The organism is Mesorhizobium sp. DCY119, assembly GCF_003590645.1.
GTDB lineage: Bacteria > Pseudomonadota > Alphaproteobacteria > Rhizobiales > Rhizobiaceae > Mesorhizobium_M.
In genome coordinates, this window is sequence record NZ_CP031834.1 from 3510017 (window position 1) to 3622677 (window position 112661).

Sequence of the window (112661 nt, forward strand, 5' to 3'; positions counted from 1 at the left end):
GCTCGGCCATCATCGCAAGCCGATCGTCTTCGGCAATATCGAGGGTTTCTGGAACCCGATGCTGGCGCTGATCGAGCATATGAAGGCCGAGGGCTTCGTCCACACCACGCATCTGGTCAATCCGCTGGTCGTCGACCGTGTAGAAGCGATCGTCGCCGCGATCCTCGCCGAGGGCTCCGTAGTCGATGCGCCGACGACCGGCCTGCAATCGGTCATCGACAAGCTCTGACCCCGAACAAAACCCATGGCGGATCGCGCGCAATCGTCCGAAACCGCCAAGACGCCGGAGCTTGACGACGAAGGTCTCGTGCTCGCCTTCGATTTTGCGGCTGATGGCTATCAAACCGAGGATGCCGGCGCTGCAAGCTGGAACTGGAAGAACTATTCGCTGACCGACGCGCGCGGCAGGCGCAAGATCGAGGCGCTGGAAAACCTGCCGGCAATCGTCCGCGCCACGCTGCTCGCCGGCGACGACACGCTCCATATCGATTATGACGAGGGCTGGCTGCACGGCGCCATAACCGACACGCGCCACAAGCACTACACCGACGCCCGCGAAATCGGGCAGTTGCGCTTCGCCTTCAACGAAACCCTGCTCGTCAGCGCCCGCCGGCACCCGTTGCAGTCCGTCGATGACGTTCGCCGCGTCGTTGAGCAACGCAAGAAGCCGTTCCGCTCGCCGAGCGAGCTTATGGAAGCGATCATCGTCAACAGCGTGAACAGGCTTTCGGGCGAACTGATCAAGATCGCGGACGAGCTGGATTCGATCGAGGACAGCATCGTCGGCGATGCCTGGCATGGCGAGCGCGAGCGCCTGACGGCGGTCAGGCGGCAACTCGTCTTCATCCACCGCCACGTCGCAACCGTGTCGGGTCTGCTGCGGCATGTCGAGCACATGCATGACGACGAATTGCCGCCTGCCCTATCCAACACCGTCTCAAGGCTTGCGCAGCGCTCGATAGCACTGCTCCACGACAGTGAGCAGGTGCAATCCCGCGCCCGGCTGCTGCAGGACGAGTTGATCGCCAAGCTGGGTGCGGAATCGAACCGCCTTCTCTACGTGCTTTCGGTGATGACGGCTGTTCTGCTGCCGATGACGATCATTTCCGGCCTGTTCGGCATGAATGTCGGCGGGCTGCCCTTCATGGAAAATCCCGAAGGTTTCTGGCTGGTGGCCATCGGATCGGGCCTGATCGCGGCAATCGTCTATTTCGCGGTCAGGCGGATCGGCGGAAGAAATTAAACTGGCTCGGTCACCGGTTCGGCGCGCCGGAAGAACATCGACCAGGTGTAGATCGCCAGCGCCAACCAGATCAGAAGGAAGGCAACGACGCGGACGCCGCTGAACGGCTCACCGAAAAGAAACACCGCGATCAGGAACACGATGGTCGGCGCGATGTATTGCATCAGCCCGATCGTGGAGAGCCGGAGCAGCTTGGCCCCGAACGCATAGAGCAGCAACGGCACGGCGGTGACCGGGCCACAGCCGAGCAGCAAGGCGATATCGTAAGGATTCGAGGCCAGGAAATGCCCCTCGCCTCGCGACTGCAACCAGACGATATAGGCAAGTGCCGGTACGAACAGGATCAGGATCTCGAGGAAAAAGCCCTGGCTCGGGCCGATCGGCAGCGTCTTGCGCAGATAGCCGTAGAGCGCGAAGGTGATTGCGAGCGCGAGCGAAACCCATGGTACCCCGCCGGCATCCAGCGCGAGGATGGCCACAGCCAGAACCGCCAGGCAGACGGCCGCGATCTGGAAGCGGTTGAGCTTTTCGCCCAGCAGCACCGCGCCCATGACAACGCTGACCAGCGGGTTGATGTAGTAGCCGAGCGCCGTTTCCACCGCCCTGTCCGAGGCGATCGCCCAGACATAGATGCCCCAGTTGCAGGTGATGATCGTCGCCGTCAGCGCCGCCATCATGATCGTGCGGGGCGAGCGAAGTGCTGCCTTCACATCCGTCGTGCGGCCAAGCAGCAGCAGAACGACGCCGGCAATCGGCAGCGACCAGACGATACGATGCGCCACCACCTCCACCGCTGGAATGTAAGCAACCGCTTTCATATAGAGCGGCAGCAGGCCCCACAGCAGATAGGCCGAGAGCGCGAAGCCAAAGCCGCGCGTGGCCGCGTTTTCCGAATCCGAAGTCTGAGTCGTCATGCGGCCTCTATGCGCCCCCGAAACGCCCGGCACCATCGTAAACTTATGATGATCGCTTCAGTTTCGCTTATGCCAGGCAGCAGTTATTCCGCCGCCACCAGCCCGGCCATCTCGCGGTTCTTCATCAGCTTATAGACGATGGAATCCATCAGCGCCTGGAACGAGGCGTCTATGATGTTGTCGGAAACGCCCACCGTCCACCAGCGCGCGCCGGTGGCATCATGCGATTCGATCAGCACCCGGGTGACGGCTTCCGAACCGCCATTGAGGATACGCACCTTGAAATCGGCAAGCTCGAGGTCGCCGATCTCGTGCTGGAATTTACCGAGATCCTTGCGCAGCGCAATGTCGAGCGCGTTGACCGGGCCATGGCCCTCGGCGACCGACATCTTCTCCTCGCCGTCGACCAGCACCTTCACGATCGCCTCGGAGACGGTCTTCAACTGGCCGTTGGCGTCGAAGCGGCGCTCGATCATGCAGCGGAAGGAGGTGACGCGAAAAAACTCCGGCACGGTGTGCAGCATCTTGCGCGCCAGAAGCTCGAAGCTGGCGTCGGCGCCCTCATAGGCATAGCCCTCCGCCTCGCGCTCCTTGACCACGGCAATCAGCGCATCGAGGCGGCTGTCGTCCCTCGGCACGTCAATGCCGCGCCGCTTGAGTTCGGCGACGAAATTGGCCTTGCCGCCCTGATCCGACACCATGACCTTGCGCCGGTTGCCGACGGATTCTGGCGGGATATGCTCGTAGGTGGCCGGGTCTTTTGCTAGCGCCGATGCATGAATGCCGGCCTTGGTGGCGAAGGCCGATGCGCCGACATAGGGCGCCTGCGCTTCCGGCGCGCGGTTCAGCAGTTCGTCGAAATTGCGCGACAGGCGGGAAATGCCGGCCAGCGCTTCCGCCGATATGCCGGTTTCGATGCGATCGGCAAAGGCCGACTTCAGCATCAGCGTCGGGATCAGCGTGATCAGGTTGGCGTTGCCGCAGCGCTCGCCGATGCCGTTCAGCGTTCCCTGGATCTGGCGCACACCGGCATCGACTGCGGCAAGCGAATTTGCGACCGCCTGGCCCGTGTCGTCATGGGCATGAATGCCGAGATTCTCGCCCGGAATCCCACTGGTGATGACCTTTTCAACGATATCGCGCACTTCCGATGGCTGCGTGCCGCCGTTGGTGTCGCACAGCACGACCCAGCGCGCGCCGGCATCGAATGCCGTTCTGGCGCAGGCCAGCGCGTAGCCGGGATTGGCTTTGAAGCCGTCGAAAAAGTGCTCGCAATCGACCAGCGCTTCCTTGCCGGCAGCGCGTGCCGCCTCGACGGATGCGGCGATGGCGGCGAGGTTTTCCTCATTGGTGCAGCCAAGTGCGACGCGGACATGATAGTCCCAGCTCTTGGCAACGAAACACCCCGCATCCGACTTCGATTGCACCAGCGCGGCAAGCCCCGGATCGTTGGACGCCGAAACGCCGACGCGCTTGGTCATGCCGAAGGCGACGAACTTTGCGCGCGCCGTCCGCTTCTGGCTGAAAAACGCGGTGTCGGTCGGGTTCGCTCCGGGATAGCCGCCCTCGACATAATCAATGCCGAATTCGTCCAGCATCTTCGCGATCGCAATCTTGTCCTCGACCGAAAAGTCGATGCCCGGCGTCTGCTGGCCGTCGCGCAAGGTCGTGTCGAAGAGATAGATGCGTTCGCGTGCCATCGTCATTTTCCCGCGAAATGGTCGGTCGCCCGGATCAACCGGTCGAGAATGCCCGGTTCGGAGAAGGCATGCCCTGCCCCCTCGACCAGATGAAATTCAGACTGCGGCCAGGCCTTGTGCAGTTGCCAGGCAGTCGCCGCAGGGCAGGCCATGTCGTAGCGGCCCTGCACGATGACGCCGGGAATATCGCCGAGCTTGCCGGCGTCGCGGATGAGCTGCCCATCCTCGACCCAGCCGCCATGGACGAAATAGTGGTTCTCGATGCGCGCGAAGGCCAGCGCGTAGTCGTCGCCCCCACGCTGCGCGTTTACCGACGTGTCGGGCAGCAGCGTTATCGTCTGGCCTTCCCAGATGCTCCACGCCTTGGCCGCCTCAATCTTGACGGCATAGTCATCGCCGGTGAGGCGCTTGCGGTAGGCGGCCATCATGTCGCCGCGCTCGGCTTCGGGGATTGGCGCGAGGAAGCGTTCCCACTTGTCGGGGAAAAACTGCGAGGCACCGTGCTGATAGTACCATTCGAGTTCGGCGCGGCGGAGCGTGAAGATGCCGCGCAGGACCAGTTCGCTGACACGTTCCGGATGCGTCTCGGCATAGGCCAACGCCAGCGTCGAGCCCCACGAACCGCCGAAGACCAGCCATTTGTCGAAGCCGGCCATTTCGCGCAGGCGCTCCATGTCGGCCACGAGATCCCAGGTGGTATTGTTGTCGAGACTGGCGTGCGGCGTGGATTTTCCACAGCCGCGCTGGTCGAACAGAATGACGTCATAAAGCTTCGGGTCGAACAGCCGCCGATGCTTTGGCGAAATCGTTCCGCCCGGCCCACCATGCAGGAACACTGCAGGCTTTGCGCCGCGCGTGCCCGAGCGCTCCCAGTAGATCCGGTGGCCATCACCGACGTCGAGCATGCCGCTATCGAACGGTTCGATCTCGGGATAGAGCGTGCGCAGTTCATGCATCATAGTTTCAAACCCTGTGTTGGCCAGGCGGGTGTTTCGTGATCGGGATGCTGGAAGGAAATGATGTTCTCCTGATGCATCGCGTCATCGTTGTCGGTGCGTTTCGGCTGATCGAAGATCGTCTCGACCCATGGCAGGCGCGAGCCGAAATTGACCTGGATTTTCGGATCGAGATCGGAACGGTCGTCGAAGGCGCCGATGGCAATCTCCAGCCCGTCCGAGTGGCGATAGGTCAGCGGCGTTCCGCAACGCGCGCAGAAACCGCGGTCGATATTGACCGAGGACTGGAAGTAGCTCGGCTCCTCGCGCGTCCATTCGACGCCGTCCTTTGGAGCGCCGACCAGCGGACCGAAAAACCCGCCGAATGCCTTCTGGCACATGCGGCAATGGCAGATCGAGGCGCGCCCAAGCGCACCATGAATGCGAAAACGCACGGCGCCGCACTGGCAGCCGCCGGTTCGAACAGATTCCGTCATGATTGCTTCTCCGGAGGCCAGGTTTCGGTGTCGTGATCGGGATGCTGATAGGAAACGAGATCGGCAAGAAACGGTGCAGACTCAATGTCTGCCATCGTACTTTCGCCCGGCAATTGCGGGATGGCGTCAACATAGGGCAGCTTCGCCTCGGTGCCCCACTGGATGGTCGGCGGGATGCTCGCGGGATCGTCGAAGGCGGCGATCGCCAAGGCGACGCCATCAGGCGCTTCATAAGTCAGCGGTGTGCCGCAATCGCCGCAAAAGCCGCGATGGGCGAAGTTGGACGACTTGAACCTTTTCGGTTCCCCGCGCGTCCAGCTAAGCTTTGCCTGACGCACAGAGACCAGCGGCAGATAAAAATTGCCGCTCGCCTTCTGGCACATGCGGCAATGGCAGATCGAGGCATCGCCCAGCGTGCCTTCAACATGAAAACGCACTGCGCCGCACTGGCATCCACCGCTATAGACCGGCCTGTTGTCGAGGCTCATGCTAATCCTCCGCTACTCGGGCGCGTGACAGACGGCCTCGACATTGTTGCCGTCAGGATCGAAGACGAAAGCACCATAATAGTCGGCGTGGTAATGCGGCCGCAGGCCCGGCGCGCCATTGTCCTTGCCGCCGGCAGCAAGGGCTGCCTTGTGAAAAGCGTCAACCTCGGCGCGCGACCGCGCCGAGAAGGCATAGTGTCTGCCAGGTCCGGTGGGCGAGGCTTCATGCAGCCAGAACATCGGACGCTCCCGCCCATAACCGCCGACCTTGACGCCGCCGGTATATTGCTCCGGCACCATGTAGAGCAGCGATGCACCAAGCGGCGCAAACGCCTGATCGTAGAAGGTTTTCGAGGCGTCGAAATTGCTGACGCTTATGCCAAGATGATCGATCATCGCCTTACCTCCCAGGTTGTGATGCGCTCGCCGGTGGCGGGGTCCTTGCCGTCCTTGAGCTGGACGCCCTGCGCCAAGAGTTCGTCGCGGATGCGATCGGCCTCGGCCCAGTTCTTGGCTGCAATCAGCGCCAGCCGGTTGGCGATCACTTCGGCGACAGCGCTTTCATCGACCTCGGCTACATCCAAGTCAAATCCGAGGAATGGCAAGGCTGCTCGGAGAGAAGCTGCAGCTTCGCCATTGCCGGCTGCTTCAGAAGCCAGTTGCGACAGGACTTGAAATGCTGCCGGCGTGGACAAGTCGTCAGCCAGAGCCTCGATGAGCGCAGCCGGGATCGCCGCCGCGCCGTCTGGGGCTAGATCGGCCGCGCGCTTCCACTTGCGCAGCGTGTTCTCCGCCTCCTCCAGCTTGCGGACGCTAAAATCGATCGGCTCGCGGTAATGCGTCATCAGCATGGCCAGGCGCAGCACTTCGCCCGGCCATTTGCGGCCGCCGAATTTGTCCGTCTCCAGCAACTCGTTGATGGTGACGAAGTTGCCTTCGCTCTTCGACATCTTGCGGCCCTCGACCTGCAGGAAGCCGTTGTGCATCCAGTAGTTGGCCATGACGTCAGTGCCATGGGCGCAACGCGACTGCGCGATCTCGTTCTCGTGGTGCGGGAAGATGAGGTCGAGCCCGCCGCCATGGATGTCGAAGACCTCGCCGAGATAGGCCGCACTCATAGCCGAGCATTCGATGTGCCAGCCGGGGCGACCCCTGCCCCATGGGCTTTGCCACCCCGGTTCGTTGTGCGAAGACAGCTTCCACAACACGAAGTCGCCAGGGCTCTTTTTGTGGGCATCGACCGCCACGCGCGCGCCGGCCTGCTGCTCGTCCAGAGGACGCTTCGACAATTGGCCATAGTCGGGCATCGAAGCGGTGTCGAACAGGACTTCGCCTTGCGCTTCATAGGCATGGCCGCGTTCGATCAAGCGTTGAATCAAGGTGATCATGTCGGCCTTGCCGTCGGCGCGCGGCTCGACGAATTCGGTGGCGCGCGGCTCGAAGGTCGGCTTCAGGCAGCCCAGCGTCGCGACATCGGCATGGAACTGGTCGGCCGTCTTCTTCGTCACCTTGCCGATCGCCTCGTTGAGCGGCAGGTCAGGGAAGTCGCGCAGCGCGCGCGCGTTAATCTTGTCGTCAACGTCGGTGATGTTGCGCGCATAGGTGACGTGGTCGGCGCCGTAGAGGTGGCGCAACAGGCGGTAGAGCACGTCGAAGACGATGACGGGCCGCGCATTGCCGATATGGGCGAAGTCGTAGACGGTCGGGCCGCAGACATACATGCGGACATTGTTCGCATCGATCGGCACGAAGTCTTCCTTCGTGCGCGTCAGCGTGTTGTAAATTCGCAGGCCTTTAAATCCGTCCGACATTCGAAATCCCAGTCCGTAAAGAAGATCGCCGCAAGGCGAAAACATGCTCCAGCCTGCTGGCCGGGCGTTTGTCCTGTCTGGGGAGAAAAGGCGAAAACGTCCTGACCAGCGCGTGCGCTAGCCGATAATGCAAATGCCACAAATGGCGTAAGGCGTTTTCATGGAAGGCTTTATCGCGCCCGATAGTGTTGCCGTCAAGTCGCATCTTCGCGGGAAACGCGTCGTCTTTTCGATGCCGGGGCGCATCGTAAGTTTTTATTAAACATGTCTATACATGAAATTGGTTAGCTGGCTCGAAATCACGGCACGCGTCACGATTTCGTCCCATTGCACCATCATTGCAGTGCCTTGACGGGACATAACCTTGGGGAAGATGACAATGTCAGCCACCACGAAGAGCGAAGCCGAGCGAATCCGCGCTCAATATGCCACGCTCACGAGCCACTATCGTGCCATCGGTCCGGCAGCGATCCTGGCAGCGGTACTTGCAGCCAAGAAGCGCAAGCCGGCCGCATCAGCCATAGGCAAGGCGGCCTAACAGGCTCAGCCCTATGCCGGCCATGACGAGGCCGATCAGCACGTCGAGTACGCGCCATGCAGCCGGGCGCGCAAATATCGGCTCAAGCAGGCGGGCGCCATAGCCCAGCCCGAAAAACCACACGAAGGAAGCGATAGCCGCACCTGCGCCGTAAGCGGCGCGGGCCGAACCTTCGTATCTGGCAGACAGAGAGCCCAAAAGCACCACCGTGTCGAGATAGACATGCGGGTTGAGGAAGGTGAAGGCCAGGCAGGCCGCGATTGCCGCCTTCAGGCTCCCCTCACCCTTTTTGGCCGCATGCAGCGCTTCCGGCTTCATGGCGCGCCGGAAAGCGATGACCGCATAGGAAAACAGGAATATCGCGCCGCCAATTGTCACGACATTGATCAGCATAGGCGAGGTCGCGATCAGCGAGCCGAGGCCGGCTACGCCCGCTGCGATCAGCAAGGCGTCCGACAGCGCGCAGATCAGGCTCAGGACGAAGACATGCTGGCGCAGCAGGCCTTGCCGCAGGATGAAGGCGTTCTGCGCGCCTATCGCCATGATGAGCGAAGCGCCGAGAAGAAACCCCGACAGCGCGGCCGGCCAGAGAGCTGATGACGGCATGGATGTTTACCTGAGACTCTAAAACAGTGACATCTGGTCGTCTGAAGGCGGCTTTTTCTTCGGCTCGGGCTTCGGCGTTTCCTGAATCAGCGCCGGATCGATGCGATCCTGGATTTCCGGGCCGGTGTTGGCGACCTTGTTGACGAGATCCGACACCGGGATTGCCTCGAAGAACCCCTGCTCGGCCGGCCGCAACAGATCGGCGACGTCGCGTGGTTCCTGGAACCGGCAGTCAAGCCAGCGCGAGAAATCCTGGGCATGAATGACGATCGGCATGCGCTCGTGGATGTGAGCTATGTCGCTGTTGGCATGCGTGGTCAGGATCGCGCCGGTGTCCATTTCCGAGCCGCCGGGCTCCGCATAGGTCTCCATCAGGCCGGCGAAGGCGATGAGCCCGCCGTCCCGCGGCCGTACCCAAAAAGGCTGGCCCTTCTTCTTGCCGTCCTGGCGCCATTCATAAAAACCGGAAGCCGGGATGAGCGCGCGGCGATGCCGCATCGCAGTGCGGAACGAAGCTTTTTCGGATGCGCTTTCCGAACGCGCGTTGAACAGCAGCGGAAAGTTCCGCGTGTCCTTGACCCAGGTCGGAATCAGGCCCCAGCGCACCAGCAGCGACGTTCGATCGGGCAGGTTCGAGCCGGGCTGGCGCGGTTCGCCGGCCATGACCATCAGGATCGGCTGCGTCGGCGCGATGTTGTAGCGCGGTGGAAAAGCCTCAAGCTCGGGGAGCGAGAATGCCTCGTCTACCTCTTTTGGGCTGGAAGTGAGCGCGAAACGTCCGCACATTCTTGGCTTGGTACCGTTGATCTTGTGAAATCACTGTGGCGGTGGAAATCCGTTGCCGCAACCTGTATCGATTGGGCCATCCGGCCGATCCCCAAATCAATTCACGGCCACGGGAAAGCAGCAGACATGCAGGAAAGGCTGACCATACCGGCAGTTTCGGTCGCGCTCCTGCGCGGCGACCGGGTGCTTCTGGTGAAGCGCGGACAGGCACCCTCTCTGGGGCTTTATGCCTTTCCGGGTGGGCGCGTGGAGGCCGGAGAGAGCGAAGCGGAAGCAGCAGCGCGCGAGCTTTTCGAGGAAACCGGAATGCGGGCGCGCAATCTCCAGACGCTGGAAGTCTTCATGATCGATGCCGAGCGCGACGGAAAAGCCATCACTTACCGGCTTCAGGTCTTTACCGGCGAGGATGCAGGCGGCGAACCGCATCCCGACAGCGACGCGGCAGAGGCCGGGTTCTTCACGCTGGCGCAGATGGAGGCCATGCCGGTCACAGATTCCGTCATGGAGGTTTCCCGCGCACTGCTTGCCGACGCTGCAATAAGCGGGGAATAGAGCGGCAAGCCGCCTTGCGGCTGTCAAATTGTTTCGCCACAAGGGCTTATGAGCCGCGCCACGCTGTTTTTCACCGCATTTCTCGCTGTCGCCTCCTCGGCCGCGACGGTGCCGGCGCGCGCGGTAGAGGCGCCGTTCGAAGGCAGCCTGATGCGCCTGTCTGAAGTGCTCGGTTCACTGCACTTCCTGCGCAACCTGTGCGGCGAGGAAGGAACCCAGTGGCGCGACCAGATGGAGAAGCTTCTGGAGGCGGAAAAACCCGACCCGACGCGGCGCGCCAAATTCATCGCCAGCTTCAACCGTGGCTACCGTTCGTTCCAAGGCAGCTATTCGAGTTGCACACCGTCCGCAACGGAAGCCATCGCCCGCTACATGAAGGAAGGCGAGACGCTGACACGCGATGTCGCCGCTCGTTATGGAAACTAGCCCGCTCCCTGCGATGACCGTCGAAACAACTCATCACATCGATGCGTCGGACCCGGACGAAAACGGCTACTACGACTATTTCTACGAGTATGACATCTATCGATTTTCAAACGAGCAATCGGCGTTTGTCGCCCGATCCTATGTCGACACACCGGCTGAAGTGCATTTCCTGAAATGCGGCCTCGGGTCGGAAGAGCGGCTTCTGACGGCCCGCGATTTGCGCGAGCCGCTGTTTGCCGAAGCATGCGAGTACCTCAGGAATCTGGGGAAAACACAGATCAACTGGCTGGATAGAGAGGCCGGGGACTATCGGTCTGTTCCGGACATCGCCAGCATTCGGCCCAAGTGACTTATGCCGCTCTAAGCCTTTCGTTGGTGGCAGGTTGAATCGTGGCGGATTCGCCACACTTCTAAATCAAAGTTTAACCGCCATTTTGTGGGTTAACTTAAGTTTTAGTTATTCCTGTCGGCCCCGTGACGTTTGCGTTACGGTAGCCGTCAAATGACTCGGGGTTTTTGATCTATCGGCCATTTGCAAGGCGCAGACAGTAGAAACATCGCATTTGCAGTGGTCAGTTTTGTCCCTTTCTATCGGGACTTCGCAAGGGACAGCTCAAGGTGGTCCGACCGACCGGGACCATGACTTGAAAGGGTGGAAGATGAGTATGGAGCACACGATCAGCGATATTGACGCGCTGGTCCGGGAAGAAAAGCGCCTGACAGCGGTGGAGTGTCACAACGAAGCCTGGGCTGAAGGTCTGTCCGCCGGCATCGAAGCCGACATCATCGCGGAAGCTGCCCTTTCCACAGCGTTTGTCGAGATTTTGCGTACCAATGGCGAAGCCGCAGCCTTGGCTCTGCTGGACGAGATGCGCGAAAAAGTTATCGCCGGCGAGTTCGAGCCTGTTCGCCTGCGACATTGACACGTCCCCAAACCCTCTTTTTCAGTGTAAGAAACTGACGGGCATCGAATCTGTTGCGATGCCTCGGGAGAGGATGGGACATGCAGGTATCGACGCAGGCGAAATCGCAAAGCCGCAGAGGCGCGCATATGGCGGCTTTGTTGTGGTTTGCGGCAGTCGGCGTTGCGCTGCCCACCACCGTGCTTTTCGGAACTTTGCCCGCCTCGGCCCTGAGCGAAATCAAGCGCGAAGATGCTCCAGCCGCCCCGTCACAGGACGAGGCCGCGCCGGAAAATACCGTCCCCTCGCCTGATCCCATACAGAAAACACCGCTGCCGGATGTGCAGCAGCAGGATGACCAGGCCGAGCCCGACGAAGGACCGGCGGCACCCAACGGCTCCACGCACACCAGCGAAGACCCGAACGCGCCGCTGCCGGAAATTCTTTACGACGTCCAGTCGCTGCCCGAACCCGTGAAGCGCATGCGCCAGTTGCTGCTCGACGTGGCAATGAGCGGCGATATCGAGAAATTGCGCCCGCTGATCGGCACCGGCGACGAAGCGACGCAATTGTCGCTCAGCGACCTGGAAGACGACCCGATCACCTACCTCAAGGACCTCTCCGGCGACAAGAACGGCGAGGAACTGCTGGCCATCATGGAAAACATCCTCAATGGCGGTTATGTCCATGTCGATGTGGGCAAGCCCGAGGAACTCTACGCCTGGCCCTATTTCTTCGCCATGCCGCTGGAAAAGCTGACGCCACGCCAGCGCGTCGAGCTCTTCAAGATCGTCACCGCCGGCGACTATGAAGACATGAAGAGCTACGGCGTCTACAATTTTTATCGCCTCGGCATCACGCCGGAAGGCAAGTGGGCCTTCTTCGTCGCGGGCGAGTGACGCGCCGACAGGCACCGCTCATACCGGTCTGAATCAAAAACACCCGCCAAGCATCTGCTTTGGCGGGTGTTTTCGTTTTTGAATGTTCTCGATGCTGCCTTGAGTGATCAGGCCGGCAATGCCTCGGAGAATGCGACGGCCTGTCCCTGCCCGGGCATGACGATCTCGCCTTCCCACATCACGCGGTTGCCGCGGATGATCGTGCCGACCGGCCAGCCGGTCACCTGCCTGCCGTCATAGGGCGTCCAGCCGGCTTTCGAGCCGGCCTGGGCGTTGGTGATGGTTTCGCGGCGCTTGAGGTCCACGACCGTGAAATCCGCCTCGTAGCCCGCCGCAATGCGGCCCTTGCGCGCCATGCCGAACAGGCGCTGCGGGCCATGGCTGGTGAGATCGACCAGCCGTTCCAGCGACAGCCTGCCTGCATTGACGTGGTCGAGCATGATCGGGACCAGCGTCTGCACGCCGGTCATGCCAGAGGGCGAGGCCGGATAGGGCTTTGCCTTTTCTTCCAGCGTATGCGGCGCATGGTCGGAGCCGAGCACGTCGACGATGCCTTGCGAGATGCCGTGCCAGACACCGTCGCGGTGCCGCGCGGCGCGAACCGGTGGGTTCATCTGGATCAAAGTGCCGAGCGTCGCATAGTCGTCGGCGGAAAGGGTGAGATGATGCGGCGTCGCCTCGCAGGTGGCGACATCCTTGTGGTTTTCGAGGAACGCGATCTCCTCGGCCGTAGAGATATGCAGCACATGGATGCGGGCGCGCGCGGCGCGCGCAATGCGCACTAGGCGCTCCGTGCATTGCAGCGCCGCGATCTCGTCGCGCCAGACGGGATGCGAGGAGGGATCGCCCTCAACGCGCTCGCCGAGGCGTTCGCGCAGGCGAAATTCATCTTCCGAGTGGAAGGCAGCGCGGCGGCGGGTGTTCTTTAGGATCGAGAAGACGCCGTCATCGTCCTCGACCAGCAGGTTGCCGGTGGACGAGCCCATGAAGACCTTGATGCCGGCAGCGCCCGGCAGGCGCTCAAGCTCGGCAACGTCCCCGGCATTTTCGCGTGTGCCGCCGACCCAGAAGGCGAAATCGCAATGCATGCGGTTCGTCGCGCGCGACACCTTGTCGGCAAGGGCTGCCTCGCTGGTGGTCAGCGGGTTGGTGTTGGGCATCTCGAAGACGGCGGTGACGCCGCCGAGTACCGCGGCGCGGGAGCCTGTCTCCAGATCTTCCTTGTGCTCAAGCCCCGGCTCGCGGAAATGAACCTGGCTGTCGACCACGCCCGGAAGGATATGCAAGCCGGTGCAATCGATGACTTCACCGGCGGATGCCTGCCCGAGATCGCCGATCGCCGCGATGCGCCCGGCGCGCACGCCGACATCGCGCAGGCCGGTGCCATCATGATTGACGACCGTGCCGCCCTTGAGGATGAGGTCGAACGTCGTTGTCATCAGCGTCTCTTCCGGCTCTTGCCCCTGCGATGCGTGCGGCTTACGTAATGGCCAACAGATTTGCAAGATCAGGTCACGTCCGAATGCCCGCAGTTCAGCTCCCCGACCGCATTGTGATTTCCATCTTCGGCCCGGATGCCGAGCATTTCCTGCAGAACATTCTCACCACCGATCTGGACGCCCTTGGCGCCGAAGACGCCAAGCCGGGCGCGCTGCTGACGCCGCAAGGCAAGATCCTGTTCGATTTTCTCGTCTCGCGCGACGGCAAAGGCGGGTTGCTGCTGGAATGCCGTGCCGACATCGCCAACGATTTCATCCGCCGTCTGACGCTCTACAAGCTTCGCGCAAAAGTCGATATTTTCAAGCAGGAACAACTGCTTGTCTCCGTCTCATGGAATCCTGATTCAAACGCTTCAGTTTCTGATTCAAGTGCCTCACAAACTGATTCAATCGTGAGGCATGATCGGCGCTTTGCCGAACCGGCTCGCGTGTTCCGCATTTATGGCCAAACCGCTCCTGCCGGCGACCAGATACAGGCGTGGGAGGATTTTCGTCTCGCCCACGGCATTGCCGAAAGCGGTCCTGATTATGCGCTCAGCGACGCTTTTCCGCACGACGTGCTGCTCGACCAGACCGGCGGCGTCGGTTTCGGCAAGGGCTGTTACATCGGACAGGAGGTCGTCTCGCGTATGCACCATCGCGGTACGGCGCGCCGCCGCGTGCTGTTGGTTTCGGCGGAAGAACCGCTGCCGCCAAGCGGTACCGATATCAAAGCTGCCGGAAAGACAATCGGTGCGCTCGGCAGTGTCTCCGGCAACAACGGACTGGCGATCGTTCGCATCGACCGGGTCAAGGACGCTATGGATGCAGGCACCGCGATAACCGCCGGCGAGGTTGCGGTCTCGTTGGCTATCCCCGGTTGGGCAAAATTCACCTTCCCGCAGGAGTCGGCCTCGACGGAGGACGCATAATGGCCGACAAGGCCGGTGCGCCGGCCCGTGCCTGGCAGCGCATGCTGTCGGGCCGCAGGCTGGACCTGCTCGATCCGTCGCCGCTCGACGTCGAGATTTCCGATATCGCCCACGGCCTGGCGCGCGTTGCCCGCTGGAACGGCCAGACCGGCGGCGACCATGCATTTTCGGTGGCCCAGCATTCGCTGCTGGTCGAGGAAATTTTTGCGCAACAGGTCAAGGAGCCCTCGCCCGATGCGCGGCTTGCGGCACTACTGCACGACGCCCCGGAATATGTGATCGGCGACATGATCTCGCCATTCAAGTCGGTGGTCGGCGGTGGCTACAAGGCCGTCGAGCAGCGGTTGCAGCGGGCGATCCATCTGCGATTTTCGCTGCCCGCCGATATCAACGAGAAGCTGAAAAAAGAAATCAAACGGGCCGATCAGATCGCTGCGTACTTTGAAGCCACTGTCCTCGCCGGCTTCACGATCTCGGAGGCGACGCAGTTCTTCGGGCGGCCACGCGGCATTTCGGCCGACAGTTTCGACCTGACCTGCCGCCCCGCAAAAGCCGTTCAGTCTGCCTTTCTCAAGCGTTTTTCCGCAATCGAGCGTTTGCGTCAGGCAGGATAAGCCGCTCATTCATCGAGTTGTTGACAGCCGGCCGCTCCAAACGGTCGAGGAACCATTGCGTCAGCCTGGTCCAGACTTCGTCTTTCTCACCGGTATCCTCGCAGCCATGGTCAAGGTTGGGGTTGTCGTTGACCTCAATGACGAAGACGCCGTCGCGGGTTTCCTTCAGATCGACGCCATAAAGCCCGTCGCCGATGCAGCGGGCGGCGCGCACCGCCGTTTCGACGACGTGGGCGGGCGCATCCTTCAAGGTGAATGACTTGAAGCCGCCTTGGTCCGGCTTGCCATTGGCCTTGTGGTTGACGATCTGCCAGTGCTTCTTGGCCATCAGGTAATGGACCGCGAAAAGCGGCTGGCCGCCGAGCACACCTATGCGCCAATCGTAGTCCGTCGGGATGAATTTCTGCGCGATCAGCAGGTCGGAATCTTCCAGCCACAGCGTTGCAAGCTGCTTCAATTCCTCGAAATTCGACGCCTTCTTCACACCGCGCGAAAACGAGCTGTCCGGGATCTTCAGCACCAGCGGAAAGCCGAGCGTCTGCGCCGCCAATTCCAGATCGGCGGGTCCTGCGATCATTACCGTCGGCGGCACGGGCACGTTGTTGTAGGTCATCAACTCGTTGAGATAGACCTTGTTGGTGCAGCGGATCATCGACAGCGGGTCATCGATGACCGGCATGCCTTCCTGCTGGGCACGGCGCGCGAAGCGGTAGGTGTGGTTGGAGATAGACGTCGTCTCACGGATGAAAAGTGCATCGTAATTGGCCAGCTTGGCCAGATCCTTGCGCGAGATCGGCTCAACCTCGACGCCCATCTTCTCGGCGATCTTCGCCCAGTGACGCAGCGAACTGATCTCGGACGGCGGCAGTTCCTCATGCGGGTTCACCAACGTCGCGAAGGTGTAGCGCGCCGGCGTGCGAGCCTTGGTGTCTCGCCATTCGCGGTTGGTGTAGGTCGCCAGGCTTTCGAGGAAGCGCGGCTTTTCCTCCGGTGCCATGCGCGCCAGCGGGTGAAAGCCGATCCTGTGGATGGAGGCCCATTGCTGGTTGTCCTTGATCGACACCTCCAGCGCCGGAGCGCGGAACCAGTCGAACAGCAGCTTGGCGAAACGGTCCCACGCCTTGGACGAGCCGATGCCGAAGAAGAACACCGCCTTGGCCGGAAAGGCGCCGCCAAGGTCCTTGCGGCATTTGTTGAGTGCCAGTTCCAGTTCCGGCAGCGCGTGCTCGTAGAGCTTGTGCTCGGACAGGTCGATCATCGTCTCGACGGTGGGGATGACCTTGTGCCCGCGCGAACTGGCCAGCAGCGAGGCGTAATAACCGCGGCTCTGGTAGCTGTAGCTGTTCGACAGGTTGATGACCTTGGGGCGCTGCCCGCGAAACAGCGCCGGGTGCGCCAGATAATCGCGGTTGGTGATGATCTTGTGCGGTGTCGCCACCTGGTCGAGATCGCTTTGCCTGCCTGTAAGAATGACCCAGGTCATTTTTGCTCACGCTGTTTCGGATGGTGATGTTGGCGGCGTCCGGCTTCCCGCCGGGCGAAGGACAATGGACTCATGGCGAGGAGGTTCCGGCGCCGTTGCCGGGCGGGCCACTATCGCCGGGGGCCGTGACGCCGAGCGGCTTTTCATAGCGCAAGGCGTCCGCCCCATCGGCGTAATAGGCAGGCTTGCGCCCGATCGGCCGGTAGCCGTTCCTCTCATAGAGATCGATCGCGCGAAGATTGTCCTCGCGCACTTCGAGGCGCATGGCCTTTCGCCGCTTGGCGGTTGCCGCGTTTTCGGCAGCCGTCAGCAAAGCGCGACCCAGCCCACCGCCGCTGTTTGGCGCGACGGCCAGCGAATAGAGCCGTGCCTTGTTGCTTCCAGCGCGCAGCAGTACCACGCAGTGGCCCGCAAGCGCGTCGTCGCGCTCGGCAATCAGGATTGACGCGCTCTTGCTGACGATCATGCGGCGGAAGGCGTTTCTGGACATGCGATCGGTCTCGAAAACCGCGTTTTCGAGCGCCACGAGTGCGCCAATATCAGAGGCGCGGGCCGGGCGAATGTCTGCGTTCATAGGAGCCAGGAAACCTCGATCGAAAGCGTGCTCGAAGGTGGGCAGAACGTCTCTGACCGAGGCATTGGCGCGACGGCATCGAAAGCGCTATCGCTCCTCGAATTGGGCCGAATTGTGACTTCTTGCAGCGTATGGCGAAGCGCGGAAACTTTGATGACAGGGATGACCGTTCTTCATCCTGCCATGGGGAGAATCACCCCTTCATGCCGTCCAGAAGCTGACGGTAGGCGGAGTTCGCGATCGTCATCAGCGCTTCCTGCGGAAGCGTGCCGGTCACGGCGCAGCCATAGCCGTCATCGAGCCAGTAGAGCGAACGCGTGCCGCCCTCCTCCAGCAGCCGGAAGCCGGTTTCCTTGGTCGTGGCGTCGCTGATGATATAGAGCGACACGCGGTTTCCCGTGTGGTCCTGATACATGAATTGCGCAGCCGCCTTGCTTTCGGCCGGCAGCAGCCGCCCGCCGACAAGCTCGAAGCCTTGCGCTGTCAAGTCGGGTGCGATCAGCTTGACGCCGACGCGCTTGGACAGCCAGCCGACAAGATGATCCTTCTGGTCGGCGCCAACCTCGACGACATGTAGTTTCTCGGCCGCATAGAGCGTATGCGCGGCTATCGCACCATCGGCCAACTGGCTGGCGGCTGCATCGATCGAGCCCCAGCCTGTGACGCCGAGCAGATAGCCGCCTAGCCCACCGGCCACGAAAATCGCTGCTGCAGCAGCCATACGCCAACGCGGGGAGACGATGCGGCGTTGCGGTGTTTCGCCTGATAGCAATCGCTCGAAGCGTTCCGGAACCGGCTCCGTCAGCACGCCGCCGACTGATTTCTGCAAAGCGTCAAGATCGGTCGCAAAGCGCTGGCTGCGTGCCTTCATGTCGGGATTGGCTTCCAGCCAAAGCTCGTAGGCCGCGCGCTCCTCGGCCGGCAACTCGCCGTCGAGTGCCATGTGGATATCGCGTTCGGTGAAATCGCGTGCGGTCATTTCTCGATGACCCTTATTGCCCGGCGCCGCGATCCGTCCTCCAGTATCGTGCGCAATTCCTCACGGCCGCGCGCGATGCGCGACATCAGCGTGCCGGCAGGCACACCAAGCACGTTGGCGGCTTCGGCATAGGAAAAGCCCTCGACCGCGACCATCAGCAGCGCTGCCCGGCGATCCGGGCTGATTGCCTGAAGCGCGTCGAGTATCTCATGCGAGGCAACGCCTTCGGCCTGATGGGCAGGAACCGCCATCGCCTCGCTTGCCTCGATCGGCAGCATGGCAGCTTCGCCGCGCCGCTTGTCCCTTCGCATCTGGTCGACAAAAAGATGATGCATGATCGTAAACAGCCACCGCCTCGGATTATCGCCGGTTCGCCAGCCGTCGAGCTTGCCCAGCGCCCGCTCGAGGCAGTCCTGGACAAGATCGTCGGCGGAATCGCGGTTGCGCAGCAGAGCGCGCGCATAGCGGCGCAGGCGCGGTATTTCGGCGAGTATCGCTGCCCTTCTTTGATCCATGATGCGGCCGGTATTGCCTTCGTTCCAGTCCGATTGAACTCCTGTTCAGCGAGCCCGACAAGGCGAAACCGAACCGTTTGTACAATTGCTTCAGTCATAGAAGAACGCTCGGAACCGCGCCTTTATTCCCGCCGATCCATCAGCATCGCTGAACCTTCGATGCGACCAATTCATTTTGCGGATGCCTGTCGATCCGATAAAAACGGATACTGACTCGGGAGGAACGATGATGACGGCTGCAACGGCAAACACCAGCGCGCGGGCAACCGTTCCGTGGCTGATCATCATATGCGGCTGCCTGATTGCCGCCCTCACCTTCGGCCCGCGCTCGGCGATGGGCTTCTTCCAGCTGCCTATGCTCGCCGAAAAGGGCTGGGACCGCACCACCTTCGGTCTCGCCATGGCATTGCAGAACCTGTTCTGGGGCCTCGGCCTGCCATTCTTCGGCGCGATCGCTGACCGCTACGGCACATGGCGCGTGCTGACGCTGGGCGGCCTCATCTATGCCGCCGGCCTCTACATGATGGCGACGGCAACCTCGGTCGGCATGCTGCATATCGGCGGCGGCATACTGGTCGGCCTCGGCGTTGCGGCCGGTTCCTTCAGCATCGTGCTTGCCGCGTTCGCGCGCCACACACCGCCGGAGCGGCGCTCCATCGTCTTCGGCATCGGCACTGCCGCCGGCTCGGCCGGCATGTTCCTCTTCGCGCCGCTCAGCCAGGGCCTGATCACTGCCTATGGCTGGTCGGATACGCTGGTTTATATGAGCGCGATGATGCTCATCATTCCGGTTCTGGCGATCCCGCTGGCCGGCAATTCGCACAATCCGAATTCCGCCAATGCGATCGATCACCAGTCGGTCGGCGCAGCCTTGCGCGAAGCGCTCGGCCATCGCAGCTATGTGCTGCTGGTTTCAGGCTTCTTCGTCTGCGGCTTCCAGGTCGCCTTCATCACCGCGCATTTTCCCGCCTACATTGCCGATATCGGCATCGATGCGCGCTATGCGGTGATCGGGCTGGCCCTGATCGGCTTCTTCAACATCATCGGCTCGCTGGCCTCCGGCGTCATCGGCCAGAAGTACTCCAAGCCGATCTTCCTCGCCTGGATCTATATCGGCCGCTCTATCGCGGTCGCCGCCTTCCTTCTGCTGCCGCAGACGCCGACCAGCGTGGTGATTTTCGCCATCGTCATGGGGCTGTTGTGGCTGTCGACGGTGCCGCCCACCAACTCGCTGGTCGCCATCATGTTCGGCACCCGCCATCTTGGCATGCTCGGCGGGGTGGTCTTCCTATCGCACCAGATCGGCTCATTCCTCGGCGTCTGGCTGGGCGGCTATCTCTACGACCACTTCGGCTCCTACGATCCGGTGTGGTGGCTGGGCGTGGCGCTTGGCCTGTTCGCCGCTGTGGTGCATTGGCCGATCAAGGAGCGTCCGATCGACCGGCCAGCGCTCGTTCCGGCCGAGTAGTCTCAGGCTGCCGTATCGCCCGGAACGCCTTGCGCGGCAGCGTTGCGTTTCCTCAGCGCATTGAGGAAACCGGCGCGCGCATCTGGAGCCTGTATTCCGCGCGGTTCATAGACATGGCGGGCAAAGAAGAAGTCCGTCAGGCGGAAGGCCTGTTCGATCGTCGTTATATCCGCCAGCGGGCTGGAACCGCGCAAAAGAAACGCCGGCAGCGCCAGCATCTTGTCATGCCACGGCAGGCCGGCCTCGCGCGACACGGCACGCCCTGATTTCGGCGAGACGTAAGTAAGATCGTCGCGCCGCCCTGTCGCGGCGCATTCGGTGAGGTCGAGGCCGAAACCCAGCTCCTCCAACACCATCAGCTCGAAGCGTACGACAAGCTCGCCGGCAGCGGTGGCGTCATCCAGATGCTCGATCAGCAGCCCCAGCATCTCGTAGAGCCCGCCATGCGGGTCGCGCTCGGGCAAGAGCCGCAGATGGGCTGCCAGCGTCTGCAAGCCGTAGACGGCGCAGGCGCTTTCGAACAGGCGCGCGGCGTTGAGTTCCAGGGCCTCGGCCTGGAACATGCCGAGATGCTCGTCGAGCCGCGCGCGCCAGATGAGATCGACGCGGTTGCCTGCCTGAAGCAGCGGCTGGGCCTTGCGCGAGCGCCCGCCGCGCACCATGCCGAGATGGCGGCCATGGGCGCGCGTCATCACCTCAAGTATGACGCTGGTTTCGCCATGCTTGCGGGTTCCAAGGATTATGCCCTCGTCGCGCCATTCCATGGCTGGAGCTTCGGCCGCTCAGTGCGGGAATTCAAGACCCATTTCGCGGTAGCGCTCGGGGTCGTCGCCCCAGTTCTCGCGCACCTTCACGAACAGGAAGAGATGCACCTTCTGTTCGAGGATATCGCCGATATCCTTGCGGGAAGACTGGCCGATGGAACGGATCGTCTCGCCCTTGTGGCCAAGCACGATCTTCTTCTGGCTGTCGCGCTCGACATAGATGACCTGCTCGATGCGAACCGAGCCGTCGGGCTTTTCTTCCCACTTTTCCGTCTCGACATGGGACGAATAGGGCAGTTCCTGATGCAGCCGCAGATAGAGCTTTTCGCGGGTGATCTCGGCTGCGAGCTGGCGCATCGGCAGGTCCGAGATCTGGTCTTCCGGATAGTACCACGGGCCGACCGGCAAGGCTTCGGCGAGATGATCGAGGATCGCCTGGCACCCTGCCCCGGTCAGCGCCGAGACCATGAAGGTGCGCTCGAACTTGACCCGCTCATTGCAGGTGGCGGCAAGCGCCAGCAGGCTTTCCGGCTTGACCCGGTCGAGCTTGTTCAAGATGAGGATTTTCGGCTGGCGCACGCCTTCCAGATTGGTCAGCATCGCATCGGCATCGCCCTTGATGCCGCGCTCGGCGTCGATCAGCACCATCACCATGTCAGCGTCCTTGGCTCCGCCCCAAGCAGTCGTGACCATGGCCTTGTCGAGCCGGCGGCGCGGCTTGAAGATGCCGGGCGTGTCGATGAAGACGATCTGCGCATTGTTGTGTGTAGCGATGCCGCGCACGATGGCGCGCGTCGTCTGCACCTTGTGGGTGACGATCGACACTTTGGCGCCGACGAGCTGGTTGACCAGCGTCGACTTGCCGGCGTTGGGAGCGCCGATCAGGGCGACGAAGCCGGAATGGGTTGCGGGGGCGTCTTCGCTCACTTTTCGTTTCCTTCCTGGCCCCAGACGCCTTCGCGCTGGAGGATTGCCGCGGCGGCGGCCTGCTCGGCCTCGCGCTTGGAGCGGCCTGTAGCAGTCGCCGGCTCGAACTCCCCGACACGCACGCTCACCGTGAAGAGCGGATCGTGGTCGGGGCCTTCGCGGCTTTCAATCTGATAGGCAGGTGTAGCACTTGCCGCCTGATGTGCCCATTCCTGCAATTCGGTCTTCGGGTCGCGGCGGGCCGCACCGGTAACCTTGGAGCGCGGCTCCCAATAGCGCAGGACGAAGCGCTTGGCCGCTTCCATGCCGCCGTCGAGATAAAGGGCTGCGATCAGCGATTCCAGCGCGTCGGCACGGATGTTCACGCGCTTGCGGCCGGCGAGCGTCTTGACCTCGCTGCCGGCGCGGATCAGGTCCGGCAGGCCGATCTCGTCGGCGATTTCGGCCAACGCCTCGGCATTGACCAGCGCGTTGAGCCGGACGGAGAGTTCACCTTCGGCAGCGTTCGGAAAGGCGTGAAACAGCATGTCGGCGATGATCAGGCCAAGCACGCGGTCGCCGAGAAACTCGAAGCGCTCATAGTCCGTTCCGGCCTTGGCACCGCGCGCGCTTGCGTGCGTCAGCGCGCGCTGAAGCCGCTCATGGTCGCGGAACACATGGCCGGTGCGTTGCTTCAACGCCTCGGCAATGTCTTTTCCGGTCAGCCGTTTGAACGCCATCCTAACGAACGAAGTTGAACAGGCGCGAGGCGCGCATCTCGGACGGCCACTTCCAGATTTCGAGCGGGCTTGCGCCATCGGCGATCGAGAAGAAGATAATGTTGGCCTTGCCGACGAGGTTCTCGGACGGCACGTAGCCGACGTTGAAGCGGCTGTCGGTCGAGTTGTCGCGGTTGTCGCCCATCATGAAGAAGTGCCCTTCCGGCACGACGAATTCGCGGGTGTTGTCGCCGATGGAGTTCGGCGTCAGGTCGAGCGTGTCGTAGGAAACGCCGTTCGGCAGCGTCTCGCGGTAGACGTCGACCGGGCGGTTGACCTCGGTGATGTCCGGATTGTTGATCTCGCCGACCTTCTCGCGCGGCACGGCCGTGCCGTTGATGAAGAGCTGGCCGTCCTTCATCTGGACCTTGTCACCCGGCAGGCCGATCACGCGCTTGATGTAATCCAATGACGGGTTCGGCGGGAACTTGAAGACCACAACATCGCCGCGCGCCGGATCGCTGCCCCAGATGCGGCCCGAAAACAGGTCCGGTCCGAATGGCAGCGAATAGCGTGAGAAGCCGTAGGACCATTTGGTCACGAACAGATAGTCGCCCTCCAGAAGCGTCGGCCGCATCGAGCCCGAGGGAATCGAAAAAGGCTGAAACAGAAACGTGCGGATGACCAGCGCAAGCAGCAGCGCCTGAACGATGACGCTGACGGTCTCGCCAAGCCCGCCGGATTTCTTCTCGGATTTATCAGCCACGCTCATGTCGTCCTCAGTTTCTGCGTCGGGTTGGTATAAGGGCTCGACGCGCGCGGGGCAATCTTTGCCCTGATCGAAAAAACGCCACGAGCGCCATGAAAATGGCGGTTATTCGGCAGGCAAGGCTTCTATGATCACAAACGCTTGCGCGAGCGGAAAATCATCGGTGATCGTCAGGTGGATCGTCGCGCGATGGCCCTGCGGCAGCATCTTGGCCAGTCTTGCAGCGGCTCCGCCGGTCAGATGCATGGTCGGCTTGCCACCCGGAAGATTGACCACACCCATGTCGCGCCAGAAGACGCCGTGCGAAAGGCCGGTGCCCAGCGCCTTGGAACAGGCTTCCTTGGCGGCGAAGCGCTTGGCGTAGGAGGCAGCCCGCTGCTTGCGGCGATCGGACTTTTCCTGCTCGACTTCAGTGAAGATGCGGGCCGTGAAGCGCTCGCCATAGCGCTCCAGCGACTTTTCGATGCGCCGGATGTCGATCAGGTCACTGCCGATGCCGATGATCATCGAACGACTGTCCTCAAATGTTCCGGCTTCCAGGCTTCGTCGCCGGAATGGCAGCCAGTTCGGGCGGAAGCTGGTCGACCGGATAGGCCGGAACCTCATATTCGGCGAGTGCTACCAGCGGCACGCCGACATCGGTCTTGCCCGCCGAACGATCGACGATGCACGCGGCGGCGACAACCTCGGCGCCCAGCGCGCGCAGGCAGTCGATGGTTTCGCGGATCGACAGGCCGGTGGTGACGATGTCTTCCACGATGACGACGCGCGCACCCTTCTCCAGTTCGAAACGGCGCAGCTTGAACACGCCATTCTCACGCTCGACCCAGACCGCCGGCACGCCGAGATGCCGCGACGTTTCGTAGGCCGGAATGATACCGCCGATCGCCGGGCCGACGACATAATCGATCTTGCCCGGAACCTCGGAGCGGATTTTTTCCGCCAGAGCCCTGCACAGCCGCTCGGTCTTGTCGGCATGCATGAAGACCCGGGCCTTCTGCAGGAAAACCGGACTGCGCAGGCCGGAAGTCAAGATGAAGTGGCCTTCCAGCACCGCGCCGGCTTCGCGAAAAATGTCCAGTACCTGGTTCGTGTTCATCCCGTTCCCGTCTTTAGAATAATCAGCCATTAACGCGCCGCGCATCGCTGACGCTCGAGTTTTCCTTGAGCTGAGAGATCAGCCGGTTGAGGTGCTTGAGGTCCCAGACTTCGAGGTCGATCAGCATCTCGGTGAAATCGGGCGCAGTCCGCACCATGGAAAGCGTATGGATGTTGGCGTCGTTTTCGGCAATCACCTGTGCGATCTCGGCAAGCGACCCCGGCGCGTTGATGGCCACGACCGAGATGCGGGCCGGAAAGCGTTCCTTCGTCGCCTCATCGATATCCCAGCGCACGTCGATCCAGCGCTCGGGCTGGTCGTCAAAGGCGGTCAGCGACGGCGACTGGATCGGATAGATGGTGATGCCAGATCCCGGCTGGACGATGCCGATGATGCGATCGCCGGGCACTGCGCCTTCGGGCGCAAAACGCACCGGCAGATCGCCGCGTACGCCGCGGATGGGAACAGCGCCGCTTTCCTTGGCGGCCTGCCTGTCCTTGCGCGAGGCACGGCCCGGAATCTGAAAGAGCATGCCGGCGGCGTTGCGGATTTTCGACCAGCCCTCCTCGCGCGGCTTGGGCGGCAGCGTGACGCGCTCTTCCTTGAAATCGGGGTAGACGGCCTTCATCACATCCGTCGACGACAGCTCGCCGCGACCGACGGAGGACAGTACATCCTCGATGTCCTTGCGGGCCAGCCGGTGCAGCACCGGCTTCAGGCTGTCCCTGGAAAAGGTCTTTCCCGAGCGCTCGAAGGCGCGCTCGAGAATGCGGACGCCGAGGCCCGAATACTGCTTGCGAATGGCATTCTTGGTCGCCCGTCGGATGGCGGCGCGCGCCTTGCCGGTGACGACGACCGATTCCCACGCCGCCGGCGGCACCTGTGCCTTGGAGCGGATGATCTCGACCTCGTCGCCATTCTTCAACTCGGTCATCAGCGGCATGATGCGGCCATTGACCTTGGCGCCGACGCAGGTGTCGCCGACATCCGTGTGGACGGCGTAGGCGAAATCGATAGGTGTCGCACCGCGCGGCAGCGCGATCAGCATACCCTTGGGTGTGAAGCAGAACACCTGGTCCTGGAACAGCTCCAGTTTGGTGTTTTCCAGGAAGTCCTCGGGATTGTCGCCCTCGGACAATTGCTCGATGGTGCGCCGCAGCCAGGCGTAAGCGTTGGTTTCCTTGGAGATGGTGTGGCTGGCGTTCACCTTGCCGCCGGTGTCCTTGTAGAGCGCGTGAACGGCCACGCCATATTCGGCAATCTTGTTCATCTCGCGCGTGCGAATCTGCAATTCGATGCGCTGGCGCGACGGACCGACGATCGTGGTGTGGATCGAGCGGTAGTCGTTCTGCTTCGGCGTCGAGATGTAATCCTTGAAACGGCCCGGAACCATCGACCAGGTCGTGTGAATCGCGCCGAGCGCGCGATAGCAATCCTCGACGCTCTCCACGACGACGCGGAAACCGAAAATGTCGGAAAGCTGCTCAAAGGAAAGCGCCTTGGCTTCCATCTTGCGGAAGACCGACCATGGCTTCTTCTGGCGGCTCTTGACGGTCGCGTTCAGGGCATATTTCTCGAAAAGCCCCGACAGCGAATTCTCGATCTCGACGATAACGCCGCGATTGCGCTCGGAAATGTCGGCCAGGCGCGCCGTCACAGTGCGATAGGCTTCCGGGTTGATGTAGCGGAACGCCAGCTCCTCAAGCTCTTCGCGCATGCCCTGCATGCCCATGCGGCCGGCCAGCGGCGCATAGATTTCCATCGTCTCTTCGGCGATGCGCAGGCGCTTGTCGTCGCGCATGTGATCCAGCGTGCGCATATTGTGCAGCCGGTCGGCGAGCTTGACGAGAAGGACCCGAACATCCTCCGAGATCGCCAGCAGCAGCTTGCGCAGATTCTCTGCCTGCTCGGCCTTTTTCGAAACGAGATCGAGCTTCTTGAGCTTGGTCAGGCCCTCGACAAGCTTACCGAGGTCGGGGCCGAAGAGTTCGTCGATTTCCTGGCGGGTGGCGGTCGTGTCCTCGATCGTGTCATGCAGGAGCGCAACCGCGATGGTCGCCTCGTCCATATGCATGTCGGTGAGGATCGCGGCAACTTCGAGCGGATGCGAGAAATAAGGATCGCCGGAAGCCCGCTTCTGATGACCATGCTTCTGCATGGCGTAGACATATGCCTTGTTGAGAAGAGCCTCGTTCACGTCGGGCTTGTAGCGCTGAACGCGCTCGACAAGCTCATATTGACGCATCATGGGCCAAATCTCACAAATCAATAAAAATCATGCGCCGCATCGGTCGATACGGCGCATGATAGATAGCCACGAAACGTCCGGCGCGAAAGTGCCGACAGTGTGTCTAAGGGTCAGTAATCGTCGCTTTTTTCCGGGGCGACGAGACCTTCGATGCCGGCAAGGAGGTCTTCCTCGGTCATGCGGTCGAAAGTGACGTTGTCTTCTTCGCGATCTTCCTCGGCGGTGGCCACGGTGGCGTCGGCCTGGTCGATCAGTTCCTGACCGTCCGATTCCGGCTCGTCGACTTCGACATGCTTCTGCAGCGAGTGGATCAGATCTTCCTTCAGGTCGTCGGGCGACAGCGTCTCGTCGGCGATTTCGCGCAGCGCCACGACCGGGTTCTTGTCGTTGTCGCGATTGACGGTGATCGCCGCACCCTGCGATATCTGACGGGCGCGATGGCCGGCCAGAAGCACCAGTTCGAAGCGGTTGTCGACCTTATCAATGCAGTCTTCAACGGTTACGCGGGCCATGGATTGCCCCTTTCATACGTGGATGTGATGGAAAACAGGCGCGCTCATTAACCCGAAAGCCCACGAAATACAAGGGCGAAGCCTGTGCCGAGAGAGTAGCCGAACCAGTAAGACCGCGATAGCACGCACTGTCCACCATTCTTTTGTCCGAAAGATAATATCACATTTTCTTGCGATACCGTCCCAGCCCCTTGGAATGGCCGCAGTCGAGCGATATTTTCTCGTGCAATGGCTTGTGAAGTGATTTTCCAACGCAACCCAGCGGGCATCATCCGCGTATTTTATGAGATTGCCTATTTTTCCAAAGGATATTTCACATGTTTGATCCCCGTGAAAAAATTGCGCTCTTCATAGACGGCGCCAATCTTTACGCGACATCACGCTCGCTTGGCTTCGATATCGACTATCGCAAGCTGCTTTCGAGTTTCCAGAAACGCGGCTATCTGCTGCGCGCCTACTATTACACCGCGCTGGTGGAGGATCAGGAATATTCCTCGATCCGCCCGCTGATCGACTGGCTCGACTATAACGGCTTCAAGGTCGTGACCAAGCCGGCCAAGGAGTTCACCGACTCGACCGGCCGCCGCAAGATCAAGGGCAACATGGATATCGAACTGACCGTCGATGCGCTGGAGCTTTCCGATGTCGTCGACCACTATGTGATCTTCTCCGGCGACGGCGATTTCCGCACGCTCGTGGAAGCGCTGCAGCGGCGTGGACGAAAAGTCAGCGTGGTCTCCACCATGGCGTCGCAGCCGCCGATGATCTCCGACGATCTGCGCCGCCAGGCCGACCATTTCATCGACCTGATGACGCTGAAGAACGAGATTGGCCGTGACCCGTCCGAAAGACCGGTCCGCCGTCCGGAGCCCGCCGAAACCGACACTGACGACGACGATTATTGATGCAGACAACAGCTGTCGAACCGTCGCGCGACTGCTCGCTCTGTCCGCGCCTTCATGATTTCATTGCGCTGTGGCGCCAGCGCGAGCCGGGCTGGTTCAACGCGCCGGTGCCGACCTTCCTGCCGCCCGAGGGCGAAGACGCCGTGCGCTTCCTGATCGTCGGGCTGGCGCCCGGCCTGCGCGGCGCAAACCGCACCGGCCGCCCCTTCACCGGCGACTACGCCGGCGACCTGCTCTACGAGACGCTGATCCGTTTCGGACTCGCCCGAGGTCGTTTCGAGGCACGGCCCGATGACAGCCTCGAACTGATCTCCACTGCGATCACCAACGCGGTTCGATGCGTGCCGCCCGAAAACAAACCGGTCGGCGCAGAGATCAACACCTGCCGCACATTTCTGGTACCGACGCTCAAGCGATTCAAGAATCTTGAGGCAGTGTTGACCTTGGGCACCATCGCCCATCAGTCCACCGTGCGCGCGCTTGGCGGACGTGTCGCCGGGCACCCGTTCCGGCATGGCGGGCGTCAGGAAATCGGTGATGTGACGGTGTTTTCCAGCTATCACTGCTCGCGTTACAACACCAACACCGGGCGGTTGACGACCGAGATGTTCGTGAGTGTTTTCAGTGATGTAGCGGAGTTTCTAAGCAAGTAGATTCAAGTTATCTATGGCTCTGATACTTATTCATTCGAAAAGCCAAATCAGTGGCTTTTCTTCCGCCAGCGAGACCTCTCACCCCCGCTCTTTGAGCAGACGGCCTTTCTCTCGGTTCCAGTCGCGCTGTTTTTCGGTCTCGCGCTTATCGTGCAGTTTCTTGCCGCGGGCGATCGCCAGCAAAAGCTTGGCGCGGCCCTGGTCGTTGAAGTAGATCTTCAACGGCACCATGGTCATGCCTTCGCGGTCGACGCTCTGGCTCATGCGCGCCATCTCGCGCTTGTTGAGCAGCAGTTTGCGGCGACGGCGCGGCTCGTGGTTGAACCGGTTGCCCTGCAGATATTCCGGCAGATAGGAATTGATCAGCCAGAACTCGCCACCCTCCACCGAGGCATAGGATTCCTGGATATTGGCATGCCCCTGCCGCAGCGATTTGACCTCGGTTCCAGTCAGCACGATGCCGGCCTCGACTGTGTCAAGGACCTCATAGGAAAACCGCGCCTTGCGGTTTTCCGCGGCGATCTTGTTGTTGGGATCGGATTTCTTCTGGTTCATGGCATCACATTGACACGGATTGGTGCGTCCTTCGAGGCTCGCTCCGCTCGCACCTCAGGATGAGGGAAGTAGGCGCATTTCTTAGTCCAAGTTTCCATCATACAGGCATTTCGGAACTTGGCTTTAAGTGTGCAGCCTCCCTCATCCTGAGGTGCGAGCGAAGCGAGCCTCGAAGGACGCACCACAAGGCCCCTCAAATGGCCCTGCGAGCCGAATTCCGCAAGAGCTCTAATGATTTAGAGCGAGATGACTTTCACTTGAATCTCCATCTCGCTCTAAACTTTTGTTCTTGAAGCGTGATCTTTTCCGAAAAGTCTGCAACTTTTCGGGATCATGCTCTAGTTGAGCAATCCGGCGTGCTTCATGGCGGCTTCGATCTTTTCAGCGGTGGCGTCTTCAACGGTCACCAGCGGCGAACGCAGAACGTTTTCCATCTTGCCCAACCGAGACAGGGCGTATTTCGCGCCGGAGACGCCGGGTTCGATGAAGATCGCCTTGTGCAGCGGCATCAGACGGTCCTGCAACTCGATCGCCCGCTCCTTGTCGCCATTGAGCGTCGCCTCCTGGAATTCGGCGCAAAGCCGCGGCGCAACATTCGACGTCACCGAAATCGCGCCGACACCGCCATGCGCGTTGAAGCCGAGGGCGGAAGCATCCTCGCCCGAAAGCTGGATGAAATCCTTGCCGCAGGTGATGCGCTGTTCGGAAACCCGCTCGACCTTGCCGGTGGCATCCTTGACGCCGACGATGTTCTTGAAGTCGTGCGCCAGCCGTCCCATCGTCTCCGGCGTCATGTCGATCACCGAGCGCGGCGGGATGTTGTAGATGATGATCGGCAGGCTGGTGGACTGGGCAACCGCCGCGAAATGCGCATAAAGACCGCGCTGCGTCGGCCTGTTGTAATAGGGCGTGACAACCAGAACGGCATCCGCGCCGACCTTTTCGGCGTGCTCGACCAGTCCGACTGCCTCAGCCGTGTTGTTGGAACCGGCGCCTGCAACCACGGGCACCCTGCCCTTTGCGACCTCGACGCAGGCCTTCACGACAAGGCGATGCTCTTCGTGGGAAAGCGTTGGCGACTCGCCTGTCGTGCCGACAGGAACAAGGCCTGTCGTGCCTTCGGCTATCTGCCATTCGACGAATGCGCGAAAGGCTTTCTCGTCGAAACGCCCGCTCTTTTCGAACGGTGTAACGAGCGCGGTAAGCGAGCCTCTCAGCATTTCGTTCTACTCCCTGGAACCACCCGGTTCCGCAATAGTGTGATTGACGCCGGCTTTCTAACCGAAAGCAAGGCCGGGCACCATAGTCTTGACATCAGCTTGCGGCAAGGATCGAGCAAAGCAGAAAGCGGACAAAACAAGGAGCTGCGATAACCTTTCGTTAACCCGCCCTTCACCACCGACGACTAGGCTTTTTGTAACCCGACCCCATTTGTATCCTGTATGGACAGGGAATAGAAAAGAGCATGCCAGGCAACAGGCAACACCGTTTCGCGCTGATCGGCGCGATTTTCGCATTGACGCCCGCTCTCGCGATCGGCGCGAGCGTCGACGCGCAGACCACTTCGGCCATTCCAGCACGGCCCGGCGACTTCGTAGACGCCGGATCGACCGCGATCGGCAGCATCGGCAATCTGAAGAGCGGGCTTGATGCACTTTCTGCGCAGGAGGTAGGCCGCGCGCGCGCCGTGCGCGACAGTCTTTCAGAAAATTCGCTCGATCGGCACATCCTCGCCTGGGCCATCGCGCTTCGCGGCGGCGATCTCGTGCCGAGCGGCGACATTGCTGCAGCCGCACAGGCGCTGCCCGGCTGGCCCGGCATGGCCGCACTGCGCCGAAACAGCGAAAAAGCGCTTTTCCGCGAGAATCCTGCCCCGCAGACGGTGGTGCGCGCCTTTGGCGGCTCGCAGCCGCAAACCGTCGAGGGCGTCACTCTTCTGTCGCGGGCCTATGTAGCGCTGGGAAACCGCGATGCGGCGCGTTCCGTCCTGTCGCCTTTCTGGCGCGTCGAGAAGCTCGAAGCCAAGGACGAAGTCTCGATTATCAATGAATTCGGCAGCCTCATCCCGGCGGCGGATCATCGTTTCCGCATGGAGCGCATGCTCTACGCTGAGCGCGTCAATTCGGCCAAGCGCGTGGCGGGCCTTGCCGGCGCGCAAGCATTGGCAGATGCCTGGAGCGCAGTGATCAAGGGCGACAAGGGCGCGCAAAAGCTGCTCGACGCAGTGCCTGCGGTACAACGGTCCGCCGGCTACATGTTTGCGCAGGCGCGGTATCTACGGCGCAGCGAAAACTTCACGCAAGCCGCCGCCGTGATGCTCAAGGCACCAACGGACAAGGCTTCGCTCGTCGATCCGGACTCCTGGTGGATAGAGCGGCGGTCTCTGTCGCGCGAACTTGTCGACAAGGGCGACATGAAGACCGCCTATCGCATCGTCGCCGCACATGCTGCGGAAAGCCCCACCAATGCCGCCGATGCCGAATTTCATGCCGGTTGGTATGCCCTGCGCGGCCTGAACGATGCAAAAACCGCCGAAAAGCATTTTGCACGCATCGCCGACCTCGCCGAGGGATCAATTTCGAAGTCGCGCGCCTATTACTGGCTCGGCCGCGCGGCCGAAGCCGGCGGACCAGGAAACTCGAAAGCCTATTTCGAACGCGCGGCTGGCTATGGCACCACCTTCTACGGCCAGCTTGCCGCCGAGCGCATCGGCCGCGGGGTGATAAATGTCGCCTACCCCTCGCCGACTGCCGCCGACCGGCGCGATTTTGCCCAGCGCGAAGCCGTCAATGCCATCAAGCGGCTGGAAGACGCAGGCTATGCAAGCCTTGCCGACACGCTCTACCGCGATCTGGCCGGACAACTGACAAGCCCGGGCGAACTGGCCCTGCTCGCGGTCATGGCGGAAAAGCGCGACAACCATTTCCTCGCGTTGAGGGTCGGAAAGATCGCCGCCGCACGCGGCATCGAAATCGGGGCTCTGTCGCATCCGATCGGTGTGATACCGGCCAACGCCAATATTTCCGGCTCGGGCAAGGCGCTTGCCTACGCCATCGCCAGACAGGAAAGCGAGTTCAATGTTGCAGCGGTTTCAAGAGTAGGCGCGCTCGGCCTGCTGCAATTGATGCCCGGCACTGCCAAGGATCTGGCGAAAAAGAGCGGCCTGCCCTATTCGCAGGCGCGTCTGACCACGGACGCCGGCTATAACGCCGCGTTGGGCGCGGCATTCCTCGGTGAACAGCTCGGCCGCTTCAACGGCTCCTATGTGCTGACCTTCGCCGGCTACAATGCCGGGCCGCGTCGCGCTCAGGATTGGATTACCCGATACGGTGATCCACGCGGCAAGGATGTGGACACTGTCGTGGACTGGATCGAGCGCATCCCCTTCTCCGAGACACGCAGCTATGTGCAGCGCGTCATGGAAAACTATCAGGTCTACAAGATGCGCCTGTCAGGCAAATTCGACATCGTCGCGGATCTGGTGAACGGACGCGGCTGATCCTGCAAGTCCAGGTTGAGATTCATACCCGCCGCTAACGGCTTGCATCACGCTTCGCGGCGGGTAATCCTGCAGGCGCCTCACATTCACGGCGTGTTTTGGACAGGTGCCAATTGAGTTCTTCTCTCGGCTTTTCAGACTTCTTCTATTCTGCACCGGACGGGCTTCGGCTACATGCCCGCATCTATGGGGAAGACATCACCGGATCGACACCGGTGATCTGCCTTCCGGGTCTGACCCGCAATACCCGGGATTTCCACGAACTGGCACTGTTTCTTTCACGCAGGGCAAAAACACGACGTAAAGTTGTAGCATTCGATTACCGTGGTCGCGGTGAGTCGGCTTATGACAAGGACTGGCAGAACTACAACGTCGCCGTCGAAGCAGGCGACATCCTCGCCGGACTTGCTGCACTCGATATAGAACACGGCGCCTTTATCGGCACCTCGCGCGGCGGGTTGATTATCCATGTTCTGGGAGCGATGCGCCCGACAATTCTGAAAGCGGTCGTTCTCAACGATATCGGCCCGGTCCTTGAAGGTGCCGGCCTTGCTCATATACGCGCCTATCTCGAACGCGCACCAAAGCCGAAAAGCATCGCTGATGCGATTGCCATCCAGCGCACGACGCATGGCCAGGCCTTCTCGGCACTAACTGACGCGGATTGGGAGCGCTTTGTCGGTGCGCTCTATCGCACCAACGCTGCCGCGCCGGTGGCGGATTTCGATCCGGCGTTGCTGAAAACCGTCACAAGCATGGATCTCAGCGTGCCGCTTCCGGTTCTGTGGCCGCAATTCGAGGGTTTGAAAGGGGTGCCGATGCTCGCCATTCGCGGCGAGAACTCAAAACTTCTATCGGCAGAGACGCTCAAGGAAATGGCCGCGCGTCATCCCGCGATCAAAACGATCACCGTCGAAGGCCAGGGCCACGCGCCGCTGCTTGAGACGGGCAAACTGCCCAGACAGATCGCTACGTTTTTGGAAAAGGCCGATCACGGCACATAGTCTATCGGCTACGTAAACGACTGTTATTTCGATATATTTTTCAATCAATAAAAAACCCGGCGATCGCTCGCCGGGTTTTTCACATTCAGCTTTGAAGCCGATTAGAAGTTGCGCTGGAAGCGCAGGAAGCCACCGAAGCCATCGCCAAGCTTTTCCTTGGTGACGTCGTCGTGCCAGGAATTCCAGGCCACTTCCGGCGTGATCTTGAAGCCCGGAACGAGCTCGTAAGCGACGTTGGCGACAATCGCCACATCCTTGTTGTCGGCATACTGCGCCTGCAGGTTGAAGGCAGCCTTCTCATTCAGCTTGACGGTACCACCGCCCCAGACACCCCAGTTGCCGCCCCAGGTCTTGTAGAAGCTGCGGGTGACATTGTCGTCGGTGCCGTAGCCAGCCATGATGAAGAGCGAGATGGTGTCGGTCGCGTTGACATCTAGGCGAACCTTGCCGGCCCATTCTTCATAGACCGAGTCGTAGCCGACGACGCCGGTGATGCCGCCCCAACCTTGCGTGTAGCCAGCACCGACAACCACGTGCGGAACGTAGGAGTCGATCGTGTACACGTCCGCGCCTTCTTCGAGGCCGACCGCCGCCGAGAAGCCGTTGGTGCCGGTGTAGGTGTAGACGATCTGATGCGTGTCGAAAGGACCATAACCGCCGTTCAGATCGTCTTCGATCACGTCCGCACCGTAATTGGTGAAGGTCGAGAACAGCGAGTCGGTCTTGCCGATGCGGAAGCCGCCAAGCTCAATATAGGCGTGCTCCATTTCAACGTCGGTGCCGCCGGCGACCGAGTCATTGTTAGCGTCGATGCCGTTGTCCCAGTTGAAATTGATCTGGAAGTAGGCGCGCAGGGTGCCGAGTTCCGTTTCCGAACGGGCGTCCAGTTCCAAGGCGGCGCGAGCACGCTTGTAGTAGGTGTCGTTGAAGTTCGTCTCGCCGTTCAGCGCATCGAGCTTATCATTGACGTCATTCAGGCCGCCGTAGCCGCCGTCACCAACGCCGATGTCGTAACGGACATAGCCGCCGACGCGCAGGCAGGTCTCGGTGCCCGGGATGTAGTAGAAGCCAGCGCCGTAAACGTCGCAAACACGAACATATTCCATCGGCTCGGGTTCGGCGACGACGACAGCGTCGGCCGCACGGGCGCCAGAGACTGCTGCGAGGGCCGCAGCGGAACCGAGAAGAAGGCCCTTAATGTTCATTTTCCGCTCTCCAATCAAAAATCGTTAAGTCCAGTCCGGGTTTCGTTGGGAGCCCGCCCGAACGGAGCCGACAGGAATAAGACGCCTGTTGCAGTCAGCTTTCGCGCAACTTCGGGCGGCATTCAACTGTGACTTGAGATTTTAGCTGGCGAAGGCGAATTGAGATTCGCTGCTGTGATGGAAAAGACACAAAATCGGGGATGAGATTCATCTTCCGTTAACAGATAAAGCCCGGCATGCAGGCATATGCCCAGAATTTCATCACAGCACGAACATCTGGCCACCATTTGCTGGAAGCAGCCGGCGATTCGAGGTCCGCAATGGCCTAAGATGCTCCGCAAAAAGAAAACCCGGCGATTGCCCGCCGGGTTTTCCTCAAATCAGCGTTAGAGCCGATTAGAAGTTGCGCTGGAAGCGCAGGAAGCCACCGAAACCGTCGGTGATCTTGTTGCCGTCGTCGTCGTGGACGGAATTCCAGGCAACTTCCGGCGTGATCTTCAGGCCAGGAACGAGCTCGTAAGCGACGTTGGCGATAACAGCCACGTCCTTGTTGTCAGCATAGGAAGCCTGCAGGTTGAAAGCAGCCTTCTCGTTCAGCTTGACGGTACCACCGCCCCAGACAGCCCAGCTACCGCCCCAGGTCTTGTAGAAGCTGCGGGTGACATTGTCGTCGGTGCCGTAGCCGGCCATCACGAAGAGCGAGATGGTATCGGTTGCGTTGACATCCAAACGAACCTTGCCAGCCCATTCTTCATAGACCGAGTCGTAACCGACGACGCCGGACACGCCGCCCCAGCCCTGCGTGTAAGCAGCGCCGACGACTACGTGCGGAACGTAGGAGTCGATCGTGTAGTCGCCCGTGCCTTCTTCGAGAGCCACGCCAGCCGAGAAGCCGTTACCACCGGTGTAGGTGTACGAAATCTGGTGAGTGTCGAAGGGACCGTAACCGCCGTTCAGATCGTCTTCGATCACGCCGCCGGCATAGTTGGTCATCGTGGTGAAGTACGAATCGGTCTTGCCGATGCGGAAACCACCGAGTTCGATGTAGGCGTGGTTGATCTTCGCCGTGGTGCCGCCAGCGTTGCTGTCGTTGTTGGCGTCGATGAAGCTATCCCAATCGAAGTTGAGGTGCATGTAGGCGCGCAGAGTGCCGAGTTCGGTTTCCGAACGGGCGTCGAGCTGCAGGGCAGCGCGAGCACGCTTGTAGTAGGTGTCGTTGAAGTTCGTCTCGCCGTTCAGCGCATCGAGCTTGTCGTTTACGTCGTTCAGGCCGCCGTAGCCGCCGTCACCCACGCCGATGTCGTAACGGACATAGCCGCCGACGCGCAGGCAGGTCTCGGTGCCCGGGATGTAGTAGAAGCCGGCGCCGTAAACGTCGCAGACGCGGACATATTCCATGGGTTCCGGCTCGGCGACGACGACAGCGTCGGCCGCACGGGCACCGGATACTGCAGCGAGGGCTGCAGCGGAGCCGAAAAGCAGGCTCTTGATGTTCATTTTCTGACCTCCAGTCAAAGTTAAAAAACGGGTCTGGGTTTTATTTGCTGAAGGACAGCTTCCCTGCCCCATCCCCAATACTGAAAAAGACACGAATGTTCGCCCCTTCCTCGAATCTGACATTACCCACCGTGCGCAGCCGTTCAACCACGATCGTATGCCTGCAGCAGCTCCTAGCGTGTGATCCCGTAACGCTGTGGCACAAATGACACGATTTGATACCCCGCGGAAAGAACTCATTAACTTCTCAACTCCCTGGAACCAAGGGAACCAAGGGAAACGTGGGAATCGTCCTGCAGCTGATGCCTCACGATTCGCGAAACGTCGCGACAGGCATGCCGAAGCCGATCGTCCGCCCCTTGCCGATATAAAGGCAGGGTCGTTTTCCGATTGCCGGCGTTTATTTCATCAAACAGCGTCTCTCCTTATTGCGTGCGCGCGTCCTTTTCTTTATCCAGCGACCCAACGGAGAGGTGGCCGAGTGGTCGAAGGCGCTCCCCTGCTAAGGGAGTAGAGGTCAAAAGCTTCTCGAGGGTTCGAATCCCTTCCTCTCCGCCAGCGCCCAGCGCCAATCTCATATTTCCCAATTCTTTCAGTCCGTTAGAAGATTCAAGCTTTGGCGTGAGCGCTCTTTTTCGACCTCCAGACGTGATTCTGACTGGAGGTCAGAAAATGAACATCAAGAGCCTGCTTCTCGGCTCCGCTGCAGCCCTCGCTGCAGTATCCGGTGCCCGTGCGGCCGACGCTGTCGTCGTCGCCGAGCCGGAACCCATGGAATATGTCCGCGTCTGCGACGTTTACGGCGCCGGCTTCTACTACATCCCGGGCACCGAGACCTGCCTGCGCGTCGGCGGCTATGTCCGTTACGACATCCGCGCTGGTGAAGGCGGCTACGGCGGCCTGATCAACGTTGTTGACAAGCTGGGCGACGGCTTCAACGACACTTATTATAAGCGTGCCCGCGCTGCCTTGCAGCTCGACGCCCGTTCGGAAACCGAACTCGGCACTCTGCGCGCCTATTTCCACCTGAACTTCGACTATGACACCTCGGCTCCGGGCGGCTTCACCACTGCTGGTGGTACGGCAGCCAAGATGAACCACGCTTACATCGAACTCGGCGGCTTCCGCATCGGTAAGACCGATTCGCTCTTCACCACGCTGGTTGGTTATGCCGGTGGCGTGATCGAGGATGACATCATTGCGTCGGGCCCGTATGACACCCACCAGATCGCCTACACCTACAAGGGCAGCAATGGCTTCTCGGCCGGCGTGGCTCTTGAAGAGGGCAACGGTGCCTACACGATCGACTCCTACGTTCCGCACGTAGTCGTCGGCGCTGCTTACACGCAGGGCTGGGGCGGCGTGTCCGGCGTCGTCGGTTACGACTCGGTCTATGAAGAATGGGCCGGCAAGGTTCGTTTGGATGTCAACGCAACCGATACCATCTCGCTCTTCGTGATGGCCGGCTACGGCACCGACGACAATGTCGACAACAGCTTCTACAAGCCTTGGGGCGGCAGCTGGGCTGTCTGGGGTGGCGCTTCGGCTAAGCTGAACGAAAAGGCCACGCTGAACCTGCAGGCTTCCTACGCCGACAATAAGGATGTCGCGCTTGTTGCCAACGTTGGCTACGAGCTCGTTCCGGGCTTCAAGATCACGCCGGAAGTTGCCTGGAATTCCTGGCACGACAACGACGGCAACAAGCTCGGCGACGGCTTCGGCGGCATGATCCGCTTCCAGCGCAACTTCTAATGCGACTGGTTTAAAAACCTAATACACGGCCTGGGGTCTTTCGGTCCCGGGCCGTTTTTTCTTGGAAATAAAGCGTTGGCGGGCGGCCGGAAGACAGGGAGACAACTGCACTATCGCAAGGGGTTGACGTAAGGATCGGAGAAATTCACCGGTATGATTTTCCGGACTTTTGATCCGTTTCAGGAAAATAGGGTTTCCAACGTCCCGCGAAATATGTTTAGCAGCATATGGGCGGGATAATGACCATAGGTCACTATCGACTTGGGGACTGAAAAGTGAGCACACAGGAAAGCGCGAAAAGCGAATTCTCCAGCCATGTCGTCTCATATTCGACGAGTTATGGAGGGAGTCCGACTTTTAATGCCAATCCATTCAATGTCGTAAGCACCTTTTCGCTCGCCGAGCTTTTTGAAAAATACAAAAACATTCTGTGGGAAGACGGAAACCACAAATACAACGTTACCTTCTTCATAGGCGAGTTGAATGAGATTTTGCTCGGGGAGCGCTTCAGCACCTTCGATCAAAGCACTCTCGACGACCTTGTCGGCAAGCTACGCGAGCGTGGCAACAGCAACGCAACCATCAACAGGAAGATGGCTGCGCTCAGCAAATTGCTGCGAAAGGCGAGTCAGATGGGGGATATCCACAGTCTGCCGGAGTTTCGGCGGCAGAAAGAGCGGGCTGGCCGCATCCGCTTCCTCGAACATGACGAGGAAGACCGCCTGTTCGGCGCCATTAAGGCGCGCTGCGAAGACAGCTACCGGCTCAGCCTGTTCCTGGTCGACAGCGGCTGCCGCCTTGGCGAGGCCCTCGGTCTGATCTGGAACGACATCCAAGAACACCGCGTGAGCTTCTGGATCACCAAGTCCGGACGCAGCCGCACCATCCCCATGACCATACGCGCCGAGGAGTCGGTCAATGTCAGCGCCGAAGGCCTTAAAGGTCCGTTCTCGATGCTGACCGGCGTTCGCTACCGCGCCATATGGAATGATGCGAAAGCGGAAGTCGGCCTCGGAAGCGACACCCAGGTCGTGCCGCATATCCTGCGCCACACATGCGCGTCGCGCCTCGTGCAGGGCGGCATCGATATCCGCCGCGTGCAGATGTGGCTCGGACATCAGACCCTGCAGATGACAATGCGCTATGCACATCTTGCAACGAACGATCTGGATTCCTGCGTGGTCGTACTCGACCGTGATCGCCTTCGTCCGCGCAACAAGGCCAAGGCCGCAGGAAAATAGGACAATCTGCCTGCAACGTCTGGCAAGTCGAAGCGTTGGTCGTTGTCAGGCGGCATATCGCCATTGCGTGCCACTGTCCGCGTGCCACTCGCCGCAGAGGGAGCGTGTTTAGCCGCGCCCGTTCGGGCTCGCACGTCATTTCCGTTAAATTCTGACTATTTCTGATTAGACTCCCAATATATATTAGAAAAAATTAAACTATATCACGCAATCGGACTATTTTTAGAATAGCATACCAATTCCAGATATATTTCTGGAACCTCTCACCCTTTCCACCGTTGCCTAATTGATCGCTTCAAGTCGATCGAAATACAGGCAATCAGGGAAGGAATACGCCATGAAACTCAAGTTTCTTGCGACTGCAGCCATGACACTCATGCTGGCTTCCGGCGCTGCATACGCTCAAACTTCAACGACGGCTGCCCCGGCAGCCAGCGATCCGGCAGCTGCAGACAAGATGAAGCCGCTGGAAGATCCAACGATGATGAAGTCGTTCTATAGCGACGACGCCATGACGACCATGCGCTCGGACGACGAGATCAAGGCCGCTTGGGCCGCAATGTCGGCGGACAATCAGAAAATGATGAAGGACGAGTGCGGTAAGACCGACAGCACGAAGTTCGCCGAGTTCTGCGGCAAGATCAAAGGCATGTAGCAAATCCAACCATGCGATTTGACAGTTTCGATCATTTACGGCGGGCATTTGGCCCGCCGTATTCGTGTGTTCGGGCATGCAGTGTCAGCCTCACCCCCATATTAATCGCCCTTCTCCAACGCCGCCCCCAGCGATGCAATCACCGCGTCTCGTTCGGCGGTCGACAAGATGTCGACATCGAAAAGGCGCTGGCTGCGCATGCCTTCGAGCGCAAGAAACAGGATCAGCGCGCTGTTTTCGTTTTTTGAGCCTGCCTTGAGCCGGTCGAGCAACGTGCGATTGAAGCGCTTTATCGGCATCAGGAAACCGGGATCCTCAGCCATTGCCGCGAGCAAGCCAGATGGCGGCGGCTGGCGCTGCTCCAGGTCGGTCACGAAAAGTTCAAGATAGGCAGAACCCAGGCTATTGGGCCTCCCCTCCCACTGCTTTTCCTTCGCCTCCAGGGCGGTATTGAACTCGCTCAGATGCTGCTCCACCAAAGCTTCGAGCAGCTTGGCCTTGCTCGGAAAATTGTAGAGAAGTCCGCCTTTTGAGACCCCCGCACGCTGCGCAACGGCGTCCAACGACAGGTGGCCGGGGCCTACTTCGCCGGCCAGTTCGGCGGCCGCAGCCAATATCTTTTGTCGGGAATTCATTTTGCCGTTCGTCATCTTGGAAATCCTCTCGGAGGGTCCATATAACGCAATTGACAATACCGTCCAGACGGTACAGTAAGCAACCCCGCAGTTTTCAAACTTCGCGTTTTGGTTTAGCGCGTTGGTTGAACGGAAATTTGTAAACGTCACGCTCATCTCACGCCCGGTGCCATCCATGATCAAGCGCTTCATCATTGCGTTCATTCTTCTTGTTCTGGTTTGCGGCGGCATCGTCGGTTTCAACATGTTCCGCGACAATGCCATCCAGCAATTTTTCGCCAACATGCCGGTTGCGAAGGTCACCGTTTCCTCCTCGACGGTGGAGCCGATCGACTGGATGCCCGGCATAGAGGCCATCGGCACGGTCAACGCCGCGCAGGGCGTGGACCTGACTGTGGAAGCTGCAGGCATCGTCAAGGAAATCCTGTTCAAGGCTAACGAGCAGACCAAGGCCGGCGCGGTCCTGATCCAGCTCGACGACGCCGTCCAGCAGGCCGATCTTGCCGCTGGCAAGACACAGGCAGCCCTCGACAAGGTGACGCTCAATCGCGCCGCCGAATTGCAGAAGCGCGGTGTCGGCACGGACGTCAATGTCGATTCCGCCCGCGCCGCGGCCGAGGCCTCTGCCTCGCAGGTTGCCAAGCTTCAGGCAGTGGTCGACCAGAAGCAATTGCGGGCGCCGTTTGCCGGCACGATGGGCATCCCCAAGATCGATATCGGACAGTATCTCGCGCCGGGAACGATCGTTGCGACGATTCAGGATCTTCAGACCATGCGTGCGGATTTTTCGATCCCCGAGCAGCAGCTGGACCTTTTGAAGATCGGCGAGCCGGTCAAGTTTGGCGTCAATTCGGATGATATGCCTTTCAAAGGCACGATCACCGGCATCGAGCCGAAGGTCGACCCGACTTCGCGCCTCGTCGCCGTCCGCGCCGAGATCACCAATCCCGAAGGCAAGCTCAGCCCCGGCCAGTTCATTCAGGCTCAGGTCGTTCTGCCTGAGGAAAAGGCCGTTCTGGCGATTGCGCAGACATCGGTAATCGCGAGCCTTTACGGCGACTATGTCTATGTCATCCGGCCTGCGAAGAAGGCGGATGCGCCGGCTGAGGCCGAAAAGCCTGCAACCCCGGCAAAGGCTGACGACAAGCCGGTGCCTGATGCGGCCAAGCCTGCAGCAGAGACCGCGGGCGAACCGGCGCTTGAAGCCCATCAGGTCTTCGTCAAGACCGGCCGCCGCTCCAATGGCGTCGTCGAGATTCTCGACGGCATCGCCGCCGGCGACCAGATCGTTACTGCCGGCCAGAACCGTCTTTCCAACGGCACACCCGTGACGATCGACAATACGATCAACCCCGCCAATCCGGCGCAACCCCAGCCGGCCGCAAAATGAGCTTCTCAGACATCTTCATCCGCCGCCCCGTCCTGTCGACGGTGGTTGCCTTCATGATCCTGCTGCTTGGCTTCCAGGGCATCTTCAACCTTTCGGTGCGCGAGTATCCTGAGGTCGAGGAGACCGTGATCACCATCACGACGCCTTACGCGGGCGCCAGCGCCGATCTCATCCAGGGCTTCATCACCGCGCCGATCGCTTCCGCCGTCTCGACGACGGAAAACATCGACTACGTCACGTCGCAGAGCCGCCCTTCGGCCAGCGTCGTGACCGTGCAGATGAAGCTCGGCTCAAACCCAGACGTTGCGCTCACCGAGGTCATGTCCAAGGTGCAGCAGGTCAAGAGCCAGCTTCCGACGGCCGCAGAAGACCCGACGATCGTCAAGGGAACGGGCCAGCAGTTTGCGATCATGTATCTGGCGCTGCAGAACCCCAACATGACGTCGGAGCAGCTTACCGAATATATCGAACGCGTCATCCGCCCACGCGTGTCGACCATCCAGGGCGTCGCCGAAGTTCAGGTTCTGGGTGCTGCAAACTATTCGATGCGCGTGTGGATCGACCCGATCAAGCTTGCCGCGCGCGGCCTGACGGCGGCAGAAGTACTGAGCGCGATCAATTCCTCGAACTTCCTTGCCGCCCCCGGCAAGACCAAGAACGAATACGTCGCCTATTCGATCACCATGAAGTCGACGCTGCAAACGCCGGAGGCCTTCGGCGCCCTGCCCCTGCGTTCCGACAGCGAAAGCGTGGTGCGGCTACGCGATGTTGCGGACGTGGAACTCGGCGCGGAAAGCACCGACACCGTCGTCAATTTCGACGGCAAGCCCGGCACTTTCATCGGCATATTCCCGACGCCGGCGGCAAATCCGCTGGACACGGCAGCAGCCGTGGTCAAGGAACTGCCGGCGCTTCAGGAGAGCCTGCCGCAGGGCATGACCATCACGATGGTCTATGATGCGACGCAGACCATCAGCGCCTCGATCGAGGAAGTGTTCAAGACGATCGGCGAAGCCGTCGCTATCGTCATCGTTGTCATCCTGCTCTTCCTCGGCTCGTTCCGCTCGGTGCTGATGCCGGTGGTCACGATCCCGCTCTCGCTGATCGGCGTGTGCGCCATCCTTCTGGCGATGGGCTATTCCATCAATCTCCTTTCGCTTCTGGCCATGGTTCTCGCCATCGGCCTTGTCGTCGACGACGCCATCGTCGTGGTGGAAAATATCCACCGCCACATGGAAGAAGGCCTGACGCCGATGCAGTCGGCATTCAAAGGCATGCGCGAGATTTTCTCGCCGGTGGTCGCCATGACCATCACGCTTGCCGCCGTGTTCGCGCCGCTGGCCTTCACTGGCGGTCTGACCGGCTCGCTGTTTCGCGAATTCGCCGTAACGCTCGCGGGTGCTGTGGTCATTTCCGGTTTCGTCGCAGTCACCATCACGCCGATGATGGCGGCGCGCATCCTGAAACCAGGCCATGGCAAATTCCAGGACTGGGTCGATAGAACCTTCGACAACATCGCCAACCGCTATGAGCGGCTGGTCTCCGGTTCGCTGAAATACCGTCCGGTGACCTTGATGATCGTCATCGCGCTGGTCAGCGTTACTGGTTTCATGTTCATGAAGACCTCCAGCGAGCTGGCGCCTGAGGAAGATTCCGGCGCGCTGTTCTCGCTTGTCACGGCGCCCCGCTACGCGACGACGGATTACACCAGCCTTTATACCGACCAGATACGCGATCTGACCAAGGACCTGCCTGAAGTTCGGGTGAACTTCTCGATCGTCGGTCTTGGTGGGGCTACGAACAGCGCATTCTCGATCTGGGGCCTGAAGGATTGGGCCGATCGTGACCGGTCACAGAACGAGATCAAGACCGATATCCAGAACCGCCTGAAGAAGGTGGCCGGCGTCGAAGCGCTCGTCTTCGCGCCACCGTCCCTTCCCGGCGCGGGCGGTGGCTTGCCGATCTCGATGGTGATCCAGTCGACCGGCGACCCGAGCCAGGTCTACGAGATCGCCGAGCAGATCAAGCAGAAGGCGCAAGCCTCCGGCCGCTTCATCGTCGTCCAGAATTCACTGAATTTCGATGCGCCGCAGGTGACAGTCACCGTCGATCGTGACCGCGCGGCTGCCCTCAACGTGCCGATCAGCGATATCGGCACGACGCTCGGCCTGCTTGTCGGTGGGGCCAAGGTCGCCCAGTTCGACCGCGACTCCAACAGCTACGACATCATTCCGCAGGTGCCGGACAAGTACCGCAACAACCCCGAAAAGCTCGGCGAGTTCTACATTCGCAGTGTGTCCGGCGAGATGGTGCCGCTTTCGGCTGTCGTGAAGATCACGACGAACGCCTCACCGTCGTCGATCGATCAGTTCAACCAGTTGAACTCGGCGACGATTTCGGCGCTTCCGGTGCCGGGCGTGACGACTGGCACCGGCTTGCAGACGATCGAGGACATCGCCCGGCCGCTGCTGCCGACGGGCTTTTTCACCGACTATTCGGGCCAGTCCCGTCTCGAGAAGGAGCAAGGCAGCACGATCATCATCGCCTTCGCGCTGGCCGTCGTCGTGATCTATCTGGTTCTGGCAGCACAGTTCGAAAGCTTCCGCGACCCGCTGATCATCATGATGTCGGTGCCGCTGTCGATCTTCGGCGCCATCATCCCGCTCAATCTCGGGCTTGGTACGCTGAATATCTACACGCAGGTCGGCCTGATCACGCTGATCGGCCTGATCACCAAGCACGGCATCCTGCTGGTGGAGTTCGCCAACCAGCAGCGGGAAGAGCATGGGCTGTCGCGGAGCGCGGCGATCATCGCCTCGGCCAAGGTGCGCCTGCGCCCGATCCTGATGACCACGGCCGCCATGGCGCTCGGCGTCGTGCCGCTCATCCTCGCCGCAGGCGCAGGTGCCGCCGCACGTTACTCCATGGGCCTGGTGATCTTCTCGGGCATCCTGATCGGCACGACCTTCACCCTGTTCGTGGTGCCGATGTTCTACACCTTCCTGTCGGCGAAGGACGTCGTTCACCGCGATGGCCTGGAACACACCCCCAACGCCGAACCCGTGCCTCACGCCTGATCGTTCGGCAAAGACAGGCCCAACAAAAAATCCGCGGCAAGTCCGCGGATTTTTGCTATGTGGCGGCAAATATCTTTTTAGACGCAACTCCGGACGGAAAACCGCTACACACTTTTCCTGGAATTGCTCGAATGACGCCCGCAATCCAAGAGTATCGCCATGCCGAAACGCCCGCCGCTAACCCCGCTTATCGCCGCCCTGCCCTCGACGGTTCCGTTCGTCGGCCCGGAGGCGCAGCAGCGAGCCAGCGGGCGCAGTTTCCGCGCCCGCATCGGCGCCAATGAAAGCAGCTTCGGCCCTGCGCCCAGCGTCATTGCCGCCATGGACGAAGCCGCGCCCGGCATGTGGATGTATTGCGATCCCGACAATCACGATTTGAAGGTCGCGCTGGCAAAGCATCTCGGCGTCGAGCTGAAGAATGTCGTCGTCGGCCAGGGCATAGACGGCCTGCTCAACATCGTGGTGCGGCTCTATATCTCGGCGGGCGATGCCGTCGTCACCTCGCTCGGCGCCTACCCGACCTTCAACTTCCATGTCGCGGCCAGTGGCGGACGTCTGGTGACCGTGCCTTACGAGGACGACCGGGAGAGCCTCGACGGCCTGCTGGCAGCCGTGCGGCGCGAAAAGGCGCCGATGGTCTACCTCTCCAACCCCGACAACCCCATGGGAACCTGGTGGGAAGCGACCGAGATCGAGCGCTTCATCGCGGCATTGCCCGAGACGACCATGCTCATTCTCGACGAAGCCTATGGCGAGACCGGCCCGGCCTCGGCACTACCGCCGATCGACGTGTCGCGCCCCAATGTGCTGAGGATGCGCACCTTCTCCAAGGCCTACGGCCTTGCCGGCCTGCGCTGCGGCTACGCCGTCGGCGAAGAAGAAACCATCGCCGACTTCGAAAAGATCCGCGACCACTACGGCGTCAGCCGCATGGCCCAGATCGCCGGCGTGGCAGCCCTTGCCGATCAGGATTATCTCAAGACTGTCGCAAACAAAGTCGCAGCAGGACGCGACCGCATTTCCGCCATCGCCCGCGACAACGGGCTAGAGCCGATAGCGTCCGCCACCAATTTCGTGACCATCGATTGCAAGGCCGATGCCGATTTTGCCCTGAAGGTGATGCAGAATCTGCTCGCCCGCGACGTCTTCATCCGCAAGCCGATGGCGCCTGTGCTGAACCGCTGCATCCGGGTCAGCGTCGGTTTGGATCATGAACTTGATGTCTTCGCGGAAGAACTGCCGAAGGCCTTGGCGGCGGCACGGGCCGGGTAAGCGTTCGCAGCAAAAATAAAGGCGGCCGAAGCCGCCTCGTTTCATATCCAAGTGTAGACAGCCCCTCACCCTTACCCTCTCCCCGTGAAGAACGGGGAGAGGGAGGCGTGAGCGTTGGAGCTTACTTCTGCCAGCTCTTGACCAGTTCGTCGTAGTTGATGGTCTGGGGCTTTTCCTTTTCGTTCTCGATCTTGAGCTGCGGCGCGAGGTTGCCCTTGGAAACGGCATCCTTGTTCCAGAAGTCGAGATCGTGCTCTTCGGCCATCTTGGGTCCGATATCGCCCTGAACGCCGGCGCGTTCGAGGCGCTCCATCACCTTTTCCTGCTCGCCGCAGAGCGAGTCCATGGCTTCCTGCGCCGTCTTTGCGCCTGATGCCGCATCGCCGATCGCTTGCCACCAGAGCTGTGCCAGCTTCGGATAGTCCGGCACGTTGGTGCCCGTCGGCGACCACTGGACGCGCGCCGGCGAACGGTAGAACTCGATCAGGCCGCCGAGTTGCGGAGCCCGTTCGGTGAAGCTCTTGTCCTGGATGGTGCTCTCGCGGATGAAGGTGAGGCCAACATGGCTCTTCTTCACGTCCACGGTCTTGGAGGTCACGAACTGCGCATAGAGCCATGCGGCCTTGGCGCGATCGTCAGGCGTCGACTTCATCAGCGTCCAGGAACCCACGTCCTGGTAGCCGAGTTTCATGCCGTCCTTCCAGTAGACGCCATGCGGGCTCGGAGCCATGCGCCATTTCGGCGTGCCGTCCTCGTTCATCACCGGCAGGCCGGGCTTGACCATGTCGGCGGTGAAGGCGGTGTACCAGAATATCTGCTGTGCGATGTTTCCCTGCGCCGGCACGGGGCCGGATTCGGAGAAGGTCATGCCCTGGGCTTCGGCCGGTGCGTAGGCCTTCAGCCAGTCGAGATATTTCTGGATCGAATAGACAGCGGCCGGGCCGTTGGTGTCGCCGCCGCGCGCAACGCAGGAGCCGACCGGGCGCGAGTTTTCATCGACCTTGATGCCCCATTCGTCGACCGGCAGGCCGTTCGGAATGCCCTTGTCGCCATTGCCGGCCATGGACAGCCAGGCGTCGGTGAACCGCCAGCCAAGCGACGGGTCCTTCTTGCCGTAGTCCATGTGGCCGAAGACCTTCTTGCCGTCGACGTCACGGCCGGTGAAGAATTCGGCGATGTCCTCATAGGCCGACCAGTTGACGGGAACGCCGAGGTCGTAGCCATATTTGGCCTTGAAGTCGGCCTTGTTCTTCTCGTCGTTGAACCAGTCGTAGCGGAACCAGTAGAGGTTGGCGAACTGCTGGTCGGGAAGCTGGTAGAGCTTCTTGTCAGGTGCTGTGGTGAAGGACGTGCCAATGAAATCGGCGAGGTCGAGGCCGGGATTGGTGACGTCCTTGCCTTCATTGGCCATGAAGTCGGTCAGGTTGCGCACCTGCTGATAGCGCCAGTGGGTGCCGATCAGGTCGGAGTCGTTGACCCAGCCGTCATAGAGGTTCTGGCCGGTCTGCATCTGGGTCTGGATCTTTTCGACGACGTCACCCTCCTGGATGATATCGTGAGTCACCTTGATGCCGGTGATCGCGGTGAATGCAGGCGCCAGCACATCCGATTCATACTGGTGCGTGGTGATGGCTTCGGAGACGACCTTGATTTCCATGCCGGCAAAAGGCTTGGCGGCATCGATGAACCACTGCATTTCCTTTTCCTGATCGGCACGCGGAAGCGACGAGAGATCGCCGATTTCCTTGTCCAGGAAGGTCTTGGCCTCGTCCATGCCGGCATAGGCATTGCCTGCGCCGAACAAGAGGACAATGGCGGTCGTAGAAGTCAGTAAGTGCCGTCGCATGTGTTTCCTCCACAAAAACAGGTTTTCAAACTTCCTGGAGCGGCCACCTGCACCCGGCCGTTCCGACTGTTTCCCCCTCTATACGTAGCGAAACACCCCCACGGCGTAGACTACGGAGAGAGCGAGAGCCCACCACAGATTGGGTCCGACGAGACCCAGCCATGCGATATGAATGAAAGCGCTGCCAAGCAGCGAAACGAAGAGGCGATCGCCGCGCGTCGTCTCGAAGCGCAGGATGCCGATGCGCGGATTGCCGCCGGGCGAAACATATTCCCAGACGCCCATGCCGACGAGCATCAGGAAGATCGTTGCGAAGAAGGCGGCGGTCGGCCAGGTCCATGCCATCCATGAGAAGTCGATGTTCATGGGCGAGGCTCCGATGTCTTGGCCAAAACCGAGGTCAAGTTGCCATCTAGATCGGCGCGAGCGACGAACTTCATCAATCCGGACAGGTGCTCGAAAGCATGCCAGGCGACAAGCGTCGTTTCCGGGTCTTCTTGCATGACCTCCGACCTCAGATCGGCCAGGTCGTCCAGAACATCGCTCATGGTTGGCTCCGGTGGCTCAGCCGACCCGAAAGCTTCCGAGACAAAGACTGTCCAATACCGATTTTGCGTCACCGGAATGCGGTCGATGCCGGCCTGCTCGAGCGTTTCAAAAAGCCGGTTGGCCAGCGCTTTCAACTCGCTCACCTCAATCGATGTTTGGTTTGGCTTCATGGCGTCCATCACACCCTCCCCAGGGCAAAGCCCTTGGCGATGTAGTTGCGGACGAACCAGATGACGAGAGCGCCGGGGATCAGCGTCAGCACGCCGGCGGCGGCAAGCAGTCCCCAGTCCATGCCGGAGGCCGAGACCGTTCGCGTCATGGTCGCGGCGATCGGCTTGGCGTCGGTCGTCGTCAGCGTGCGGGCGATTAGCAGTTCCACCCATGAGAACATGAAGCAGAAGAAGCAGGCGACGCCGATGCCGCTGGCAATCAGCGGCATGAAGATCTTCACGAAGAAGCGCGGGAAGGAATAGCCGTCGATATAGGCGGTCTCGTCGATCTCCTTCGGCACGCCCGACATGAAGCCTTCGAGGATCCACACCGCCAGCGGCACGTTGAACAGGCAATGCGCAAGTGCCACCGCGATGTGGGTGTCGATCAGCCCGAATGCCGAATAGAGCTGGAAGAACGGCAGCGCAAACACCGCCGGCGGCGCCATGCGATTGGTGAGCAGCCAGAAGAACAGGTGCTTGTCGCCGAGAAAGCGGTAGCGCGAGAAGGCGTATGCCGCAGGCAGAGCCACCGCGACCGAAATCACCATGTTCATGACCACATAGATGATCGAGTTGATGTAGCCGGAGTACCAGGCTGAATCGGTGAAGATGATGCGGTAGTTCCGCAGCGTCGGCTCATGCGGATAGAGCGTCAGCGACGACACGATCTCGGTGTTGGTCTTGAAGCTCATATTGATGAGCCAGTAGATCGGCAGCAGCAGGAAGATGATGTAGAGCGTCGGCACGATCCACCACCAGCGCGACTCCTCGCCCCGCCGGCGCATGCGCCGCTCGATCTCCTGTTTCGACAGGTTGCTTGAAAGCCCGCCTGCCGCCCCGCTGTCGCTGACCGCACCTTCCCGCGCACTGGTCGTCCGTTCGTTCACGCCCGTCATCTCAGCGCCCCGCGTCGTAGTTGGTCATGACTGTGTAGAACACCCATGACAGCAGCAGGATGATCAGGAAGTAGACAAGCGACATTGCCGCCGCCGGTCCGAGGTCGAACTGGCCAAGCGCCATCTTGACCAGGTCGATCGACAGGAAGGTCGTGGAGTTGCCAGGCCCGCCGCCGGTCACGACAAAGGGCTCGGTGTAAATCATGAAACTATCCATGAAGCGCAGCAGAACCGCGATCAGAAGCACACGCTGCATCTTGGGCAACTGGATGTAGCGGAACACGGCCCAACGCGATGCGCCATCGATCTTTGCCGCCTGGTAAAAGGCGTCGGGGATCGAGACCAGACCGGCATAGCAGAGCAGCACGACGAGGCTCGTCCAGTGCCAGACATCCATGACAATGACGGTGACCCAGGCATCGAACGGGTCGCGCACGTAGTTGTAGTCGATACCGATCCGGTTGAGATAATAGCCGAGCAAGCCGATATCGCCGCGCCCGAACACCTGCCAGATGGTGCCGACGACGTTCCAAGGGATCAGCAGCGGCAGCGCCATCAGCACGAGGCAGACCGGCACGCCCCAGCCCTTCCTCGGCATGTTCAGCGCAATGAGGATGCCCAGCGGCACCTCGATCGCCAGGATGATGCCGGAAAATACCAGGTTGCGGCCAATCGCGGCCCAGAACCGGCTCGATGACAGCAACTCCTGGAACCATTCGGTTCCGGCCCAGAAGAACTGGTTGTTGCCGAAGGTGTCCTGCACGGAATAGTTCACGACCGTCATCAAGGGGATGACCGCGGAGAATGCCACAAGCACCAACACAGGCAGCACCAGGAACCAGGCCTTGTTGTTCAAGGTCTTTTCCATGGGTTACGCTCCCATCTCGACGCGCCAGGAATCGGCGTAGATGTTTATCCCTGCCGGGTCGAAGCGGACCTTGGGTTCGGCCGGAATGTCGTCATCCTCGCCGAGGATCGCAGCGATGCCGCGCCCTTCCAGTTCGGCGCGCACGATCTTGTGGCGGCCGATGTCCTCGACCTTGGTGACCGAGATAGGCATTCCCTCGCGGCCCAGCCGCACATATTCCGGCCTGATGCCGAGTTCGACCTTGCTCTCCCCGGCCGTCTTCGGTGCGCCGGGCAGCGCGATCGACTGGCTGCCAAGCCGCGCATTCTTGCCCTGGATATCGACCGGCAAGAGATTCATACCTGGCGAGCCGATGAAATAGCCGACGAATGTATGCCGTGGCCGCTCGAACAATTCCGCCGGCGTGCCGATCTGGACGATCTCGCCCTCGAACATCACCACAACCTTTTGCGCGAAGGTCAGAGCTTCGGTCTGGTCGTGCGTCACATAGATTTCGGTGTAGCCGAAGCGCTGGTGAAGCTGCTTCAGCTGCGAGCGCAGCACCCATTTCATATGCGGGTCGATGACCGTCAGCGGCTCGTCGAACAGGATGGCGTTGACGTCGGAGCGCACGAGGCCGCGGCCGAGCGAAATCTTCTGCTTCTGGTCGGCGGTCAGGCCGCGTGCCTTGCGATTCGCCCAATCCGCCAGATCGATCATCTTCAGCGTCTCGCGAACCTTCTTGTCGACTTCGCTCTCGGTGACGCCTCGGTTGCGCAGCGGAAAGGCGAGATTATCGTAGACCGTCATCGTGTCGTAGATGACCGGGAACTGGAACACCTGCGCGATGTTGCGCTCCTGCGTCGACAGTTCGGTGACGTCGCGACCGTCGAAACGCAGGCGGCCGTGCGACGGGTGCAGCAGCCCGGAGATGATGTTGAGCAACGTCGTTTTGCCGCAACCGGACGGCCCGAGCAGCGCGTAAGCACCGCCATCCTCGAATGTGTAGTGGATATCCTTCAGCGCGTAGACGGTGGCTGCTTTCGAGGGCCCTGCGTAGGCGTGGCGGATATGGTCGAGTTCGATGCTTGCCATGATCCCCCCTACGCCGCCTGCGCCTGAACGATTTCGGCAGAACGGCCCGCCTCGTCGAACACCATCAAATGCCGCGGATCGATGAAGACCTCGATCGTCTGGTCCGGATCGAACACCTGGATGCCATGCGCCAGCATCACCCAATGGACGTCGGCGAAGTCGAGATGGACGAAGCTTTCCGAGCCGGTCACCTCCGTCACCTTCACCTTGGCCGTCACCGACACCGCTTCGCCGTTCGGACGCGCCAGATACAGATGGTGCGGCTGGAAGCCGACCGTGTAGGTGGCGTCGGCAATGCCCTTTAGCTCTGACGGCACGGGCAGGTTGACGCCACCATCGAGCAGGAAGCTCCCTCCGCTCTTGCGCAGCACGATCGTGTTGAGCGGCGGGTCGGAAAAGGTTCTGGCCGTCACCAGGTCGCGCGGCCGGCGGAACACGTCGATGGTCGGGCCCAACTGCGTCACCCTGCCTTGCGACAGCGTCGCCGTATTGCCGCCGAGAAGCAGCGCTTCGGAAGGTTCCGTCGTCGCATAGACGAAGATCGCTCCGGACTCGGCGAATATCCTGGGCAGTTCGGCGCGCAATTCCTCGCGCAGCTTGTAATCGAGATTGGCGAGCGGCTCGTCGAGCAGAACCAGCCCGGCATTTTTCACGATGGCGCGCGCAAGTGCTGTACGTTGTTGCTGGCCGCCGGACAGGTTGAGCGGCGTGCGGTCAAGATAAGGTGCGAGTTTGAGAAGCTCAGCCGCACGGCGAACCTCCTTGTCGATCTTGGCGCTATCGACGCCGGCGACCCGCAACGGCGAGGCGATGTTCTCATAGACGGTCATCGCGGGATAATTGATGAACTGCTGGTATACCATGGCGATCCGGCGTTTCTGCACCGGCACGCCGGTCACGTTCACGCCATCGAACCAGACCGAGCCCGAGGTCGGCACGTCGAGACCCGCCATCAGCCGCATCAGGCTGGTCTTGCCCGAAAGCGTCGGCCCGAGAAGAACGTTGAGGGAGGCGTGATGAAGCGTCAGGTCGACCGCATCGATATGCGTGTCGGCGCCGACAACCTTCGTTACCCCTTTGAGTTCAAGCATAGTCGCCACGCTCCTCCCTGCGGCAGGCCATTTTTCGATCATGTTTGATCTTCGAACATTTTGCAATTCGTTTTCGCTTTTGTTTCGTTAATGGCTCAAATGAATTGCATATCGGTTCAGTTGACGCAGCGTATTGCTATCCCACCGGCGCGCTGGAGACGCGCCGGCTGGCTGAAAACAAGCCGGAAATATGAGAACGCAGACGCCGGGACGACCATTCACGAGCGCCCGAGAAGCTGACGCTGCGTGATCAGGTCGAATCAGCTTCGGTCGGAAATGAAGCCTACTTCAATGCATCACGCCCCTTGAATTAATTGAACGTTCGTTTTATTATCACTTCATCAAGCTGGAAAACGCTATGGCGCGTACGATTGGTTCCGATGGCGGCAGGACGGAAGCTGCAATCCGCGAGGCGTCGATCAGCCTCATGGCCCGCTTTGGCTACGAGGCGGTTTCCATGCGCCAGCTTGCAGCCGAAGTCGGCGTGCAGGCCGCTGCGCTCTACCGCTATTTTCCGACTAAGCAAGACCTGCTCTTCACACTGATGCGCGAGCATATGGATGGGTTGCTTGCGACGTGGGAGGCGGCGCGCCCGGCCAAGGCCGATCCGCGCGCGCGCCTTAACGCGTTCGTGCGCAACCATATCCATTTCCATGTCGCGCGCCGGCACGCCACCCATGTCTCCAACATGGAACTGCGCGCCCTTTCGCGCGATAATCTCACCCAGATTCTGCGCCTGCGCACCGCCTATGAGAAGGAATTGCGCCAGATCCTGCGCGACGGCGCGGAGGCCGGGACCTTCGTGATCGACGACTCCGGACTGACCGCGATCGCCATCATCCAGATGATCACCGGGGTCATCGTCTGGTTCCGCCCGGACGAGCGGCTTTCAGTGGAAGAAGTAGCCGAGACCTATCTCGCAATGACAATGCGCCTGACAGGCGCGGAAAACGCCAGGGAGAACGCCCATGTACACGCACACGCTTGATTTCGGGCACGGCGAGGACATCGATGCGCTGCGCGACATGGTGCGCCGCTTCGCGCAGGACCGCATCGCGCCGATCGCCGCCGAGATCGACCGCAACAACGAATTTCCCGCGCATCTGTGGGCAGAAATGGGTGCGCTCGGCCTCCTCGGCATGACCGCCGACCCGGGTTTCGGCGGCACCGGCATGGGCTATCTCGCGCATGTCGTAGCCATGGAGGAGATTTCCCGCGCATCCGCCTCGGTCGGCCTGTCCTATGGCGCGCATTCCAATCTCTGCGTCAACCAGATCAACCGCTGGGGGACCGCAGCGCAGAAGGAGAAATACCTGCCTGCGCTCTGCTCGGGCGAGAATATCGGCGCGTTGGCCATGTCGGAACCGGGTGCGGGTTCAGATGTCGTGTCGATGCGTCTGCGCGCCGAAAAGCGCAACGACCGCTTCGTACTCAACGGCAACAAGATGTGGATCACCAATGGACCGGATGCCGATACGCTGGTGGTCTATGCCAAGACCGAACCGACAATGGGCTCGCGCGGCATCACAGCCTTCATCATCGAAAGCAAGATGAAGGGTTTTTCCGTTGCTCAGAAGCTGGACAAGCTGGGCATGCGCGGCTCCAATACCGGCGAACTCGTCTTCGAGGATGTCGACGTGCCTTTCGACAACGTGCTCGGACAGGAAGGACGCGGCGTCGAGGTGCTAATGTCGGGGCTGGACTATGAACGAACCGTGCTCGCCGGCGGCCCCCTCGGCCTGATGGCCGCATGTCTGGATGTTGCCGTGCCTTACGTACAGACCAGGCGCCAGTTCGGACAGGCCATCGGCGATTTCCAGCTCGTTCAGGGCAAACTTGCCGACATGTACGCCAACATGAATGCCGCCAAGGCTTACGTCTATGCTGTCGCCTCGGCCTGCGACCGCGGCCAGACGACCCGCAAGGATGCTGCCGGCTGCGTGCTCTTCGCTGCCGAAAAGGCGACGCTGATGGCGCTCGACGCGCTGCAACTGCTTGGCGGCAACGGCTACATCAACGACTATCCAACCGGCCGCCTGCTGCGCGACGCCAAGCTTTACGAGATCGGCGCCGGCACCAGCGAGATTCGACGGTGGCTGATCGGGCGGGAGATTATGGCGGAGGGCGTGTGACAACGCTCCCCGCCAAATCACTGGAAGGCCTTCGGCAAATCCACAGTGGGCTTGGAGACGATCTGGTGCGAATCCTTCCAGAGAAGCTCGCGCTCGCCAGCGGTTCGGATGCTGCGAACAGGCAAGCCCCCCTCCTCGATCAGCCATGCGCAATAACGCGCCCGGCTGATCGCCTCCGCGGCATCCGGATCGAACCAGCAAATACCCCAGATCGAATTGCGCCGCTTGAAATGCCGGCCAATTTGCTTTGGTACCGGCAAGTGCAAGCTGAACCAATCGAACTGATGTTCCAGTTCGTCCAGAATCCAATAAGGACAGCCGTTCCGGTAAAGGTACCAGGACGCCTGAAAAAAGCCGGCCTCCACCCGGCTCGCCGGATGGATGAGCGGCGTCACGAACCGCACATACATGGTGATCGCCACACCGCTTACGCGCGGCGCGTTCCTCTCAAGTTTCGAGATATTCAGGGTGCAGAAATGCCGCCTTCGGCGGCTCTAGGCCTCTGCCGAAGGGAGACTTTTCAGAGGGCGCATATGGATGCGTCTCATTGGTCATCTCCTCGAGGATACGATACGATCCGCCTGGGCGGGGAGCGGGCATCTACACGCTTTCCCTTGCCTGATCAAGATTTTTCATAAAGCAGGTCTTCATGCCCGCCCTAACCTCTTCTATCTCCCCCGCCTCCGACGCCTTCAAAACCAATGCCGGGCGCATGCGGGAGCTTGTGGCCGACATTGCCGAGAAGGCGGCAACCGTCGAGCTGGGCGGCTCGCAGGAAGCGCGGGAGCGCCATGTCTCGCGTGGGAAGCTGCTGCCGCGCCAGCGGCTTGCCCAGCTTGTCGATCCCGGCTCGCCCTTTCTGGAAGTCGGCCAGTTCGCCGCGTGGAACATGTATGACGGCGATATCTCCGCCGCAGGCATGATCGCCGGCATTGGTCGGATCGAAGGCCGCGAGGTGATGATCGTCGTCAACGACGCCACCGTGAAGGGCGGCACCTATTATCCGATCACTGTGAAGAAGCATCTGCGGGCGCAGGAAATTGCCATGCAGAACAATCTGCCTTGCGTCTATCTGGTCGACAGCGGCGGCGCCAACCTGCCCAACCAGGACGAGGTGTTTCCCGACCGCGACCATTTCGGCCGCATCTTTTATAACCAGGCCAATATGTCGGCGGCCGGCATTCCGCAGATCGCCTGCGTCATGGGCTCATGCACGGCGGGCGGCGCTTACGTGCCGGCGATGTCGGACGAGACGATCATGGTGCGCAACCAGGCCACCATCTTTCTCGGCGGGCCGCCGCTGGTGAAGGCTGCCACCGGCGAGGATGTGAGCGCCGAAGACCTTGGCGGCGCAGAGGTCCACACGCGCCAGTCGGGCGTGGCCGACCACTACGCCATGGATGACGAGCACGCGCTGGCGATCACACGGCGCATTGTCAAAAACCTGAATCGGAACAAGAGCGTAAGCCTGAACTTACAGAAACCGATTCAACCGCTTCACGATCCGCATGAGATCTACGGCGTCATTCCCGCCGATATCCGACAGCCCTATGACGTGCGCGAGGTCATCGCCCGCATCGTTGATGGCTCGGAGTTCGACGAGTTCAAGCAGAACTACGGCACGACGCTGGTCACCGGCTTTGCCCATCTTTACGGCATGCCCGTCGGCATCATCGCCAACAATGGCGTGCTGTTTTCGGAAAGCGCACTCAAGGGCGCGCATTTCATCGAACTGTGCTGCCAGCGCAAGATTCCACTGATCTTCCTGCAGAACATCACCGGCTTCATGGTCGGTCGCAAATACGAGGCCGGCGGCATCGCCAAGGACGGCGCCAAGCTGGTGACGGCGGTAGCCACCGCGCAGGTGCCGAAAGTGACGATGATCATCGGCGGCTCGTTCGGCGCCGGCAACTACGGCATGTGCGGCCGCGCCTATTCGCCCCGCTTCCTGTGGATGTGGCCGAACGCACGCATATCGGTGATGGGCGGCGAGCAGGCTGCAACCGTGCTTGCCATGGTCAAGCGCGAGGGCATCGAGCGCAAGGGCGGCGAATGGACCGCTGAGGAAGAAGCGAAATTCCGCAAGCCGATCCTGATGAAATACGAGCATGAGGGCCAGCCGCTCTATTCGTCGGCGCGCCTGTGGGACGACGGCATCATCGACCCGGCGAAATCGCGCGAGGTGCTGGCGCTGAGCTTGAGTGCTGCGCTGAACGCGCCGGTGGCGGAGACGAAATTCGGCGTGTTCAGGATGTGACAACAGACTCACGCGCCGCAGTAGCAACACGATCAACCAAACCGCGAGACACCATGTCCCTTTCTCTCTACGACATTTCGATACCCGTCTTCATCACGGCGCTTAGGAACCTGTCGCACAATCTGCATAAAGGCGAAGCTTACGCCGCCGAGCAGGGAATAGCAGAAGAAGAGCTGACCACCGCCCGGCTCTTTCCCGACATGCTGCCGCTGACCGGCCAGATACAGCGAGCTTCGGACACGGCCCGTTTCGTGGCAGTACGCGTAGGCCAGACCGAGCCGCGCCCGATGGCGGATAATGAGGTTTCCCTTGCCGATCTTCAGGCCCGCATTGCGGCCACGATCGACTATCTGAGTGCTGTCGCACCCGACAGCATGGATGGCCGCGAGACCTCCGCTGTAAGTTTCAAGGCCGGACCACGGACGCTGAACTTCACCGGAACGAGCTACATTCTCGGCTTTGCGCTGCCGAACTTCTATTTCCACGTAACGACGGCCTACGCCATTCTTCGGCACAAGGGCGTCCCGCTCGGCAAGACAGACTTTCTTGCCGGCGCAAGCCCCCGTTCGTAGAGAGACGCCGGCTCCGAGGAACCGCCATGTTCACCAAAATCCTGATTGCCAACCGCGGCGAGATCGCGTGCCGGGTCATCCGCACGGCGCGGCGCATGGGTATTGCCACCGTGGCGGTCTATTCCGACGCCGACGCGAAATCGCTTCATGTCGCCATGGCTGATGAGGCTGTACATATCGGCCCCTCGCCCGTCGGTGAAAGCTATCTGCGCGGCGAAAAGATCATCGCTGCCGCCAAGGCGACCGGTGCCGAGGCAATTCACCCCGGCTACGGCTTTCTTTCGGAGAACCCGGCTTTCGTCGATCAGGTGACTGAAGCCGGCCTCGTCTTCATCGGCCCTTCAGCGGCGTCGATCCGCGCCATGGGGCTGAAGGACGCCGCCAAGCGGCTGATGGAAAAGGCCGGCGTGCCGGTCGTTCCGGGCTATCACGGCGAAGCGCAGGAAATCGTCATTCTCGCCTCCAAGGCGCGCGAGATCGGCTATCCCGTCTTGATCAAGGCGCGCGCCGGTGGCGGCGGCAAGGGCATGCGCAAGGTCGAGCGTCCGGAGGATTTTCCCGAGGCACTTTCAAGCGCGCGGCGCGAGGCCAAGGCGGCGTTTGGCGACGACCGGGTGCTGGTGGAAAAATATGTCGACAAGCCGCGCCATATCGAGGTGCAGGTGTTCGGCGACAATCACGGCCATGCCGTGCATCTGTTCGAGCGCGACTGTTCCGCCCAGCGCCGCCACCAGAAAGTCATCGAGGAGGCCCCTGCCCCCGGCATGACCGCCGAGATGCGCAAGGCGATGACCGACGCGGCGGTGAAGGCGGCGAAGGCCATAAGCTATTCGGGCGCCGGCACGATCGAGTTCATCGTCGATGCCTCGCAAGGCCTGAAGCCCGACCGCTTCTGGTTCATGGAGATGAATACGCGCCTGCAGGTCGAGCATCCGGTGACGGAGATGATCACCGGCGTCGATCTGGTCGAGTGGCAGTTGCGGGTCGCGGCCGGCGAAAAGCTGCCGAAGACTCAATCCGAGATCAAGCTCGACGGCCATGCCTTCGAGGCGCGCATCTATGCCGAAGACCCCGCGAAGGGATTTCTGCCGGCCATCGGCACGCTGCACCGTCTCGGCTTCCCGGCCGCGGCTCCAGCAGGCGCCACCATGCGCGTCGAGACCGGCGTGCGCGAAGGCGATGCGATCTCGCCCTTCTACGATCCGATGATCGCCAAACTGGTGGTTCATGCCACTGACCGGAAAGCGTCACTCGATGCGCTGGGCGAGACGCTGAAGGCGACGGAAATTGCAGGCTCGGTCACCAATGTCGCGTTTCTCGCGGCGCTGGCTGCTGATGCGGATTTTGCCAGCGGCGATGTCGATACCGGGTTGATCGATCGCAAGCAGGCGGCATTGACGGTAACCGCCGTGCCGAATGAACGCACGATCGCGCTGGCAGCATTCGCTGCATCCGGCATGGGCGAGCAGCAGCCGACCGACGATCCGTGGTCGGCGCTCGCCGGTTATTCGCATTTTCATCCGATTGCGCGGCGGACGACGCTTCGGTTTGGCGAGGAGGAGTTCGCGGCGAGTGTTGTCGTGAAGCAGGATGGGCGGCTCGAAGTTATGATCGACAGCGCTGCCCCTCATCCGCCTGCCGGCACCTTCTCCCCGTATAGTGACGGGGAGAAGAAGGCTGGCCGCAACGTTGCCGTCTCTTCCTTCTCCCCGTTCACGGGGGTCCGAAGGACGGGTCGAGACCCGTGGCTAGGCCCCGGTCGGTGGCCCGAAGGGTCGGATGAAGGGCAGCGCCAAGTCTCCAATTTCACTCGCTGGCCTGGCCACGTCACCGTGTTCGAAGGCGGTCACGCCTTCACCTTCGTCGTTCCCGATCCCTTCGCTCACGCAGCGGATGCCGGCAGCAGCGGTTCCATGCGCGCGCCGATGCCCGGTCTGGTCAAGCTAGTCCGGGCGATGAAGGGCGATGCGGTGATCAAGGGGCAGCCGCTGCTCATCCTGGAAGCCATGAAGATGGAGCACACCATCGCCGCCCCGCATGACGGCGTCATCGCAGAGATTGCAGAGGAAGGCTCGCAGGTGACGGACGGAACAGTGCTGGTGCGGTTTCAGGAAGAGGTGAGCGCTTAGAGCTTTCCCGATCAGTCGCTGAATGGACCGCATCAGAACGAGGCATCATGCTTGTAGAATTTACTGACGAGCAGAAGCAAAAAATTGCGAGATCAATAGTTGGCCTAAGCATGCAGGCTGGAGATGAAACCTCATCATCAACTCTGGCGCCACACTGGAAACTTCTAAAGATCTTCGTTTCTGACGAGTTCTCAAAAGAGTCAGAGAGCTATCCAATTGAATTTCATTTCATTTTACGAGTTAGCGGATCTTTGTGGCATTGGGAAAAGAGTGGACCTGATAATTTACGGGTTTCTGCAAAGAATCGGGACGCGACAATAGATATTTTTGTTCCGCTAGATGTCAGCAGAGATGGCGACCACAGCCGCATAAAGTCCTTCCTTTCGACGGTCTTGATTGATGGATTCAGACAAATGCTCGACAGGGCAGCCAAGAAGAAAATGATCGATAATGTCGATACTCTCCTCACCAGATTTGTTCGCTCAATTGATAATTATCGGCAGGCGGAAATAGCATAAGGCGTTCTTCCGCCGCGTAGCTTACGTAAGCTCCAAATGAAAATGGCCGGGACAAGCCCGGCCATCGACGCGTTTGTTAGTGCAGCTTACTGCGCGATCGGCGCGTACTTCCCGTCGTGCCACTGGTTGATGTCGTAGCTGGCGTTCTTGAGATCGCCCTTTTCGTCGAAGGTGACGTCGCCAACCACGGTCTGGATCGGCTGGCCGTTCTTCAGCGCCTCGGCAACCTTCATCGGGTCGTCGCTGCCGGCACGCTCGATGCCCTGCGCGAACGCCTGGATGGTGGCGTAGGAGAACAGGGTGAAGCCTTCCGGCACGAAGCCGCCGGCCTTGATCTTCTCGACGGCTTCCTTGGCTTCGGGCTTCGCCTGCGGGTCGGACGGGAAGACGAACATCGTGCCTTCACCGGCCGGGCCGGCGATCTGCCAGAATTCCGGCGAGGCGATCGAGTCAGGCATGATCAGCTGGAACTTGAAGCCCTGCTCGGCCGACTGGCGCAGCATCAGGCCGGCTTCGGGGTGATAGCCGCCGAAATAGACCACGTCTGCCTTCATTTCCTTCATCTTGGTCACCAGCGCCGAGTAATCCTTCTCGCCGGCGTTGATGCCTTCATACATGACCTCCTTGAGGCCACCTTCGTTCATGGTCGCCTTGACGGCATCCGCCACGCCCTGACCATAGGCGCTCTTGTCGTGCAGGATGACGACGTTCTTGCCGGCGTATTTCTTGGCGATCCACGGGCCGATGAAAGCGCCCTGCGCATCGTCACGCGTGTAGAGACGCATGATCGTCGGCCAGCCCTTCGCAGCCGCGTCGTCGGTCAGCACCGGGTTGGACGAAGCCGGGCTCATCATCAGCGCGCCGCTTTCGGCATAGACGGCCGATGCCGGAATGCTGGAGCCAGAGCAGGCATGGCCATCGATGAACATGATGCTGTTGGCAACGATGCGGTTTGCAACCGACACGGCTTGCTTCGGATCACAGACGTCGTCCTCGACCGAGATCTTGATCTGGCGGCCCATGACGCCGCCCTTCTCGTTGATCGCCTTGGCGGCAGCTTCGGCGCCCTGACGGAACTGGTCGCCGATATTGGCAAGCTGGCCGGTCATCGGACCGACGACAGCAAATGTGATGTCATCGGCGTAAGCAGACGCTGACATCATGAGGCCGGCAAAGACCGCGCCCAGAAGTGTTTTCTTGATCATTTTCGTTTCCTCCGCAGCGTCGCCCTCGACGCCGAAAGTGATCCTGATATCGCAGGCACATGGCAAAGGCCACTCGCCAGATCGGCGATCCGGCAAGGCCAGCGGAAAAGATCGTGGAAAAATGAAAAAGCCGCGCCGGTGTGTTTCCACCGGTCACGGCTTTTGCTGGTTTCGCATTGCGGTCCCTGTTTACCGCAAAACGCTGAGTCGCCCGTTTTCGACATGCGCGGCTGGCCCGCCTCCAAGCTGCCGCATTCTTTCTATTGAGACCCAGCCGTCTGCGCGGCTTGAGCCTTTTAATTCAAATCCTGGCCTGCACGATCAGTGCATGGTCATCCATTCGCGCGCTTCGCGCAGTGCCCTGGCGATTTCGAGCTTCGACATCGAAGCCGAAAGTTCGGAGCGCAGTTCCGCGGCGCGGGCCGAGCCCTTGATCGCGGCGATGTTGAACCATTTGTGGGCGGCGATGGTATCGACTTCACAGTCGCGGCCGGTCGCATACATCATGCCCAGTTCAAAAAGGATATCGGCCTGGGCGGTTGTTCCCATCGTGCCGAACCCGGCTTCAAGCATTTCAAAACGTGCCATTTCGAAGGTCCCTGTCCGTTGCTGGAAAGCCGCCTCTTTTGTCGTCCTGGGCTGCTCTTCCGATGCTTCGAAGAATGAACCTGAGCCTTGAATCCGTCGTTAAATCACGTGCTTAATTTGGCGCAAACAAAGTTCAAACAAGAGGTAAACGCCTGAATTTGTTAAGGATAGGGATGCGGGGATTCCGGGCTTTCTCAGAAAATTTGAAGAAAATGCATGCGGTGGAAGGAAACCCTTCCGTAACCACGAAAACCGGTCGCATGAGAGCCGAACATGAAAATCGGCCGGCTGCGGACCGTTTGCCTCTGCAAAAAACCTGCTTTCCTTCCGCAAGGACACCGCTTTTGTTTTTCCGGCGACTGGATTAGCTTACGTTTGCGTAAACGGCGGAATGGCGGGAGAGAGCAGGCCGGACCGATAGACGCTCAAAAAGGGAGGACATCGATGTTTCGTAAGATGAGCATGGCAATTGCGGCGACGCTTTTGATGGCAGGCGCGGCCTATGCCGATCCGATCGAAGGCAACTGGAAGACCAAGAGCGGCGAGACCGCTGCGATTGCCAGTTGCGGCGGCGGCTTCTGTATCACGTTGAAGACAGGCAAATATGCCGGCAAGTCGATTGGCAAGATGAGCGCCAGCGGCAGCAATCAATATAGCGGCTCGATCACCGACCCGGCTGACGACAAGACCTATTCCGGGTCAGGAACGCTTTCGGGCGCGAAGCTCAATATGACCGGCTGCGCGCTCAAGATTTTCTGCAAGACCCAGGTCTGGTCGAAGCTTTAGTTTTTCCAAAGCTCAGCACACCGGCGAAGGAAGCACCCTGCGCCGGTGTGCTGAAAACTTCAGGCGCGGGCCTTTTGCCCGAACAAAACTTTCTGGGCTTCCTTGTCGTCGGCGAGATTGCGCCGGTGATCTTCACCGACAGTTATCGCCTTCTGGACAGCGGGCCGCGCCAGAATGGCATCGAACCAGCGCTTCAGGTTCGGGAAATCCTCGATCTCCTGGCCCTGGTTCTTATAGGGCCGCACCCATCCGATGCTGGCCATATCAGCGATCGAGTAATCGCCGGCTAGAAATTCACGGTCGGCAAGGCGCTTGTTCATCACGCCATAAAGGCGGTTCACCTCATTCGTATAGCGGTCGATGCCGTACTGGATCTTCTCCGGTGCATATTGCCGGAAATGGTGGGCCTGCCCGGCCATCGGTCCAAGGCCGCCCATCTGCCAGAACAGCCACTGATCGACCTCGACGCGCAGGCGTTCGTCGGCAGGGTAGAACTTGCCGAACTTGCGGCCGAGATATTGCAGGATCGCACCGGATTCGAAAACGGAGATCGGCTCGCCACCGGGTCCCTCGGGATCGACGATGGCCGGCATGCGGTTGTTGGGCGCGATTTTCAGGAATGACGGCTCGAACTGCTCGCCCTTGCCGATATTCACATATTTGACCGTGTAGGGAACGCCGAGTTCCTCAAGCATGATCGTGATCTTCCAGCCGTTCGGTGTCGGCCAATAGTGGAGTTCGATCGGCTTGGTCTGCGTCGTCATGGGAGGGTTCTCCGTTTCGGGAATGCTCTCAGCACATAGGCAGGCGGCGGCGAAACACAAGCCAACAAACCGAACACGTCGATTAATAAAATTGAACCGAAGATGAACGGCCGTCTCAGAGGTCGTTCAGCCGCGTTCGGGCATTCTCCCCGTCATTGAAGGAGACACCCAATGCTTGCTCGCCGGTTCACCATAGTCTGCCTGCTGATGACCCTGTTCGGAATGACCTTCTCGATACTGGTTGCGCAGGCAAACCGTTCGACGCGCTCCTGGGAACAAGGAATGACCAGGCTCTGCTCGAACGATCCGACCTGCATCACAAGCTTCCGCCCGTAACCGAACACCGGACCAGAAAAGCACCACGTCCATGAACAAGATCGCCGCCACCTCGATGAATACCCTTCGGCTCCTGCCGCGGGCGGCACTTATCCTGGCCATGCTGGCAGCTCCGGTGCTGGCCGTGCCCGCAGCCCGCGGCTCGACCGGCACGACGATCGAAGCACCGGCACACAAGAAGGTCGGCGCGGGGTTCGTCCTGCTGATGAGTCTGCAGCGCGGCTGACCAATAAAAAAGCACCGCTGACCCAGTCGTCCCCCTCCCAAGGTTGGAAGCAAGTCTCTATATTGGGTCATGGAAAAGAGAATCTACCCAGAACCCATTGAATTGATTGCCAGCCCGGAACCTTACGGGCTGCATAGCTTTAACGATGCCAACGAGGCCGTTGCGGCGCTCCAATTTCTTTACAGCCGAAACACCGCATTTTTGCGGGACTCCTTCACCGCCCTTGCAAATGGCGGTGATCTAAACAGGCGATATCGCGCCTTCTATCCCGAAGTCGGGGTAACGATCGCTTCCTACACGCAGGTCGATTCCCGCCAGGCCTACGGCCATATGCCTTTGCCGGGCCACTACGCGACGACCATCACCCGCCCCGACCTGTTCGAAAGCTATCTCCTCGAGCAGCTTGGCATGATCATGCGGAACCATGGCGTGCAGATCACCGTGTCGGAATCGGGAACGCCGATCCCGTTGCATTTTGCTTTCCTCGAAGGCACCCATGTCGACGGATCGATTGCCGACCGCATCAAACGCCCGATCCGCGATCTCTTCGATGTACCGGACCTCGATGGCACCGACGACCATATCGCCAACGGCACTTTCGAGTCCCTACCGGGCGATACGCGCCCGCTCGCGCCCTTCACCGCGCAGCGCATCGACTATTCGCTGCACCGCCTGTCGCACTACACGGCGACGGCGCCGAACCATTTCCAGAATTTCGTGCTCTTCACCAATTACCAATTCTACATCGACGAGTTCTGCGTCTATGCCCGCGACCTGATGGCGAATGGCGGTGGCGGCTACGACGAATTCGTGGAGCCCGGCCATGTCATCACCAAAGCCGGCGAAAACAGGCCGTCCGAGGGCGCGACGCCCCCGCGCATGCCGCAAATGCCGGCCTATCACCTGAAGAAGGCCGGCCATGCCGGCATCACCATGGTCAATATCGGCGTCGGCCCGTCCAACGCCAAGACCATCACCGACCATGTCGCCGTGCTGCGGCCCCATGCCTGGCTGATGCTCGGCCACTGCGCCGGCCTGCGCAACACACAGGCGCTCGGCGACTATGTGCTGGCACATGCCTATGTGCGCGAGGACCACGTGCTCGACGACGACCTTCCGGTCTGGGTTCCCATCCCGCCATTGGCCGAAATCCAGGTGGCGTTGCAGGAAGCGGTCGCCGAGGTAACCGGGCTTTCCGGCTACGAGCTGAAGCGCATCATGCGCACCGGCACAGTCGCGACCATCGACAACCGCAACTGGGAGCTGCGCGACCAGCGCGGCCCGGTTCAGCGGCTGTCGCAGTCGCGGGCGATCGCACTTGATATGGAGTCTGCCACGATCGCGGCGAACGGCTTCCGGTTCCGCGTGCCTTACGGAACGCTGCTCTGCGTTTCCGACAAGCCGCTGCATGGCGAGCTGAAACTTCCCGGCATGGCCAGTGAGTTTTACAAGCGCCAGGTGGCCCAGCATCTCACCATCGGCATCAGGGCGATGGAGAAGCTGGCAGAGATGCCGATGGATCGCCTGCATTCACGCAAGCTTCGCAGTTTCTCGGAGACGGCATTTCAGTAGGAAAATCGAGATCAGAAAGGCCCAAAGCCTCAACGGTCGAAAAAATTGCAATAATCCACCCGGGCGAAGGGCTTCGCCCGATTGCATATCTTGAATGAGCCGCATTCTTGCCGATAAGGACGGGAATGAGCACAAATAACACACGAAACAAGCTGACCACGGGGGCGTTCATCGCCGTCCTCGTGCTTTCGCTACCCCTGATTGCCGGCTTCTTCGGAAGGCTGCACCCGGTTTTCGATTCCTTCGCTCATTTCCGCGTGCACCTTGCCGTGCTGATGGCAATTGCCGCCCTTCCCCTGTTTGCGAGCAGGTATCGGAAGGAAGGTGTGGCAGCATTGCTGCTGGCGGTTGCTGCTTTCACGACGACATCGAATTCCCTCGGCCTCGGCGCGGTCCACGCCGGCAGCTTCCAGCCCAAGAGCGACGAGCAGCCGACCTACAAATTGCTGCAGCTCAACCTCCGCTACAACAACCCGGAACCGAACAAGGTGCTGTCCCTGATCGGACGCCTTCGGCCGGACGTCGTGACGCTGGAGGAGGTCTCCGACATGTGGAAGGAGAAGCTGGCGCTGCTGTCGTCGGCATATCCCTACAGCATCATCTGCCCCTATCCCAACCGCGTCTTCGGCGTCGCGATCCTCTCTAGCCGGCCGATGGCTGACGGTGCCCAGGCGAATTGCTACGAACGCGGCTCGCTGGCCATCGCCCCGGTCAATTTCGGCGGCAAGACGGTGGAGGTAGCGGCACTTCATCTTGGCTGGCCGTGGCCGTTCAAACAGTCACGGCAGATTTCGGCAGTGGCCCAGCCACTGTCGCTGCTTGGTGGCACCGCATTGCTGGCCGGCGATTTCAACGCGACGCCGTGGAGTGCCGCGACCGCACGCGTCGGAAAGCTCGGCGATCTCACTATGGTGCCGTCGGTGGGCCCGACATGGCAATGGTGGCGGCTGCCGGAGTTCCTGCGCTTCAGCGGCTTGCCGATCGATCAGGTTTTTCACAAGGGCGACGTGATCGTGAATTCCGCGCACACGCTGGTGGAAGCAGGCTCAGACCACCTGCCCGTGCTGGTAGAGTTCTCGCTTAAGCCGACGGAAAAAGAACAGGAGACCGTTACCGCGACAGTCTCCGCCGGAAAACCTGTCCTGCCGAACGGTTGACGTCCAGAACCTTAATTCTGCTTGGCGGTCAGCAGCGCAAGCATGCCGTCGACGTTGCCGCCATAGTGGTGTTCTTTGGCATCGAACTGCCGCTGCTTGCCTTCATACGTTGACTCGACACCGCGAACGCGGCGCAGCCGCTCCAGGTTCGACTTCGAGCAATCGGGATCGTTGTCGTTGGCGATACCGGCCACGGCTTTTTCCGCGGCATCGACCATTTCACGCGCTATGCGGCCATGGGTTTCTTCATGCGTGCGCACACTGTCCATGAATTTGGCCCAGCGTTTCTGCAGATCGGGCGACATCCCACCCTTCACCCAGGGATAGCGGTACGTAATGTAAAGCGTTGCGCCTGGGTTCGCCACACGGCATCCGCCGCCTGATTTGTCCCACTTGGTGTTCCAGCGAAGCGAGTAGCGCGTCTGCGCCATGGCGTGCACCATGTAGCCCTTCTTGGGGCCGGTTCGCTTCATGGCTGCAAGCAATTCTTCCCCGGTCTTGCCGGTGATCGTGTAGTTTTCTTTCATGACGACTACGTTCGACCCTGCCGAAGCGGCATTGGTCAGGCCGAGAACGGCGGCAAGCACTGCTACTCCAACACAACGCATGGCTTTGCTCCAGCAAGGAAAGCCGAGCCAAGCACATCGCCAGGGCGATTTCAACAATTTGTGAACCATAACGGCACAATTCATGTTGCGCCGCCCGCACCGCCGTCATTTACAGCGGTTTCCCACAGTCACCGAAATATGACCGTCACATGCTGGTATAAACCGGACCCTCTCCGCCCTGCGGCGGAACCCAGTTGATGTTCTGGTTCGGATCCTTGATGTCGCAGGTTTTGCAGTGGACGCAGTTCTGCGCGTTGATGACGAAGCGCACGTCCTTCGCGGCAGGGTCGGCGGCAGCGTTACCATCCTTATCGACCCATTCGTAGACCCCTGCCGGGCAATAACGCGTCGACGGACCAGCGAAGACGTCATGCTCCGAGCGCTCCTGCAAGGCCATGTCCTTGACCTGGAGATGGACCGGCTGGTCTTCCTCATGGTTGGTGCTGGACAGGAACACGGACGATAGCCGGTCGAAGGTCAGGACGCCGTCCGGCTTGGGATAGGCGATCTTCTTGTGCTTGGCGGCGGGCTCGAGGGTCGCATAATCGGCCTTGCCATGTTTCAGCGTGCCGAAAGGCGAGACGCCGAACAGCGTGTTGAGCCACATGTCCAGACCGCCGATGCCGACGCCAATGATGGTGCCGAACTTCGACCATAGCGGCTTGACGTTGCGAACGCGCTTGAGATCCTTGCCGATGTCGGAGGCGCGCCACTCGTTTTCATAGCCGACGAGTTCGTCATTGGCGCGGCCGGTAGCGATGGCGGCTGCCGCATGTTCGGCAGCCTGGATGCCCGACAGGACCGCATTGTGCGAGCCCTTGATGCGCGGCACGTTGACGAAACCAGCGGCGCAGCCGATCAGCGCGCCACCCGGGAACGAAAGCTTCGGCACCGACTGCCAGCCGCCTTCGGTGATCGCACGCGCGCCATAGGAAATGCGCTTGGCGCCTTCGAACGTGCCGCGGATCGCCGGATGGGTCTTGAAGCGCTGAAATTCCTCGAAAGGCGACAGATAGGGGTTCTTGTAGTTCAGGTGAACGACGAAGCCGACGGCAACCTGATTGTCTTCCAGATGATAGAGGAACGAACCGCCGCCTGTCTTCATGTCGAGCGGCCAGCCGAAGGAGTGCTGCACCAGGCCGGGCTTGTGGTTCTCCGGCTTGACCTGCCACAGTTCCTTGAGGCCGATGCCGTACTTGCCGGGTTCGCGGCCTTCATCGAGCTTGTATTTGGCGATGACCTGCTTGGAAAGCGATCCCCGCGCGCCCTCGCCCAGCAGCACATATTTGCCGAGCAGCGCCATGCCGGGCGCAAAAGCGGGCCCATGCGAGCCATCACGCTCGACGCCCATGTCGCCGGTGATGACACCGGTCACCGCACCGGCATCGTTGTAGGTGAGGCTGGCGGCGGCAAAGCCCGGATAGATCTCTACGCCCAGCGCTTCGGCATGACCGGCCAGCCAGCGGCAGACATTGCCGAGCGAGACGATGTAGTTGCCGTGATTGTTCATCAGCGGCGGCATCAGGAAATTCGGCAGGCGCACCGACCCGGCCGGTCCAAGCACCAGGAAATGATCGTCGGTCACTGCGGTCTTGAAGGGATGGCCCTCTTCCTCGCGCCAGCCTGGCAGCAGGCGGTCGATGCCGATGGGATCGACGACAGCGCCGGAGAGGATATGCGCGCCGACTTCACCGCCCTTTTCGAGAACGACGACGGAAAGCTCTGGATTGACCTGTTTCAACCGTATCGCAGCGGCAAGGCCGGCAGGGCCCGCACCGACGATTACTACGTCGAACTCCATGCTTTCGCGTTCGATCTCGCTCATCCAATCCTCCGCACTGGCTTTTGCCGATCAGGCAATTCTTGCTGGCTTCAGCGTTCCCTTAGCGCATCCGAAAGCGACGCGAAACCGCGCAACTGTCATATTCACATTGCGGATTTTGCCAAGCGTCGCCATTCGCCGCAGTCCAAGCTAAACGACGTTAACGTAAACGTCAATTAAAGCGGTAAGAAGCCTCGCAACAAAGCTCTGAACATCCCTGTTTTCATGGATTTTCGTCGGCGCACTTCTCGGTCATACTCACCAGATGCGGAAGGCTGAGATTTTCCGGTCCGTATCGTGGTTTCCGAGCGCGGCTTGCCGTGATTTGCTACGCATTCTCGCTTCTGCCCTGCTTCTGTTGCTTGTCTGCGCCATCAGCGTCGACGCGCAGGAGGAGAAACCTGAGGTCAAGCGCTGGCTTGCCGGCGCCTATTCCTTCTCCGACGAACTCGGCGGCTTCAAGATACGGGCGATAGGCGGAACGGGAACCCGAGAAGACCCGATCGTCATCGAAGAGGAACTGGTCTCGGCAAGTCCGGTAACGATGGTCATCCGCACGACCAAGCCGATACGCCCGTTCGACTTCTCCGGCAAATATGCCAACGGCTTCATCCATCTGAAACTGATCATCTGGAACAGCAGCGAGCAGGCCTGGATCGAGGTCGAATTCGAGCTTCAGGAGATACTCGGCCAGCCGAGCCTGTTCGGCGATGGGCTTTCCTTCGATCAAAGGCGCACCGATTCCAAGAACATCTATTCAGACAGCTTTGCCGACTTCAGCCGGGATTTCGAGCCTTATGACAGGCTGCTCTACCGGAACGGCAAGGTGGACCCGCGCCGATCTGCCTCATTCGGCTTCCTCATCAGTGACTATACGCCGAAGCGGCAATTTTATCTGGTACAGGACCCGCGCATCCCCTCGACCTGACTTGCTTTCGCGGCCGCTACGGAAGAATGTAGGACATGACTTCCATCGCCAGACAGGATCCGCCGGGACTTGCCGAGCTTTTCGCCTTTTATGCGGAGGCAGGCGCTTACGACGCGCTGACGGAAGAGCCCGTTGACCGCTTCGCGGAAGGCGCTCGGCTGACGCAACCCGCACAGCCACCGGCTCAAGCCGCGGCGCGACAGGCCCCTGTTTCCGAGTCGGGTCCCTCGGCGGCTCCTCGCACGCCGTTTCGCGACCAGCAGGCAAGCCCGGCCCCACGGCCGGCGGCGACCGCTGCCGTCCCCGACGAGGCGCAGGCGGCCCTTGCCCGTGAACTCGCCGCCAAAGCAGCCACGCTGGAAGAACTGCGCCAGCACATGGCCGCGTTCGACGGCTGCAATCTGAAATTCACCGCCAAGAGCATGGTGTTTGCAGACGGCAACCCGGATGGCGCAGTAATGCTTGTCGGCGAAGCACCGGGGCGCGACGAGGACATTGAGGGCCTACCCTTCGTCGGACGTTCGGGCCAGTTGCTCGACCGCATTCTCAGCGCAATCGGCCTCGACCGAACCAGCGTCTATATCGCCAATGTCATTCCCTGGCGCCCGCCGGGCAATCGCACGCCGACGCCGCACGAAACCGAAATCTGCCGTCCCTTCATCGAACGGCAGATCGAACTGGCCAATCCGAAACTACTGGTAACGCTGGGTGGTCCGTCAGCAAAGACGCTGCTCAACACCACCGAGGGCGTTTTGCGGCTGCGCGGGAACTGGCGTTCGCACACCACGAAAACCGGCACGGTCATCCCGACCATGCCGACGCTGCACCCGGCCTACCTCCTGAGAAATCCCGCCCACAAGAAACTTGCGTGGCGGGATTTTCTGGAAGTGAAGGCCAGGCTCAGAAGCTTGACCTAAGTCTCTGTTCGTCAGGCCGTCTGTACACCGGCCCGGCGCATGCCGATGAACTGCAATTCGGCAAACAGCGCGACCGCAATCGCCTGGGCGCTGACAAAGGCAATTCCAAGCGCGGTAGGCGACACCAGCCCGGAAACGAGCAGGCCGAAGCTTGCGACGACCCAAAGCACGTTGATCCCGATGATGTCGATCAGGGTCATTCGCGCCAGCGTCTCGCGCCGCGCCATAGCAACCAGAAAAGCAACGAACGGCACGAGCACCGCGCCCGACCAGAAAAGAAGGTCGGCTGGCAGGCCGAGCCACGGCGAGAGAAAAGAAGCGCCGCCCATCGCCAGAATGGCCGTCGCGCCGCTGGCGACTGCGTCGAGCAGCAGGGCATTGCGAAGGAAGGGCGAAACATTGATGGTCATGGTTCTTCTCCAGCTTTGAGAGTCTTGGCGCTTCGGACGTTCATCGCCCTGAGCTGGCCGAACCATGCCTGCCGGAAAGCCGCCCGGCGATTACGCGAGAGGTAATAAGAGCTAGCTTCATACCAGCGCAGAACGCTGGTTTTCCGGGGTTTGCGTCACCACATACGCAGCAACCGATTAATCTAACTTAATCTCGGATTTGAAGGGCTAGCACCATGCCAGCAGTAGAAACCGAATACCGATCTGAGCCGTTTAGTCTCTGGGTCAATAATAGCCTCAAGCGCATTCCCAACGGAAAGGCGAGCATAGCCGAAACCGTGAAAGGTGCACCCGGCTTGCAGCTTATCAGCCGTCCCAGCGGCGGCAGATCGTGGAAGTACTTCTATCAGAACCCCACCACCAAGCGGACGGACAGCGTAACGCTAGGCCCGGTGAAGCTCACGCGAGAGCTAGGCGAAAATCCCGTTGTCGGGGAACCGATGACGCTTGGCATGGCAAAGGAGCTTGCCGCCTACTGCCGCCGTCTGGTTCGGGAGAAGCGCGACCCTAAGCCGATCCTGACCAAGCTAAAGCGCGATATTGAGGCCGTGATCGTCGCCACATGGGACGGGCACAAGGTGGATGAATTGTTCCGGGAATACGTCGCTAACTACAATTGGCGGCTGACACGCGGACGGCCTGCCCTGCCCTCCACAATCGAATACTACGCGGCACGACTTGGCTTACGCCCTGACGACCGTGGCGGCTGGAAGCCGACAGGCAACGGTGTCCTGTCGCACTGGACGGGCAAAATCTACGCTGCCCATGACGGCACCGTGAAGATTGACCACGTAGAAGCCGACCGAGTGTTGCGCCAGATGGCCCCAGCCGTTGCTGACAAGACGATAGAGGCCCTACGGCGGTTCGGAGACTGGGCCGTCTATTACAAAAAGGCCAACAGCAACCCGTTTGCGATCCTGACCCAGCTTCATGAACACCCCGAACGCGAACGCGAGCTAAGCGCCGAAGAAATCCGGGCACTGTGGCACGTCGCCAGCACTGCTAACGGCACCTTGAATTACCCGTATGGGGCTGCTGCCAAGTTGATGCTTCTGACCCTACAGCGCCCGGGTGCCGTCCGTCGTGCCCGTTGGGCAGATTTTGACCTGACGGCAGGTGTCTGGAACGTGCCCCATACCGAACGGAACAAGCGCCGTCTAAGGAAGAAAGAGGCAAACCCCGTCCCATTGTCAGCCCCGGCCCTGACATTGCTTAACAGCCTGCCCCATCGCGGCGACTACGTTTTCACCGAAGACGGCAGCAACCCGATAAGCGAAGATGCCAAGGCAGCAATGCGTGAGCTTCACCAGCACATGAGCGTTGAACTTGGTGCCCCTGTAACAAGGTGGCAATGGCGTGACCTACGGCGGACAGGCGCAACCGGTTTGTCCCGGCTCAAGGTTGACACGCAATTTGGGCCGATGGGCCTCTATGATCGCGTCATTCATGCCGTGCTCGACCATGCCCGCGATAACATCGACGCGACCTATATCCGTAACGACTATCTGACAGAGGCGCGGACAGCCCTAAACGCATGGGCTGCTCATCTGGAGACGATCACGTCACGGAGGGCAGAAAAATGATTATGCTCATCCTACTGATCATCGCCAACGCCCTGTTCCCGAACCCTGTCTTGTTCGGCCTCAGCGTCATGTGGTTCGTGTGGTGGCTCGTTCGCATGATCGCCGTTGCGTGGTCAGGGTAAAGCAACCAAACATCGTTTAAACGACAAGGGGCCGTCACTGGCCCCTTTTTCTTTCTTGCCCTTAATCCTCTTTCGACCCCATCTTTCCAAAGTAGAAGCCGAGAATGATCAGCCAGCCACTGGATATTAGGTCTGGCACTATGATTTCGGTGCCTCGATACATACTGACGCCGACGATGACCATAACGACAACTGTCATCAACGTGGCGATGATCCCCGAAACCACCTTCGTGTTCCCGAAAATCTCCCACGTGCTGCTGACGTGCGTTTCACCCACGATCGCCATCAATGCGTCATCGTGCCCGTAAACGTCGAGGCTGTTGCCGTGCACGTAGACCCGGTTGATATATGATTGAATTTGTCCGGTAGTGGGGTCGGGATCACCGTCGAATGATATCGTAATAAGCGACCCTTTGAGAAACTTTCTCTGCATCGTCAGGATGCGAACGTTATTGGCGTTCGGCGTTCTGTTTTTAACCGCCGCAACTACCCTTTGCTCAATATTCGGGTCGTTGATCATCAATGCCATGTCGCGCTCCTCTGCCACACGCCAGAAGACAACAGATGTTGTTGTAACTCAATTCCCTTGCTGGCCCGGAAAGCGCAATAAACTCAAGGTTTTCACTGGTTTTTTATTTTTCCCCGCAGCAACCCGTCTGCTTTTTTCCGTTCCACGCTCAATGTCGGTCATGAGGCTCATGGGGTACCAGCGAGCGCCGACCTTTGGGGGGACCGACCCCCGGCACCCCGGCCCCGCTGTGAGCCGACGCTTACCATATCCGTAGTCGCAGATCATTGAAAAGATTACGCTTTTCGGCCCTGACTTAACCCGGTCTCTTAATCTTTGACCCCTCGTAGTGCCCGGTCGGGCCGGTGAGAAGCTGATAATCTGATAAACCCGCGCCTGCCAGCGCGGTATCAGGGCACCGCACATCCGCTCAAATATTCAGCCATGGCACGATGGACGCACAGTGGGAGGTCTGGTCTCAATGAAACCAAGCCGGTCTGTGTGAACTCAATGGCTTACGCCCCGGTGTGCCCGGGATCGCACCACGCAGTGTCTCACTGTTTGCCCTTGCACATCCATTTATTCAGCGTGACAGCCTGCACAAAAACACGGCCCTTCGGGTATTCCTCTAGGCACTCTTTCATGGCCTGCTCAGCTTTATCGTTGCGGTCGAACACCATGACGTCAGGCGCAAAAGCATCATCGGATACTGCGACGACGACATACAGCTTGGTCATGCCCTTTCTCCTTTTTTACTGCGGACTTCGGGTAGTGCGGGTCGCTATATAGCGCCCCTCCGCACTAACTACCCGCACCAATCCAAGTTTGTGCGGAACCGCACCAAAACCGCACTAAATCCGCACATAAACCCCGTCCGCACTAGCATCGATTTTGCCATTAGTTTTCAGCCGCTTAATGGCATCTGCAAAGGTGCGGGGTGCCAACCGGGTCACTTTATGCAGGTCGCCATAAGACAGCCCGTCCGGGTGCTTGTCGAGTGCCGCCAAAACCGCACTATCCGACTTCGCCATGGCGCGCGGCTTCATTGGCTGGTCCGGTATGTCATCCCAACCGATGGCCACTTTCCATTCGAGCGCTGCTGACTTGCCGACAGCCTTGAGCCGGAATGTCATCGGGTCGAACTCTTCCGCGTCCTTCTGTGCCGTGCAGGAGATCGTGCCGGTAGGCATCTTAGGAGCACTGTCCACCTTCACCTCAGTATCAAGAGCACCCTTCAACGCCGTGGACCCGCGTCCGCCTTTGCTGAGGTCTTTGCCGCTGTGATGGACCACGAGCACGGCACAACCCGGAAAAGCAAACCTTAGGGCATCGCAGCCCTTCACAAAGGCATTCATCGCCTGTGCTTGGTTTTCGTCACCGTCACCGAAATTCCTGGCCAGCGTATCGACCACGATCAAGGTGGGCTGCAATCCGTCCGTTCGGATCGTCTCGGCAAGGCTCTTCACCTTGGAAGGCTCAGCTATGTTGATCGGGCGATCATGCACCCGGAGGCGATCAGGGATCAGCCCATCATGGCTTTCGATCCATGAACGTATGCGAGCGGGCAAGCCCTTGCGACCCTCGCCAGCGATATAGACGACATCACCGGCCTTAACTGGCTTCCCGGCCCATGGCTGGCCTGTCGCTATGGAATTGGCCCAATCTAACGCCACAAAGGTCTTCTTAGACTTCGGTGGCCCGTACAGCACCACAAGCGTATCGGCCTGTAGGATGCCCTCTATCAGCCATTCAGGATCGGGGAGGTTCTCTAACTCAGCAAAAGTAAGAAGACGTGGAAGTGCCTTCTCATTACTGTTGATTGTGAGGTGAACTCGTGCGTTTAAACGAGTATTGTCATTAGTTTTCAGGGGCTTGACCTGATCCGCCCGAAGGCTTATATTCATATTAACTCCTTATTGGTCTTTGGGGTTGAAGTATTCTCCTAAGTGGGGCCGGTTTCATCTCCGGCCCTTTTTCTTTGTCCCGAATATAGACCTTCGGGTTGACGCGTACAATTGGCCCTTCGGGTCTTACGTAAACGTCAGTTAAGTGCTGATCTTGCGACCGGGACCGGGTTTCGTCCGCTTCGTTGTTCTACGTTGCGTCATGTCACTTCCTCCTTTCTGTTCAAGCTGCGCGTTTATGGTAGGGCCGTCGCTGCGTTGTGAGCACGGCTACCTTCTCTGCCTCTGCTGCGTCATGCTCGGCCAACAGTCGGCGCTCATTTACTGACAACCAACGCTCCAGCCCAGCGGCCCGCATACGAAGTGCCCCAGCAAGCATCTGTTGGCTGTTGTACTGTGCACTGCTCACCGCCGCACCTCATCCGGGGCCGTGTCCAGCCACAGCGAAATCGCTGCCTCCGCTCGCTCTGGCCGAAACTGGTTGATCCACAACAGCGCCAGCCCGATCGGGTACCGCACATATGTGTGCTTGCCGATTTGCAGCGTGTAGGCAGGGCCTTTTCCCTCCTTTCGCCAACGGTATTCGGTCTTCCGGTTGATCCCGGCAACGGTACAAAACTGAGATATGCTCCAATCGTCCATAACTGCCTCCAGCTTGCAATGTCACATGTGTTATGTTATATCATAACATTCTAATTTAGCAAGGATTGATGGGACATGGCAACGTCATACGGCGGACGATCCGCAGCAGACTTCAAAGAGGATGAACGCAAGCGGGCGTTTGAAAAGCACGTTGAGCGCACGCGTCAGCAGATCGTTCACTTGCAGAAAAAGCTGGCAGACGGGTCCGCAACCGGTGTGCCCATGGATACGGCTGATGTGCAGGCCGTAGGCCGCGCCGCAGGCCAGTCATTGTCTCAGCGCTACAATCCGGCGACCACCGTTCGCGGTCAGGATGGCCGATTGTGGACTGCCGGGGTTGGTGCTGCACCTGTTCCCGCGATGCCGGATTTGCTCACCCGCGATGATTGGGAGCGCGACCAGAAAGAGCAGCAGCGCTATGCCAAGGTCAGCAACCGGCTTTGGAATGCCTACCGGACGGAAAACCCATATGCCGATCCGGCAGCGGTCCAGAAGGCTGTGAGCCTGCTCGTGGCCAATAGCGGGATGTCTCTTTCCGAACTCAGCGACCTTGGTTCCGATGAGCTTAGCCGTCCGGCGTTGTTCGCTCGCATAGACGAAGCAGTTGGCCATATCCATACCCTTGAAACCAGCGGTGACACCGGCACGGGCGAAGACCTTCGCACCAACGTCAATTACGGCGCTGGAGCGGGCGTAGGGCGCAGCCCGGAGCAAACTCAGCCGTCAGCCGATGAACAGCCCACATCCATGTCCGGCGAGATCGCGGCATGGCAGCGCAAAACCGGCTTCACCCGATAAGGAGATCACGAAATGTCCGTCTTCATTTACACCAAATCCGCCAATGACCACGCCAACGGCAAGCAGGTAGACGCGGCCCGAGCGATGGCAAAGCGCCGCATCTTGGATGAGCAAATCCCCGCTGGCGGGTATGTCAGAGCCGCCGCAGCTGGCGGGGACAACACCCTTCGGCAGTTGCTCGCCCGTATTCAGTATGGTGACACGCTCATCGTGCCGTCGCTCGACGTGCTGGCGACGTACCCGACCGAGCTTGTCGAAATTGCCAATGCCCTGTTTACCAAGGGTGTTCGGCTGCTGAGCGCCACTGATGATGTCGAGATCGATCCGATCACTTTGCGCCGCTACACCGCGCCGTGGTTCGGGCTGGAGCAATCTGAAAAAGCCGCCGCTGACGTGCTCCGCAATGAGCGCCAGAAACACCGCGTCGAAATCGAAGAGTACGGCAAGGTCATTCAGGAACAAATCATCGGGCAGCTGCTCAAACTAGGCGTGGATTTCCATGCTCTTTTGGCATCGGCCAATGGCCAGCCTGCCAAGCGGCCCCTCAATCCGTCCCGTGCCCGTGATCTTCGTTCAAAGCGTGAAGCCCTTGGGCTGACGCAGGAAGATGCCGGAAAGCTCGTGGTCTCTCTCGGAGAGGCAGCAATCGGCAAGGGCCAGATCAGCAAATACGAAAATGATGGCGATGGGCCTCACATCGACACTTACGAGCTTGCCCTGAACGTCGAGACTAGCCGCCGCAAGACGGCCAAACCCATACCACAACCCCAACCAGCACTGGAGTAAAGACAATGCCTACCATCACAACAAACGATTGGAAAAACTATCAGGGCGGAAGCTTTGCGGCTTACGCGGCGGACAGGGGCGCGTCAATTCGGCGTTACGGAAATGCTGGGACTGATGGCTTTCTCGTATACCAAATCAAGGATTTGGCAGGTGAGTGGTACAACCAGAAAGGCGATCCGGTTTCCGTTGATTTGGCTCGTGCCGCTGGTTTCGACGTGGATGCCCAGCTTCGTGAGCGTGATCGCAAAGAGCGTCTTGCCAAGGCCACAGCTTCCGTCAATGCGGAATTTGCCACCGCTGTCCGCACCGAGATTGCGAGCAAGGGCGGCTATACGCTGTCTGACGTAGGCATGGGCCGCGCTGAACTGACCGATAGCGACGGCGTTGTTCTCAATCCTCGCCCGATGAGTATTCAGGAAGGCCAGCGCCTGCTCGACCTGATGTCCGGGGACGCCCAGTGAACGCTCTGGTTAAGGCTGTGAAGAAAGCAGCCCGTTCTGCCGACGATGAGGAAGATTTGGCTTATGACCTCGCCAGCCTTCTGGATGATCACGGCGAGGATGCTTTTTGCGAGGCGATTGCGTCTTGCATCTATGAGCTGATGGCCCACGACAAGGAGGACGACGACGATGGCACGTATTGAAGACCTCTTCCGGGCGGGCAACCTAGATCAGCCACTAGCATCGGGCCAGAGCAACCCATTCAGCGCGATTTCGCAAGGTGGCGGCACACTATCTGCCCTTCCACAGAACGCCTCTGTAGCAGGCCCCGCTGTGGGTCCGTCTAGTCGGATAGACCCTCGATTTGCGGGTGACGGCAAGTTGGCTAACAGTGGCTGGATTGGCAACATGCTCTTTGGTGGCAACGAGACAAAGGCCAACGCAGAAAGCCAGCGCTTTAGCGGCGCACAGCAGCAGGCCGTGCAGTTCATCCGCGAGAAGGTAGACGCTGGCACTCCACCTCAGAAAGCCATTCTGGATTTTGTGCAGACACCGCAGGGAATGGAGTTCATGACCTCTGGAGGTGGCCTGACGGACCTCGCGAACGTCGCAAAACTCGCGACCAAAGACCCGACCGCTGGCCGGATTGAACAGCGGAAAGCCATTTTCGAAAGAAACGGCGGGACTGAGACCAGCGAAACATACGTCAAAACGGCGGCAGAGCTTGCCAAGATCGGAGATGACGAAGGCAGTCAGCTTTCGCTCCAGATGGCGAATGCGCTCAAACAGAGTGCCGGGACGAATGTCACCGTCAACAACAACCAGTCCGAAGGCGAGAGCGAAGCGCGAAAACGGCTTGGCCAGAAGATCGGTGAACAGTTTGATAGCTATCTAGCCGCAGGCGCACAAGCCGGTTCGATGCTCCGTTCTATGGGCATCCTCACGGAGTTGTCAGACGCAGCACCTACAGGCCCGATCACGGGCAGGCTGGCCCAACGGTTCCCCGGCTTCTCTGATGCCGGTGCGGCCTTTGAAGCGGAAGTTAGCCGCTTGCTCCCGAGCCTGCGTGTTCCCGGCAGTGGTGCGCAATCGGACAAGGACATTGACGTGCTGTTGCAGGGCCTTCCCGCGCTCCGAAATAACAAGAGGGCCAATCAGCTGATCATTGGCTCGATTAAGCTCAAAGCTGAGATCGACCGCGAACGCAGCCGGATCGTAGAAGACTTCACGGATGGCCTTCTGACAGACACGCAAGCGTTGAAGGAAATCCGCGAACTCGATGGCAGCATCATTCCCGATGAGTTGCAGTCGCTGTTGGACGCGGTGAAGGGTCAACCCGCACAGCGCCCGCTGCAAGACATGAGCGACGAAGAGCTTGAAAGGATCATCCGCGATGGCCAGTAAAGAGGAAGCCTTGCGGGAGCTTGCCCGCAGAGAACTAGAGCGCCGCAGATCGGGCGGGATTGGCAACACGATGGCCGACATGGGAAAGTCCGCCGTAGCGGGCTTGTCTCAGGGTGTCACTGGTCTTGTGGACATGGTTGCGAACGCCGCACAGCCACCAAACACTGCACAGGCCATGCGTGACCTGACTGCGATGTCACAGGGGCAGACGGTCCAACAACCGCCTATGGCGCAGCCAAGCCGAGAATTGGCAGCTAACCTGTCAGGCGGCGCGACTGAATATGAGCCGAAAACGACAGCCGGGGAATACAGCCGCACTGCTGGCGAGTTCGCTAGCAACGCGCTGTCACCGGGTGGTCTTGTGCGCAAGGCTGGTATGGTGGTCGGCCCTGCACTGGCGTCAGAGGGGCTGGGCCAGCTTACCAAAGATACGTTCCTAGAGACGCCTGCCCGCATTCTTGGCGGTATCGTCGGGGGTATCGGGTCGGCCATGACGCCTACGAACTGGGGCAAACAGGCGACCCGCATCGCCAAGGAAGCGGCGAAGACTGCGCAGTTCAAGACCGGGGAGGCCATGCGACAGGAGATCAAGAAGGCCTATGATGGCCTCCGCGATGCCGGTGTGACCTACGACGCTAAAAAATATTCCGAAATGATCATGACCGCGAAGCAGCGGATTAAGACCTTCCCGAGTTCGATTGCCCCGAAGGCGAATAAGCTGCTTGATCAGCTTGCCGAAAGTCCGCTGCTGGATTTTGGCGACCTAGACGCACAGTCGTCCGCCGTGGGCAAGGCACTACGGGCGGCATTAGCTGGCAAGGATGAGGTGGAAGCCGCCGCGCTGGAGATCGTGAAAAAGAGCCTTGACGATTTCGCCGTTAATCCGTCGATTGATCCGGGTTTGACGAAGCTCGATGCGCGGCAGATGCGAGAAATGCGCACTGCCGCTCGGGCAATGGTCATGCGGAACAAGAAAGCCGAGCTTGTGGAGGGCGCTCTAGAGGATGCCCGGAATTATCCCGGTGGTTTCCTGAATGGCTTGAACAACCAAATCGGCTCGCTGCTCCGCAACAAGCGCACATCTTCGATGTTCACGGCAGCTGAGAAGGAAATGCTACGCGGGACGCTGACGGGCAAAACCCCGCTCCATGATCTGGCAGTGTTCGGGGTCGACATGGCGGCTGGCGGCTTCGGTGGCGTCGCCACCACGATAGGGACCATCGGTCGCCTTCCGGGCCGTGTGTTCAACAATCCACAGCTTCAACGGCAGGCGGGCAATCTGCCAGCGGCCTTGCGCAACTCGCAGCTAGGCAGCGTTGCCGCACAGCAGCAACAGGAACAGCTTGATATCCTGCGGCGTCGGTTGCTCGGAACGGCCACAGCGGGCAATGCCGCCCTCAATGACGAATAACTGACTTCCAAGACAGTCAGTTTCCCCGGGCGGGCATTGTCTCCGTTCCCGCCCAAGCGAAAGCCAGCGTGTGAAAGCCCTCCGCGCTGGCTTTTCGTTGTTTTCTTAACCCGGTCTTACCCTCAAAAATCCCGACCGTTGAAATCTTTGCGTTTTTTGCAGATTTTCCTTTACGCGAGAGGTAATAGAATTGACAACGCGCCTCGCCTAAGGTGACGCCATGACAACGCAACAGCCCTCCACCGCCGGTTCTCTCATTCGCGAATGGCGCAACCGGCGCCGCATGAGCCAGCTCGACCTCGCCGCCGAGGCGGACATCTCGCAACGCCATCTGAGTTTTGTGGAAAGCGGCCGGGCCGCTCCGTCGCGCGAGATGGTGCTGCATCTGGCCGAGCAGCTTGATATCCCGCTGCGCCAGCGCAACCAGTTATTGCTGGCGGCAGGCTTTGCACCGAGCTTCAGCGAAAGGGCGCTCAGTGACACCTCGCTGGCCCCGGCAATGGCGGCGGTGGAACTGGTGTTGAAAGGGCATGAGCCCTTCCCCTCGATAGCCGTCGACCGAAACTGGACTCTGGTCGCGAGCAACGGGGCCATCGCGCCGCTTCTGGCAGACATTGCCGATCAATCCTTGCTGACCCCGCCGGTCAATGTGCTGCGGCTCAGCCTTCATCCCAAGGGGCTCGCGCCACGCATCGTCAATCTGCATGAATGGCGCACGCATCTGATCGAGCGCCTCAAACATCAGGTCGATGCCTCCGGCGACGCGACGCTGGCCGAGCTGGAGCGCGAATTACGGACCTATCCGAGCGGCCCGCCGAATTCGCGGCCGACCCATCCCGACATTGCGGCGATCGCTCTTCCGCTTCGGCTGCGGATGGGCAAGGACATCCTATCGTTCATCAGCACGATCACTGTGTTCGGCACGCCGCTCGATGTGACGCTGTCGGAACTGGCGATCGAATCCTTCTTTCCGGCGGATGCCGAGACAGCCGCCCTCCTCCAGAAGCTGGCGGACGATCGCGGCGCCGCGCCAAAGCCTTCGTGAATTGATCAGGCTGGCGGCGGCGCAGCCTTGCTTGCCGCCCTGCGCTCCAGTCCGAGCCGCTGTTCGCGCCAGATGATGAAGATGCCGGCACCAACCACGATCAGGCCGCCGACCAGCATATGGATCGTCGGAACATCTCCGAAAGCGAAATAGCCGACCGCGATGCCGAGGATCATCGAGGTGTATTCAAAGGGAGCGACAGTGGAGACTTCGGCGTGGCGATAGCCTTCGGTCATGAGCAGCTGCGCCAGGCCGCCGCAAAGACCTGATCCGATCAGGAGCGCAGCCTGCATCCCCGTCAGCGACGCCCAGCCGAAAGGATAGGTCACAAGCGATATGACCGTGGCCGTCAGCGAAAACCAAAGCACGATCGTGCCGGTTCTTTCGGTGTGGACAAGGCTGCGCACCAGAATCAAGGCCACTGCCGAGACGGCAGCGGCGGCAAGGGCCGCGATCACGCCAAGCGCCTCTTCATTGCCCATGGCCCCACCGCCGGTGAAAAGCGTGAGCGTGGGCCAGGAAATGATGAGCACGCCGACCAGCCCGACGACGACCGCGCTCCATCGGAAAACGCGGATGGTCTCGTGGAGGAAGATCGCGCTGAACACGACGACCAGCAATGGCTGCGCATAGTTCAACGTGATCGCTTCCGGCAGCGGCAGGCGGGTGAGAGCAAAGAAGCCCAGTGCCATGGACGTAACGCCGACCATGCCCCGCGCGATGTGGTTGAAAGGGCGCGCGGTGTGAAAGGCGGTGCGCAACTCGCCGCGAAAACCCAGAAAAACCAGGATCAGCAGCATGGCGAAGAACGAGCGGAAGAAGACGATCTGCCCGCTCGGCAACGGCCCTGCCGCCTTGATCAGCGACGACATGGCCACAAAGACAGCGACCGACGAAACCTTGAAGGCAATGCCGGTCAGCGGGCTGCTGGCCCGCCTCCCCCCAGATGAATTCACTTTTTAGCCGATGCTTTCCTGAATTGTTGCCCAGATACGCGCAGGCGTTGCCGGCATCTCGATATGACCGATGCCGTAAGCCCGGTAAAGGGCATCTGCAACGGCATTGAGTGCGGCAGGCGTTGAGCCAATGGTGCCAGCCTCGCCCGCGCCCTTGATGCCGAGCGCATTTGTGGTCGAGGGCACGTTGCGGGTCTCAAAATGGAAGGACGGCACGTCGTCGGCGCGCGGCACGGCATAGTCCATGAAGCTCGCGGTGAGCAGCTGGCCGTCCTCGCCATAGACAGTGTTCTCGGTCAGCGCCTGGCCGATGCCCTGAACCACGCCGCCATGGACCTGGCCGGCAAGCAGGATCGGGTTCACCGTCACGCCGAAATCGTCGACGATGGTGTAGCCGACGATTTCCGTCGCACCCGTTTCGGGATCGATCTCGACCTCGCAGATATGCGTGCCGTTGGGATAGGTGCACTCGTCCTGAAGGAACTCGCCGAAACCCTTGAGATCGTCAGGTTTCTTGGCCGCCTTGGCTATGGCGGAAAAATCAATCGCGCGATCGGTGCCGACGATGCGAGCGACGCCGTCGGAAAGCTCGATGTCTCCGGCAGAAGCTTCCAGCTCATCTGCCGCGATGCGCTTGATCTTTTCGGCCAGATCCTCACCCGCACGTGCGGCCGATACGCCCCCGAGCGGAATGGAGCGCGAGCCGCCGGTGCCGCCGCCTGCCTTCAACTCGTCGGTATCGCCCTGCCGAACATGGATCTTGTCGATGTCGAGGTTCAGCTTCTCGGAGATGAACTGAGCGTAGGCTGTGGCATGGCCCTGCCCGTTGGTCTGGGTGCCGATCTTCAGCGTCACCGTGCCGTCGCGGTTCAGTTCTACGAAAGCCGGTTCCGAGCCCGGAAAGGCGCAAGCCTCGATATAGGTCGCCATGCCGATGCCGCGGACCTTGCCGTTCGCCTTCGACTGATCGAGGCGTTTGGGGAAAGTCTTCCACCCGGCTCGCTCGATCGCGGCATTCATATGGCCTTCGAACTCGCCGGTGTCGTAAAGCCTGCCAGTCGCCGTGCGGTAAGGCATCTGCTCGGGGCGGATGAAGTTGCGCCGGCGGATTTCATCGGAAGAAAGGCCCATTTCGTTTGCGCAAACGGACACCAGCTTTTCCAGAAGGAACGCGGCTTCCGGCCTGCCGGCGCCGCGATAGGCATCCACCGGACAGGTGTTGGTGTAGAGCCCGGTCACCGACACATTGAGCGCCTCGATATCATATACGCCGGTCGACATGGTGATGCCGACATAGGGAATGAACGGGCCGTATTGCGAAATGTAGGCGCCGATATTGGCCAGCAGATTGACGCGTAGGCCAAGGAAACGGCCATCCTTGTCCATCGCCATTTCGGCGGTCACGACATTGTCGCGCCCTTGCGCGTCGGTCAGGAAATGCTCCGTGCGGTCGCCGGCCCATTTGACCGGGCGGCCAAGCCGCTTTGCCGCTTCCAGCACCAACGCATGCTCGCGGTAGACGAAACTCTTCGGGCCAAAGCCGCCGCCGACATCCGGAGTGATGACGCGCAGCTGGCTCTTTTCTATGCCGAAGAGGTTCGCAAGGATGTACTGCATCGAATGCACGCCCTGCGAGCCAGTGGTCAGCACGAAGCGGTTTTCATCCGCCTTCCACTCGCCGATGGCAGAGCGCGGCTCCATGTAGTTGCAGACGAGGCGGTTGTTGACGAAGTCGATGCGCGTAACCTTTGCCGCCTTGGCGAAAGCCGCATCGCTCTTGGCCTTGTCACCCATGTGATAGCTGAAGGCCCGGTTGGAGCCGAGTTCCGGCCACACCAGCGGCGTTTCAGGATCGAGCGCGGTCGCGGTCGCGCCGGCGGCGTTCTCGCTGTCATAGTCGATCTCGATCAGTTCGGCCGCGTCCTGCGCCAGTGCCCGGCTGTCGGCCACCACGAAAGCCACGGCATCGCCGACATAGTTGACCCGGTCGCGGCAAAGGATCGGGATATCGCGGGTCGGCGCACGCGTGCCGTCCGGCTGCGGCTGCATGACGCCGGACTTGAGGTCGCCGAGATGGGCAAGGTCGGCTCCGGTAAGCACCAGATGCACGCCAGGTGCCGATTTCGCCGCTTCCACCGTTGTTATGTTGAACGCCGCCTTGGCCGTGGGCGACCGCAGCACGTAGCCATGCAGCAGGCCCTCCGGCACGATGTCGTCGGTGTAACGACCTGCCCCGGTGATGAAAGCCCGGTCTTCGACGCGCAAGACAGATGCGCCCATCCCGAATTTCGGAGTGACGACGGTCATGATTGCCCCGCAATGTTCGGTGGAGAATGTCGGCCTGAAATAGGTTCCCTCATAGTTTTGTCGAGGGGACCTTTCGTGTAAAGAGCACAACCTTCATTTTTTTGGCCAGCTTTGGCCGTTCAATTCTCCCGGAACGCCGGAATTTCGACAGGAAAGTCAACGAAATGCGCACAGATACCGGCCAGGTCTTCCGGCTCGAGGACTACCGCCCGAGTGATTATCACATTCCGCTGACCGACCTTACCTTCAGGCTGTCGCCCGACAGCACCCGCGTAATTTCGGAACTGACGATCGAACGTCGCGATGGCGTTTCCGGCACGCCGCCGCTTGTTCTCGATGGCGATGGGCTTGTTCTCAAGCGCGTCGAGCTCGATGGAAAGGCGCTCGCGCCGTCGGGCTATCAGGCCACACCGGAAAGTCTTTTGATCGCCAATCCGCCGGCGGCCAAGCGGTTCCGGCTTGTGGTCGAAACCGAGATAGCACCATCTCAGAACCAGGCGTTGATGGGCCTCTATCGCTCGAACAGCGTCTATTGCACGCAGTGCGAGGCCGAAGGCTTTCGCCGCATCACCTATTTCCTCGACCGCCCCGACATTCTTTCGGTTTACACCGTGCGCATCGAAGCGAAACGAGATGAAGCGCCGCTGCTTCTGGCGAACGGCAATCCCGGCGAACGGGGCGACCTCGGTGACGGCTGGCACTTTGCCGTCTGGCACGACCCCTTCCCCAAGCCGTCTTATCTGTTTGCGCTGGTTGCCGGCGATCTCGGCCTCGTCAGCGACAGCTTTGTCACCGCGTCCGGCCGTGAGGTCGCACTCGGCATCTATGTCGAGCACGGCAAGGAAAGGCTTGCTGCCTATGCGATGGACTCGCTCAAGCGCTCGATGCGCTGGGACGAGGAGGTGTTCGGGCGGGAATATGATCTCGATGTATTCAACATCGTTGCCGTGTCCGACTTCAACATGGGCGCGATGGAAAACAAGGGCCTCAACGTCTTCAACGACAAATACGTCCTTGCCGACGAGGAAACGGCAACCGACGTCGACTTCGCCAATATCGAAGCGATTATCGCGCATGAGTATTTCCACAATTGGACAGGAAACAGAATCACTTGCCGCGACTGGTTCCAGCTTTGCCTCAAGGAAGGCCTGACCGTCTACCGCGACCATGAATTCTCGGCGGACCAGCGTTCGCGCGCGGTCAAGCGCATTGCGGAAGTGCGCACGCTGAGAGCGCACCAGTTTCCGGAGGACCAGGGTCCGCTGGCGCATCCCGTGCGACCGCGCCGCTACCGCGAGATCAACAACTTCTACACGGCAACCGTCTACGAGAAGGGGTCGGAGGTCGTGCGGATGATCCGCACCATCCTCGGCGCGGATATGTTCCGCAAAGGCACGGACCTCTATTTCGAGCGCCATGACGGCGATGCCGCTACGATCGAGGATTTCCTGCAGGTCTTCGAGGATGTTTCCGGCCGCGACCTGTCGCAATTCTCGCTCTGGTATCATCAGGCGGGCACGCCGAACGTGACGGTCGCTGCATCGCATAATGCGGCAGCCGCCGAGTTCACGCTTGAGATCGAGCAGTCAGTGCCGCCGACACCTTCGGAAAGCCGCAAGCGGCTGATGCATATTCCCCTTGCTTTCGGGCTGGTCGGGAAGGACGGCAAGGATATAGCCTATACCGCGGTCGATGGCGCGAGCGTCGAGGATGGCGTGCTCCATCTGCGCAAGCGCCGGCATGTCGTGACGTTCTCGGGCGTTGTCGAGCGGCCGGCAGTCTCGCTCAATCGCGGCTTCTCAGCACCGATCACCCTCTCAATAGAGCAGAAGCCGGAAGACCAGATGTTCCTGGCGCGGCACGACGGCGATGCCTTCTCGCGCTGGCAGGCCTTCAACACCTTGCTTACGGACGCGCTTATTACCGCGACCCGTGGCACACTCGGCGGCAAGAAGCCCGCATTTGCGCGGGAACTTATAGAACTGGCCGGCACGATTGCCGGTGATGAAACGCTTGAGCATGCATTCCGCGCACTGGCGGTCAGCCTGCCGGGCGAAGCCGACATTGCCCGCGAGATCGGCGCGAATATCGATCCCGACGCGATCTACGCGGCGCGCGAAGCACTTGTTGGCGCCATCGCCAAGACGAACCAGAGTCATTTCAAGGCGCTATACGAGAAACTTGGCGCTTCAGGTTCATTCAGCCCCGATGCAGCCAGCGGCGGACGCCGGGCGCTGCGCAACGTGCTGCTAGACTATCTCTCCGTTCTGCCGAAGGGTACGACGCTTGCAGCAGATCACTTCACTGCCGCCACCAACATGACGGATCGTGCCGCAGCGCTGATGGTGCTGGCGCATCGCCATACGAAGTCGGCGGAAGCTGTGAATGCGCTGGCTGCTTTCGAAGAAAAATACCGCAGCGATGCGCTCGTCATGGACAAATGGTTCCAGATCCAGGCGGCAACGCCCGGCCTGGATGCCGTCGATCTGGTGCGCAGATTGACGGCTCACCCCGCCTTCTCGATGGCCAATCCCAACCGCGTGCGCTCGCTGATCGGCACCTTCGCCAGCGCCAACCAGACCGGCTTCCATCGTGCCGATGGCGCCGGCTACAAGTTCTTCGTGGAAACGGTGCTTGCAGTCGAGAAACGCAATCCTCAGGTCGCGGCCAGGCTGGCGACCGCCCTGCGCTCCTGGCGTTCGCTGGAACCCGGCAGGCAGGCAAAGGCACGCGAGGCTCTGCTGGCAATCAGCGCGGCTGAGAATCTTTCTGCCGATCTGCGCGATATCGTCGAGCGAACTCTGGCCTAAATAGCGCCTGCGAGAGGCTATTTACGATCTTTTCACTTCCGACCTCTGGACAAGGCGAATCACCTCTGATTCCTTATGGATGATTCGGATGTACGGTGTAGCCGGATCGTTTTAGGGGAAAGATTTCGGGGAGCCTTTTTATGGCGAAGACGGACGCGTGGCGCGCGCCCGGAGGCAGCGCTTTTGTCAAAAACAAAAGCGCCAGTCTGGCAGGGAGTGCAAGGATCATAGCCGAGCCGGCTTACCGGCGTCTGCTTGCCGCCGAGCCGCTGTTGCGCCGTTCCATCCCCGTCCTTATCGTCATCTTCCTTCTTGTCGTGGCTGCTGCCCGCTTCCTGTCGCTGATGGCGTGGCATGACGACGTCGAGCGTAACGCCAAGGCAATACTCGGACTGGGCGCGTCGGAACTCGCCAACTCGGTCACCATCACCGGCATGGGCGGCTCTTTCGTGCAGGAAAGCCAGGATCTGCTCGAGCGCACCATGCAGCAGGGAGCCATGAGCAGCCGGCACGTGCTGGCAATCATGGACGGAAAGTTCAACGTCGTTGCCGTGTCGCCGGAATCCACGCGCTGGCAGGGCCGGGCGCTGGACGGGATCGTTTCCGGCGGACAGCCATTGTTCATGTTCGGCGAGCGCGCCGGCGTCATCGAGGTTCGCGTCCACGGCGAGGACTGGTATGCAGCACTCAGCCTGACGGACGACCGCAAGGCCGCCGCTGCCGCGCTAATTCCGCAGGACGCCGTGTTTGCCGAGTGGCGCAAGACGGTGTCGCTCAATGTCACGCTGTTCGTGCTGACGGCGGGTGTGCTGATCATCATCCTCTACGCCTATTTCAGCCAGGCGACGCGGGCGCAGGAAGCGGACCGCATCTACCTTGAAGCCCATCAGCGGATCGACCTTGCGCTGGTGCGTGGCCGATGCGGTCTGTGGGACTGGGACATGGTGCGCGGCAAGATGTACTGGTCGCGCTCGATGTACGACATGCTCGGCTACGAGCCCTGCGATACGATGCTGTCATTCGGCGAGGTCGACGACATCATCCATCACGAGGACGGCGACCTGTTCCAGCTCGCCAACCGTATCGTGTCACGCGAGATCGACCACATCGACCAGGTCTTTCGCATGCGCCACGCCGATGGGCGCTGGGTCTGGATGCGCGCCCGCGCGCAGGTCATCGATCCAGACGCACCGGAAATCCAGCTCATCGGAATTGCCGTGGACGTCACCGAACAGCGTCACCTGGCGCTGCGCTCAGAAGCCGCCGACATGCGCCTGCGCACGGCCATCGAAAACATCAACGAGTCCTTCGTGCTGTGGGACGCGCAGCAGCGTCTCATCATGTGCAACAGCAAATACCAGCAGGACAACGGCCTGTCCGATCGTGACGTCGTTCCGGGCGTCTCGCGTCATGTGCTCGAACAGCGCATGGCTGCATTTGCCTCCGAACGCCGTCTTCCCTCTCCCAACGGCAATCGTGGCGGCGCGACCTATGAGCGCCAACTGAACGACGGGCGCTGGCTGCAGGTCAATGAACTCAGGACCCGAGACGGCGGCATCGTGTCCGTCGGCTCCGACATCACGCCGATCAAGCAGCATCAGGACAAGCTCGTCGACAGCGAACGCCGGCTGATGGCGACCATCCACGACCTCAGCGTCGCGCGGCGCGCCGAGCAGGAGCGCGGGCGCGAAATGGTCGAGCTCAACAAGAAATACATGAAGGAAACCGAGCGCGCCGAAGCGGCCAATCGCGCCAAGTCCGAATTCCTGGCGAACATGTCGCACGAATTGCGCACGCCTTTGAACGCGATCATCGGTTTTTCGGAATTGATGGAATCCGGGCTTTTCGGGCCGCTCGGCTCCGACCGCTACGAGGAATACACCAAGGACATCCTCAGCAGCGGCAAATATCTGCTCGGCGTCATCAACGACATCCTCGACATGTCGAAGATCGAGGCCGGACAGTTCTCGATCGACAGCGAGGAGATCAATCTCTGCCCGCTCATCAGCGAGACGGTGCGGGTCATCTCGCTGCAGGCGGCGCAGAAGTCGATCACGGTGGAGACGCAGATCGCGGACTCTCTCACCCTGTTTGCCGACCGCCGCGCTATCAAGCAGATCGTCATCAATCTGCTGTCGAACGCGGTAAAATTCACCGGACAAGGCGGGCATATATCGGTGCGAGCGCGCAATGCTTCCGGCGCGCTTATGATCACAATCGAAGACACTGGCTGCGGCATTCCCAAAGGTGCCTTGAGCAAACTCGGGCGACCGTTCGAGCAGGTTCAGAACCAGTTTTCCAAGAACCACACCGGGTCAGGTCTCGGCCTCGCAATTTCGCGCTCGCTTGCCGAGCTGCACGGCGGTGCGCTGAAAATCCGCTCCAACGAGGGCGTCGGCACCATCGTTTCGGTTCGGATTCCGATGCGCAAACCGCCAAAGCCGATGCAGCAGGCGGCCTGAGGGCAGCAAACTCCGGATGCCGGTGGCATCCGAGAAAATCCTTATTCAGCGCTTGTTTTTATGGTTGTGCGGACCGAAATCTCGTCCCGATTTCCCATCGCGATTATTTTCGTTTCGCACGCAGCAGAAGGTCGAAATAGGTTCTGACCCTTTGCGACGTTTCCTTGACGTGCGCCTCGAGCACGCTGAAATCCGGAAGATCGGTAATAGCCAAGAGCATGTCCGAAAGGCCCGGCGGCACATCCTGCCGCTCGAAATGGCCGGTCAGGCAAAGCCGGATCATCTGTGTCAGCGACACATAGAGCGAAAAGGCTTCGCCGAGTTCCTGGCGCACCTGCGCGTCGGCAAAACCGGGCGCAAGCCGTGCGAGAATTTCACCGGTACCGGTGGTGCGTTCTCCGGCCTCAACCCGGCCGGTCAGGACCGCCACCTGGGCGATGAATTCAAGATCGATCAGTCCGCCAAGAATGAGCTTGATGTCCCATAAGTCTCTCGGCGGCTTTTCCTCCTCGATCATCTTGCGCATGTCGCCCGCTTCCTTGGCGACCTTCGCCGCATCGCGCGGCAAGGCGATGATTTCGGCAACCTCGGCTTCGGCGGCATCGCAAAGCGTCTCGTCACCTGCAACGGCACGTGCGCGGGTCAGCGCCATATGCTCCCAGATCCAGGCCTCTCCGCGCTGGTATTTGCGGAACGCATCTATATGCGTCGCCACCGGACCCTTGTTGCCTGATGGCCGCAGGCGCAGGTCGAGTTCGTAGAGAACGCCCTCGGCAGTGGGCGCGGAAACGGCGGCAATCAGCCTCTGGGTCAGGCGCGTGTAATAATGCGAGGGCGCTAGCGGCTTTTCGCCGTCGGATTCCTCCGCATCGGCATCATGGTCGTAGAGCAGGATGAGATCGACGTCGGAGCCGGCGGTCAGTTCGCGGCTGCCAAGCTTGCCCATGCCGAGAATTGCGGTCTTGCCGCCCTTAACCTTGCCGTGGCGCGACGAAAACTCCTCGATCACCGCATCGAGTGCTGCGCCAATGGTCAAATCGGCTAGATCGGAAAAGGCCCTTCCCGCCCTCCCGGCGTCGATGGAACCGGCCAGCAGGCGTACGCCGATCAGGAATTTCTGCTCGGCGGCAAAGATGCGCAGCCGGTCGAGCGTTTCCTCATAAGTCTTTGCGGCTTCCAGGAAAGCTGCGAGCCGACCTGCAAGATAGGCCCTGTCGGGCAGTTCGGACAAAAGGGCCGGATCGAGCAGACCATCAAAGACATGCGGCCGCCGCGTGATGATGCCCGCAAGTCGGGGTGCAGCTCCCATGATCGTCGCCAGCAGCTTCAAAAGTGCCGGATTGGATTGCAGCAGCGAAAAGAGCTGAATGCCAGCGGGCAAGCCAGCCAGAAAATCGTTGAAGCGCAACAACGCTTCGTCGGCACGCCGCGTCTTGCCGAAGGCTTCGAGCAGCGCTGGTGTCAACTCGGTCAGCCTCTCGCGCGCCTCGGCAGACTGCGTGGCGCGATAGCGTCCGAAATGCCAGGTGCGGATCACGCGGCAAATGTCGCTGGGCCGCTCGAAGCCGAGCCGATGCAAGGTTTGAAGCGTATCGGGGTCATCGACATCGCCGGTGAAGACCAGATTGCCGATGCCGGAAGAGAGTTCAGGCGCTGTCTCGAAAAGAGCCGCGTAATGCTGCTCGACCTGCTGCAGCGACGCCCGAAACTCCTTTGAGAACGCATCCGCATCAGCAAATCCGAGCATATGGGCGATGCGTTCCAAGCCTTCGTTGTCCTCGGGCAAGGTATGCGACTGCTCATCGGCCACCATCTGGATCGCATGCTCGACACGGCGCAGGAACCAGTACTGGCGCGTCAGAGCATCCCTCGCCTCGGCGGTGATCCAGCCCCGCGCGGCGAGCTGCCCAAGCATTTGCACGGTTTCGCGGCCGCGCAGTTCCGGAAAACGCCCGCCCGCGATCAATTGCTGGGTCTGGACGAAAAACTCGATCTCGCGGATGCCGCCGCGCCCAAGTTTGACGTTGTGGCCCTTCACCGCGATTTCGCCGTGCCCCTTGTGGGCGTGGATCTGGCGTTTGATCGAATGCACATCGGCAATCGCGGCGTAATCCATATATTTGCGCCAGACATAGGGCTGCAATTCCCTAAGGAAGGCGGCGCCCGCTTTCAGATCGCCGGCAACCGGACGCGCCTTGATCATGGCGGCTCGCTCCCAGTTCTGGCCACGGCTCTCGTAGTAGAGCAGCGCCGCCTGGACCGGGATCGCCAGCGGCGTCGAGCCAGGGTCAGGGCGCAGGCGCAAATCGGTGCGGAAGACATAGCCATGCTCGGTGCGGTCCTGAAGGATGCGGACCAGACGCCGCGTCAGGCGCGCGAAAAGCTCTGACGCGTCGAGCGGATCGATGACCGCCGGCGCTTCAGGCTCGAAGAACACGACCAGATCGATATCGGAGGAGAAATTCAGCTCATGCGCACCGAGCTTGCCCATGCCGAGCAGTATCCAGCCAGACCCTTCGGAAGGATTTTCGGGATCAGGCAGCTTCAGCTTGCCCTGGAAATGCGCTTCGCGAAGCAGGAAATCCACTGCGGCACCCGTGCATGCATCCGCCAGGTCGCTCAGGCGGCGAACAATGGTCGCGGTGTCGGCTTCGACAGCAAGATCGGCGAGCGCGATCAGGAAATGCGCTTCCAGCTTGAGCTTGCGCAGCGCCATCATCAGCGTCTTTTCCGAGACGTCCTCTGCACGCGCCGCGGCGGCGATAGCGGCCCGGATCGAGAGCAAGCGCTCATCGATAGTCTCGTCGAACAACGCATCGAGGATGTCCGGCCGCCTTCGAGCGCAATCGCGCATGAAACTGGAAAGGTCGAACACAGCTTCCAGGAATGCGGCCAGCTTGCTTTTCCCGGCCAGCAATTCGGCGACCCGCGGAAAGCCATCTTCTTCGGCCGAGGCAGCAATCTCGGAAAGCTCGCGCCTAGCCCGCGCGCGATCCAAAGGCGTCAAGCTGGCGGTCGATCCACGGAACCAGTTCTCGGTTTCCGCTTTTGCCGTCTTCGCAGCCGACCCTGCCGTCATTTCCCTGCCTCCCTCTGTGGAAAGGTCATAATGACAGATAATCCCGGATTGGCTGACGAAAGTTCGAGCCGGCCGTGGTGAAACTTCATGATCGCCTTCGCGAGGCTGAGCCCCAGGCCGGAGCCTGGTTGCGAGCGGCTTTTCTCAAGCCGCACGAAGCGTTCAGTGACGCGTTCCCTGTCGGTATCATCGGGGATGCCTTGGCCATTGTCGGTAACGCCGAGCCTGATTTCACCGGCATTTCTTTCAAGCGTTACCCGAACCATGGGTTTTTCCGTCGAATCCACCGAATATTTGATGGCATTGTCGACGATGTTGGACAGCGCCTGAGCAACCAGTTCCCGGTTGCCATCGATAATGAAGGAGCCATCGACCGCCGTTTCCAATCCGACGCCCACTTCTTCGGCCACAGGCTCGTAAAGCTCGACCACGTCGCGGACGGCGGCGGCAAGATCGACTTTCGAAACCGCCTCGGCCGAGTACCCCGCTTCCAGGCGCGAGATCATCAGGATGGCGTTGAAGGTCCGGATCAACTGGTCGGATTCAGCGATCGTGCCTTCAAGCGCGGCCCGATATTCGGCGGGCTTCTGCTGCCCGGACAAAGCCGCCTCAGCGCGATTGCGCAGCCGGGTCAGCGGCGTCTTCAGGTCGTGGGCGATATTGTCCGAGACCTGTTTCAGCCCCTCATTCAGATTGGCGATCCGCGCCAGCATCGTGTTGAGGTTCTCGGATAGGCGGTCGAATTCGTCACCGGCACCAGTCACCGGCAGACGGCCCGACAGGTCGCCACCCATGATGCGGCGGCTCGCTTCGGAAACACTGTCGATATGTCTGAGCGCGGTTCGACCGACAAAATACCATATGAGTGCCGCTCCCAGCCCCATCATGCCGAGCGCGACCATCAAGGCACGGCGCACGACGGCTCGGAAGCGCTCCGGCTCGCCAAGATCGCGGCCGACCATCACGATCATCTGGTTGGGTAATCTGAGCACGACGGCGATTGCGTTGTGCCGTGCCTCGACGTCCATCTGGGCAGGCTCCGGATCGGTCGAGTTGTTGGTGCGCCGGTCGGCACCCTCGCCGAACCGCTGGTAGGAAAACGGTATCTCGGTCCAGCCGTCGGTGTTGAGAACCCCTGGCTGAAGGCTCTGGACATTGCCGGAGAGGATGCGGCCATTGGCGTCGGCAATCAGATAGAGATTGGCACCGGGCTGGCGCGACCGCCTCTCGATCGTGCGCACCAGCAGCGGCAGTCCGCCGCGCTGATAGGCACTGCCAAGGCCCTGCACTTCCTCGTTGATCGTCTCCATGGTCTGCCCCGTCAGCATGCGCGCCGACAAGGATGTCATGTAGAAGACCAGAAGAACCGCACACAGCGTGAAAAGGATCAGATAAAGTGCCGACAGTCGGGCTGCCGTCGTTTTCATGATGGCAGGCAGTCTCAAGGCCATGTGTTATCCGGCCTTGAGCATGTAGCCCGCACCACGAACCGTATGCAGTATCGGACTGTCGAAGCCCTTCTCGATCTTGCCGCGCAACCGCGAAACATGCACGTCGATGACATTGGTCTGCGGATCGAAATGGTAGTCCCAGACATTTTCGAGCAGCATGGTGCGCGTAACCACCTGCCCCGCGTGACGCATGAGGTATTCGAGCAACCTGAATTCGCGCGGCTGGAGCGTGATGTCCTGCGAAGCGCGGCGAACGGTATGCGAGAGACGGTCGAGTTCAAGATCGCCGGTGCGATAGACCGTCTCGGCCTCGCGGGAGGCAGCGCGGCGATTGAGGACTTCGATCCGCGCCAGCAATTCGGAGAACGCGTAAGGTTTTGTCAGGTAGTCGTCGCCGCCGGCGCGCAAGCCCGTGACGCGATCATCGACTTCGCCCAATGCTGAGAGAATAAGCACAGGAGTGGTGTTGCCCCGCGATCTAAGGCCAGCGATCACGGAAAGCCCATCGCGGCGCGGCAGCATGCGGTCCACGATCATGGCATCGTAGTCACCGGAATCGGCCAGCGCGAAGCCTGTTTCGCCGTCGCCGGCGACATGAGCCGTGTGCCCTGCCTCGGCAAGCGCCTTTTCCAGATACTCCGCCGCCTCGCGGTCGTCTTCGATAACGAGAATCTTCATCGCACCACTATACGCGATTTCTGCCTGTTCCATGATGTTAGCGTTCATTCGCGATCTCCGGAAGTTTGCGGCAACAGGCCGATGGGAGCCTGTTGCCGCTGGAGCCGATGCGGACTGACAAATCGCGCCTGCCCCTTTTTCTCCGGCGCGACGCCCGGGGGGTGTTGAAATCGCCGCGCCGAAGGAACTCTATCTGCGGGTCAGCCCTTTGCTACCGGCAGCGTTACGAAGCGGTTGGTATCGTCACGAGAGACCTGCACCAGCACTGCCTTGCGGCCAGCCTTGGCGGCGTCGGACATGGCCTTGGTAACGTCGTCCGCGCCCTTCACCTCAACCGAGTTCACCGCCATGATGACGTCACCGGCCTGGATGCCACGCTCGGCAGCGTCGCTGTCGGGTTCGACGGCAGTCACGACCAGCCCCTTGCCGTTATCCGCACCGGTGACGGTCAAGCCGAGATCGGCAAGTGCATCCGCCGGCACTTCAGGCGCAGACTGCTGGTCGTTCGACGCCTGCTTGTCGGAGCCGGGCAGTTCGCCAAGGTCAAGCTTGACGGTTTCCGATTTGCCATTGCGCCAAAGCGTAACGTCGACCGAGCTGCCGGGTGCAAAGCCGCCGATGAGACGGGCGAGCTCGCGGGGCGAGGCTACGTCCTTGCCGTTGATCTGGGTGATGACGTCGCCCGCCACGATGCCAACCTTCTTGGCCGGGCCATCGTCCTGCGCCTCGGAGACCAACGCACCCTTGGCGCCGCTCAGGCCGAGGGACTCGGCGATTTCCGTGCTGACAGGCTGGATCTGGACACCGAGCCAGCCGCGCTGGACCGAGCCGTTCTTCATCAGGTCCTGAACAACAACCTTGGCGGTGGACGCGGGAATCGCAAAGGCGATACCGACATTGCCGCCCGAAGGCGAGAAGATGGCCGTATTGATGCCGACGACCTGGCCGCTGAGATTGAAGGCGGGACCGCCGGAGTTGCCACGGTTCACCGCCGCGTCAATCTGGATGAAATCGTCGTAAGGGCCAGCACCTATGTCACGGCCGCGTGCCGAGACGATGCCGGCCGTAACCGTGCCGCCCAGGCCGAATGGGTTGCCGATCGCGACGACCCAGTCGCCGACGCGAACCTTGGAGTCGTCAGCAAAGTCGACATAGGTGAACTTGCCATCGCCTTCGACCTTCAGAACGGCAAGGTCGGTGCGCTGATCGGAGCCGATCAGTTTGGCGTCGAGTTCCTTGCCGTCATCCATGACAACAGTGAAGGATGAACCTCCGTCGACAACGTGGTTGTTGGTGACGAGATAGCCGTCTTCGGAAATGAAGAAGCCAGAGCCTTGCGAGACAGGCCGCGGGCCACGCTCACGGTCCGGGCGGTTGAAACGTCTCTGTCCACGCTGGTCGCCTTCGCCGTCGCCACGGAACTGGCGGAAGAAGCGCTTCATCGGATGATCGTCAGGGAGATTGTCGAAGCCGCGGGGGCCGGGTGTAAAATCGCCGCCGTCATCGGAGGTCGGCTGGATTTTGGCCTTCACCCGAACGCTGACCACTGCGGGCGTTACACGTTCGACCACATCGGCAAAACCGGGGGCCTGGGGGGCGTCGACGCGCACTGCCTCGGCGAAAACCGGGACGGTGCCGGAAGTGACCGCGCCAAGGCCGATAGCCCCGGCTATAGCCATGGAAGCAGCGGCGGCCAACAGCCGGCTGCGGGTCTTCGAAACGGGCGTGGGGGAGTTGGTCATGAAACTATCCTCTTCAAAGGGATGCGTCTGAACCGCATCCTCTGAAAGATGGATAGAGAAACCTACATTACAACGCTCTTTCCGCTGGATGAAACTTTCGTAATGTTTCGTTGGAACCCAGCGGTTCTCAGTCCTTGCGCAGAATTTCTTCGAGCGCTTCGTTTTCCTTGGCCGTAAGTGCCGGCACATCGGAAACGCGCCGGTTTCTGGCGGCATAGAACATCACCACACCGCCGCACAGAAGCAGGATCAGCGGCGCGCCCCACAGCAGCGCATTGCGCAAGCTGAAACGCGGCTTCAGGAGTACGAACTCGCCGTAGCGGGCAACAACGTAATCCAGAACCTGCACGTCGTTGTCGCCGGCAACCAGGCGTTCTCTCACCAACACCCGCAGATCGTGGGCAAGCTCGGCATCCGACATATCTATGGACTGGTTCTGGCAGACCATGCAGCGCAGTTCTTCGGAAAGCAGGCGCGCACGTGCCTCAAGAGCCGGATCCTGCAGCACTTCATTGGGCAGCACCGCATAGGCCGCACCGCTCCACACCAAGGCCAGCAGCAGTGCGACAGCGGCGAAAGGCGACGCGCGTTTCATGACGTCGCAGGGCTCGGCCTGGCAGGTTTCGCTCGCCGCGCCGGTGCGCCGACGCGCAACCGCCGGTCGGTCAGCGATACGGCACCCGCTATCATCATCACCAGCCCGCCGAGCCAGATAAGCGTGACCATTGGCTTCCACCACATGCGCACGACAACTGCACCGTCCGTCGTCTCGTCACCCAGCGAAATGTAAAGTTGACTGAAACCAAGCGTCTTGATGCCGGCCTCCGTCGTCGGCATGCGGCGCGCGGGATAGAAGCGCTTGGACGAGATGATTTCGCCCGTTGCATTTCCGCTTGCACCAAGAATCACGAAGCGTCCCTGATCTTCCGTGTAGTTCGGCCCCTGGAACGGATGCAGACCTTCGAAGCGTACCGTATGACCGGAAAGCTCGACGGTCTCGCCAGCACGCATGGTCAGTATCTTTTCGGTCTCGAACGAGACGACACCTACGATCCCAAGCACGGAAAGTCCGACGCCAAGATGGGCAAGAGTAGTGCCGAATACCGATCGCGGCAGGCCGACGAAACGGCTCAACATGACGCGTGGAGCAACGTTGCCGAAGCCGGACTTCAAGACAATATCGGTGAGCGCGCCAAGAATGAGCCAGAAGGCAAGCCCGATGCCGAGGGCGGCGAAGACCGTTTCCCCTTCGACGGCGAGCATCGTGACCAGCACGGCCAGCAATGCGCCGCCGAATGCGAACATCAGCCGTTGAGCGGCACCGAAGATATCACCGCGCTTCCATGCCAGGAGCGGCCCGAACGGAACGAGCATCAGCAACGGCACCATCAGCGAGCCGAAGGTAAGGTTGAAGAAGGGGGCACCAACCGAGATCTTGTCGCCAGTAATCGCCTCTATGACCAGCGGATAGAGCGTGCCTATGAGAACCGTGGCGGCAGCCGTCGTCAGGAACAGGTTGTTGAGGACAAGCGCGCCCTCGCGGGAAACCGGCTGGAACATCCCGCCGGCGGTCAAGCTGCCGGCGCGCAGGGCAAAGAGCGTCAACGAGCCTCCGATAAACAGCATCAGAATGCAGAGGATGAAAACACCACGGCTCGGGTCGGTGGCGAATGCGTGAACCGAAGTCAGTACACCCGATCGAACAAGGAAGGTTCCCAGCAGCGAAAGCGAGAAAGTGAGGATCGCAAGAAGCAGCGTCCATATTTTCAGGGCCGAGCGCTTTTCCATGACGATCGCTGAGTGAAGCAGCGCCGTTCCGGCGAGCCACGGCATGAAGGACGCATTCTCGACCGGGTCCCAGAACCAGAAGCCGCCCCAGCCCAGTTCGTAATAGGCCCAATACGATCCCATCGCGATACCGCCGGTCAGGAACAGCCAGGCGGCAAGCGTCCATGGACGGACCCATCGCGCCCAGGCGGCGTCGATCTTGCCCTCGATCAGGGCCGCAACCGCAAAGGAAAAGCAGACGGAGAAGCCGACATAACCGAGATAGAGAAGCGGCGGGTGTATGGCCAGGCCGATATCCTGAAGGATCGGGTTGAGATCCCGCCCCTCAATCGGCGCCGGCACCAACCGCGCAAAGGGGTTGGACGTCGCCAGGATGAAAAGGAAGAATGCAGCACCGATCCAGCCCTGAACGGCCAAAACATTAGCACGCAACGTGTTTGGAAGGTTGGTGCCAAACACCGCGACCAGCGCGCCGAAGAACGTCAGGATCAGCACCCAGAGCAGCATCGAGCCTTCGTGGTTGCCCCATGTGCCGGTGATCTTGAACAGCATCGGCTTGAGCGAATGCGAGTTCTCCCAGACATTGGCGACCGAAAAATCGGACTGCACATAGGCCATGGTGAGGGCGGCAAAGGAAAGTGCCGTCAGCGCAAAACCGGTGACAGCGACCGGGCCACCAACAGCCATCAGCCGCTCATTGCCGGTGCGCGCGCCAAACAGCGGCACCAGCGACTGTACCAGGGCCAGCGCAAAGGCCAGAACAAGCGCAAAGTGACCGGTTTCAACCATTACGAACCGCCCCCTGCCTGTTCATCCTGCCAGACGCCCTTGGCTTTCAGGCTATCGGCAACCTCTTTCGGCATGTAGTTTTCGTCATGCTTGGCAAGCACGCTGTCGGCGACAAAGACGCCGTCGGCGCCAAAGGTGCCTTCGGTGATGACGCCCTGATCTTCCCGAAAAAGATCGGGAAGAATGCCGGTATAAGTCACCTTAACCGAATTTTCCTTGTCGGTTACGCCAAAGCTGACCTCAGTGCCCTGCCCTCGAACGATCGTGCCCTTTTCGACAAGGCCGCCGAGGCGAATGCGCTGACCTGGTTCGAGTGTGGCCGTCTGCAGATCGGCGGGCATGTAGAAATACGATGCCTTCTGGCCAAGCGCGTAAAATGTAAGACCGGTCGCGGCGATCAGAAATGCGGCGCCCGCTGCGATCACCGACAATCTCTTCTGTTTACGCGTCATACCAGCTACTCCGTCGCCGAGAGGCCAAGAGTGGCTGCAAAGTCGGCGAATTTCCGACCGTCCTCGGTCGAAGCGCCCAAAGCGGACAAACCGCGATTGAACGCTGTGCGCGCATCATCCTTTTTGCCAAGCACGAGATACGAGCGCACAAGCCGCATCCAGCCTTCCGGATCGTTCGGATTCTCGCGCAGCTTTTCGTCCAGCCCGGCCACCATGGTTTCGATCATTGCGGTCCGGTCCGTCGGCGACATGGAAGCCGCGGCATCGATCTCGGTCTGGGTCGGGCCTGTGGAGGGCTTTTGTGGACCAGCTTCCGCCAGACGCTTCCTGGTCTCGGCCAGTGCCTGTTCCGTGGGGCTTCGCCAGGGCGAGTCACCGGGAAGGAGCGCCAGCATGGCCTCCCAGGCCTTGGCGGCTTCCGCCATCTTGCCATCCTGAACCAGCGCCGTGGCCAGATAAAAGCTTGCTTTCGGTTGTGTAGGCTCAAGTTTCAGCGCCCGTTCGAAAGCACGCTGCGCGTCTGAAGATACAATGCCCTCACCGGCATCGGTAATCGCCTCGCCCAACCCTGCTTCACGCGTTGCGGTAGAGCCTTCCAGCCGGATGGCGTTGCGGTAGGCCGTGGCGGCTTCATCGAAACGGCCGAGCCTCAGATAGACCGGCGCCAACACGTCCCAACCGCGTCCATCCTGCGGGTTCGCAGCGAGATGGCCTTCTGCCCGTGCGATGAGTTCGTCGACCGAACCGTCTGCCGGGTTCTGCGCCAGCCTCTCCTGCAGCGGCTGGGACGGGACATCCGGCGACCCGATGGCCGCATAGAGCCCCCAACTTATCAATGGAATTGCAAGGACGGCCACACCGCCGAGTACCCGACCGCTCGTCGCAAAGCGCGGAACAGAGCCGCCTTCGCCGCCACTGCCGGCCCGGATGATCCTGCGCGCGATCTCGGCGCGAGCCTGTTCCGCGTCCGCGGGAGCGATCAGACCCCTTGCCATATCCCGGTCGAGTTCCGAGAGCTGATCCCTGTAAACTTCGAGATCATGCTCATTGCCGCCGGAATCGCCCTTCGGCCGGCTAGCAAGCGGCAATAAAACCGCAAGGCTAGCACCGAGCGTGAGCAGGGCTGCAACGATCCAGAACATCATGCACTCTTAATAGACGCCACCAGATTCCATGCCAACATCATCCGCCTGCGGCGGATTAGCGTCCAACCCTACCTTATGCCAACACGCTGAAACGGGCGTCAGGTCAGCGGAGTCCAGCTGCCATCGGTGTTTCGGCAGGCCGTCCCACGCGCGGTTCGGGTTTGGCCAGAGGCATAGACCGTATGGGTATACTGTCGGCAATCCTGCGATCCAACGCGATAGGGCTGCGCCGCGACCACCTGACCCGAGAAACCTGACCGCTCGCTTTTCCATGAAACGGGCTGGCCGCTTTGCGTGTATTCAAGCGCCTTGTACTCAGCTTCAAGCGCGCTTCGACGATCCCGATCGTCCATGCCAGCGCCGGCCGAGCCGCCAATCAGCCCATTGCCCATCGCCGCGAGAATCGTTGAGGCGACTTTTCCATTTGCCGAACCGGCCTGATTTCCGGTTACGCCGCCCACGATAGCGCCGGCGGCGGCGCCCACTTTCGTGTCGGACAAACCGGTCGTCGTGCACCCCGAGACGGCAAGCAGTCCGGCAACCAGTGTCACGCGAAATTTCATGCTTACCACCAGCTCCGAATTTGCAACCATGATCAAGGGCTTGGACGTTGCGTTAGTGTTGATATTTGGCCGAAATTTGGCCGCTTGCCTATGGCCGAACGGCGCATTCTTCCTATTGCACACTGCGAAGTTGAACAATCGCACTAAGACCGCCCATTGCAGACCGCTCGAGCATGAGCTTGCCGCTGTATTCGTTGACGAGATCCGCAACGATCGCAAGGCCCAAACCCGAGCCTGGCTTGGTTTCGTCGAGACGCCGACCGCGTTTTAGCGCTTCGCGCGCCTTTTCCTCGGGTATACCCGGTCCATCGTCCTCGATCGTTATCGAGAACATGCCCACCGCATCCTCGCCGTGGGTCTGATCAACCGACACGCGCACAGTGCTATTTGCCCATTTCATGGCATTTTCCAGCAGATTGCCGACGATTTCCTCCAGGTCTTCGCGTTCACCGCCGAATACGATTTCCGATGACGGTTCTACGAGCGTAAGCTGGTTCTCCGGCTTCAGCTTCTCCATCACTCGCACCAACCGGTGCAAAATCGGGGAAATGGGCGTCCGGTAGACGACGCTATCGCGCTGCGCGGCCACACGAGCGCGCTGAAGATAGTGATCGACCTGGCTTTGCATGGCTGTTGCCTGATCCGAGATAAGCTTTCCCTTTTTGCCTCCCAGGGCGCGCCCCTCGTTTATCAAAACGGCAAGTGGCGTTTTCAGCGAATGCGCCAGATTTCCGACCTGAGTGCGCGATCGCTCGACGATGCGCCGGTTATTGTCGATAAGCGCATTGGTTTCGTTGGCCAGCGGCTCGATCTCGGCTGGAAACTTGCCGTCCAGCCTCTGGGCGGTCCCCTCACGCACCATAGCCAGCGCCTCACGAACCCGGCCAAGCGGTCTCAGGCCCAAAAGAATCGCGATCGCATTGATGGCGATCATCCCCACGCCAAACAGCGAGAGATAGGTTAGGAGACGTCGTTCGAAGACGCCGATCTCATCTTCCAGTTCCGTCCGGTTCCCCATGACGCGAAAGCGCGCGATCCGATTCTTTGCATCGAGCACGAACTCGCTTTCAAACACTTCGAGATCTTCGCCGGCGATGCCCTTGGTTTCGTAATTGCGCTGGAAGCTGGAGTTGAACGGAACCTCTTCGGCAGTCGGCGACGGAATCGGCTCCGTCATCGACAGCGAACGAAGCGAACCGCTCAGGCCAGGTGAGGCTGGCTCGACTACCCAGTACCAGCCCGAATTTGGTTCGGAAAATCTGAGATCGCCGAGATCAGGGCCACCGGTCAGCACGCCGGGCTCCGACACGCCAACAGACCCGATCAGGTTGAAGAGATGGGCAGACAAAAGGCTCTCGAAGCCCCGTTCGCTCGTCTGTTGATAGAGCGTGGCGATCACCGTGTAGATGGCAATGAGAGCAAGAACCGCCCAGATGGTTGAAAAGGCGACGACGCGAAATGCCAGCGAGCGGGGTCCGACGGTCATCTGCTATGTCCGCCGGGCAAAATCGATGTCTGGAGACGTTCGGGCCTCACACGCTAGGCTCACGCATGCGATAGCCCATGCCGCGCACCGTCTCGATCATGTCGATGCCCATCTTCTTGCGAAGCCGGCCCACGAACACCTCGATCGTATTGGAATCCCGATCGAAATCCTGATCATACAGATGCTCCACCAATTCGGTGCGTGAAACAACCTCGCCCATGTGATGCATGAGATAGGCAAGCAGCCTGAATTCGTGGGAGGTCAATTTGAGCGGCACGCCATTGACGTCCGCTTTCGAGGCTTTTGTATCGAGCCGCAACGGACCGCATGTCAATTCCGAGGAAGCATGGCCCGCGGCCCTGCGAATGAGCGCACGCACGCGCGCCAGGATTTCCTCGATATGGAAGGGCTTCGTCACATAGTCGTCGGCCCCTGCGTCGATGCCGGAAACCTTGTCGCTCCAGCGGTCGCGCGCCGTGAGAATAAGCACAGGCATCTTGCGGCCGTTTCGCCGCCAGCGTTCGACCACGCTGATCCCATCCATCTGCGGCAGACCGATATCGAGCACGACAGCGTCATAAGGTTCGGTATCGCCGAGGAAATGCCCTTCCTCACCGTCGAATGCCGTGTCGACGACATATCCGGCATCGCTGAGCGCCTCTGACACCTGACGGTTCAGGTCCTTGTCATCTTCTACGACCAGTATGCGCATGATTTTATTCGCCTGTTACCGCAAACGGGGGTCAGATATAGGCCGATTCCAAGCTGTGGGGAAACAACGCAAACCGGAACTCAGTTCTGCGGAACAACGAACTCGGAACGTCGCGGCCGCTCGCCATCCTTGCCAGGCACCAGCACGACGATCACGCAGACAGCCTGACCGCCGCGGGTTGCCGAGCTCGCTTTGGCAAGCGTGCCGCCATTCTGAGCCGCGACCTGCTGGCCGATCGAATAGCAGTCGGCAGCAGCCACGATCAGCGGCTGTTCATCGGAAAATTCGTCCGCTCCTGCCGGGAGAGAGAATACCCCCGACAACAATACGCCTGAGGCGCTGAGCGCCAGGGCAGCAGACCGGAATTTTGAGCGAAGCGTTTTCATGCGTGTCGTTCTACCCAATGACTGCTGAACGTGAAATGAACGATAGATCAGCAGTATTGGAGCAGGCTGGCAAGCCTGCGACGATCCCTGTCATTTCAGCCGATCCGGTCTGTCGCCGACAGTCGCGCAATAATGGCAACAATGCCAGCCAGCCCTGTAACAACCTGAAGTATAGTGTCCGTCAGGACAGCCTGATCGGTATCGTCGACAGAAAGACCAATCAGCCCGGCCGTTGCGGCCATAACGGTGATCACAGACGCCCAGATCGTGCGCGAGAGATACCAGGGTTTGCTTTCGTTCATCGCTTGTTTCTTTCCTTTCAGGAGAATTGGAACACTAATTCAGCACAAACCGCCGGCCGACCGGGATGCCCCAACCGACGGCTACGCTGAGTTGCCTTACGGTCACGTCGATCTCGCCGGCCGCGGAACCCAGATCCGATGCGATGGAAGTTGCCGGATAAAGCCACCTCGGCTCCAAAACGGTTACGGTGCGAATCGCAACCCCGTTCGGCCGGGCGATCTCGATCTGATATTCTTCACGTTCTTCGCCGAGCGGGATTTCACTTGCCGACCAGCTATCGGCATCGATGCGGCCCCGCCGTATCCAGGAAATCGAGAGGTCGCCATTCGTCCTTAGTGTCGCGCGCAGATGGACGGGCGATAGCGGTAACTGCGCGCGCAAACCTCCGGTTGCCGATTGCGTTACAAAACTGGCGCTCGAAAAATCCGTTCCCACGGGCCCGACACGCCAGTTGAGAGGAAGGCCGATTTCGCTGGCCAACAGGCCCCCTGCCTGAACCGCATCGTCCAGCATGACAAAACTGGCGCCGGCAGCGGCACCGGCCATCATCGCGTCGTTCGTTCCCAACTGACCGCGCAACAGATCGCCAAGCCGCCAGACATCGGGAGCTATTTCTTCTGCCGTCCGGAACTGCACGATTTCCCAGACGCCAGCCGTCGATCTGATTGCCGCTGCGTTCGCGCCGTTCAGATACTGAAGGGAGCTGACGCTCGCCACTTCCGCATCGAACAATTCCACGAGGAGGGAGCCGACCTGATCGACGCGCCCTTCGAATCCGGGCGCCAGGGCCTCGACCAAACGGCCGACATCTGCCGGGCGGGAAACCGATGCACGTTGTACGAAGCCCGTCTCTTCCGGGGATACGAAAACCAACTGGCTCTTCCAAGGCTTTTGCCAGACAGCGACCTTGAACTGATCTTGAGGCAGGCCACCGGATGGGGCGGGCAAGTCGAGGAATTCCACATGTGGCAGGCCAACGAGTTGCGCCGCCATCGGCTTCGCCTCGATCCTGCTTGACTGCCATGGTGCTGGAACCGAGCGCACTATCTGCCGCGCAGCGACTTTGCGGACCAGACCCTCCTCTATTCCTGTGACCAGAAATTCAGAGCCACCGGCCAAGGACGGCAGACGTACGATTGCGCCCGGAACAATGTCCGCCGTTTGCGCGGCAACCGCGAAAGTCACGGTCTCACGTTCGCACCAGACACGCCGCATCCAGTCTGCCAGAAGCGCTTGGCCCTGCCCTTTTTCCAGCACGCCCGGGAACGAAACGGTCTGCTGGCGGCTGCCTGACGCGCCGAAACGAACGGTTCTGACGGATGCCGCCTGATACTCCGTCAAAGGGTCTCGAAATGCGAGGATGCCTTCAACCGGCAGTTCATGGTCGGGCACGCGAACGGTTTCAACCATGGCATCACCATCGTTCCAGACCAATTCATCGATCTCAATCGACCCGGAAACCTGCGAACCGGCGCTTCGAAAGACGAGCCGATCGGGCTCTTCGGTGACAGAAAGATCAAAGAGTTCGATGATCGGCTCCAGCGCTGAGCGCGCCGTAGTCGGATCGGAGATGACATAGCCATGAACCGTACCATCTGCGTCCGAGACCTCGGCAGGCGGAAGACCATGATCCCTAAGTATCTGGTTCACCAGTGCGCCAACGCCCGGGCTTTGAAGCCGCCCATTCAGCCAATGGCCACGCTGCCAGTTGTCGCCATCTCTCCAGATATCGGTGCGAAGCGGGAACGCCGGAAATGGCCGTGCATCCCACGCCCATAGATACATGCGCGCCGGATCGACCATGCGCCCGCCATAGACGGGGGAGACCGGGTTCCAATCGTCGATGAAATCCAGCCCTGCCGGGTCCCAATGCCGAAAGTGAGCATCCAGAAACCGTTGCTGCGCCAGATCAGACCGGCCGCCATTTGAAAAATACGGTTCCGCGGTTTCAGCTGACTTCGGATCCGGAAAAACATTGGGCTGGTTCGGCCCCTTGTCCACGGCAGGGCAGCCGAGTTCGGTAAACCAGATCGGCTTGGAACAGGGCACCCAATCGGTCGGTGTCAGGACCTCCTGTCCGCCCAGATGATCGTAATGCGGATTGCTCCACCAGTTTACGAGATCCTTGTATCGGTACACCCAGGGCTTTCCGTAGGCTCCGTCCGTGATCGGCGTGCGGGCGCGCAGCTTTCGTGCGCCATAGGATGCATAGTGCCAGTCGTAGCCCTCGCCGCCGGCTATCGCGCCGTTCATGCTGTTTTCGTCGTAAGGCCCTGAAAAACCGTCAGGATTTTGCAAGGAGTAATCTGAATCACGCCAATCCGAGAGCGGCATGTAGTTGTCTATGCCGATTGCATCGATGGCCGGATGCGCCCACAGAGCGTCGAGGTGAAAGCAGACGTCACCGCTGCCGTCGGCCGGGTGATGGCCAAAATATTCGCTCCAATCGGCGCCGTAGGTGATGGTGGTATCAGGGCCCAGGATTTCGCGCGTATCGGGGGCCAGCGCGCACAGCGCCTCGACGAACGGGAATTGGCCGTCTCCATCGCGCAGCGTGGTCAGTCCGCGCAACTCGGTTCCGATCAGGAAAGCATCGACCCCGCCGGCGGCCTGCACCAGATGCACGAAGTGGAGCACAAAGCGGCGATAGCCCCAGTCATCCGCCGATCCCGAAAACAGGATCGTTCCATCTGAAGCGGTGAACTGATTTCTCTGCGCGCTGCCGCAGAATGCCGACACCTGCGTTCGCGCCGCCATCGTCTTGTCGGCGGTACCCGGCCGCATTGCCGCCGGATTGGCTGTAATCCTGCCGCGCCATGGGTAGCTGGCCTGAGCCGCATCTCCATAAGGGTCTGGCAACGTGTTTCCGGCCGCAATGTCCATCATGATGAACGGATAGAGCGTCACTTTCAGGCCGCGCGCCTTGATCTCGCGGATCGCGGATATGATGCTCCGGTCGGACGGCGTGCCACCATAGGCAGCGCTGCCGTCAACCGAAGATACAAGCATCGCAGCGTCGCGACCGACGCCCGAGGCTCTCCAGCTTTGGGAAAAGCCTGCAGAAAGCCGGCTGGTCACGCCGGGACGAACCTTGCAGTTCCCGGCCCTCAGATCGTCGCCATACCAGGTGGCAACCAGAGCCACGCGCTCGAGATTTGGGCAAAGCATCTGGAGTTCGTCCAGCGATGCCGCGAGATTCGTGCCGGCATGGAGAATATGGCGGTTCTCGGCCTCAGTCTCGCCGGGCCTTTTCTGACGCGTCACCAGTTCCGCTGAAAGGCCGTATTCGGTCGCCCCAGGAATGAGCGAGATGGCGCGAGCGTTTCTGGCCGTACTCCCGACCGGCCGCAGGATTTCAAACTGGAACTGCGGTATCCGGTTGCCGTATTCGCCAAGCGCAAAGCGATCGATCACGACATAGGCAAGACCGCGGTAGGCCGGCGCATTGCCGCTGCCCTGCTTGGCCTCAATCAGCGGATCGACGGGTTGATCCTCGGTTCCGCGATAAATCCTGATCTCAAAATTGTTTCGATCTATTTCGCGGCCATCCGCCCAGATACGGCGAACACCAGCGATTTCACCTTCGCACAGCGCAAAGGCGACATTGGCGAAATAGGAATACTCCGTGACGCGCGCGCCGCCCTTGGACCCTTGGCGCTTCGTCGAACGGGTTTCCTCGAAATGCGTCGCCCAGATCAAGGTACCGCCCAGACGGGCCGCGCCATAGACGCGTGGGATCGAGGCCCCCTCCTCTGCCGTGAAGGCGCGTGCGCCCGTCAGGCGCGGTCCTTCCAGATGGCGGGTACTGTCGATCAAGGCACGGTCGATGGCATAGCCGGCCAGGGCACCGGCGGCCGATCCAATCGCGCTTCCGACAGGACCGAGCACACCGCCAAGAAACGCCCCGGCGGCTTGCAGCAGAATGGTCGCCATTAAGGCCTCCGGAGGTCAGTTTGTCTTGGGATATTCGGGGAAGGCGAACACGCCGGCGATGCGGCGTCTCCACTGCGGCACCAGCGCCGATACGACCACCGCGCTGCCTTGATAAGCGTGAATGAAACGATCCGGTTCGAGCAGAATTCCCGCGTGCTTTGCCGCCAGATGCGGACGCCAGCGAAACAGGATCAGATCACCTGCAGTCAGCTCATCCGCCGCTCTTTCGAAGCAATGCCGCCGTGCCGCCGAGAGCAGCAAGTCTTGCTCACCCGCCTCGGCCCAGTCCGGAGCATAGGGACCTGGTAGCTCCGGCTCCCTCCCGTAAATCTCGCGCCAGACCCCGAGGACCAGGCCGAGGCAATCGCAGCCCACGCCCTTGCGCCGGCCCTGATGGCGATAAGGCGTGCCGAGCCAGCTTCGCGCCTCGGCCAGAATTGCCGCCGATATCTCTCCAGGGCTCATGGTACGACTGGACGTCCATCGAACTGGCCGCCCTCCGTGACATAGCCATAGGCGGCGTCGTTGCCCGGAAGATGCGGAAATCCTCGGAAATTCAGCGAGTTCGAGAACTTTGCCTTACAGGTCGCGAAGGTCTTGTCGCAGCCGGCCTTGATCGAAAAGCTGTCCCCCGAACCGATGGCAGGGCCATTTCCGGGTCGTAACATCAACACGATACCGCGTATGTCGCGGCGATGATCTGCCACGCGATCGGTTCGTCCGGCTCGCGTACCGCCCGTCCAGGTCAGGACGCCTTGGGAGAACCAGCCAGCTTCGAATGCTTCAAGTCCGGAAACCACAATCGTATCGGCACCATCCAGGGACATCACCGTGCCTGCTCCGCCGTATCCCGGTCGGTTGAGCAGAAATTTGCAGCGCGCATCGCCCAGTTCGGCGTCGCAGGAACGGGTCACGTAGCGCCCGTTCGGCTGATCCAGCGCATGCGTCATGCTTTCCATCTCGGCGACAAAACGCTGGTCGCTGCGGGTGATCTTTCCGATCGTCGCCGTACGCAACAAGGCAAAATTACCAGGCTCGCGCCAGTCGACGAGAAAAGTCTCGACTTTCGCGCGATCGTAAAGCCCGGCGGCGACATCATCGTCGCTGATAAGCGCGGATGACAGCGCTCCCTCGATATCGACCGTATCGACGGCCAGTCCGATTGTTTTTCTCGCTTCGCTCGCGCTGAAACCCGATTCAGGCTCAAACGAAGTTCCATCGAAGCGCAAAGCACGGTCATGGTCGGTGTAGCCGGTGACCTGTCCATCGACCCGAGTCATCCGCCAACAGTTGCAGACGGTGGTGATGTCGCGCGACAAATGCTCGGCAAGAGCTTGCGGATAGGCGTTCAAAGCTGCACCTCGATCAACGGAATGGACGGTATCTGCCCCGCCTTGAAGGCCGTCAGGCTCATCGACATGCGCTCTATGTCGAACCGCACAGGAACGTCGAACTCGTAGCCGGCTGTGACTGCAGCCCCCAATGGCGGGATCGCATTTGCAGCAAAGACGATCTCGCCTGTTTCATCATCGAAGGCAAAGGATCCTGCCGATACCTCGACGCCACCAACGGCAACCTTCAACGTGCCCGGCGCGGGCTTTCGCACGAAGCGAAGATAAGCCTCGTCGCCGGTCCCATAGCGTTTCACCAGCGCATATCGAGCCGTCGCACCGTCGCCGCTTCCCAATGCCTGATCTCGCGCCGACGGCGTATCGGCCGGACAGCAGGATTTCATGTCGAAGGGGTCGCGAAAACGAAACGCGTGCAGCGACCCGCGTCTGGCTTCGAAGAAAACCAGCACGTCGTGAAGGTCCTCCAGCGATCTTACGCCGGTCCCAGCGTCGTAGTGATGCCGTGACTGCGAGAACCGGGCATTGCGTTTTTCGCGGCCGGAGGTCAGTGCGACAATCTCATTGCGTCTTTCGGGTCCGCCGGTCGCACCGAAGGAGATCGCAAGCGGAAACCGCACATCGTGAAAACCGGAAAGTTCCGTCATGCTCGTCCTCAAAAGGTTCTTGTGCCGCGCGATACGGCACGCGCCAGCATGCCGGTTATCTGCGCTTCGGATTTACGGAACGAGGCCGCGTCCTGAACCGTGACATTGAACACCACGTTGACCGGCGAGCCGCCTCCCGAAGCCGCGACCCCCAGCCGCCCATCGGCCGATCTCTGCAGCGGCAGGATCGCCTCCGATCCCGCCTCTCCCATCAGGCCGATATTGCGGCCCATCGGAAAATAGCTGGGCGTGGAAACCACGCCACCGCTGGCGAACGGCACCACATGACCGGGAACGCCGCCCTTGGCGAAGGGCAAAATCCCGCCAAGTCCGCCGAGCAGTCCCGAAAACAGTGATCCAGCCAGCGATTGAAGCGGCTTCAATCCTTGCTCAAGCGCCATCCCGGCCAGGTTCAACCCGACGCGGCGCAGAACATCGTCGAGTTCCCGGCCGTTGATCGCGGCATTTTTCAGCGCTCCCGTCAGCTGGGTGCCGAAGCGGTCCGACATTTTCTCCAGATTTTCGAGCGCCGTCTGGAAGGGTGTCGTGTCGGCATTTATCGAGACGATCACGTCTTCGGCCATGCTTCCTCCTGTAAGGATTTGTCGGGAAAGGCGCGCATGAGTGACACAAGATCACTGCGTCGCGGCGCAGCGCCCTTGCTCGGAGACAGCGCGCTGATCGCGCGTTCAAACTCGCGGGGCGTCATCGACCAGAATGTCTTTGGAGAAAGCCGCAGCAGGCCGAAACCCATGGCCATGACGTGGTCCCACGGGAATTC

At 60.5% G+C, this 112661-nt stretch carries 111 protein-coding genes and 1 tRNA gene (2 of these 112 running past the window's edge); 46 read left to right on the top strand and 66 right to left on the bottom strand.

Annotated features, from left to right (window positions below; translation table 11 throughout):
* Together DZG07_RS17070 and DZG07_RS17075 are read left to right on the top strand one after the other, a co-directional pair.
* Nucleotides 1–229 carry the 3' end of a TIGR00730 family Rossman fold protein gene (locus DZG07_RS17070; protein ID WP_091914034.1) on the top strand. It extends 383 nt beyond the left edge of the window, so only the last 229 of its 612 coding nucleotides appear in the window; its start codon lies beyond the left edge, outside the window; the stop codon is at nucleotides 227–229.
* Between the two features lie 15 nt (nucleotides 230–244).
* Nucleotides 245–1243, top strand: coding sequence for a CorA family divalent cation transporter (locus tag DZG07_RS17075; protein ID WP_119818924.1), 999 nt, complete (start codon nucleotides 245–247; stop codon nucleotides 1241–1243).
* Here DZG07_RS17075 and rarD read toward each other — a convergent pair.
* The 7 genes from rarD to cysS all read right to left on the bottom strand — a co-directional run bounded on the left by rarD (nucleotide 1240) and on the right by cysS (nucleotide 7588).
* The gene (gene rarD / locus DZG07_RS17080; protein ID WP_119818927.1) at nucleotides 1240–2157 is read right to left on the bottom strand and encodes an EamA family transporter RarD; all 918 of its coding nucleotides are present in this window, start codon (nucleotides 2155–2157) and stop codon (nucleotides 1240–1242) included. The genes DZG07_RS17075 and rarD overlap by 4 nt on opposite strands.
* 83 nt (nucleotides 2158–2240) lie before the next feature.
* Entirely contained in the window at nucleotides 2241–3863 is a 1623-nt protein-coding gene (gene cimA, locus DZG07_RS17085; RefSeq protein ID WP_197716870.1) for a citramalate synthase, read from the bottom strand.
* On the bottom strand, nucleotides 3860–4816 hold the full coding sequence (pip, locus tag DZG07_RS17090) for a prolyl aminopeptidase (RefSeq protein ID WP_119818933.1): 957 nt from the start codon (nucleotides 4814–4816) through the stop codon (nucleotides 3860–3862). The genes cimA and pip overlap by 4 nt, the downstream gene beginning before the upstream one ends.
* Nucleotides 4813–5289 (bottom strand): GFA family protein, encoded by a 477-nt coding sequence (locus DZG07_RS17095; RefSeq protein WP_119818936.1) that lies wholly within the window; start codon nucleotides 5287–5289, stop codon nucleotides 4813–4815. The genes pip and DZG07_RS17095 overlap by 4 nt, the downstream gene beginning before the upstream one ends.
* On the bottom strand, nucleotides 5286–5777 hold the full coding sequence (locus tag DZG07_RS17100) for a GFA family protein (protein ID WP_119818939.1): 492 nt from the start codon (nucleotides 5775–5777) through the stop codon (nucleotides 5286–5288). Before DZG07_RS17100 ends, DZG07_RS17095 begins: the two co-directional genes overlap by 4 nt.
* Nucleotides 5778–5789: 12 nt before the next feature.
* Entirely contained in the window at nucleotides 5790–6173 is a 384-nt protein-coding gene (locus DZG07_RS17105; protein WP_119818942.1) for a VOC family protein, read from the bottom strand.
* Nucleotides 6170–7588 (bottom strand): cysteine--tRNA ligase, encoded by a 1419-nt coding sequence (cysS, locus tag DZG07_RS17110; RefSeq protein WP_119818945.1) that lies wholly within the window; start codon nucleotides 7586–7588, stop codon nucleotides 6170–6172. Before cysS ends, DZG07_RS17105 begins: the two co-directional genes overlap by 4 nt.
* Nucleotides 7589–7967: 379 nt before the next feature.
* Here cysS and DZG07_RS17115 point away from each other — a divergent pair, with 379 nt between their 5' ends.
* Nucleotides 7968–8126 carry a transcriptional regulator gene (locus tag DZG07_RS17115; RefSeq protein WP_091914021.1) on the top strand — a complete coding sequence of 53 codons (159 nt, stop codon included), beginning with the start codon at nucleotides 7968–7970 and terminating at the stop codon, nucleotides 8124–8126.
* Here the strand turns inward: DZG07_RS17115 and DZG07_RS17120 are convergent.
* Together DZG07_RS17120 and DZG07_RS17125 are read right to left on the bottom strand one after the other, a co-directional pair.
* Nucleotides 8103–8732: a LysE/ArgO family amino acid transporter gene (locus tag DZG07_RS17120; RefSeq protein ID WP_119818948.1), complete on the bottom strand. Its 630-nt coding sequence runs from the start codon at nucleotides 8730–8732 to the stop codon at nucleotides 8103–8105. The two genes, DZG07_RS17115 and DZG07_RS17120, sit on opposite strands and share 24 nt — an antisense overlap.
* An 18-nt stretch (nucleotides 8733–8750) precedes the next feature.
* The gene (locus DZG07_RS17125; RefSeq protein WP_119818951.1) at nucleotides 8751–9518 is read right to left on the bottom strand and encodes an SOS response-associated peptidase; all 768 of its coding nucleotides are present in this window, start codon (nucleotides 9516–9518) and stop codon (nucleotides 8751–8753) included.
* Between the two features lie 126 nt (nucleotides 9519–9644).
* Here DZG07_RS17125 and DZG07_RS17130 point away from each other — a divergent pair, with 126 nt between their 5' ends.
* The 5 genes from DZG07_RS17130 to DZG07_RS17150 all read left to right on the top strand — a co-directional run bounded on the left by DZG07_RS17130 (nucleotide 9645) and on the right by DZG07_RS17150 (nucleotide 12297).
* The gene (locus DZG07_RS17130; protein WP_119818954.1) at nucleotides 9645–10070 is read left to right on the top strand and encodes an NUDIX domain-containing protein; all 426 of its coding nucleotides are present in this window, start codon (nucleotides 9645–9647) and stop codon (nucleotides 10068–10070) included.
* A gap of 48 nt (nucleotides 10071–10118) precedes the next feature.
* Nucleotides 10119–10496 (top strand): TIGR02301 family protein, encoded by a 378-nt coding sequence (locus DZG07_RS17135; protein WP_091914017.1) that lies wholly within the window; start codon nucleotides 10119–10121, stop codon nucleotides 10494–10496.
* A 13-nt stretch (nucleotides 10497–10509) separates the two neighbouring features.
* On the top strand, nucleotides 10510–10845 hold the full coding sequence (locus DZG07_RS17140) for a hypothetical protein (RefSeq protein WP_119818957.1): 336 nt from the start codon (nucleotides 10510–10512) through the stop codon (nucleotides 10843–10845).
* A 316-nt stretch (nucleotides 10846–11161) separates the two neighbouring features.
* Entirely contained in the window at nucleotides 11162–11419 is a 258-nt protein-coding gene (locus DZG07_RS17145; RefSeq protein WP_091914014.1) for a hypothetical protein, read from the top strand.
* Between the two features lie 80 nt (nucleotides 11420–11499).
* The gene (locus DZG07_RS17150; protein WP_119818959.1) at nucleotides 11500–12297 is read left to right on the top strand and encodes an APA family fibronectin-binding glycoprotein; all 798 of its coding nucleotides are present in this window, start codon (nucleotides 11500–11502) and stop codon (nucleotides 12295–12297) included.
* Nucleotides 12298–12404: 107 nt separating this feature from the next.
* Here DZG07_RS17150 and DZG07_RS17155 read toward each other — a convergent pair whose 3' ends face one another.
* Nucleotides 12405–13736 (bottom strand): dihydroorotase, encoded by a 1332-nt coding sequence (locus DZG07_RS17155; protein ID WP_119818962.1) that lies wholly within the window; start codon nucleotides 13734–13736, stop codon nucleotides 12405–12407.
* Between the two features lie 83 nt (nucleotides 13737–13819).
* Here DZG07_RS17155 and DZG07_RS17160 point away from each other — a divergent pair, with 83 nt between their 5' ends.
* Nucleotides 13820–14707 carry a folate-binding protein YgfZ gene (locus tag DZG07_RS17160; protein ID WP_119818965.1) on the top strand — a complete coding sequence of 296 codons (888 nt, stop codon included), beginning with the start codon at nucleotides 13820–13822 and terminating at the stop codon, nucleotides 14705–14707.
* Nucleotides 14704–15321, top strand: coding sequence for an HD family hydrolase (locus DZG07_RS17165; protein WP_119821837.1), 618 nt, complete (start codon nucleotides 14704–14706; stop codon nucleotides 15319–15321). The genes DZG07_RS17160 and DZG07_RS17165 overlap by 4 nt, the downstream gene beginning before the upstream one ends.
* On the opposite strand, the gene DZG07_RS17170 is transcribed toward DZG07_RS17165, so the two are convergent.
* The 4 genes from DZG07_RS17170 to DZG07_RS17185 all read right to left on the bottom strand — a co-directional run bounded on the left by DZG07_RS17170 (nucleotide 15278) and on the right by DZG07_RS17185 (nucleotide 18872).
* Nucleotides 15278–16804 carry a RimK family protein gene (locus tag DZG07_RS17170; protein WP_245429505.1) on the bottom strand — a complete coding sequence of 509 codons (1527 nt, stop codon included), beginning with the start codon at nucleotides 16802–16804 and terminating at the stop codon, nucleotides 15278–15280. The two genes, DZG07_RS17165 and DZG07_RS17170, sit on opposite strands and share 44 nt — an antisense overlap.
* Before the next feature lie 70 nt (nucleotides 16805–16874).
* Entirely contained in the window at nucleotides 16875–17378 is a 504-nt protein-coding gene (locus DZG07_RS17175) for an N-acetyltransferase (RefSeq protein WP_119818968.1), read from the bottom strand.
* 193 nt (nucleotides 17379–17571) lie between these two features.
* A complete protein-coding gene (locus tag DZG07_RS17180) occupies nucleotides 17572–18357 on the bottom strand; it encodes an anti-sigma factor (protein WP_119818971.1) in 786 nt (261 codons plus the stop codon).
* Nucleotides 18354–18872 carry a sigma-70 family RNA polymerase sigma factor gene (locus tag DZG07_RS17185; RefSeq protein ID WP_119818973.1) on the bottom strand — a complete coding sequence of 173 codons (519 nt, stop codon included), beginning with the start codon at nucleotides 18870–18872 and terminating at the stop codon, nucleotides 18354–18356. The genes DZG07_RS17180 and DZG07_RS17185 overlap by 4 nt, the downstream gene beginning before the upstream one ends.
* 226 nt (nucleotides 18873–19098) lie before the next feature.
* Between DZG07_RS17185 and DZG07_RS17190 the strand changes: the two genes are divergently transcribed.
* Complete coding sequence (locus tag DZG07_RS17190) at nucleotides 19099–20340, top strand: MFS transporter (RefSeq protein ID WP_119821839.1); 1242 nt, start codon at nucleotides 19099–19101, stop codon at nucleotides 20338–20340.
* 2 nt (nucleotides 20341–20342) lie between these two features.
* On the opposite strand, the gene recO is transcribed toward DZG07_RS17190, so the two are convergent.
* The 8 genes from recO to rpoZ all read right to left on the bottom strand — a co-directional run bounded on the left by recO (nucleotide 20343) and on the right by rpoZ (nucleotide 27357).
* Nucleotides 20343–21104 (bottom strand): DNA repair protein RecO, encoded by a 762-nt coding sequence (gene recO, locus DZG07_RS17195; RefSeq protein WP_119818976.1) that lies wholly within the window; start codon nucleotides 21102–21104, stop codon nucleotides 20343–20345.
* An 18-nt stretch (nucleotides 21105–21122) separates the two neighbouring features.
* Nucleotides 21123–22031 (bottom strand): GTPase Era, encoded by a 909-nt coding sequence (gene era / locus DZG07_RS17200; protein ID WP_119818979.1) that lies wholly within the window; start codon nucleotides 22029–22031, stop codon nucleotides 21123–21125.
* The gene (gene rnc / locus DZG07_RS17205) at nucleotides 22028–22750 is read right to left on the bottom strand and encodes a ribonuclease III (RefSeq protein WP_119818982.1); all 723 of its coding nucleotides are present in this window, start codon (nucleotides 22748–22750) and stop codon (nucleotides 22028–22030) included. The genes era and rnc overlap by 4 nt, the downstream gene beginning before the upstream one ends.
* 1 nt (nucleotide 22751) lies before the next feature.
* Nucleotides 22752–23501: a signal peptidase I gene (lepB, locus tag DZG07_RS17210; protein ID WP_119818985.1), complete on the bottom strand. Its 750-nt coding sequence runs from the start codon at nucleotides 23499–23501 to the stop codon at nucleotides 22752–22754.
* 102 nt (nucleotides 23502–23603) lie between these two features.
* Nucleotides 23604–24005 carry a holo-ACP synthase gene (gene acpS / locus DZG07_RS17215; protein WP_119818988.1) on the bottom strand — a complete coding sequence of 134 codons (402 nt, stop codon included), beginning with the start codon at nucleotides 24003–24005 and terminating at the stop codon, nucleotides 23604–23606.
* A gap of 13 nt (nucleotides 24006–24018) precedes the next feature.
* Nucleotides 24019–24597 (bottom strand): orotate phosphoribosyltransferase, encoded by a 579-nt coding sequence (pyrE, locus tag DZG07_RS17220; RefSeq protein ID WP_119818991.1) that lies wholly within the window; start codon nucleotides 24595–24597, stop codon nucleotides 24019–24021.
* A 22-nt stretch (nucleotides 24598–24619) separates the two neighbouring features.
* Nucleotides 24620–26845: a bifunctional (p)ppGpp synthetase/guanosine-3',5'-bis(diphosphate) 3'-pyrophosphohydrolase gene (locus DZG07_RS17225; RefSeq protein WP_119818994.1), complete on the bottom strand. Its 2226-nt coding sequence runs from the start codon at nucleotides 26843–26845 to the stop codon at nucleotides 24620–24622.
* Nucleotides 26846–26955: 110 nt separating this feature from the next.
* Nucleotides 26956–27357 (bottom strand): DNA-directed RNA polymerase subunit omega, encoded by a 402-nt coding sequence (gene rpoZ, locus DZG07_RS17230; RefSeq protein ID WP_091913988.1) that lies wholly within the window; start codon nucleotides 27355–27357, stop codon nucleotides 26956–26958.
* A 317-nt stretch (nucleotides 27358–27674) separates the two neighbouring features.
* Here rpoZ and DZG07_RS17235 point away from each other — a divergent pair, with 317 nt between their 5' ends.
* Together DZG07_RS17235 and DZG07_RS17240 are read left to right on the top strand one after the other, a co-directional pair.
* The gene (locus DZG07_RS17235; RefSeq protein WP_119818996.1) at nucleotides 27675–28262 is read left to right on the top strand and encodes an NYN domain-containing protein; all 588 of its coding nucleotides are present in this window, start codon (nucleotides 27675–27677) and stop codon (nucleotides 28260–28262) included.
* A complete protein-coding gene (locus DZG07_RS17240; protein WP_162931643.1) occupies nucleotides 28262–28915 on the top strand; it encodes a uracil-DNA glycosylase in 654 nt (217 codons plus the stop codon). Before DZG07_RS17235 ends, DZG07_RS17240 begins: the two co-directional genes overlap by 1 nt.
* A 78-nt stretch (nucleotides 28916–28993) precedes the next feature.
* Here DZG07_RS17240 and smpB read toward each other — a convergent pair whose 3' ends face one another.
* Together smpB and dapA are read right to left on the bottom strand one after the other, a co-directional pair.
* Nucleotides 28994–29470 carry an SsrA-binding protein SmpB gene (gene smpB, locus DZG07_RS17245; RefSeq protein WP_091913982.1) on the bottom strand — a complete coding sequence of 159 codons (477 nt, stop codon included), beginning with the start codon at nucleotides 29468–29470 and terminating at the stop codon, nucleotides 28994–28996.
* Between the two features lie 338 nt (nucleotides 29471–29808).
* Nucleotides 29809–30690: a 4-hydroxy-tetrahydrodipicolinate synthase gene (gene dapA / locus DZG07_RS17250; RefSeq protein WP_091913980.1), complete on the bottom strand. Its 882-nt coding sequence runs from the start codon at nucleotides 30688–30690 to the stop codon at nucleotides 29809–29811.
* A gap of 245 nt (nucleotides 30691–30935) precedes the next feature.
* Here dapA and DZG07_RS17255 point away from each other — a divergent pair, with 245 nt between their 5' ends.
* Together DZG07_RS17255 and DZG07_RS17260 are read left to right on the top strand one after the other, a co-directional pair.
* Nucleotides 30936–32969, top strand: a complete 2034-nt coding sequence (locus tag DZG07_RS17255) for a lytic transglycosylase domain-containing protein (RefSeq protein WP_119819001.1) — start codon at nucleotides 30936–30938, stop codon at nucleotides 32967–32969.
* Nucleotides 32970–33082: 113 nt separating this feature from the next.
* On the top strand, nucleotides 33083–33973 hold the full coding sequence (locus DZG07_RS17260) for an alpha/beta hydrolase (protein WP_119819004.1): 891 nt from the start codon (nucleotides 33083–33085) through the stop codon (nucleotides 33971–33973).
* Nucleotides 33974–34074: 101 nt separating this feature from the next.
* Here the strand turns inward: DZG07_RS17260 and DZG07_RS17265 are convergent, their stop codons facing one another.
* Nucleotides 34075–35178 (bottom strand): porin, encoded by a 1104-nt coding sequence (locus DZG07_RS17265; RefSeq protein ID WP_091913973.1) that lies wholly within the window; start codon nucleotides 35176–35178, stop codon nucleotides 34075–34077.
* A gap of 396 nt (nucleotides 35179–35574) precedes the next feature.
* Nucleotides 35575–36675 (bottom strand): porin, encoded by a 1101-nt coding sequence (locus DZG07_RS17270; RefSeq protein WP_119819007.1) that lies wholly within the window; start codon nucleotides 36673–36675, stop codon nucleotides 35575–35577.
* A gap of 467 nt (nucleotides 36676–37142) precedes the next feature.
* Between DZG07_RS17270 and DZG07_RS17275 the strand changes: the two genes are divergently transcribed.
* The 4 genes from DZG07_RS17275 (at nucleotide 37143) to DZG07_RS17290 (ending at nucleotide 40323) form a co-directional block, all read left to right on the top strand.
* Nucleotides 37143–37233, top strand: a tRNA-Ser gene (locus tag DZG07_RS17275).
* Between the two features lie 114 nt (nucleotides 37234–37347).
* Nucleotides 37348–38427, top strand: a complete 1080-nt coding sequence (locus DZG07_RS17280; RefSeq protein ID WP_091913970.1) for a porin — start codon at nucleotides 37348–37350, stop codon at nucleotides 38425–38427.
* Between the two features lie 275 nt (nucleotides 38428–38702).
* On the top strand, nucleotides 38703–39668 hold the full coding sequence (locus DZG07_RS17285; protein ID WP_091913968.1) for a site-specific integrase: 966 nt from the start codon (nucleotides 38703–38705) through the stop codon (nucleotides 39666–39668).
* A 337-nt stretch (nucleotides 39669–40005) separates the two neighbouring features.
* Nucleotides 40006–40323 carry a hypothetical protein gene (locus DZG07_RS17290; RefSeq protein ID WP_119819010.1) on the top strand — a complete coding sequence of 106 codons (318 nt, stop codon included), beginning with the start codon at nucleotides 40006–40008 and terminating at the stop codon, nucleotides 40321–40323.
* A 101-nt stretch (nucleotides 40324–40424) separates the two neighbouring features.
* Here the strand turns inward: DZG07_RS17290 and DZG07_RS17295 are convergent, their stop codons facing one another.
* Nucleotides 40425–41153: a TetR/AcrR family transcriptional regulator gene (locus DZG07_RS17295; protein WP_348272905.1), complete on the bottom strand. Its 729-nt coding sequence runs from the start codon at nucleotides 41151–41153 to the stop codon at nucleotides 40425–40427.
* Between DZG07_RS17295 and DZG07_RS17300 the strand changes: the two genes are divergently transcribed.
* From DZG07_RS17300 to DZG07_RS17310, 3 genes are all read left to right on the top strand, one after another.
* On the top strand, nucleotides 41134–42348 hold the full coding sequence (locus DZG07_RS17300; RefSeq protein ID WP_119819013.1) for an efflux RND transporter periplasmic adaptor subunit: 1215 nt from the start codon (nucleotides 41134–41136) through the stop codon (nucleotides 42346–42348). The genes DZG07_RS17295 and DZG07_RS17300 overlap by 20 nt on opposite strands.
* Nucleotides 42345–45425 (top strand): efflux RND transporter permease subunit, encoded by a 3081-nt coding sequence (locus tag DZG07_RS17305; RefSeq protein WP_119819016.1) that lies wholly within the window; start codon nucleotides 42345–42347, stop codon nucleotides 45423–45425. The genes DZG07_RS17300 and DZG07_RS17305 overlap by 4 nt, the downstream gene beginning before the upstream one ends.
* A gap of 159 nt (nucleotides 45426–45584) precedes the next feature.
* A complete protein-coding gene (locus DZG07_RS17310) occupies nucleotides 45585–46697 on the top strand; it encodes a pyridoxal phosphate-dependent aminotransferase (protein ID WP_119819018.1) in 1113 nt (370 codons plus the stop codon).
* A gap of 121 nt (nucleotides 46698–46818) precedes the next feature.
* Here DZG07_RS17310 and DZG07_RS17315 read toward each other — a convergent pair whose 3' ends face one another.
* The 7 genes from DZG07_RS17315 to DZG07_RS17345 all read right to left on the bottom strand — a co-directional run bounded on the left by DZG07_RS17315 (nucleotide 46819) and on the right by DZG07_RS17345 (nucleotide 53233).
* Nucleotides 46819–48543, bottom strand: coding sequence for an ABC transporter substrate-binding protein (locus DZG07_RS17315; RefSeq protein WP_091913958.1), 1725 nt, complete (start codon nucleotides 48541–48543; stop codon nucleotides 46819–46821).
* A 78-nt stretch (nucleotides 48544–48621) separates the two neighbouring features.
* Nucleotides 48622–48909 carry a DUF2160 domain-containing protein gene (locus DZG07_RS17320; RefSeq protein ID WP_119819021.1) on the bottom strand — a complete coding sequence of 96 codons (288 nt, stop codon included), beginning with the start codon at nucleotides 48907–48909 and terminating at the stop codon, nucleotides 48622–48624.
* On the bottom strand, nucleotides 48906–49271 hold the full coding sequence (locus DZG07_RS17325; RefSeq protein WP_119819024.1) for a hypothetical protein: 366 nt from the start codon (nucleotides 49269–49271) through the stop codon (nucleotides 48906–48908). Before DZG07_RS17325 ends, DZG07_RS17320 begins: the two co-directional genes overlap by 4 nt.
* Nucleotides 49271–50200 (bottom strand): carbohydrate ABC transporter permease, encoded by a 930-nt coding sequence (locus tag DZG07_RS17330; protein ID WP_119819027.1) that lies wholly within the window; start codon nucleotides 50198–50200, stop codon nucleotides 49271–49273. Before DZG07_RS17330 ends, DZG07_RS17325 begins: the two co-directional genes overlap by 1 nt.
* A 1-nt stretch (nucleotide 50201) precedes the next feature.
* Nucleotides 50202–51068, bottom strand: coding sequence for a sugar ABC transporter permease (locus DZG07_RS17335; RefSeq protein WP_091913950.1), 867 nt, complete (start codon nucleotides 51066–51068; stop codon nucleotides 50202–50204).
* 3 nt (nucleotides 51069–51071) lie between these two features.
* Complete coding sequence (locus DZG07_RS17340) at nucleotides 51072–52142, bottom strand: ABC transporter ATP-binding protein (RefSeq protein ID WP_119819030.1); 1071 nt, start codon at nucleotides 52140–52142, stop codon at nucleotides 51072–51074.
* An 8-nt stretch (nucleotides 52143–52150) separates the two neighbouring features.
* On the bottom strand, nucleotides 52151–53233 hold the full coding sequence (locus DZG07_RS17345) for an ABC transporter ATP-binding protein (RefSeq protein ID WP_119819033.1): 1083 nt from the start codon (nucleotides 53231–53233) through the stop codon (nucleotides 52151–52153).
* A gap of 358 nt (nucleotides 53234–53591) precedes the next feature.
* Between DZG07_RS17345 and DZG07_RS17350 the strand changes: the two genes are divergently transcribed.
* Together DZG07_RS17350 and DZG07_RS17355 are read left to right on the top strand one after the other, a co-directional pair.
* The gene (locus DZG07_RS17350) at nucleotides 53592–54221 is read left to right on the top strand and encodes a TetR/AcrR family transcriptional regulator (RefSeq protein WP_119819036.1); all 630 of its coding nucleotides are present in this window, start codon (nucleotides 53592–53594) and stop codon (nucleotides 54219–54221) included.
* Nucleotides 54202–55365: an isovaleryl-CoA dehydrogenase gene (locus DZG07_RS17355; protein ID WP_119819039.1), complete on the top strand. Its 1164-nt coding sequence runs from the start codon at nucleotides 54202–54204 to the stop codon at nucleotides 55363–55365. The genes DZG07_RS17350 and DZG07_RS17355 overlap by 20 nt, the downstream gene beginning before the upstream one ends.
* Nucleotides 55366–55382: 17 nt before the next feature.
* Here DZG07_RS17355 and DZG07_RS17360 read toward each other — a convergent pair whose 3' ends face one another.
* Entirely contained in the window at nucleotides 55383–55775 is a 393-nt protein-coding gene (locus tag DZG07_RS17360) for a hypothetical protein (RefSeq protein WP_119819042.1), read from the bottom strand.
* A 239-nt stretch (nucleotides 55776–56014) separates the two neighbouring features.
* On the opposite strand from DZG07_RS17360, the gene DZG07_RS17365 reads away from it, so the two are divergent.
* The 4 genes from DZG07_RS17365 to DZG07_RS17380 are packed head-to-tail and all read left to right on the top strand — an operon-like array spanning nucleotide 56015 to nucleotide 60841.
* Nucleotides 56015–57622, top strand: a complete 1608-nt coding sequence (locus tag DZG07_RS17365; protein ID WP_091913938.1) for a carboxyl transferase domain-containing protein — start codon at nucleotides 56015–56017, stop codon at nucleotides 57620–57622.
* Nucleotides 57623–57675: 53 nt separating this feature from the next.
* Nucleotides 57676–58194 carry a DUF1993 domain-containing protein gene (locus DZG07_RS17370; protein ID WP_119819045.1) on the top strand — a complete coding sequence of 173 codons (519 nt, stop codon included), beginning with the start codon at nucleotides 57676–57678 and terminating at the stop codon, nucleotides 58192–58194.
* A gap of 26 nt (nucleotides 58195–58220) precedes the next feature.
* Nucleotides 58221–60323, top strand: coding sequence for an acetyl/propionyl/methylcrotonyl-CoA carboxylase subunit alpha (locus DZG07_RS17375; protein WP_119819049.1), 2103 nt, complete (start codon nucleotides 58221–58223; stop codon nucleotides 60321–60323).
* Nucleotides 60324–60370: 47 nt separating this feature from the next.
* Nucleotides 60371–60841 (top strand): hypothetical protein, encoded by a 471-nt coding sequence (locus DZG07_RS17380; protein ID WP_119819052.1) that lies wholly within the window; start codon nucleotides 60371–60373, stop codon nucleotides 60839–60841.
* An 86-nt stretch (nucleotides 60842–60927) separates the two neighbouring features.
* Here DZG07_RS17380 and DZG07_RS17385 read toward each other — a convergent pair whose 3' ends face one another.
* Both DZG07_RS17385 and DZG07_RS17390 read right to left on the bottom strand, forming a co-directional pair.
* Nucleotides 60928–62046, bottom strand: a complete 1119-nt coding sequence (locus DZG07_RS17385; RefSeq protein WP_091914092.1) for an ABC transporter substrate-binding protein — start codon at nucleotides 62044–62046, stop codon at nucleotides 60928–60930.
* Between the two features lie 321 nt (nucleotides 62047–62367).
* Entirely contained in the window at nucleotides 62368–62634 is a 267-nt protein-coding gene (locus DZG07_RS17390; RefSeq protein ID WP_091913932.1) for a sel1 repeat family protein, read from the bottom strand.
* A 444-nt stretch (nucleotides 62635–63078) separates the two neighbouring features.
* Between DZG07_RS17390 and DZG07_RS17395 the strand changes: the two genes are divergently transcribed.
* Complete coding sequence (locus tag DZG07_RS17395) at nucleotides 63079–63420, top strand: DUF2147 domain-containing protein (RefSeq protein WP_119819055.1); 342 nt, start codon at nucleotides 63079–63081, stop codon at nucleotides 63418–63420.
* A 59-nt stretch (nucleotides 63421–63479) separates the two neighbouring features.
* Here DZG07_RS17395 and DZG07_RS17400 read toward each other — a convergent pair whose 3' ends face one another.
* Nucleotides 63480–64184 (bottom strand): glutathione S-transferase N-terminal domain-containing protein, encoded by a 705-nt coding sequence (locus DZG07_RS17400; protein WP_119819058.1) that lies wholly within the window; start codon nucleotides 64182–64184, stop codon nucleotides 63480–63482.
* A 171-nt stretch (nucleotides 64185–64355) separates the two neighbouring features.
* Here DZG07_RS17400 and DZG07_RS23935 point away from each other — a divergent pair, with 171 nt between their 5' ends.
* From DZG07_RS23935 to DZG07_RS17415, 4 genes are all read left to right on the top strand, one after another.
* The gene (locus DZG07_RS23935; protein WP_162931644.1) at nucleotides 64356–64520 is read left to right on the top strand and encodes a hypothetical protein; all 165 of its coding nucleotides are present in this window, start codon (nucleotides 64356–64358) and stop codon (nucleotides 64518–64520) included.
* A gap of 31 nt (nucleotides 64521–64551) precedes the next feature.
* The gene (locus DZG07_RS17405) at nucleotides 64552–64746 is read left to right on the top strand and encodes a hypothetical protein (protein WP_091913926.1); all 195 of its coding nucleotides are present in this window, start codon (nucleotides 64552–64554) and stop codon (nucleotides 64744–64746) included.
* Between the two features lie 69 nt (nucleotides 64747–64815).
* Complete coding sequence (locus tag DZG07_RS17410; protein ID WP_119819061.1) at nucleotides 64816–66318, top strand: AMP nucleosidase; 1503 nt, start codon at nucleotides 64816–64818, stop codon at nucleotides 66316–66318.
* A 125-nt stretch (nucleotides 66319–66443) separates the two neighbouring features.
* The gene (locus tag DZG07_RS17415; RefSeq protein ID WP_119819064.1) at nucleotides 66444–67475 is read left to right on the top strand and encodes an endonuclease/exonuclease/phosphatase family protein; all 1032 of its coding nucleotides are present in this window, start codon (nucleotides 66444–66446) and stop codon (nucleotides 67473–67475) included.
* Nucleotides 67476–67486: 11 nt separating this feature from the next.
* Here DZG07_RS17415 and DZG07_RS17420 read toward each other — a convergent pair whose 3' ends face one another.
* Complete coding sequence (locus DZG07_RS17420; protein ID WP_245429506.1) at nucleotides 67487–68083, bottom strand: DUF922 domain-containing protein; 597 nt, start codon at nucleotides 68081–68083, stop codon at nucleotides 67487–67489.
* Between the two features lie 145 nt (nucleotides 68084–68228).
* Nucleotides 68229–69908, bottom strand: coding sequence for an electron transfer flavoprotein-ubiquinone oxidoreductase (locus DZG07_RS17425; protein WP_119819067.1), 1680 nt, complete (start codon nucleotides 69906–69908; stop codon nucleotides 68229–68231).
* Between the two features lie 322 nt (nucleotides 69909–70230).
* On the opposite strand from DZG07_RS17425, the gene DZG07_RS17430 reads away from it, so the two are divergent.
* Both DZG07_RS17430 and DZG07_RS17435 read left to right on the top strand, forming a co-directional pair.
* A complete protein-coding gene (locus DZG07_RS17430) occupies nucleotides 70231–70833 on the top strand; it encodes a hypothetical protein (RefSeq protein WP_245429507.1) in 603 nt (200 codons plus the stop codon).
* 35 nt (nucleotides 70834–70868) lie between these two features.
* A complete protein-coding gene (locus DZG07_RS17435) occupies nucleotides 70869–71750 on the top strand; it encodes a uracil-DNA glycosylase (protein WP_119819070.1) in 882 nt (293 codons plus the stop codon).
* 11 nt (nucleotides 71751–71761) lie between these two features.
* Here DZG07_RS17435 and DZG07_RS17440 read toward each other — a convergent pair whose 3' ends face one another.
* Entirely contained in the window at nucleotides 71762–72160 is a 399-nt protein-coding gene (locus DZG07_RS17440; protein WP_119819072.1) for a hypothetical protein, read from the bottom strand.
* 215 nt (nucleotides 72161–72375) lie between these two features.
* Between DZG07_RS17440 and DZG07_RS17445 the strand changes: the two genes are divergently transcribed.
* Nucleotides 72376–73782, top strand: a complete 1407-nt coding sequence (locus DZG07_RS17445; protein WP_119819075.1) for a site-specific integrase — start codon at nucleotides 72376–72378, stop codon at nucleotides 73780–73782.
* On the top strand, nucleotides 73779–73904 hold the full coding sequence (locus DZG07_RS24365) for a hypothetical protein (protein ID WP_281004500.1): 126 nt from the start codon (nucleotides 73779–73781) through the stop codon (nucleotides 73902–73904). The genes DZG07_RS17445 and DZG07_RS24365 overlap by 4 nt, the downstream gene beginning before the upstream one ends.
* 61 nt (nucleotides 73905–73965) lie before the next feature.
* On the opposite strand, the gene DZG07_RS17450 is transcribed toward DZG07_RS24365, so the two are convergent.
* From DZG07_RS17450 to DZG07_RS17465, 4 genes are all read right to left on the bottom strand, one after another.
* Nucleotides 73966–74433 (bottom strand): hypothetical protein, encoded by a 468-nt coding sequence (locus tag DZG07_RS17450; RefSeq protein ID WP_133304757.1) that lies wholly within the window; start codon nucleotides 74431–74433, stop codon nucleotides 73966–73968.
* Nucleotides 74434–74966: 533 nt separating this feature from the next.
* Nucleotides 74967–75149, bottom strand: coding sequence for a hypothetical protein (locus DZG07_RS17455; RefSeq protein ID WP_119819080.1), 183 nt, complete (start codon nucleotides 75147–75149; stop codon nucleotides 74967–74969).
* Nucleotides 75150–75263: 114 nt separating this feature from the next.
* Entirely contained in the window at nucleotides 75264–76316 is a 1053-nt protein-coding gene (locus DZG07_RS17460; protein ID WP_119819083.1) for a helicase RepA family protein, read from the bottom strand.
* 405 nt (nucleotides 76317–76721) lie between these two features.
* Nucleotides 76722–76958 (bottom strand): hypothetical protein, encoded by a 237-nt coding sequence (locus DZG07_RS17465; RefSeq protein WP_119819086.1) that lies wholly within the window; start codon nucleotides 76956–76958, stop codon nucleotides 76722–76724.
* A gap of 75 nt (nucleotides 76959–77033) precedes the next feature.
* On the opposite strand from DZG07_RS17465, the gene DZG07_RS17470 reads away from it, so the two are divergent.
* From DZG07_RS17470 to DZG07_RS17500, 7 genes are all read left to right on the top strand, one after another.
* Complete coding sequence (locus DZG07_RS17470; protein ID WP_119819089.1) at nucleotides 77034–77756, top strand: hypothetical protein; 723 nt, start codon at nucleotides 77034–77036, stop codon at nucleotides 77754–77756.
* A 12-nt stretch (nucleotides 77757–77768) separates the two neighbouring features.
* Nucleotides 77769–78542, top strand: coding sequence for a recombinase family protein (locus DZG07_RS17475; RefSeq protein ID WP_119819092.1), 774 nt, complete (start codon nucleotides 77769–77771; stop codon nucleotides 78540–78542).
* 5 nt (nucleotides 78543–78547) lie between these two features.
* Nucleotides 78548–79003 (top strand): hypothetical protein, encoded by a 456-nt coding sequence (locus DZG07_RS17480; protein WP_119920279.1) that lies wholly within the window; start codon nucleotides 78548–78550, stop codon nucleotides 79001–79003.
* Entirely contained in the window at nucleotides 79000–79185 is a 186-nt protein-coding gene (locus DZG07_RS17485) for a hypothetical protein (protein ID WP_119819099.1), read from the top strand. The genes DZG07_RS17480 and DZG07_RS17485 overlap by 4 nt, the downstream gene beginning before the upstream one ends.
* Nucleotides 79172–80386: a hypothetical protein gene (locus tag DZG07_RS17490; RefSeq protein ID WP_119920280.1), complete on the top strand. Its 1215-nt coding sequence runs from the start codon at nucleotides 79172–79174 to the stop codon at nucleotides 80384–80386. The genes DZG07_RS17485 and DZG07_RS17490 overlap by 14 nt, the downstream gene beginning before the upstream one ends.
* Nucleotides 80376–81797: a hypothetical protein gene (locus DZG07_RS17495; RefSeq protein ID WP_119819105.1), complete on the top strand. Its 1422-nt coding sequence runs from the start codon at nucleotides 80376–80378 to the stop codon at nucleotides 81795–81797. The genes DZG07_RS17490 and DZG07_RS17495 overlap by 11 nt, the downstream gene beginning before the upstream one ends.
* 220 nt (nucleotides 81798–82017) lie before the next feature.
* Nucleotides 82018–82842: a helix-turn-helix transcriptional regulator gene (locus DZG07_RS17500; RefSeq protein WP_119819108.1), complete on the top strand. Its 825-nt coding sequence runs from the start codon at nucleotides 82018–82020 to the stop codon at nucleotides 82840–82842.
* Nucleotides 82843–82847: 5 nt separating this feature from the next.
* Here DZG07_RS17500 and DZG07_RS17505 read toward each other — a convergent pair whose 3' ends face one another.
* Complete coding sequence (locus tag DZG07_RS17505) at nucleotides 82848–83798, bottom strand: DMT family transporter (RefSeq protein ID WP_245429508.1); 951 nt, start codon at nucleotides 83796–83798, stop codon at nucleotides 82848–82850.
* A gap of 3 nt (nucleotides 83799–83801) precedes the next feature.
* A complete protein-coding gene (locus DZG07_RS17510; protein ID WP_119819111.1) occupies nucleotides 83802–86105 on the bottom strand; it encodes a xanthine dehydrogenase family protein molybdopterin-binding subunit in 2304 nt (767 codons plus the stop codon).
* Between the two features lie 164 nt (nucleotides 86106–86269).
* Between DZG07_RS17510 and pepN the strand changes: the two genes are divergently transcribed.
* Together pepN and DZG07_RS17520 are read left to right on the top strand one after the other, a co-directional pair.
* Nucleotides 86270–88915, top strand: a complete 2646-nt coding sequence (gene pepN, locus DZG07_RS17515) for an aminopeptidase N (protein ID WP_119819114.1) — start codon at nucleotides 86270–86272, stop codon at nucleotides 88913–88915.
* A 140-nt stretch (nucleotides 88916–89055) separates the two neighbouring features.
* Nucleotides 89056–91377 carry an ATP-binding protein gene (locus tag DZG07_RS17520; protein WP_119819117.1) on the top strand — a complete coding sequence of 774 codons (2322 nt, stop codon included), beginning with the start codon at nucleotides 89056–89058 and terminating at the stop codon, nucleotides 91375–91377.
* Nucleotides 91378–91480: 103 nt separating this feature from the next.
* Here DZG07_RS17520 and DZG07_RS17525 read toward each other — a convergent pair whose 3' ends face one another.
* The 19 genes from DZG07_RS17525 to DZG07_RS17615 all read right to left on the bottom strand — a co-directional run.
* Nucleotides 91481–94456: a bifunctional [glutamine synthetase] adenylyltransferase/[glutamine synthetase]-adenylyl-L-tyrosine phosphorylase gene (locus tag DZG07_RS17525; protein WP_119819120.1), complete on the bottom strand. Its 2976-nt coding sequence runs from the start codon at nucleotides 94454–94456 to the stop codon at nucleotides 91481–91483.
* Nucleotides 94453–95907 (bottom strand): ATP-binding protein, encoded by a 1455-nt coding sequence (locus DZG07_RS17530; RefSeq protein WP_091913905.1) that lies wholly within the window; start codon nucleotides 95905–95907, stop codon nucleotides 94453–94455. The genes DZG07_RS17525 and DZG07_RS17530 overlap by 4 nt, the downstream gene beginning before the upstream one ends.
* Before the next feature lie 3 nt (nucleotides 95908–95910).
* Nucleotides 95911–96585: a response regulator transcription factor gene (locus tag DZG07_RS17535; protein ID WP_091914086.1), complete on the bottom strand. Its 675-nt coding sequence runs from the start codon at nucleotides 96583–96585 to the stop codon at nucleotides 95911–95913.
* 200 nt (nucleotides 96586–96785) lie between these two features.
* Nucleotides 96786–98327 (bottom strand): Do family serine endopeptidase, encoded by a 1542-nt coding sequence (locus tag DZG07_RS17540; protein WP_119819123.1) that lies wholly within the window; start codon nucleotides 98325–98327, stop codon nucleotides 96786–96788.
* 127 nt (nucleotides 98328–98454) lie between these two features.
* The gene (locus DZG07_RS17545; protein WP_119819126.1) at nucleotides 98455–98922 is read right to left on the bottom strand and encodes a cytochrome c-type biogenesis protein; all 468 of its coding nucleotides are present in this window, start codon (nucleotides 98920–98922) and stop codon (nucleotides 98455–98457) included.
* A complete protein-coding gene (locus tag DZG07_RS17550; protein ID WP_119819129.1) occupies nucleotides 98919–100904 on the bottom strand; it encodes a heme lyase CcmF/NrfE family subunit in 1986 nt (661 codons plus the stop codon). The genes DZG07_RS17545 and DZG07_RS17550 overlap by 4 nt, the downstream gene beginning before the upstream one ends.
* Nucleotides 100904–101356, bottom strand: coding sequence for a cytochrome c maturation protein CcmE (gene ccmE, locus DZG07_RS17555; RefSeq protein ID WP_091913901.1), 453 nt, complete (start codon nucleotides 101354–101356; stop codon nucleotides 100904–100906). Before ccmE ends, DZG07_RS17550 begins: the two co-directional genes overlap by 1 nt.
* 5 nt (nucleotides 101357–101361) lie before the next feature.
* Nucleotides 101362–102501: a c-type cytochrome biogenesis protein CcmI gene (ccmI, locus tag DZG07_RS17560; protein WP_119819131.1), complete on the bottom strand. Its 1140-nt coding sequence runs from the start codon at nucleotides 102499–102501 to the stop codon at nucleotides 101362–101364.
* Nucleotides 102502–102599: 98 nt separating this feature from the next.
* Nucleotides 102600–103094: a hypothetical protein gene (locus tag DZG07_RS17565; RefSeq protein ID WP_348626423.1), complete on the bottom strand. Its 495-nt coding sequence runs from the start codon at nucleotides 103092–103094 to the stop codon at nucleotides 102600–102602.
* An 82-nt stretch (nucleotides 103095–103176) separates the two neighbouring features.
* Nucleotides 103177–104550: an ATP-binding protein gene (locus tag DZG07_RS17570; RefSeq protein WP_119819134.1), complete on the bottom strand. Its 1374-nt coding sequence runs from the start codon at nucleotides 104548–104550 to the stop codon at nucleotides 103177–103179.
* 46 nt (nucleotides 104551–104596) lie between these two features.
* Nucleotides 104597–105262, bottom strand: a complete 666-nt coding sequence (locus DZG07_RS17575) for a response regulator transcription factor (RefSeq protein ID WP_091913898.1) — start codon at nucleotides 105260–105262, stop codon at nucleotides 104597–104599.
* Between the two features lie 80 nt (nucleotides 105263–105342).
* Nucleotides 105343–105648, bottom strand: coding sequence for a hypothetical protein (locus DZG07_RS17580; protein ID WP_119819137.1), 306 nt, complete (start codon nucleotides 105646–105648; stop codon nucleotides 105343–105345).
* A 95-nt stretch (nucleotides 105649–105743) separates the two neighbouring features.
* Entirely contained in the window at nucleotides 105744–105950 is a 207-nt protein-coding gene (locus tag DZG07_RS17585) for a hypothetical protein (RefSeq protein ID WP_119819140.1), read from the bottom strand.
* 34 nt (nucleotides 105951–105984) lie between these two features.
* Nucleotides 105985–109884 carry a glycoside hydrolase TIM-barrel-like domain-containing protein gene (locus DZG07_RS17590; protein ID WP_119819143.1) on the bottom strand — a complete coding sequence of 1300 codons (3900 nt, stop codon included), beginning with the start codon at nucleotides 109882–109884 and terminating at the stop codon, nucleotides 105985–105987.
* Nucleotides 109885–109899: 15 nt separating this feature from the next.
* Nucleotides 109900–110349 (bottom strand): NlpC/P60 family protein, encoded by a 450-nt coding sequence (locus DZG07_RS17595; protein WP_119819145.1) that lies wholly within the window; start codon nucleotides 110347–110349, stop codon nucleotides 109900–109902.
* The gene (locus tag DZG07_RS17600) at nucleotides 110346–111236 is read right to left on the bottom strand and encodes a DUF2163 domain-containing protein (protein ID WP_119819148.1); all 891 of its coding nucleotides are present in this window, start codon (nucleotides 111234–111236) and stop codon (nucleotides 110346–110348) included. Before DZG07_RS17600 ends, DZG07_RS17595 begins: the two co-directional genes overlap by 4 nt.
* The gene (locus tag DZG07_RS17605; protein ID WP_119819151.1) at nucleotides 111233–111880 is read right to left on the bottom strand and encodes a DUF2460 domain-containing protein; all 648 of its coding nucleotides are present in this window, start codon (nucleotides 111878–111880) and stop codon (nucleotides 111233–111235) included. Before DZG07_RS17605 ends, DZG07_RS17600 begins: the two co-directional genes overlap by 4 nt.
* Nucleotides 111881–111888: 8 nt before the next feature.
* Nucleotides 111889–112464, bottom strand: coding sequence for a phage tail tape measure protein (locus tag DZG07_RS17610; RefSeq protein ID WP_091913891.1), 576 nt, complete (start codon nucleotides 112462–112464; stop codon nucleotides 111889–111891).
* Nucleotides 112449–112661 carry the 3' portion of a rcc01693 family protein gene (locus tag DZG07_RS17615; RefSeq protein ID WP_091913890.1) on the bottom strand. It continues 27 nt past the right edge of the window, so the window shows 213 of its 240 coding nt (coding positions 28–240); its start codon lies beyond the right edge, outside the window; it ends in the stop codon at nucleotides 112449–112451. The genes DZG07_RS17610 and DZG07_RS17615 overlap by 16 nt, the downstream gene beginning before the upstream one ends.

Coding starts and splice junctions, on each gene's coding strand:
- DZG07_RS17075 (WP_119818924.1), top strand. CDS start 245: ATGGCGGATCGCGCGCAATCGTCCGAAACCGCCAAGACGCCGGAGCTT.
- rarD (WP_119818927.1), bottom strand. CDS start 2,157: ATGACGACTCAGACTTCGGATTCGGAAAACGCGGCCACGCGCGGCTTT.
- cimA (WP_197716870.1), bottom strand. CDS start 3,863: ATGACGATGGCACGCGAACGCATCTATCTCTTCGACACGACCTTGCGC.
- pip (WP_119818933.1), bottom strand. CDS start 4,816: ATGATGCATGAACTGCGCACGCTCTATCCCGAGATCGAACCGTTCGAT.
- DZG07_RS17095 (WP_119818936.1), bottom strand. CDS start 5,289: ATGACGGAATCTGTTCGAACCGGCGGCTGCCAGTGCGGCGCCGTGCGT.
- DZG07_RS17100 (WP_119818939.1), bottom strand. CDS start 5,777: ATGAGCCTCGACAACAGGCCGGTCTATAGCGGTGGATGCCAGTGCGGC.
- DZG07_RS17105 (WP_119818942.1), bottom strand. CDS start 6,173: ATGATCGATCATCTTGGCATAAGCGTCAGCAATTTCGACGCCTCGAAA.
- cysS (WP_119818945.1), bottom strand. CDS start 7,588: ATGTCGGACGGATTTAAAGGCCTGCGAATTTACAACACGCTGACGCGC.
- DZG07_RS17115 (WP_091914021.1), top strand. CDS start 7,968: ATGTCAGCCACCACGAAGAGCGAAGCCGAGCGAATCCGCGCTCAATAT.
- DZG07_RS17120 (WP_119818948.1), bottom strand. CDS start 8,732: ATGCCGTCATCAGCTCTCTGGCCGGCCGCGCTGTCGGGGTTTCTTCTC.
- DZG07_RS17125 (WP_119818951.1), bottom strand. CDS start 9,518: ATGTGCGGACGTTTCGCGCTCACTTCCAGCCCAAAAGAGGTAGACGAG.
- DZG07_RS17130 (WP_119818954.1), top strand. CDS start 9,645: ATGCAGGAAAGGCTGACCATACCGGCAGTTTCGGTCGCGCTCCTGCGC.
- DZG07_RS17135 (WP_091914017.1), top strand. CDS start 10,119: ATGAGCCGCGCCACGCTGTTTTTCACCGCATTTCTCGCTGTCGCCTCC.
- DZG07_RS17140 (WP_119818957.1), top strand. CDS start 10,510: ATGACCGTCGAAACAACTCATCACATCGATGCGTCGGACCCGGACGAA.
- DZG07_RS17145 (WP_091914014.1), top strand. CDS start 11,162: ATGGAGCACACGATCAGCGATATTGACGCGCTGGTCCGGGAAGAAAAG.
- DZG07_RS17150 (WP_119818959.1), top strand. CDS start 11,500: ATGCAGGTATCGACGCAGGCGAAATCGCAAAGCCGCAGAGGCGCGCAT.
- DZG07_RS17155 (WP_119818962.1), bottom strand. CDS start 13,736: ATGACAACGACGTTCGACCTCATCCTCAAGGGCGGCACGGTCGTCAAT.
- DZG07_RS17160 (WP_119818965.1), top strand. CDS start 13,820: ATGCCCGCAGTTCAGCTCCCCGACCGCATTGTGATTTCCATCTTCGGC.
- DZG07_RS17170 (WP_245429505.1), bottom strand. CDS start 16,804: ATGACCTGGGTCATTCTTACAGGCAGGCAAAGCGATCTCGACCAGGTG.
- DZG07_RS17175 (WP_119818968.1), bottom strand. CDS start 17,378: ATGAACGCAGACATTCGCCCGGCCCGCGCCTCTGATATTGGCGCACTC.
- DZG07_RS17180 (WP_119818971.1), bottom strand. CDS start 18,357: ATGACCGCACGCGATTTCACCGAACGCGATATCCACATGGCACTCGAC.
- DZG07_RS17185 (WP_119818973.1), bottom strand. CDS start 18,872: ATGGATCAAAGAAGGGCAGCGATACTCGCCGAAATACCGCGCCTGCGC.
- DZG07_RS17190 (WP_119821839.1), top strand. CDS start 19,099: ATGATGACGGCTGCAACGGCAAACACCAGCGCGCGGGCAACCGTTCCG.
- recO (WP_119818976.1), bottom strand. CDS start 21,104: ATGGAATGGCGCGACGAGGGCATAATCCTTGGAACCCGCAAGCATGGC.
- rnc (WP_119818982.1), bottom strand. CDS start 22,750: ATGGCGTTCAAACGGCTGACCGGAAAAGACATTGCCGAGGCGTTGAAG.
- lepB (WP_119818985.1), bottom strand. CDS start 23,501: ATGAGCGTGGCTGATAAATCCGAGAAGAAATCCGGCGGGCTTGGCGAG.
- acpS (WP_119818988.1), bottom strand. CDS start 24,005: ATGATCATCGGCATCGGCAGTGACCTGATCGACATCCGGCGCATCGAA.
- pyrE (WP_119818991.1), bottom strand. CDS start 24,597: ATGAACACGAACCAGGTACTGGACATTTTTCGCGAAGCCGGCGCGGTG.
- DZG07_RS17225 (WP_119818994.1), bottom strand. CDS start 26,845: ATGATGCGTCAATATGAGCTTGTCGAGCGCGTTCAGCGCTACAAGCCC.
- rpoZ (WP_091913988.1), bottom strand. CDS start 27,357: ATGGCCCGCGTAACCGTTGAAGACTGCATTGATAAGGTCGACAACCGC.
- DZG07_RS17235 (WP_119818996.1), top strand. CDS start 27,675: ATGTTTGATCCCCGTGAAAAAATTGCGCTCTTCATAGACGGCGCCAAT.
- DZG07_RS17240 (WP_162931643.1), top strand. CDS start 28,262: ATGCAGACAACAGCTGTCGAACCGTCGCGCGACTGCTCGCTCTGTCCG.
- smpB (WP_091913982.1), bottom strand. CDS start 29,470: ATGAACCAGAAGAAATCCGATCCCAACAACAAGATCGCCGCGGAAAAC.
- dapA (WP_091913980.1), bottom strand. CDS start 30,690: ATGCTGAGAGGCTCGCTTACCGCGCTCGTTACACCGTTCGAAAAGAGC.
- DZG07_RS17255 (WP_119819001.1), top strand. CDS start 30,936: ATGCCAGGCAACAGGCAACACCGTTTCGCGCTGATCGGCGCGATTTTC.
- DZG07_RS17265 (WP_091913973.1), bottom strand. CDS start 35,178: ATGAACATTAAGGGCCTTCTTCTCGGTTCCGCTGCGGCCCTCGCAGCA.
- DZG07_RS17270 (WP_119819007.1), bottom strand. CDS start 36,675: ATGAACATCAAGAGCCTGCTTTTCGGCTCCGCTGCAGCCCTCGCTGCA.
- DZG07_RS17280 (WP_091913970.1), top strand. CDS start 37,348: ATGAACATCAAGAGCCTGCTTCTCGGCTCCGCTGCAGCCCTCGCTGCA.
- DZG07_RS17290 (WP_119819010.1), top strand. CDS start 40,006: ATGAAACTCAAGTTTCTTGCGACTGCAGCCATGACACTCATGCTGGCT.
- DZG07_RS17300 (WP_119819013.1), top strand. CDS start 41,134: ATGATCAAGCGCTTCATCATTGCGTTCATTCTTCTTGTTCTGGTTTGC.
- DZG07_RS17295 (WP_348272905.1), bottom strand. CDS start 41,153: ATGATGAAGCGCTTGATCATGGATGGCACCGGGCGTGAGATGAGCGTG.
- DZG07_RS17305 (WP_119819016.1), top strand. CDS start 42,345: ATGAGCTTCTCAGACATCTTCATCCGCCGCCCCGTCCTGTCGACGGTG.
- DZG07_RS17310 (WP_119819018.1), top strand. CDS start 45,585: ATGCCGAAACGCCCGCCGCTAACCCCGCTTATCGCCGCCCTGCCCTCG.
- DZG07_RS17315 (WP_091913958.1), bottom strand. CDS start 48,543: ATGCGACGGCACTTACTGACTTCTACGACCGCCATTGTCCTCTTGTTC.
- DZG07_RS17320 (WP_119819021.1), bottom strand. CDS start 48,909: ATGAACATCGACTTCTCATGGATGGCATGGACCTGGCCGACCGCCGCC.
- DZG07_RS17325 (WP_119819024.1), bottom strand. CDS start 49,271: ATGGACGCCATGAAGCCAAACCAAACATCGATTGAGGTGAGCGAGTTG.
- DZG07_RS17330 (WP_119819027.1), bottom strand. CDS start 50,200: ATGACGGGCGTGAACGAACGGACGACCAGTGCGCGGGAAGGTGCGGTC.
- DZG07_RS17335 (WP_091913950.1), bottom strand. CDS start 51,068: ATGGAAAAGACCTTGAACAACAAGGCCTGGTTCCTGGTGCTGCCTGTG.
- DZG07_RS17340 (WP_119819030.1), bottom strand. CDS start 52,142: ATGGCAAGCATCGAACTCGACCATATCCGCCACGCCTACGCAGGGCCC.
- DZG07_RS17345 (WP_119819033.1), bottom strand. CDS start 53,233: ATGCTTGAACTCAAAGGGGTAACGAAGGTTGTCGGCGCCGACACGCAT.
- DZG07_RS17350 (WP_119819036.1), top strand. CDS start 53,592: ATGGCGCGTACGATTGGTTCCGATGGCGGCAGGACGGAAGCTGCAATC.
- DZG07_RS17355 (WP_119819039.1), top strand. CDS start 54,202: ATGTACACGCACACGCTTGATTTCGGGCACGGCGAGGACATCGATGCG.
- DZG07_RS17360 (WP_119819042.1), bottom strand. CDS start 55,775: ATGTATGTGCGGTTCGTGACGCCGCTCATCCATCCGGCGAGCCGGGTG.
- DZG07_RS17365 (WP_091913938.1), top strand. CDS start 56,015: ATGCCCGCCCTAACCTCTTCTATCTCCCCCGCCTCCGACGCCTTCAAA.
- DZG07_RS17370 (WP_119819045.1), top strand. CDS start 57,676: ATGTCCCTTTCTCTCTACGACATTTCGATACCCGTCTTCATCACGGCG.
- DZG07_RS17375 (WP_119819049.1), top strand. CDS start 58,221: ATGTTCACCAAAATCCTGATTGCCAACCGCGGCGAGATCGCGTGCCGG.
- DZG07_RS17380 (WP_119819052.1), top strand. CDS start 60,371: ATGCTTGTAGAATTTACTGACGAGCAGAAGCAAAAAATTGCGAGATCA.
- DZG07_RS17385 (WP_091914092.1), bottom strand. CDS start 62,046: ATGATCAAGAAAACACTTCTGGGCGCGGTCTTTGCCGGCCTCATGATG.
- DZG07_RS17390 (WP_091913932.1), bottom strand. CDS start 62,634: ATGGCACGTTTTGAAATGCTTGAAGCCGGGTTCGGCACGATGGGAACA.
- DZG07_RS17395 (WP_119819055.1), top strand. CDS start 63,079: ATGTTTCGTAAGATGAGCATGGCAATTGCGGCGACGCTTTTGATGGCA.
- DZG07_RS17400 (WP_119819058.1), bottom strand. CDS start 64,184: ATGACGACGCAGACCAAGCCGATCGAACTCCACTATTGGCCGACACCG.
- DZG07_RS23935 (WP_162931644.1), top strand. CDS start 64,356: ATGCTTGCTCGCCGGTTCACCATAGTCTGCCTGCTGATGACCCTGTTC.
- DZG07_RS17405 (WP_091913926.1), top strand. CDS start 64,552: ATGAACAAGATCGCCGCCACCTCGATGAATACCCTTCGGCTCCTGCCG.
- DZG07_RS17410 (WP_119819061.1), top strand. CDS start 64,816: ATGGAAAAGAGAATCTACCCAGAACCCATTGAATTGATTGCCAGCCCG.
- DZG07_RS17415 (WP_119819064.1), top strand. CDS start 66,444: ATGAGCACAAATAACACACGAAACAAGCTGACCACGGGGGCGTTCATC.
- DZG07_RS17420 (WP_245429506.1), bottom strand. CDS start 68,083: ATGCGTTGTGTTGGAGTAGCAGTGCTTGCCGCCGTTCTCGGCCTGACC.
- DZG07_RS17425 (WP_119819067.1), bottom strand. CDS start 69,908: ATGAGCGAGATCGAACGCGAAAGCATGGAGTTCGACGTAGTAATCGTC.
- DZG07_RS17435 (WP_119819070.1), top strand. CDS start 70,869: ATGACTTCCATCGCCAGACAGGATCCGCCGGGACTTGCCGAGCTTTTC.
- DZG07_RS17440 (WP_119819072.1), bottom strand. CDS start 72,160: ATGACCATCAATGTTTCGCCCTTCCTTCGCAATGCCCTGCTGCTCGAC.
- DZG07_RS17445 (WP_119819075.1), top strand. CDS start 72,376: ATGCCAGCAGTAGAAACCGAATACCGATCTGAGCCGTTTAGTCTCTGG.
- DZG07_RS24365 (WP_281004500.1), top strand. CDS start 73,779: ATGATTATGCTCATCCTACTGATCATCGCCAACGCCCTGTTCCCGAAC.
- DZG07_RS17450 (WP_133304757.1), bottom strand. CDS start 74,433: ATGGCATTGATGATCAACGACCCGAATATTGAGCAAAGGGTAGTTGCG.
- DZG07_RS17455 (WP_119819080.1), bottom strand. CDS start 75,149: ATGACCAAGCTGTATGTCGTCGTCGCAGTATCCGATGATGCTTTTGCG.
- DZG07_RS17460 (WP_119819083.1), bottom strand. CDS start 76,316: ATGAATATAAGCCTTCGGGCGGATCAGGTCAAGCCCCTGAAAACTAAT.
- DZG07_RS17465 (WP_119819086.1), bottom strand. CDS start 76,958: ATGGACGATTGGAGCATATCTCAGTTTTGTACCGTTGCCGGGATCAAC.
- DZG07_RS17470 (WP_119819089.1), top strand. CDS start 77,034: ATGGCAACGTCATACGGCGGACGATCCGCAGCAGACTTCAAAGAGGAT.
- DZG07_RS17475 (WP_119819092.1), top strand. CDS start 77,769: ATGTCCGTCTTCATTTACACCAAATCCGCCAATGACCACGCCAACGGC.
- DZG07_RS17480 (WP_119920279.1), top strand. CDS start 78,548: ATGCCTACCATCACAACAAACGATTGGAAAAACTATCAGGGCGGAAGC.
- DZG07_RS17490 (WP_119920280.1), top strand. CDS start 79,172: ATGGCACGTATTGAAGACCTCTTCCGGGCGGGCAACCTAGATCAGCCA.
- DZG07_RS17495 (WP_119819105.1), top strand. CDS start 80,376: ATGGCCAGTAAAGAGGAAGCCTTGCGGGAGCTTGCCCGCAGAGAACTA.
- DZG07_RS17500 (WP_119819108.1), top strand. CDS start 82,018: ATGACAACGCAACAGCCCTCCACCGCCGGTTCTCTCATTCGCGAATGG.
- DZG07_RS17510 (WP_119819111.1), bottom strand. CDS start 86,105: ATGACCGTCGTCACTCCGAAATTCGGGATGGGCGCATCTGTCTTGCGC.
- pepN (WP_119819114.1), top strand. CDS start 86,270: ATGCGCACAGATACCGGCCAGGTCTTCCGGCTCGAGGACTACCGCCCG.
- DZG07_RS17520 (WP_119819117.1), top strand. CDS start 89,056: ATGGCGAAGACGGACGCGTGGCGCGCGCCCGGAGGCAGCGCTTTTGTC.
- DZG07_RS17525 (WP_119819120.1), bottom strand. CDS start 94,456: ATGACGGCAGGGTCGGCTGCGAAGACGGCAAAAGCGGAAACCGAGAAC.
- DZG07_RS17530 (WP_091913905.1), bottom strand. CDS start 95,907: ATGGCCTTGAGACTGCCTGCCATCATGAAAACGACGGCAGCCCGACTG.
- DZG07_RS17535 (WP_091914086.1), bottom strand. CDS start 96,585: ATGAAGATTCTCGTTATCGAAGACGACCGCGAGGCGGCGGAGTATCTG.
- DZG07_RS17540 (WP_119819123.1), bottom strand. CDS start 98,327: ATGACCAACTCCCCCACGCCCGTTTCGAAGACCCGCAGCCGGCTGTTG.
- DZG07_RS17545 (WP_119819126.1), bottom strand. CDS start 98,922: ATGAAACGCGCGTCGCCTTTCGCCGCTGTCGCACTGCTGCTGGCCTTG.
- DZG07_RS17550 (WP_119819129.1), bottom strand. CDS start 100,904: ATGGTTGAAACCGGTCACTTTGCGCTTGTTCTGGCCTTTGCGCTGGCC.
- ccmE (WP_091913901.1), bottom strand. CDS start 101,356: ATGACGCGTAAACAGAAGAGATTGTCGGTGATCGCAGCGGGCGCCGCA.
- ccmI (WP_119819131.1), bottom strand. CDS start 102,501: ATGATGTTCTGGATCGTTGCAGCCCTGCTCACGCTCGGTGCTAGCCTT.
- DZG07_RS17565 (WP_348626423.1), bottom strand. CDS start 103,094: ATGGTTGCAAATTCGGAGCTGGTGGTAAGCATGAAATTTCGCGTGACA.
- DZG07_RS17570 (WP_119819134.1), bottom strand. CDS start 104,550: ATGACCGTCGGACCCCGCTCGCTGGCATTTCGCGTCGTCGCCTTTTCA.
- DZG07_RS17575 (WP_091913898.1), bottom strand. CDS start 105,262: ATGCGCATACTGGTCGTAGAAGATGACAAGGACCTGAACCGTCAGGTG.
- DZG07_RS17580 (WP_119819137.1), bottom strand. CDS start 105,648: ATGAAAACGCTTCGCTCAAAATTCCGGTCTGCTGCCCTGGCGCTCAGC.
- DZG07_RS17585 (WP_119819140.1), bottom strand. CDS start 105,950: ATGAACGAAAGCAAACCCTGGTATCTCTCGCGCACGATCTGGGCGTCT.
- DZG07_RS17590 (WP_119819143.1), bottom strand. CDS start 109,884: ATGGCGACCATTCTGCTGCAAGCCGCCGGGGCGTTTCTTGGCGGTGTG.
- DZG07_RS17595 (WP_119819145.1), bottom strand. CDS start 110,349: ATGAGCCCTGGAGAGATATCGGCGGCAATTCTGGCCGAGGCGCGAAGC.
- DZG07_RS17605 (WP_119819151.1), bottom strand. CDS start 111,880: ATGACGGAACTTTCCGGTTTTCACGATGTGCGGTTTCCGCTTGCGATC.
- DZG07_RS17610 (WP_091913891.1), bottom strand. CDS start 112,464: ATGGCCGAAGACGTGATCGTCTCGATAAATGCCGACACGACACCCTTC.